Origin of the sequence: Chitinophaga sp. CF418 (genome assembly GCF_900142925.1) — a bacterium.
Classification (GTDB): Bacteria; Bacteroidota; Bacteroidia; order Chitinophagales; family Chitinophagaceae; genus Chitinophaga.
This window is the reverse complement of the sequence record NZ_FRCN01000005.1, coordinates 267,799-383,141: the sequence shown is the minus strand read 5'-3', so window position 1 is coordinate 383,141 and position 115,343 is coordinate 267,799. Positions and strand designations below refer to the sequence as shown.

Annotated in this window: 95 protein-coding genes and 4 tRNA genes (1 of these 99 running past the window's edge); 52 read left to right on the top strand and 47 right to left on the bottom strand. The window is 44.9% G+C overall.

Going from position 1 to position 115,343, the window contains the following annotated elements; genetic code table 11:
* Positions 1-627 precede the first annotated feature (627 nt).
* Genes F3I09_RS13955 through F3I09_RS13940 form a run of 4 tightly spaced genes read left to right on the top strand, consistent with a single transcriptional unit; the run spans position 628 to position 7,075 of the window.
* Positions 628-3,885, top strand: a complete 3,258-nt coding sequence (locus F3I09_RS13955; protein ID WP_149695638.1) for a SusC/RagA family TonB-linked outer membrane protein — start codon at positions 628-630, stop codon at positions 3,883-3,885.
* Positions 3,886-3,903: 18 nt separating this feature from the next.
* Positions 3,904-5,376 carry a RagB/SusD family nutrient uptake outer membrane protein gene (locus tag F3I09_RS13950; protein ID WP_149695637.1) on the top strand — a complete coding sequence of 491 codons (1,473 nt, stop codon included), beginning with the start codon at positions 3,904-3,906 and terminating at the stop codon, positions 5,374-5,376.
* Positions 5,377-5,395: 19 nt separating this feature from the next.
* The gene (locus tag F3I09_RS13945) at positions 5,396-6,085 is read left to right on the top strand and encodes a hypothetical protein (RefSeq protein WP_149695636.1); all 690 of its coding nucleotides are present in this window, start codon (positions 5,396-5,398) and stop codon (positions 6,083-6,085) included.
* Positions 6,086-6,106: 21 nt separating this feature from the next.
* Positions 6,107-7,075: a DUF5007 domain-containing protein gene (locus F3I09_RS13940; RefSeq protein ID WP_149695635.1), complete on the top strand. Its 969-nt coding sequence runs from the start codon at positions 6,107-6,109 to the stop codon at positions 7,073-7,075.
* A 130-nt stretch (positions 7,076-7,205) separates the two neighbouring features.
* On the opposite strand, the gene F3I09_RS13935 is transcribed toward F3I09_RS13940, so the two are convergent.
* Positions 7,206-8,189, bottom strand: coding sequence for a quinone oxidoreductase (locus F3I09_RS13935; protein ID WP_149695634.1), 984 nt, complete (start codon positions 8,187-8,189; stop codon positions 7,206-7,208).
* 131 nt (positions 8,190-8,320) lie between these two features.
* On the opposite strand from F3I09_RS13935, the gene F3I09_RS13930 reads away from it, so the two are divergent.
* On the top strand, positions 8,321-8,695 hold the full coding sequence (locus F3I09_RS13930; protein ID WP_149695633.1) for a helix-turn-helix domain-containing protein: 375 nt from the start codon (positions 8,321-8,323) through the stop codon (positions 8,693-8,695).
* A gap of 153 nt (positions 8,696-8,848) precedes the next feature.
* Positions 8,849-8,936, top strand: a tRNA-Ser gene (locus tag F3I09_RS13925).
* 677 nt (positions 8,937-9,613) lie between these two features.
* On the opposite strand, the gene F3I09_RS13920 is transcribed toward F3I09_RS13925, so the two are convergent.
* The gene (locus F3I09_RS13920; protein WP_149695632.1) at positions 9,614-9,922 is read right to left on the bottom strand and encodes an RNA-binding protein; all 309 of its coding nucleotides are present in this window, start codon (positions 9,920-9,922) and stop codon (positions 9,614-9,616) included.
* Between the two features lie 654 nt (positions 9,923-10,576).
* On the opposite strand from F3I09_RS13920, the gene F3I09_RS13915 reads away from it, so the two are divergent.
* The 3 genes from F3I09_RS13915 to F3I09_RS13905 all read left to right on the top strand — a co-directional run bounded on the left by F3I09_RS13915 (position 10,577) and on the right by F3I09_RS13905 (position 13,132).
* On the top strand, positions 10,577-11,485 hold the full coding sequence (locus F3I09_RS13915) for a LytTR family DNA-binding domain-containing protein (RefSeq protein ID WP_149695631.1): 909 nt from the start codon (positions 10,577-10,579) through the stop codon (positions 11,483-11,485).
* Between the two features lie 124 nt (positions 11,486-11,609).
* Positions 11,610-12,764 (top strand): acyltransferase family protein, encoded by a 1,155-nt coding sequence (locus F3I09_RS13910; RefSeq protein WP_149695630.1) that lies wholly within the window; start codon positions 11,610-11,612, stop codon positions 12,762-12,764.
* Between the two features lie 296 nt (positions 12,765-13,060).
* Positions 13,061-13,132, top strand: a tRNA-Met gene (locus F3I09_RS13905).
* Between the two features lie 122 nt (positions 13,133-13,254).
* On the opposite strand, the gene F3I09_RS13900 is transcribed toward F3I09_RS13905, so the two are convergent.
* From F3I09_RS13900 to F3I09_RS13885, 4 genes are all read right to left on the bottom strand, one after another.
* Positions 13,255-14,373 (bottom strand): FAD-dependent monooxygenase, encoded by a 1,119-nt coding sequence (locus F3I09_RS13900; RefSeq protein ID WP_149695629.1) that lies wholly within the window; start codon positions 14,371-14,373, stop codon positions 13,255-13,257.
* Positions 14,374-14,450: 77 nt separating this feature from the next.
* On the bottom strand, positions 14,451-15,314 hold the full coding sequence (locus F3I09_RS13895; protein WP_149695628.1) for a helix-turn-helix transcriptional regulator: 864 nt from the start codon (positions 15,312-15,314) through the stop codon (positions 14,451-14,453).
* A 338-nt stretch (positions 15,315-15,652) separates the two neighbouring features.
* A complete protein-coding gene (locus F3I09_RS13890) occupies positions 15,653-16,807 on the bottom strand; it encodes a YhcG family protein (RefSeq protein WP_149695627.1) in 1,155 nt (384 codons plus the stop codon).
* Between the two features lie 212 nt (positions 16,808-17,019).
* Positions 17,020-17,577 carry a pectate lyase gene (locus F3I09_RS13885; RefSeq protein WP_223233243.1) on the bottom strand — a complete coding sequence of 186 codons (558 nt, stop codon included), beginning with the start codon at positions 17,575-17,577 and terminating at the stop codon, positions 17,020-17,022.
* A 207-nt stretch (positions 17,578-17,784) separates the two neighbouring features.
* Between F3I09_RS13885 and F3I09_RS13880 the strand changes: the two genes are divergently transcribed.
* The 6 genes from F3I09_RS13880 to F3I09_RS13855 all read left to right on the top strand — a co-directional run bounded on the left by F3I09_RS13880 (position 17,785) and on the right by F3I09_RS13855 (position 25,561).
* Positions 17,785-19,344, top strand: coding sequence for a serine hydrolase (locus F3I09_RS13880; RefSeq protein WP_149695625.1), 1,560 nt, complete (start codon positions 17,785-17,787; stop codon positions 19,342-19,344).
* A gap of 131 nt (positions 19,345-19,475) precedes the next feature.
* Positions 19,476-19,967 carry a lysozyme gene (locus F3I09_RS13875; protein ID WP_149695624.1) on the top strand — a complete coding sequence of 164 codons (492 nt, stop codon included), beginning with the start codon at positions 19,476-19,478 and terminating at the stop codon, positions 19,965-19,967.
* Positions 19,968-20,140: 173 nt separating this feature from the next.
* On the top strand, positions 20,141-22,522 hold the full coding sequence (locus F3I09_RS13870; protein ID WP_223233237.1) for an ABC transporter permease: 2,382 nt from the start codon (positions 20,141-20,143) through the stop codon (positions 22,520-22,522).
* 403 nt (positions 22,523-22,925) lie between these two features.
* Positions 22,926-23,801, top strand: coding sequence for an AraC family transcriptional regulator (locus F3I09_RS13865; protein ID WP_149695623.1), 876 nt, complete (start codon positions 22,926-22,928; stop codon positions 23,799-23,801).
* A 277-nt stretch (positions 23,802-24,078) separates the two neighbouring features.
* Positions 24,079-24,558, top strand: coding sequence for a hypothetical protein (locus F3I09_RS13860; protein ID WP_149695622.1), 480 nt, complete (start codon positions 24,079-24,081; stop codon positions 24,556-24,558).
* 61 nt (positions 24,559-24,619) lie between these two features.
* Entirely contained in the window at positions 24,620-25,561 is a 942-nt protein-coding gene (locus F3I09_RS13855; RefSeq protein WP_149695621.1) for a hypothetical protein, read from the top strand.
* On the opposite strand, the gene F3I09_RS13850 is transcribed toward F3I09_RS13855, so the two are convergent.
* The 3 genes from F3I09_RS13850 to F3I09_RS13840 are packed head-to-tail and all read right to left on the bottom strand — an operon-like array spanning position 25,482 to position 27,715.
* Positions 25,482-26,069 carry an adenylyl-sulfate kinase gene (locus F3I09_RS13850; RefSeq protein ID WP_149695620.1) on the bottom strand — a complete coding sequence of 196 codons (588 nt, stop codon included), beginning with the start codon at positions 26,067-26,069 and terminating at the stop codon, positions 25,482-25,484. The two genes, F3I09_RS13855 and F3I09_RS13850, sit on opposite strands and share 80 nt — an antisense overlap.
* A 9-nt stretch (positions 26,070-26,078) precedes the next feature.
* The gene (locus F3I09_RS13845) at positions 26,079-27,041 is read right to left on the bottom strand and encodes a hypothetical protein (RefSeq protein WP_149695619.1); all 963 of its coding nucleotides are present in this window, start codon (positions 27,039-27,041) and stop codon (positions 26,079-26,081) included.
* Complete coding sequence (locus tag F3I09_RS13840; protein ID WP_149695618.1) at positions 27,041-27,715, bottom strand: aspartyl/asparaginyl beta-hydroxylase domain-containing protein; 675 nt, start codon at positions 27,713-27,715, stop codon at positions 27,041-27,043. The genes F3I09_RS13845 and F3I09_RS13840 overlap by 1 nt, the downstream gene beginning before the upstream one ends.
* Before the next feature lie 291 nt (positions 27,716-28,006).
* On the opposite strand from F3I09_RS13840, the gene F3I09_RS13835 reads away from it, so the two are divergent.
* Entirely contained in the window at positions 28,007-28,933 is a 927-nt protein-coding gene (locus F3I09_RS13835) for an AraC family transcriptional regulator (RefSeq protein ID WP_149695617.1), read from the top strand.
* 90 nt (positions 28,934-29,023) lie between these two features.
* A complete protein-coding gene (locus F3I09_RS13830; protein ID WP_149695616.1) occupies positions 29,024-30,235 on the top strand; it encodes an MFS transporter in 1,212 nt (403 codons plus the stop codon).
* Positions 30,236-30,274: 39 nt separating this feature from the next.
* Here F3I09_RS13830 and F3I09_RS13825 read toward each other — a convergent pair whose 3' ends face one another.
* Positions 30,275-31,840, bottom strand: a complete 1,566-nt coding sequence (locus F3I09_RS13825; protein ID WP_149695615.1) for a glycoside hydrolase family 28 protein — start codon at positions 31,838-31,840, stop codon at positions 30,275-30,277.
* Between the two features lie 917 nt (positions 31,841-32,757).
* A complete protein-coding gene (locus tag F3I09_RS13820) occupies positions 32,758-33,492 on the bottom strand; it encodes a hypothetical protein (RefSeq protein WP_149695614.1) in 735 nt (244 codons plus the stop codon).
* Positions 33,493-34,125: 633 nt separating this feature from the next.
* Here F3I09_RS13820 and F3I09_RS13815 point away from each other — a divergent pair.
* From F3I09_RS13815 to F3I09_RS13790, 6 genes are all read left to right on the top strand, one after another.
* Positions 34,126-34,542, top strand: a complete 417-nt coding sequence (locus F3I09_RS13815) for an OsmC family peroxiredoxin (RefSeq protein WP_149695613.1) — start codon at positions 34,126-34,128, stop codon at positions 34,540-34,542.
* Positions 34,543-34,723: 181 nt separating this feature from the next.
* Entirely contained in the window at positions 34,724-35,584 is an 861-nt protein-coding gene (locus F3I09_RS13810) for an AraC family transcriptional regulator (RefSeq protein WP_149695612.1), read from the top strand.
* 370 nt (positions 35,585-35,954) lie between these two features.
* Positions 35,955-36,782 (top strand): alpha/beta fold hydrolase, encoded by an 828-nt coding sequence (locus F3I09_RS13805; RefSeq protein ID WP_149695611.1) that lies wholly within the window; start codon positions 35,955-35,957, stop codon positions 36,780-36,782.
* A 166-nt stretch (positions 36,783-36,948) separates the two neighbouring features.
* A complete protein-coding gene (gene msrB, locus F3I09_RS13800) occupies positions 36,949-37,473 on the top strand; it encodes a peptide-methionine (R)-S-oxide reductase MsrB (protein ID WP_149695610.1) in 525 nt (174 codons plus the stop codon).
* A gap of 33 nt (positions 37,474-37,506) precedes the next feature.
* Positions 37,507-38,508: a hypothetical protein gene (locus F3I09_RS13795; protein ID WP_149695609.1), complete on the top strand. Its 1,002-nt coding sequence runs from the start codon at positions 37,507-37,509 to the stop codon at positions 38,506-38,508.
* Between the two features lie 166 nt (positions 38,509-38,674).
* The gene (locus tag F3I09_RS13790) at positions 38,675-39,163 is read left to right on the top strand and encodes a hypothetical protein (protein WP_149695608.1); all 489 of its coding nucleotides are present in this window, start codon (positions 38,675-38,677) and stop codon (positions 39,161-39,163) included.
* 519 nt (positions 39,164-39,682) lie between these two features.
* Here F3I09_RS13790 and F3I09_RS13785 read toward each other — a convergent pair.
* From F3I09_RS13785 to F3I09_RS34755, 4 genes are all read right to left on the bottom strand, one after another.
* Positions 39,683-39,755, bottom strand: a tRNA-Gly gene (locus F3I09_RS13785).
* Between the two features lie 18 nt (positions 39,756-39,773).
* Complete coding sequence (locus F3I09_RS34050; RefSeq protein ID WP_188133803.1) at positions 39,774-39,941, bottom strand: hypothetical protein; 168 nt, start codon at positions 39,939-39,941, stop codon at positions 39,774-39,776.
* 9 nt (positions 39,942-39,950) lie between these two features.
* Positions 39,951-40,394, bottom strand: a complete 444-nt coding sequence (locus tag F3I09_RS13780) for a hypothetical protein (RefSeq protein ID WP_149695607.1) — start codon at positions 40,392-40,394, stop codon at positions 39,951-39,953.
* Between the two features lie 136 nt (positions 40,395-40,530).
* Complete coding sequence (locus F3I09_RS34755; RefSeq protein WP_223233242.1) at positions 40,531-40,689, bottom strand: DUF3871 family protein; 159 nt, start codon at positions 40,687-40,689, stop codon at positions 40,531-40,533.
* A gap of 176 nt (positions 40,690-40,865) precedes the next feature.
* Here F3I09_RS34755 and F3I09_RS13770 point away from each other — a divergent pair, with 176 nt between their 5' ends.
* Both F3I09_RS13770 and F3I09_RS13765 read left to right on the top strand, forming a co-directional pair.
* Positions 40,866-41,069, top strand: coding sequence for a hypothetical protein (locus F3I09_RS13770; protein WP_149695606.1), 204 nt, complete (start codon positions 40,866-40,868; stop codon positions 41,067-41,069).
* Entirely contained in the window at positions 41,066-41,518 is a 453-nt protein-coding gene (locus tag F3I09_RS13765) for a hypothetical protein (protein WP_149695605.1), read from the top strand. The genes F3I09_RS13770 and F3I09_RS13765 overlap by 4 nt, the downstream gene beginning before the upstream one ends.
* A gap of 110 nt (positions 41,519-41,628) precedes the next feature.
* Here the strand turns inward: F3I09_RS13765 and F3I09_RS13760 are convergent, their stop codons facing one another.
* From F3I09_RS13760 to F3I09_RS13745, 4 genes are all read right to left on the bottom strand, one after another.
* Positions 41,629-42,135: a hypothetical protein gene (locus F3I09_RS13760; RefSeq protein ID WP_149695604.1), complete on the bottom strand. Its 507-nt coding sequence runs from the start codon at positions 42,133-42,135 to the stop codon at positions 41,629-41,631.
* 89 nt (positions 42,136-42,224) lie between these two features.
* Positions 42,225-42,647, bottom strand: a complete 423-nt coding sequence (locus tag F3I09_RS13755) for a 4-fold beta flower protein (protein ID WP_149695603.1) — start codon at positions 42,645-42,647, stop codon at positions 42,225-42,227.
* Complete coding sequence (locus F3I09_RS13750; RefSeq protein WP_149695602.1) at positions 42,644-43,423, bottom strand: (Fe-S)-binding protein; 780 nt, start codon at positions 43,421-43,423, stop codon at positions 42,644-42,646. The genes F3I09_RS13755 and F3I09_RS13750 overlap by 4 nt, the downstream gene beginning before the upstream one ends.
* A gap of 26 nt (positions 43,424-43,449) precedes the next feature.
* Positions 43,450-44,772 carry a (Fe-S)-binding protein gene (locus tag F3I09_RS13745; protein ID WP_149695601.1) on the bottom strand — a complete coding sequence of 441 codons (1,323 nt, stop codon included), beginning with the start codon at positions 44,770-44,772 and terminating at the stop codon, positions 43,450-43,452.
* A 118-nt stretch (positions 44,773-44,890) separates the two neighbouring features.
* On the opposite strand from F3I09_RS13745, the gene F3I09_RS13740 reads away from it, so the two are divergent.
* Positions 44,891-45,388, top strand: a complete 498-nt coding sequence (locus F3I09_RS13740) for a phosphoribosyltransferase family protein (RefSeq protein WP_149695600.1) — start codon at positions 44,891-44,893, stop codon at positions 45,386-45,388.
* Between the two features lie 3 nt (positions 45,389-45,391).
* Here F3I09_RS13740 and F3I09_RS13735 read toward each other — a convergent pair whose 3' ends face one another.
* Positions 45,392-46,378: a DUF2279 domain-containing protein gene (locus F3I09_RS13735; protein WP_149695599.1), complete on the bottom strand. Its 987-nt coding sequence runs from the start codon at positions 46,376-46,378 to the stop codon at positions 45,392-45,394.
* A 71-nt stretch (positions 46,379-46,449) separates the two neighbouring features.
* Positions 46,450-48,174 carry a phospho-sugar mutase gene (locus F3I09_RS13730; protein WP_149695598.1) on the bottom strand — a complete coding sequence of 575 codons (1,725 nt, stop codon included), beginning with the start codon at positions 48,172-48,174 and terminating at the stop codon, positions 46,450-46,452.
* Between the two features lie 199 nt (positions 48,175-48,373).
* On the opposite strand from F3I09_RS13730, the gene F3I09_RS13725 reads away from it, so the two are divergent.
* Positions 48,374-49,030, top strand: a complete 657-nt coding sequence (locus F3I09_RS13725; RefSeq protein ID WP_149695597.1) for a protein-L-isoaspartate(D-aspartate) O-methyltransferase — start codon at positions 48,374-48,376, stop codon at positions 49,028-49,030.
* Here the strand turns inward: F3I09_RS13725 and F3I09_RS13720 are convergent.
* Positions 49,025-51,505, bottom strand: a complete 2,481-nt coding sequence (locus F3I09_RS13720; RefSeq protein WP_149695596.1) for an outer membrane beta-barrel protein — start codon at positions 51,503-51,505, stop codon at positions 49,025-49,027. The genes F3I09_RS13725 and F3I09_RS13720 overlap by 6 nt on opposite strands.
* A gap of 89 nt (positions 51,506-51,594) precedes the next feature.
* Positions 51,595-52,155, bottom strand: a complete 561-nt coding sequence (locus F3I09_RS13715; protein WP_149695595.1) for a DUF445 domain-containing protein — start codon at positions 52,153-52,155, stop codon at positions 51,595-51,597.
* A 95-nt stretch (positions 52,156-52,250) separates the two neighbouring features.
* On the opposite strand from F3I09_RS13715, the gene F3I09_RS13710 reads away from it, so the two are divergent.
* The 3 genes from F3I09_RS13710 to F3I09_RS13700 all read left to right on the top strand — a co-directional run bounded on the left by F3I09_RS13710 (position 52,251) and on the right by F3I09_RS13700 (position 53,803).
* Positions 52,251-52,324 (top strand) — tRNA-His (locus F3I09_RS13710).
* 62 nt (positions 52,325-52,386) lie between these two features.
* On the top strand, positions 52,387-53,001 hold the full coding sequence (locus F3I09_RS13705) for a hypothetical protein (RefSeq protein WP_149695594.1): 615 nt from the start codon (positions 52,387-52,389) through the stop codon (positions 52,999-53,001).
* Between the two features lie 241 nt (positions 53,002-53,242).
* Positions 53,243-53,803: a nuclear transport factor 2 family protein gene (locus F3I09_RS13700; RefSeq protein ID WP_149695593.1), complete on the top strand. Its 561-nt coding sequence runs from the start codon at positions 53,243-53,245 to the stop codon at positions 53,801-53,803.
* A 43-nt stretch (positions 53,804-53,846) separates the two neighbouring features.
* On the opposite strand, the gene F3I09_RS13695 is transcribed toward F3I09_RS13700, so the two are convergent.
* Entirely contained in the window at positions 53,847-54,701 is an 855-nt protein-coding gene (locus F3I09_RS13695; RefSeq protein WP_149695592.1) for an NAD(P)-dependent oxidoreductase, read from the bottom strand.
* A 92-nt stretch (positions 54,702-54,793) separates the two neighbouring features.
* Between F3I09_RS13695 and F3I09_RS13690 the strand changes: the two genes are divergently transcribed.
* The gene (locus F3I09_RS13690) at positions 54,794-55,096 is read left to right on the top strand and encodes a DUF1330 domain-containing protein (RefSeq protein WP_149695591.1); all 303 of its coding nucleotides are present in this window, start codon (positions 54,794-54,796) and stop codon (positions 55,094-55,096) included.
* Positions 55,097-55,144: 48 nt separating this feature from the next.
* On the opposite strand, the gene F3I09_RS13685 is transcribed toward F3I09_RS13690, so the two are convergent.
* The gene (locus tag F3I09_RS13685; protein WP_149695590.1) at positions 55,145-57,562 is read right to left on the bottom strand and encodes an ABC transporter permease; all 2,418 of its coding nucleotides are present in this window, start codon (positions 57,560-57,562) and stop codon (positions 55,145-55,147) included.
* A gap of 191 nt (positions 57,563-57,753) precedes the next feature.
* Here F3I09_RS13685 and F3I09_RS13680 point away from each other — a divergent pair, with 191 nt between their 5' ends.
* Both F3I09_RS13680 and F3I09_RS13675 read left to right on the top strand, forming a co-directional pair.
* Positions 57,754-58,281, top strand: a complete 528-nt coding sequence (locus tag F3I09_RS13680; protein ID WP_149695589.1) for a class I SAM-dependent methyltransferase — start codon at positions 57,754-57,756, stop codon at positions 58,279-58,281.
* Between the two features lie 352 nt (positions 58,282-58,633).
* Positions 58,634-59,764: a glycosyltransferase gene (locus F3I09_RS13675; RefSeq protein ID WP_149695588.1), complete on the top strand. Its 1,131-nt coding sequence runs from the start codon at positions 58,634-58,636 to the stop codon at positions 59,762-59,764.
* Between the two features lie 42 nt (positions 59,765-59,806).
* Here the strand turns inward: F3I09_RS13675 and F3I09_RS13670 are convergent, their stop codons facing one another.
* Positions 59,807-60,343: a hypothetical protein gene (locus tag F3I09_RS13670; protein WP_149695587.1), complete on the bottom strand. Its 537-nt coding sequence runs from the start codon at positions 60,341-60,343 to the stop codon at positions 59,807-59,809.
* A gap of 50 nt (positions 60,344-60,393) precedes the next feature.
* On the opposite strand from F3I09_RS13670, the gene F3I09_RS13665 reads away from it, so the two are divergent.
* A complete protein-coding gene (locus F3I09_RS13665; RefSeq protein WP_188133802.1) occupies positions 60,394-62,433 on the top strand; it encodes a heparinase II/III family protein in 2,040 nt (679 codons plus the stop codon).
* Positions 62,434-63,040: 607 nt separating this feature from the next.
* Here F3I09_RS13665 and F3I09_RS13660 read toward each other — a convergent pair.
* From F3I09_RS13660 to F3I09_RS13630, 7 genes are all read right to left on the bottom strand, one after another.
* The gene (locus F3I09_RS13660; protein WP_149695585.1) at positions 63,041-64,024 is read right to left on the bottom strand and encodes a fatty acid desaturase; all 984 of its coding nucleotides are present in this window, start codon (positions 64,022-64,024) and stop codon (positions 63,041-63,043) included.
* A gap of 252 nt (positions 64,025-64,276) precedes the next feature.
* The gene (locus F3I09_RS13655) at positions 64,277-65,200 is read right to left on the bottom strand and encodes a PorP/SprF family type IX secretion system membrane protein (protein WP_149695584.1); all 924 of its coding nucleotides are present in this window, start codon (positions 65,198-65,200) and stop codon (positions 64,277-64,279) included.
* A gap of 20 nt (positions 65,201-65,220) precedes the next feature.
* Entirely contained in the window at positions 65,221-73,866 is an 8,646-nt protein-coding gene (locus F3I09_RS13650; protein WP_149695583.1) for an Ig-like domain-containing protein, read from the bottom strand.
* A gap of 9 nt (positions 73,867-73,875) precedes the next feature.
* Positions 73,876-75,039 (bottom strand): ABC transporter substrate-binding protein, encoded by a 1,164-nt coding sequence (locus F3I09_RS13645; protein ID WP_149695582.1) that lies wholly within the window; start codon positions 75,037-75,039, stop codon positions 73,876-73,878.
* 9 nt (positions 75,040-75,048) lie between these two features.
* The gene (locus F3I09_RS13640; protein WP_149695581.1) at positions 75,049-75,642 is read right to left on the bottom strand and encodes a phage tail protein; all 594 of its coding nucleotides are present in this window, start codon (positions 75,640-75,642) and stop codon (positions 75,049-75,051) included.
* 27 nt (positions 75,643-75,669) lie between these two features.
* Entirely contained in the window at positions 75,670-76,860 is a 1,191-nt protein-coding gene (locus F3I09_RS13635; RefSeq protein WP_149695580.1) for a Gfo/Idh/MocA family protein, read from the bottom strand.
* 235 nt (positions 76,861-77,095) lie between these two features.
* Positions 77,096-78,388, bottom strand: coding sequence for a right-handed parallel beta-helix repeat-containing protein (locus F3I09_RS13630; protein WP_223233236.1), 1,293 nt, complete (start codon positions 78,386-78,388; stop codon positions 77,096-77,098).
* Positions 78,389-78,694: 306 nt separating this feature from the next.
* On the opposite strand from F3I09_RS13630, the gene F3I09_RS13625 reads away from it, so the two are divergent.
* Positions 78,695-79,156 carry an NUDIX domain-containing protein gene (locus tag F3I09_RS13625; protein WP_149695578.1) on the top strand — a complete coding sequence of 154 codons (462 nt, stop codon included), beginning with the start codon at positions 78,695-78,697 and terminating at the stop codon, positions 79,154-79,156.
* A 118-nt stretch (positions 79,157-79,274) separates the two neighbouring features.
* On the top strand, positions 79,275-79,736 hold the full coding sequence (locus F3I09_RS13620; RefSeq protein ID WP_149695577.1) for a YbhB/YbcL family Raf kinase inhibitor-like protein: 462 nt from the start codon (positions 79,275-79,277) through the stop codon (positions 79,734-79,736).
* Positions 79,737-79,857: 121 nt separating this feature from the next.
* On the opposite strand, the gene F3I09_RS13615 is transcribed toward F3I09_RS13620, so the two are convergent.
* The gene (locus F3I09_RS13615; RefSeq protein WP_149695576.1) at positions 79,858-80,343 is read right to left on the bottom strand and encodes a GNAT family N-acetyltransferase; all 486 of its coding nucleotides are present in this window, start codon (positions 80,341-80,343) and stop codon (positions 79,858-79,860) included.
* Between the two features lie 140 nt (positions 80,344-80,483).
* Here F3I09_RS13615 and F3I09_RS13610 point away from each other — a divergent pair, with 140 nt between their 5' ends.
* Positions 80,484-81,152 (top strand): glycoside hydrolase family 19 protein, encoded by a 669-nt coding sequence (locus F3I09_RS13610; RefSeq protein ID WP_149695575.1) that lies wholly within the window; start codon positions 80,484-80,486, stop codon positions 81,150-81,152.
* Positions 81,153-81,438: 286 nt separating this feature from the next.
* A complete protein-coding gene (locus tag F3I09_RS13605; protein ID WP_149695574.1) occupies positions 81,439-82,644 on the top strand; it encodes a hypothetical protein in 1,206 nt (401 codons plus the stop codon).
* Between the two features lie 888 nt (positions 82,645-83,532).
* On the opposite strand, the gene F3I09_RS13600 is transcribed toward F3I09_RS13605, so the two are convergent.
* Complete coding sequence (locus F3I09_RS13600; protein WP_223233235.1) at positions 83,533-85,857, bottom strand: MG2 domain-containing protein; 2,325 nt, start codon at positions 85,855-85,857, stop codon at positions 83,533-83,535.
* A 297-nt stretch (positions 85,858-86,154) separates the two neighbouring features.
* Between F3I09_RS13600 and F3I09_RS13595 the strand changes: the two genes are divergently transcribed.
* Positions 86,155-87,381: an NAD(P)/FAD-dependent oxidoreductase gene (locus F3I09_RS13595; protein WP_149695572.1), complete on the top strand. Its 1,227-nt coding sequence runs from the start codon at positions 86,155-86,157 to the stop codon at positions 87,379-87,381.
* Positions 87,382-87,652: 271 nt separating this feature from the next.
* Here the strand turns inward: F3I09_RS13595 and F3I09_RS13590 are convergent, their stop codons facing one another.
* Both F3I09_RS13590 and folK read right to left on the bottom strand, forming a co-directional pair.
* Positions 87,653-88,276, bottom strand: coding sequence for a deoxynucleoside kinase (locus tag F3I09_RS13590; protein ID WP_149695571.1), 624 nt, complete (start codon positions 88,274-88,276; stop codon positions 87,653-87,655).
* A 15-nt stretch (positions 88,277-88,291) separates the two neighbouring features.
* Complete coding sequence (gene folK, locus F3I09_RS13585; protein ID WP_149695570.1) at positions 88,292-88,783, bottom strand: 2-amino-4-hydroxy-6-hydroxymethyldihydropteridine diphosphokinase; 492 nt, start codon at positions 88,781-88,783, stop codon at positions 88,292-88,294.
* An 88-nt stretch (positions 88,784-88,871) separates the two neighbouring features.
* On the opposite strand from folK, the gene sppA reads away from it, so the two are divergent.
* From sppA to F3I09_RS13560, 5 genes are all read left to right on the top strand, one after another.
* The gene (gene sppA, locus F3I09_RS13580; protein ID WP_149695569.1) at positions 88,872-90,635 is read left to right on the top strand and encodes a signal peptide peptidase SppA; all 1,764 of its coding nucleotides are present in this window, start codon (positions 88,872-88,874) and stop codon (positions 90,633-90,635) included.
* A gap of 124 nt (positions 90,636-90,759) precedes the next feature.
* Positions 90,760-91,863 carry an ABC transporter permease gene (locus tag F3I09_RS13575; RefSeq protein WP_149695568.1) on the top strand — a complete coding sequence of 368 codons (1,104 nt, stop codon included), beginning with the start codon at positions 90,760-90,762 and terminating at the stop codon, positions 91,861-91,863.
* 33 nt (positions 91,864-91,896) lie between these two features.
* Complete coding sequence (locus F3I09_RS13570; RefSeq protein WP_149695567.1) at positions 91,897-92,424, top strand: SRPBCC family protein; 528 nt, start codon at positions 91,897-91,899, stop codon at positions 92,422-92,424.
* A 50-nt stretch (positions 92,425-92,474) separates the two neighbouring features.
* A complete protein-coding gene (locus tag F3I09_RS13565; RefSeq protein ID WP_188133801.1) occupies positions 92,475-92,972 on the top strand; it encodes an SRPBCC family protein in 498 nt (165 codons plus the stop codon).
* Positions 92,973-93,089: 117 nt separating this feature from the next.
* Positions 93,090-93,587, top strand: a complete 498-nt coding sequence (locus F3I09_RS13560) for a DUF2911 domain-containing protein (RefSeq protein ID WP_149695565.1) — start codon at positions 93,090-93,092, stop codon at positions 93,585-93,587.
* Between the two features lie 65 nt (positions 93,588-93,652).
* On the opposite strand, the gene F3I09_RS13555 is transcribed toward F3I09_RS13560, so the two are convergent.
* The 7 genes from F3I09_RS13555 to F3I09_RS13525 form a co-directional block, all read right to left on the bottom strand.
* Complete coding sequence (locus tag F3I09_RS13555; protein ID WP_149695564.1) at positions 93,653-94,975, bottom strand: AarF/ABC1/UbiB kinase family protein; 1,323 nt, start codon at positions 94,973-94,975, stop codon at positions 93,653-93,655.
* 6 nt (positions 94,976-94,981) lie between these two features.
* Positions 94,982-95,608 carry a TetR family transcriptional regulator C-terminal domain-containing protein gene (locus tag F3I09_RS13550; RefSeq protein ID WP_149695563.1) on the bottom strand — a complete coding sequence of 209 codons (627 nt, stop codon included), beginning with the start codon at positions 95,606-95,608 and terminating at the stop codon, positions 94,982-94,984.
* A gap of 153 nt (positions 95,609-95,761) precedes the next feature.
* Positions 95,762-98,599, bottom strand: a complete 2,838-nt coding sequence (locus F3I09_RS13545; protein WP_149695562.1) for a hypothetical protein — start codon at positions 98,597-98,599, stop codon at positions 95,762-95,764.
* A complete protein-coding gene (locus F3I09_RS13540) occupies positions 98,577-101,054 on the bottom strand; it encodes a hypothetical protein (RefSeq protein WP_149695561.1) in 2,478 nt (825 codons plus the stop codon). The genes F3I09_RS13545 and F3I09_RS13540 overlap by 23 nt, the downstream gene beginning before the upstream one ends.
* A 1-nt stretch (position 101,055) precedes the next feature.
* Entirely contained in the window at positions 101,056-101,760 is a 705-nt protein-coding gene (locus F3I09_RS13535; protein WP_149695560.1) for a hypothetical protein, read from the bottom strand.
* Positions 101,757-102,908, bottom strand: a complete 1,152-nt coding sequence (locus F3I09_RS13530; protein WP_149695559.1) for an AAA family ATPase — start codon at positions 102,906-102,908, stop codon at positions 101,757-101,759. Before F3I09_RS13530 ends, F3I09_RS13535 begins: the two co-directional genes overlap by 4 nt.
* Positions 102,909-102,911: 3 nt before the next feature.
* Complete coding sequence (locus F3I09_RS13525; RefSeq protein WP_149695558.1) at positions 102,912-103,544, bottom strand: hypothetical protein; 633 nt, start codon at positions 103,542-103,544, stop codon at positions 102,912-102,914.
* A 270-nt stretch (positions 103,545-103,814) separates the two neighbouring features.
* Here F3I09_RS13525 and F3I09_RS13520 point away from each other — a divergent pair, with 270 nt between their 5' ends.
* From F3I09_RS13520 to F3I09_RS13500, 5 genes are all read left to right on the top strand, one after another.
* Positions 103,815-104,582, top strand: a complete 768-nt coding sequence (locus F3I09_RS13520) for a DUF1080 domain-containing protein (RefSeq protein ID WP_149695557.1) — start codon at positions 103,815-103,817, stop codon at positions 104,580-104,582.
* Positions 104,583-104,723: 141 nt separating this feature from the next.
* A complete protein-coding gene (locus F3I09_RS13515; RefSeq protein WP_188133800.1) occupies positions 104,724-105,740 on the top strand; it encodes a sensor histidine kinase in 1,017 nt (338 codons plus the stop codon).
* Between the two features lies 1 nt (position 105,741).
* Positions 105,742-106,518 (top strand): LytTR family DNA-binding domain-containing protein, encoded by a 777-nt coding sequence (locus tag F3I09_RS13510; protein WP_149695555.1) that lies wholly within the window; start codon positions 105,742-105,744, stop codon positions 106,516-106,518.
* A 131-nt stretch (positions 106,519-106,649) separates the two neighbouring features.
* Positions 106,650-107,402: a hypothetical protein gene (locus tag F3I09_RS13505; RefSeq protein ID WP_149695554.1), complete on the top strand. Its 753-nt coding sequence runs from the start codon at positions 106,650-106,652 to the stop codon at positions 107,400-107,402.
* Positions 107,403-107,673: 271 nt separating this feature from the next.
* A complete protein-coding gene (locus tag F3I09_RS13500; RefSeq protein WP_149695553.1) occupies positions 107,674-108,432 on the top strand; it encodes a hypothetical protein in 759 nt (252 codons plus the stop codon).
* 70 nt (positions 108,433-108,502) lie between these two features.
* Here F3I09_RS13500 and F3I09_RS13495 read toward each other — a convergent pair whose 3' ends face one another.
* Both F3I09_RS13495 and F3I09_RS13490 read right to left on the bottom strand, forming a co-directional pair.
* Entirely contained in the window at positions 108,503-110,953 is a 2,451-nt protein-coding gene (locus F3I09_RS13495) for an alpha/beta hydrolase-fold protein (protein WP_149695552.1), read from the bottom strand.
* Positions 110,954-111,108: 155 nt separating this feature from the next.
* Positions 111,109-112,020 carry a diacylglycerol kinase family protein gene (locus F3I09_RS13490; protein ID WP_149695551.1) on the bottom strand — a complete coding sequence of 304 codons (912 nt, stop codon included), beginning with the start codon at positions 112,018-112,020 and terminating at the stop codon, positions 111,109-111,111.
* 50 nt (positions 112,021-112,070) lie between these two features.
* Here F3I09_RS13490 and F3I09_RS13485 point away from each other — a divergent pair, with 50 nt between their 5' ends.
* Both F3I09_RS13485 and F3I09_RS13480 read left to right on the top strand, forming a co-directional pair.
* On the top strand, positions 112,071-113,081 hold the full coding sequence (locus tag F3I09_RS13485; protein WP_149695550.1) for an App1 family protein: 1,011 nt from the start codon (positions 112,071-112,073) through the stop codon (positions 113,079-113,081).
* A 3-nt stretch (positions 113,082-113,084) separates the two neighbouring features.
* Entirely contained in the window at positions 113,085-113,306 is a 222-nt protein-coding gene (locus tag F3I09_RS13480; RefSeq protein WP_188133799.1) for a hypothetical protein, read from the top strand.
* Positions 113,307-113,376: 70 nt separating this feature from the next.
* On the opposite strand, the gene F3I09_RS13475 is transcribed toward F3I09_RS13480, so the two are convergent.
* The gene (locus F3I09_RS13475) at positions 113,377-114,714 is read right to left on the bottom strand and encodes a DEAD/DEAH box helicase (protein WP_149695549.1); all 1,338 of its coding nucleotides are present in this window, start codon (positions 114,712-114,714) and stop codon (positions 113,377-113,379) included.
* Between the two features lie 220 nt (positions 114,715-114,934).
* Between F3I09_RS13475 and F3I09_RS13470 the strand changes: the two genes are divergently transcribed.
* On the top strand, positions 114,935-115,343 hold the 5' portion of the coding sequence (locus F3I09_RS13470; RefSeq protein ID WP_149695548.1) for a suppressor of fused domain protein. It continues 701 nt past the right edge of the window; the window shows 409 of its 1,110 coding nt (coding positions 1-409); its start codon is at positions 114,935-114,937; its stop codon lies off the right edge, out of view.

Genomic DNA, 115,343 nt, shown 5'->3' with positions numbered 1-115,343 from the left:
AAGCCTCTTTTTTACTTCCACTTACGCAGTCTAATAACTTGCAGGAATCGGGGCAGCAGATTTGCCCGCCACCCCAATGTTTATTAGAATCCGATGCTGGTAGCGGGAACAATAAGCGGATATCGGTATCTACCTGTACTGATACATCAGATTTAATACTTATAAATGCACTATTCCGGATACTCTTTGAACCCTCTTTCCCGGCGTGCATTCTGTAAAGGAATCAACAATTCTATCAACTATCCTTTGCACTGGAGTCTCAGGAGCAGTTTAAATTTCATTTAAGATTGTTTACATTCTGTTTAGTATTTATTGACAATTTATTTACTTATTACATATTATCTTGTCATCAGTTTACTAGTTCGTATCAACCAAAAGGAAGTCTGCTAAAAACAGATAGTCGCGCAACATAAAGATGGGGATTAATTTGCACTGTAGAGCAACATACAGTTATGTGGTTCTATGTACTTTTTTTAACAATCGTTCATGCCAATTATTATTATCAATCAAAAATATCTGACATCACAATACCGGGGAAAGTATTAATCAAGCCCGTATTAAATCTGTTTGCCTGTAGGGCATAATCAACCAATTTCGTAATAATCCGCAAGCATTAAAATTTACTTCATGACTGTTAATTTGACAAAATACAGCTATGCCTGTAGTGTTATGTTATTAACGCTCGTCTTCACCCTTATGTCTATATTTGCCAGCGCACAAGGCACAACGGACGCGCGTGTAAATATTTCCGGTACTATTAAGGATGGAGGAGATGGAGCTTTCGTTCCCGGCGTATCCATTAGTATCTCCGAATCTAAAGCAGGTACGGTTTCAAATGTAGATGGAGGTTTTACTATTAAAGCCAACGTAGGTAGTACTTTAACGTTTTCAATTGTAGGTTATCTGCCATTTACTTATAAAGTAAAAGGCCCGGAAGCCAACGTGGCTATTGTACTGAGGCGCGATAAGACAGACCTTAAGGATGTAGTGGTCATTGGTTACCAGGAGGCGTCCCGTAAAAGTGTAACGGCTTCTGTTACCTCTGTAAATCCAAAAAACTTATTGGATGTTCCCACACCCTCACTGGACGCGCTTTTACAAGGTCGCGCTCCTGGTCTGGATGTTCAGAATTTCTCCGGTGAACCCGGTGTCAGAAGTAACGTGGTGATGCGTGGTAACACAGCGGTGAGCAGAAATATCAACAGTGACTTCACCACTGCCCAGGGTAAAGCAAGTCTTGCCCGTGCATTGAGTGGCCCCTTATATGTGATTGATGGAGTGCCACAGAGCACGGAAGATATCGCTGCTATCAATTATGGTAGCGGTACCAATACGGACGCATTGGCAGGTATTGCGGTAAATGATATCCAGAGTATTGACATCTTAAAAGATGCCTCTGCCGCTGCCATTTACGGTTCAAGAGGTGCTGGTGGTGTGATCATCATCACTACCAAGCGTGGTATTACCGGTAAACCCAGAATTGATTTCTCCGCCTATCATGGTATCACGGATATGCCTAGTCTCGATAAAGTAGTGATTGGAGCTGAAGAACGCAGAGGAAAGATGGCGTTGATCCAGCATTATGGGCAATATTTGAACCTGCAGAACATTCCACAGATCCTGACTGATAGTCTGAACCCTGCATTCAACAACGCAAATGATTATCAGGGTCAGCTCTATCAAACGGGTCAGGTTGGTAACTATGATCTCTCTGTAAGCGGAGGTAGTAACCTTATCAACTACAGGTACTCCCTTAATTATTATGATGAAGAGGGTATTATCAAGAAATCCGGTTTTCAGAGATATAGTTTCAGCAGCAGTACAGGTCTGAATTTATCTCCCAAATTGAATATCAACACCATTATCCGTTATGCCAGGTCGGACAGACCAAGATCGATCAATGATCTGTCGGGTGGTTATGGTCCTTTTAATGGCGGTTATTATGCTTCCAGTCCATTACCATCATCAACATTATATTTATCTCCTGCAAATGCGGCTTTCATTTTTGGTAATACCACCAATCAGACAGACCGTAACTCAGATGATAATATGTCTATCAGTCCTGTAATTGACTGGAAGATCTCCAAGAAGTTCAGCTTTAACACGGTAATATCTTACTCGGCACATACGGCACGTTCGGATTCGTACACCCCGGGCGCGGTGAGAAGAGATGGAACGGGTGCAGCATCCAGCTTCGTTGAAAACAGGAACAACTACCTGATGAGTAATGCCCTGCAATACACGACCGGATTTGGTAAGAGCCATACCCTGAACCTGTTGCTGGGTCAGAATACTGAATACATGGAGTACAGGGCTACGATATCAAGGGCGGTAGGTATTCCAAATGACCAGATCCGGACTGTTACGGTACTGGATAAGAATCTGGCTGAAACCAGTACTGACCTTTTACAGAGTGGTATTCAGACGGGTTTCCTGCGTGTGAACTATAGCTTTAATGGACGTTATTTATTATCTGCCGTAATGAACGCGGATGCCTCTTCCCGTTTTGGTAAAAACAACCGTTGGGGTTACTTCCCATCGGTGTCTGCAGGCTGGGTAGTCAGTGATGAGCCATGGTTGAAAAGCAAGAGCAACTGGCTTACTTTATTGAAACTGCGTGCAAGTTATGGTGAAACCGGCCGTCAGCCGGATGGTGGCGATAACTACCTGTCTTATAACACCTACAACATTGGTGCGGGTGCTTTTCCAGGTAGTACCAACCCTTCTACGGGAGCCAACCAGTCATTAACTTATAATGGTGTTCCTGCTATCTCCCTCAACTTTGATAAAGGTCTTTCCAACCCAAATCTTAGCTGGGAAAAAACAAGCCAGTCTAACCTGGGTCTGGATATCACTTTATTGAACGGGCGCTTTAGCGTAGTAACGGATGCTTATGTGAAAACCACCCATGGAGGGATCTTTACACTCGCGGTTCCCATTACCACTGGTTATTCTACTAACACAGCCAATGCTATTGGTGTCAGGAATACAGGGGTGGAAATGCAGTTCATTGCCAACATCTTTGCACCTGCCAAACCATTCCAGTGGCAGTTCCTGTTAAACATCGCACATAACGATAACATCATCACCTCATTACCAAATGGTGGTCGTGATATCTATCTCGATAAATACTTATTGAGACAAGGTCAGCCTATTAACACTTACAATACTTTCAAAGCAACCGGCATTTACAAAACCGATGCTGATGTACCTGTGAATCCTGTAACGGGGGCGGTACTTAACTTCTATGGTTATCCTTTCAGAGGTGGTGACCCGATCTGGCAGGATTCTAACGGGGATGGTGTACTGGATGCAACGGACTATGTACCTACCGGTAATCCAAATCCTAAATTGACAGGCGGTTTCAGTAACACATTCAATTATAAAAGATTTACGCTGGACATCTTCTGTACGTTCACTGCCGGCCGTCGGATCTACAATGATTACTTAGCGGGAAGATTGTCCCAGCTGGTGCCTACAGATGACGGCGATTCAAATCCCCTGCACTCTATCAGTACACACTCTCTACCTGACCTGAGTGGTATCAATTACTGGTATAATCCAGGTGATAATGCACAGTATCCTTCTTTGAGTTCTGTAACGGGCACCCGTTATAAATATGCACTGGTGAGTTCACAGTGGGTAGAAAGCGGCGCTTACCTGCGTATTAAGAAAGTATCGCTGGGTTATAGTTTAAATCCTGCATTACTGGAAAGAGTTCATCTGAAGCGTGTACGCATCTATGGTCTGGTAGATAACCTGAAGATTTTCCAGAAATCAAAGAACGTACCTGATGCAGAACAAGTGGATGTTTTTGGTGTATATAGTGGCAGTGGTTATCCGCTTCCTAAGAAATTCACGTTTGGATTGGATGTCAGCCTATAACTTTTTAAAAACAGGATCATGAACAAACGACTCTTACATACAATTTATACCGTCTTACTACTGGCTCCCATCATGATAGTATCATCATGCAGCAAAATACTGGACCTGGAGCCTCATAATTCTACATTCACAGAAGCATATTTCACCAATGAATCAGATGCGAATACCGCCATCGCCGGTGCCTATGCGCTATTGAGGAATATTCTTATCACAGATAATACATGGCATGTGTATGGCGACGTTCCTGCCAGCGAATTTCTGATCAATGGTAACTACGACTCAGGCAACAGCAACGTGGCATTAGGTCTCTTTACTGGTTTGAACGTAAATGGCGGCAGCTACTGGAACTGGCAGAAATATTATAAACTGCTTCAGCAGGTAAACCTGGTCATTGCTAAAGTACCGGGGATCGACTCCACAAAATTTGTTGATCCGGCCACTAAGTCTCATATCATCGGCGAAGCATACTTCCTGCGTGCTTTCACTTATTTCTTTATGAGCAGGGTATGGGGTGGTGTGCCTCTGAAACTTACACCCGACTATGATGCCAATGCTGCTTTAAACATTCCAAGAAGTACCGCTGATGCAGTACTTGCTCAGTGCCTGGCTGATGTGAGCATTGCTGAAAAAGATATGGCCTTTGGTTACAGTGATGAAGGACAGCGTGCAGTAAGAGCGAACAAAGGAAGTGCCTATGCGCTGGAAGCACATATCAGGGCATGGAAAGGCGATTATGCTGGTTGTGAAGCAGCCGCCAATACCGTGATCACCCAGGGTGGCTACCAATTGGTAGACTCTGCAAATTACGAATCCGTATTCATCGGTAAATCAGCGGAAGGCATCTTCGAGATCAATATCAATGGTGGACAGAACGAAGGTATCGCTATCAATGGTGGTGGTGACGGTTCTGCTTTTACCCTGATGCAACCTTTTATTTATGGTAAAAGTAAGCTGGAGTGGCCGGTAAGCACTATCTATGTAAACAATCTTTATAAAACAGATAGTGCTACAGATATCCGTTACAGAAGATTTTTCTATCAGCCACAGTCGTCCACCGGACAGGTTATTAAGTATGCTAATATCACCTATGCAGATGGTTCTACAAAAGGAGATCCGAGATTAAATAATAACCTCAATATATTCAGACTCGCTGACATCATTCTTTTAAGAGCAGAAGCACTGAATAAGTTAGGCCGTGACAACGACGCAGTCATATTATTAAATCAGGTACGTGGAAGAGCGGGTGTTCCGGATTACAATGGCGCTGGTGAAGCGCTGGCTACCGAAATACTGGAAGAACGCCTGAGAGAATTATTCTTTGAAGGACACTCTTATTTCGATCTTGTAAGAAATAATAAACTGACGCTGTATAATGAGTCTTTCAACCAGGATCAGTATAATAAAGGGGGATGGTTATGGCCAATCGACCCTGCCATGTTCAAAGACGACTACACACTTGCTCAGACACCTTACTGGCAGGGTAAACTCTAATCAAACTTAAACCAGCTGTATGAAAAAGATATTTTCCGGAACGCTCATATTAATGACGATAGTTTTCTTCTCCTGTAAGAAAGAGTATACGATCGGCGGTAGTATTACAGATCCACATGTGAACATGACGACTTACGATTATTTAAAAACAAATCCCTTATTTGATACACTGTTATTGTTAATTGACAGAACAGGGCTGAAAGAGGAAGTGAATGCATCAGGAACTTTTTTTGCTGTCCCTGATTATTCTATCAATAATTATGTAACAAAAAAGCGGGAAGATCTGAGGGTTAAAATGAACGATGAAAACCTCGTGTATACCTTCGATTCCATTGATTATGCGGTGATGAAAGATTCCCTGAGAGCTTATCTCTTTAAAGATCAGATCACAAGAGATAACACTACGGAAATTGGCCGTTTCTTTAAAGCAAATGATGGGGAACTGCGTCTGGTGCAACTGATCCCTACCACTGATTATACAGATGGTACGGTTTTCTCCACCAAACCAAAATATATTTACCTGACCAAATTAATCCCTACTGAGAATGGTTATCCTGTACCAACTGATTCTACCGGTCTGGCCGGACTGAAGGACGGACAGAAATTGCAAACACTTTGTCAGACAACTGGTATTCTTACCACAACGGGTGTATTGCATGTGTTGAATAATAATCACACATTCACTTATTTCCAGGATTTAAACAATTAATCATTACTTTATTTTATTATCATGAATAACAATTTCAAAGCTACTGCCTATGCATTGCTTGCAGCCGTTGCGCTTTCACCTGCCTGTAAAAAGGTAGAAAATGGTTACCTGAGTAACCAGATACGGTATGTTGATAATCCAATGGAAGTAAAGCGGGGACAGATCGAGCAAACCGTTGCGGTTAGTAATGATGGTTCGAGTGCGCCGGTTGTATACAAATTGCTCGATATCAGGGACAGTACAGGACATCATGCAGATTCACTCTATGCTTCTTACAACCGCTACGAATGGATCGGTGAGTTTAATCCGGATACTGACACCACAGTAGAACTGCTGAATAAGAAAAGACAGCTGGTGAATAGACCTCCTTTCGATTTCAATATTCATACAGGTGCATTTACTTTTTATAATACTACTACCAAGGTGCCGCTGGGTAAGTACGATTTTGATATCCAGGCCAGCAACGAAAATGGTACCAAGACCTTTAAGAACATTGCTTCTTTTACATTGGTGGATGATGCTCCTTATGTGATCGGTGCCGGCGGAGCAGCCTTGTTCCTGGATGGTACTACTACCAGTTATGACATCGGAGCGCCTGAAGTGAAAATCGTAAAAACTTCTGATGAGGGAACTAATATTATCCTGAAGATCACTGACCAATATGGTAATCCATTTAACCCTTCAGCAGGAGAGATCATCAGAAGGGGCGACCGCAGTGATTTTGGAACCTATGCGCAGTTTCACCCACTCGTGTATACAGATTCTACAATGACCTGTAATTTCGAGACAACTCCGTTTCCTTTAAAGCAAAGCAGTTTCGGTTACCTGATCTATTACCGTATTCCAAGTCAGTATGTGATGGCTGATCCTGGTTACGCACCGGATAATAGGCAGGTTTATAGTGCGAATCCAAGGTTCCAGTTTAATATCTACCAGGAAGGTACTTATGAAGTAACTGTGAAAGTGAGGCACGTAACAAGAGATAAATAAAAATTATAACAGTTCAGGGAGGCTGTATCATAAGTACGATACAGCCTCTTTTTTATTCAAGTACCTGATGGAGGTCTTACTTAATCAACTACCATCATTGCTTGGAAATAAAGATGCCTCAAAACGCTTATTAAGGTTTAAGAATAATGCTGCCAGTAGTCTTGCGTGACTCCATGTCAGCATGCGCAAGAGATGCATCGGATAAGGAATAGACCGAAGGTTGTTGTACATCAAATATGCCTTTTTCAACCTGTTCGAATACCTCTTTTATTGCATCGCCTTTCTTATTCTGATATCCGGGATAGTTATTGAGCTGAGCTTGTACAAAATGGATATTTTTTTGATCAAGCTGCAGTGCATCTACCTCGGGCCAACCCGATGCGCCACCATAAGAAACAAAGGTGCCACCTGCTTTTATCAGATCCATGGATTTATCAAAGATGTCTTTGCCGACACTGTCATATACTACGTCCACACCAGAACCGCTTGTGATAGCATTCACGCGGGCAGTAAGATTCTCATTTTGTAAATCAATTACATGCTCAAAACCTCGCCGTTCTGCCAGCTGTTTCTTAGCCGGGCTTCCCACCGTGCCTATAACAATAGCGTCCAGCGATTTAACCCACGCACTTAACAGCGTGCCTACACCTCCCGTCATTGCAGGAATAAGTACGTACTGTCCAGCTTTAACCGCATAACTATCCCTGATCAACATTTTGGCCGTAAGCCCTTTTACCATAACTGCGGCTGCTACGTCAAAAGTGATGGTATCAGGCAATTTAAAGATATCATCGACGCTGATTACTCTTTTTTGCGCATACGCCCCCGTGGTGGCATAATAGGCAACCCGGTCACCCACAGCGAATTCTGTTACGTCCTCACCGACGGCTGTTACTATGCCGGAGGCTTCCAGGCCGATCGGTGCAGGATATTTCGGTAGTGGGAATCTCCCACTTCTGAAAAAAACATCCAGGAAGTTTACAGCAATGGCCTTTTGCTCTATTAAAACTTCATTGGTACCTGGGGCTGATAGATCAATCGTTTCATATTTAAGAACTTCGGGGCTACCAGGTTGTTCAATAAGAACAACGCCACTTCTTGTTAAGATGCTCATTTTAATTTTTTTTAAGTTATTCCCTGCAAATTTATTTGCACTTCTCCTAATGATAGGTACCAGGTTCCTTTAAGGAAGTGCTTCCCTGTAGGGAAGTGCTTTCCCCCAAAGGAAGTAGTTACATTTGTGTAATGGGGACATCAAGACTTACTGAAAAAACGTTATCGAAGGCATGCATACAACATTTTAAGGCCATTGAAGATACACAGTACATCCTGACTGGAAAATGGCGGATATCCATAATTGCGATGCTGGTATTTAGGAAGATGCGCTACCTGGAACTACAGCGCTTACTGAATGGTATTGGTTCTAAAATGTTATCCAAGGAATTGCAACATCTGGAGATTAATGGATTGATCAATCGTACTGTCCTGAATACAAAGCCTATTACGGTAGAATATGAGCTTACAGAATATGGGAAATCGCTGAAGCCATTATTGGACGAGATGGCACGTTGGGGCAAAGAACATAAAAAACGCATTGTAAAGGAAGTTAGCAGAAAATAGGTTCTGGCCCCAAGTTATTTCTTTATGATTACACGCCAGCTGTAATGATGGAAAAATACTACATCCGGTCCTTATAATGGCGGGAACTTAGCATTCCCTCACATTTTTGAAAAAAATTTGGCAATTCTAATCTACTACTATTATTTTGCGCCCGGAGAAATGGCAGAGCGGTCGATTGCGGCAGTCTTGAAAACTGTTGACTGTAACAGGTCCGGGGGTTCGAATCCCTCTTTCTCCGCCAAGAAAATCTAAGCGACAGCGAAAAGTTTTTGAGTCTTCAGATGATGTCTGAAGGCTTTTTTGTTTGTGGCAGTCTCTGATCAAATGATTTTGACTGTAACAGGTCCGGGGGTTCGAATCCCTCACAGCCCGCTAAATCCCGAAGGAACCCGCGCTAGTCGCGGGTTTTCTATTTAGGTCGATTAGTTAGTCGATTTCACCCCATTGCGATTGACAATATTACTTTCTTCACACACCTTATGCTTGATTTGACAATGCAAAAGTCTATAGAAGTATAGTGACTACACGGGAACTAAATAGTAAGTTCAGTGTGTGGTAAATCATATTATTTCGAAATCAGGCTTAGGGTTTCTTTTTAAACAATGCACTATTCATACAGACCGGGGAACTCGTAAAGGCTAAAGTTTCCGAACTCACACCACCAACATGATGATACAAATCTTCATCATCACCTCATAGGCCGAACGCAGTTGCTGACAGTTTTTGTTACTATATCCCATCCTGGAGGTTTATTGAGGGTATAATTAAAAAATTAAGTGGGAAGTTCAGCTTGGGTTGCTACTATTTGGTACATAGAAAAGTAAAAGCAAAGCCACAAACTACTTAACGTATTCTGCTGCTTTGCTCTTCTGCTCTCTTAACAGATAAAGGTAATTGACGTTTTAAAACATCCAACTATTAGTATCTGGGTCTAAATCCAGGTCTTGGGCCGGATCTGGAGAAACGATTATTTTCTGGTCTTTCAGGTTTTGGACGAGCCTCATACACTACTATTGTCTGGCCAGCAACTACTGAATTATTCAATTCCTTAATTGCCTGTACTGCATTGGAATCGTCTGGCATTTCAACGAATGCAAAGCCTTTAGAACGGCCACTGTACTTATCATAAGCCACATTAATACTATATACAACTCCAAATGGGTCAAATAAAGACCATATTTCATCTTCAGTTGTTCTGTCACTTATATTACCTACAAAAATATTCACAATTATAATTTTAATTAAATACAGATACTGCTAAAAAACAGCAACTTAGGAAGAAAAAGGAACCCAAAATAAATCAGAAGGGGCCAAATGCAACCTTGCTAAAGTTAGAGCAATAAATTGGGTAATACAGGATTAATTTATAGGGATATTACATTAGTATTAAATTCTCTAATAAGGATTGCTGTATTAGTACTAACAGATCAGATCTACTGAATGCACTGTGACATAGATAGATTAGATAATATCCAGCTTTCAATATATTTTCATATTTAATCCACCAATGAAACATTGGATGGCAGACAAATCTTCTACAAACTGGTTCGAAATTTGTCCCCGGCAGCCCGCCAAGAAAATCTAAGCGACAGCGAAAAGTTTTTGAGTCTTCAGATGATGTCTGAAGGCTTTTTTGTTTGTGGCAGTCTCTGATCAAATGATTTTGACTGTAACAGGTCCGGGGGTTCGAATCCCTCTTTCTCCGCGCCAAAATTGTCTTTATGACTACAAAAAATTGAAGCCTTCAGATTGAATCTGGAGGCTGTTTTGTTTTTGGGATGCTTGATTGTCTTGAACGATCTGAGCAGGTAAATGTTATGAATGTATTGAAAAATCCGTGAATGTAGTAGATTTAACAGGGCATAAAGTCCCGTTTAATCTATGGAATTTTACATCAACCGGGAACATTTGCTTAAAGAGATTGACTATCCGGCCCGATATCGGTCCGAAAACCTTATCAGAACTGCAGCCATAATCTTTGGCGTCATCCTGCTTTTTCTATTATCGTTCAAGCCCTTTGGCGTGAATGCGCCGGAACAAAAAATGAATTATTTGTTCATTTGTTGTCTCCATGCATTATCGCCTGCTACTATCATTTATGTTTATTTCCAGACATTTAACCACCTCAGGACAAAGCACCTGCCATCGAAAAGCTGGACATTGCTCAGGGAATACAGACAGATCGCCGTTGTACTGCTTTTAACAGGCATAGCCAGTTTTTTAATGCGAGACCTTATCTACCGCAATACAAATAACTGGTCACTGTATTACTTGTGGGAGGAAATCAGGAACTGTTACGTTGGGGGTATTTTCTTTTATTTCTTTCTGAGGTTGGCGGGTTTCTATTTTCAATCCAAAAAAGGAGACCCTTTCGTTCTTCAGTTTATTCCACTAAAGTGTGAACCGAAAGAAACGGCTCCGGATTCTGTGATCTTTATCCATACACAGGTCAAACAGGATGATTTTAGATTGGATATCAGCGATTTACTATTTGCGAGAGCAGAAGGAAATTATGTCGAGCTGACAACCATCAGCAACAACCAGGTCAATACTGAACTTAAAAGAATTTCCCTTTCCCAGTTTGAAGCACAACTTTCAGCATATCCTCAGTTCTTCCGGAGCCATCGAACCTGTTTAGTAAACATGCTGCATATAGAAAAGGTCTCCGGCAACTCCCAGGGATACCTGCTTTCTTTTAGTACAACTGAATCTAAAGTACCTGTTTCAAGGGCACAGCTGAATAATTTTAACAGCCGGTATGAGCAGCTCCGGAACACATTTACGACCTAACCTTGTTGCTCATCACAAAGCCTAGTTATTGGTAACATCCGCCATGGGCGGCATTTTAATTGTCGTAGGTTTGTGATCTATTGCGGATGTCCGGCAATAGGCAAACAACACTAACCGATCAATTATGCCTTCCAGTACAATCTCTTTACCAACGGATGCCCGCCAGTCCAACAAGCTATTTTACATCGATAACATCAAAATATTGCTAACAATACTGGTTATACTTCATCATACTGTCATTGCGTATGGAGCTGCCGGCGGTTGGTATTATACGCAGAAAACGTCTCTTACCGGTGCCCTTGTTCCTATGACGATGTTCGTGAGTATCAACCAATCGTTCTTTATGGGATTCTTTTTCCTACTGGCAGCTTACTTTTCCGGCCCCTCCTATGACAGAAAGGGGGCAGGCCAATTTATTGCAGACCGGCTGCTCCGGCTGGGCATTCCCTTACTGTTTTATTCTTTTGTCCTTTCTCCTCTGTTTAGCTACCTGGTTTATTATTTTGCTAAAGGACATCATATTACTCTCCTTGAATACCTGACTGGTTACGATAGCTGGATAGATCCTGGCGTAATGTGGTTTGTAGCGGCCTTATTGGTGTTCACCTTTCTCTATGTAGCTGTACGAAGCCTGTTTACCTTCACATTCAGGAAACCTTTGCCAGCACCGGAAGCAGACACCATCCTGTTATTTGCGGTTGCAATCGGTGTGCTCAGTTTCTTTACCAGGATTATATTCCCTGTTGGATGGGTGCTCAAACCATTAGGGTTCCAGTTAGGGCATTTCCCGCAATACATAGCGCTATTTATTGTGGGTTTACTGGCCTTCCGTAACAAATGGTTTGAACAATTATCCGATCGTACCGGGAAACAGCTGACTTTATCTGCGTGGTTGTGTCTGTTATGCCTTCCATTATTTTTTCTGATCCGGGTTAAACTCAATATGCCTATTGCCTGGTATTCAGGAGGATTTCACTGGCAGTCGCTCATGTATGCTGTATGGGAACAATGGATAGGGCTTTCCATCCTGACGGCATTGCTCGTTCGGGGGAAAAGGTCATGGAATATATCATCCGGCCTGCTCCGTAAATTATCCCGATCTGCTTTTGCTGTTTATATTATCCATCCGTTGGCGATCATTTCTCTGTCGCTCGCTGTCAGGAATTTACCCATTGATCCTGCGTTTAAATTTTTGCTGATAGCTCCATTGGCCGTTTTAGGCAGCTTTTTACTAGGATCCCTGATTGTATTAGTCCCTATTGTCAGAAGAATTGTTTAAGAGCCAGAAGATAATTGTCTACTTTGAAGTGGCAGTTGATTGCTGGTTAACTTCTTTTATCTGTAGCTAAAGACCATCAGTCTCCTTTCCATTTGATTCGAAACTTGTCTCCGGTGGCCGCTAAGAAAATCTGTGCGATAGCGAAAAATTTTCTTAGCGGCCAGATGATGGCTGAAAGTTTTTCTTTGAGTGATTGAGGATGGGCAACCTTGTCCTGGAATGATTTTGATTGTCAAATGTCCGGGTAAAAAAAAATTTGGTTAAGTATAATCGTTTATGCATCTTTGCACCCTCATTGTGAGGTAGAGCAGTGGTAGCTCGTCGGGCTCATAACCCGAAGGTCAGAGGTTCGAATCCTCTCCTCGCTACAATAAAAAGTCCCGGTATAGCCGGGACTTTTTTTATGGTATTCAAAGAGCTGTAATTCTGTTGCATTTATAGACTTGCATTAATGGTCAAAGGTCCGGGGCAAATCCTTCTTTCTCGAATGCTAAAACCCTTCTTCGTTTCTTTTGCGAATAGCTTCTTCCGTTCTTGGAATAAATTTTTCTCTTACATTAAGTTCGGCTTCGGCTTGAACTTCTTCAATAAACGGACGTAAATTTTTATTGTAATCCTGAAACGCTAATTCAAAATTTCCATTATGTTTCTGTAGCGCATCAGCCAGTACTGCAGCTCCTTCCATCGCTAACGCGCCCCCCATTCCTGCTGCAGGCGAAGCGCAATAGGCTGCATCTCCAACCAACGCCACTCTGCCTTTTGTCCACGACGGCATTTTAATCTGGCAAAATTTATCGAAGTAAAAATTTGTTGAATGATTTACTTCTTCCAATAATTCTGCGGTTCTCCATCCCTGTCCAACAAACTGTTCCAGAATGATTTTCTTTTGTTGTTCAACATCACGATAGTTGTACGGAATTTCTTTTTCTGAAAGGAAACAAAAGACGATATCGGTTTTATTCTTGTATGCATTAAGCATATAAGCTTTGCCCGGCACATTATAAAACTGCATTGTATCCTTCTTTACCAATGATTTGTTCACAATTGAGATGGAAAAATATGCTTCGAGAAAATGTGTATATTTAGTTTCGTCACCAAACCAGATTTTTCTTACTCCCGAATGTGTACCATCGCATCCAATTACAAGGTCAAATACATGTTGCGAACCATTTTTGAAAGTAACGTGTATATCGTCTTTCCTTTCGTTTAAGGCTGTAATGCTGTCGTTGAAGATAAATTCAACATCGTTTTTTAAGTCATCCAATAAAATACTCACTAATTTAGTTCGTTCAATTTCGATTTCATCATTGGGAACTTCCACTTCTTTCGTCTTTATTATAATTGATTTTTCCGTTTCATCGTCCGCATTTTTAAATTCTATCATTTCTAAATTCAAGGCGTTTGATTTTAATCGCTCAAAAATTCCCATACGCTTAACAACATCAATCGTTTTTCCACGAATATCAACAGCAGTACCACCCATTCTAGGTTCATTTGCAATTTCAACAATAGTTACTTTGTAACCTAATCTGTTCATCCAATAGGCTGTTGAAAGTCCAGCTATACTTGCGCCCGAAATGAGTACTTTTTTTTCTTTTAATGATTCCACTTTTATACCTTTTTTGTTGGTACAAAGTAACTGCACATAAATACGGGAAATAATGACAATACGAAGTAAGTATTGGACTAATCGAGGTTTTTGTTTCGGAAAGCTATTGGTGTTTTTCCTACAGCTTTGGTAAATAATCGTGAAAAATATTGATAATCATCATAACCTAGTTCCGTAGCAATTTCTTTTACCGCTTTATCAGAATGAGAAAGAAAACGTTTCGCTTCTAGGATCAATCGTTGCTGTATATGATGGGAAACAGAATGCCCCGTTGTGTTTTTGACGCATTCGTTCAGGTAAGGTGTAGATATGTTTAGTTTTTGGGCATACTCTGCCGGTCGCTTGGCAATTGTATAATTACGTTCTAATAGTTCTTTGAAGGCTTTTGAAACAGTTTCAAGTCGTGAAAGCTTGTCAGTTGGTTTAGATTGTTCCAGATATTGTGAAACAACTAATGCGACCAATGCGTTGCAACTATCTTTTAGTAACGAATGATATAGTCGGTCGTTTTTCCGGTCAAAAAATTTTATGCAAAGCGATACTGCTTCAGAAAGAATGGAAAACGTTTCTTCTTTTAAAACCAGCGGTTTTGCTGGTGTGATATCCTCCAGTAATTTCAGATATTCAGGATTCAGTTGTTCATTATTGATTGACCAACAGCTGACGACCACATTTTCAAAGGTTATTATGCGATGTACCTGATTAGGGTGAATATAGATAATAGAGAAAGGCTTGATTGTATGCTTTTGAAAATCAATTTCAATGGAAACGCTTCCTTTTTCAAGCAGGAAGAATGAATGCCCATCCTCCCGATGTGATTTCTTTGCGTCTTCCATGTCTCCAGCGTGTAAATCTTTAACAGATATTTTTTCAATAGCGATACCTGAGCCAAACTGGTTCGCCATAGGATTTACTGGAATGGATTTTCGCTTTTTAGACATGTTTTCCCGATTCACTTCATAAAGATAGCTGCGAATTTGTCATATGACGCAATAAAATTTGCGACACTATATCTTCCTGCTTTTAAAATCGGCTTAACGCGCGTGGCGATGGGCGACAGGTCAAAGTAAATCACTAATGGAGCGATATAGGTGCAGTGGACTTATCTGATAAAAAAAAGTGACTGGGTTTGAATTATATATTTTGGAATCAATTTCTTATAGAGGGATTTATGCAAAAAAATCCAATATATAGCGGAAAAATTTAAGCCTTCAGACATCATCTGAAGGCTCTTTTTGTTTTACCAGCACTCCCCAACAGCTGGGTAATTAAGCAATATTTATTGCTTATCTTCTACTAGTTCCTGTTCTAAGTCTGCAATATCCGGTAGCTGGGATTTCAGTTCTTCAGGAATTGCTTTCGCCAATTGATATTCCGCTACACCAATTGGATGTTGCATTCCTTTCAGTGCATATTCAGCTAATACCTCATTCTTTCCTTTGCATAATAAAATACCGATGGTGTCGTTGTCTCCCGGACCTTTCAGCTGGTCATTTATGACATTGATGTAGAAATTAAGCTGACCGGTATCACCTGCTTCAAAATCACGTGCCTTCAACTCAACTACTACGTAGGCATGCAGACGGGTATGGTAAAGGAGGAGATCTATATAAAAATCCTGACCACCTATTTCTACGCGTACTTGTTTACCTATAAAGGCAAACCCCTTACCGAGTTCCAGCAGGAATTTAGTAATGTGGTCGGTGAGTTGTTGTTCAATATTTCTTTCGTCAGCTTTTCCTTTCGCCTGGACAAAATCAAATATATATGGGTCCTTCAGAATATAGTTGGCAAAATCAGTTTGAGGTTCCGGCATAGTTTTCGAAAAGTTGGTTACTTTTTTTGCTACTACCTGTCTCTCATATAGGCCACTTTCTATCTGCATGGCAAGGACATTACGACTATTTCCATGTTCTATTGTATTTAACATATACCAGAATCGTTTGCCTGGATCTGCTATCTTGTCCATTAAAATTACATGGTGAGACCATGTAAGTTTTGAAACTATAGATTGTAGAAAAATTGTTTCTTCTAATTGCGCAACAGGTTGTTGCGTAATTTCAACTAATTGATTATCAGCTAAATTTAGTTTTTCAAGGATATGCTGGGTCAATGCATCGGATGTACCTAATTCAGCTTCCAATTGTACAAATTTTTGTAAAAGTTGTATAGGATAGGTTTCCGAGAATTGTTTCATATACAACAAATTTCTGGCTGAAAACCCTTTGATTGAAGGGAACTCTTTTTTTAAATCGGCTGCTAACAATGATATGATTTTTGCACCCCATCCTTGTTCTTCCTGATGCTTAATAATAAAATTGCCGGTTTCCCAATATAAAAACAGCATATGGGCATTTGCAGCAATGACAGTTTTCAACTGTGCTTGTTGTACTTTCTTTTTAAGCTCAACGAATAATAATTTGTAATCGTTCATAAGACAATCAACATTTGAATTTATGGTTACCTAATAATGAATTATGAACAAACAATCAATCTCAATATGTGGTTAACTAATTTAAAATCAGATGGAATTAACACATTTCAAATAGCCGGTGAAGTTACATGTTTTAACTGAAAACCCATTTGAAAACGTGTACATATTATCCGGATATTTCTCTGGAGAATATGTACCCGGTCTTTACCTCATTAATATGTACTTACCTGCGAGGAATTAGGTACTTCCCACAGTTTGGTTACACTGGAAGTCGTAATATTCCTGTATCGAACTCTCAGGTTTACGCTTTCTGTACACACGATGTTTGTACCTCCTGAAAAAGTACCGCCATTGATAGTAACGGTCACGGCATACTGACCACTACCATTGGTACGTAGTACCTTTCCAAAAGTGGTTGCCTTGAAGTTGTTCAATATGATAGTCCCATCTGCGTTTATTTGCAGTATCTTATCATATGCTTTTTGTGCAACGCAGTTGGTCAACGTTACGGTGCCCTTTGATTTAAGCGTCATAGCATCTTCTCCAACGTCCGGCCATTGTACATTTTCCAGAGTGGCATTTCCATATACGTGCACACCGTCGCAACCCGGGGCACCAATCTTTACATTTTTGAGTACTGCGCCATTTTCCAGTCGGAATATAGGTTTCTGATCCTCAGCCTGGCTGCCGTCACCCATGCCGGAGGCAATAATGGTATTTCCGCCACCATCATAGGTTTGTCCTGCTTTTACGAGAATAGTTTGAGTGATAGGTACATTGGCCTTAATGGTGACATCTGTCCCTGCGATAGCGTCATCGTTGCTGGGGATTCATCGCTTTGGATCAGTTTACAATTCCCGGCATAAAATGACTAACTTCATTGCTGATATGTATTCCTTTTAGAAGGTGGTTTCCGATTGTCAGTGAAGTGGGTACATCATGACAAGTAGATCAATTGTTTTCCCAATATTAAGTCGATGAAATACTGCTTAATGCTCATCCTGAGCGCCTGTACGAACCTGGCAGCGGCCCAGCAGGACATACGCGTTGTGCGGTTTGCCGCAGGATTAGATTCCATCCGGATGCAACTGAAGATACCAGGTATGGCAGTAGCCGTGAAACAGGATAAGAATATCCTGTTAAAGCAGGGATTCGGACTTGCCAACCTGAAAGACCGGGTACCGGCAACAGCGCAGACATCTTTCCGCGTCGCTTCAGTCACAAAGACCTTTACATCCACGCTGATCATGCAACTGGTAGCACAGGGGAAACTGAACCTGGATGATCCCATCAGCAAATATGACCTGGACCTGGGCAATCCCAATATTACTCTCAGGCAGTTGCTGACCCATACTTCCGAGGGAACGCCGGGGATGGCTTTCCAGTATAACGGTTACCGGTTTGGATTGCTTGGGTCTGTAATGGAGAAGGCATCTGGTATGCCGTTTTATCGCCTGCTGATGGAGAATATCCTTATTCCACTAAAAATGACTTCCTCAGCACCGTTCCTATCGCTGCATCAGTTTTATGAATACAAGAAGATCAATCCTGGAGTAATACCATATTTCGATACAGCCATCTCCCGTTTGGCTGTGCCTTATAATATGACCGCTAAAGGTGAGATCGCCCGTATGGAATATTCGGGTGAGTTCGGTGCTTTCGGAGGGCTGGTAACAACTGCAGGAGACCTGTTAAAATACTCAGAAGCCATTGACGGTAATCTGTTTATTTCCGCAGCATTGCAAAAGCAGGTGTTTACGCCCAACCGCACACGGAACGGCACTATTACTCCCTACGGTCTTGGTTGGTTTGTGCAGCAGTATCAGGGAATGGACTTTTATTGGCATTACGGACAGACGCCGGGAGAATCGGCCCTTTTTGTTAAAGTGCCTGCACTGAGATTGACGCTGGCTGTTACCTGCAATACTGATAAACTCAGTCAACCCTTTCAACTAGGAGATGGAGACCTGTTTATGTCGCCGGTCGCACAGCTTTTTTATCATTGTTTTATACTGAAAAGTGAACAACCGCCACATGACCTGTACAATAAAGAACTGATCGATGGTGCGACCATGGCCCTCCTCAACGGCGATAGTCTGAAAGCACGCAATTTATATGCCCTATATAAAAAGAATAACCCGGTGAGTGGCCCGGCAGTACCTACAGGCAAGCTGGTTGCCGGAATAGGGGAAGTAGGGATCAACCGGGAACTTTCCAGGCCATTCACTTTATCTCGGCCAGTCAAGCTGAGGATCTATGGTGTGGGAGAAAACTGTTCAGGAGATGGCAGCTCCTGGTGCGATTACGGATGGATCACTGACCATAACGGCAAGATTGTGTGGCAGATGCAGGGACAACCTGCTAGTCCTGCCGGAGGAGCGCTCAAAAATCAAAAGGTTGACCAGGTTATCACGTTGCCGGCAGGGAGTTATATCCTTCATTACAAGTCTGATGCCGGGCATGCTTACAACAACTGGGATTCGCTTCCGCCGGATCTCTTTTTCTGGGGTATCCTGATCCTGGATGCAACAAAATAAGCATTCTGCATTCTTCCTTATACACGCAACAGTCAAGAAGCTCTTCCAGGTTTTCCATGGGCGGACTTGAGATATAATATATTTATTATATCTTTAATGCTTAAGAATCTAAACATTTCAATCTATACACTATGGAATTAGGCGCCCAAGGGGAGAAGCTCATTAAGCATTTCGAGAAATGCCGTCTCACAGCATACCAGGACAGTAAAGGCGTTTGGACAATTGGTTGGGGTAACACCGTTTACGAAGACGAGAAGCCGGTTAAAAAAGGTGATGTAATCACTCAGCAGCGTGCAGATGCCCTGTTTGCCAGTATCAAGAAAGGATTTGTGGCGAAAGTAACTAAGCTGACAACTGGTATAGCGCTGAAACAACAGCAGTTTGACGCCCTCGTATCTTTTGCGTACAACGTTGGCGCTGATATGAATAACAATGGCATTGCTGAAGGCCTGGGAGACAGCACCCTGCTGAAGGTGGTAAAAGCAAACCCTAAAGACCCTTCTGTTGTTATGGAATTCCTGAAATGGAATGTATCCGGAGGAAAAGTACTGGATGGACTGACCCGCCGCCGTAAGGCCGAGGCTTACCTGTATATGTCAGGCGAGCTGGAATTTTTTGAATAGCAGGTGCCTGTTCCCGCCATTGCGTTAATGTAGTGCCCCCTGTTCGGATATGAACAATACTTATGCTGAAAGCGAACAAAATAGGTTACCCCTGACTGTATAAGTTGTTGTAAATAAGTATGTTTATATTGTGGTATAGTATTCACTGATACTAATCAGGATCAAGACCTTTTATGATGCTGAGAAACTATATTAAAATCGCCTGGCGGAACCTGCTCCGCAATAAGATATTTTCCGCTATCAATATGTCGGGCCTTGCCCTGGGGATGGCCTGTAGTCTGCTGATCATTCTCTGGTTGCAGGATGAGCGTGGCGTGGACGGCTTTCATACAAATGGTGACTATCTGTACCAGGTGTATGAAAGCCAGTTCTATGATGGCAAAGTCGGTTCAGGTTATACAACCCAGGCCTTGCTGGCAGAAGAGCTGAAAAGGGTAATGCCGGAAGTGCAATATGCCAGCGGACTGGAATACACAGCTCCCCCCGGTACCCTTAATACTTTTAAGGCAGGCGAACAGACTGGTAAAATGGAAGGCTATTATGCCGGCGCCGATTTCCTCCGCATGTTTAGTTACCCATTGTTACATGGTAATCCTGTCACCGCATTAAACAGCCTCACTGATATTGCCATTTCCCATAAGATGGCAGCCTTCTTTTTCGGCAGCCCCGAAAAGGCAATAGGCAAAACCATACGTTTCGAAAATAAAGAAGATCTGCAGGTGACAGCCATCTTTGAAGATGTACCTGAAAATTCTTCCCGGCATTTTGATTTTCTGCGGAGCTGGAAAGCTTTTGCAGCGACAAATGACTGGGTGAATAACTGGAGCAATACGAGTCCGGCTACGTTTGTCCAGTTACGTAAGGATGCTGATCGCGATAAAGTGGCTGCCAAGATGAAGGACTTTATCTACAGATATAAATCAAAAGTAGAAGGGGAGCGTATTGAACTGGGGATACAGCCTTATCCTGAAACCTATCTGCATTCGGTATTTAAAAACGGAGTGCCGGATGGAGGACGCATAGAATATGTAAAACTGTTCACACTTGTATCCATTTTTATTCTGCTGATAGCCTGTATCAATTTCATGAACCTGACCACCGCTCAATCTGCCAAACGCGCAAAAGAGGTAGGACTGAGAAAGGTCATAGGCGCAGATCGTTTTTCATTGGTCAGCCAGTTCATGGGAGAAGCAATGCTGCTAACAGCATGCGCCTTTGTTGTCGCCGTTCTGCTGGCCATACTGTTGTTACCTGCATTTAACACACTAACAGGAAAACACTTATTCTTACCGCTTACCCAGCCGCTGTTCTGGTTGTCATTGATAGGATTACTGATTGTGACTGGTGTTGTTGCTGGCAGTTACCCGGCCTTATTTCTTTCTTCGCTGAATCCGGTGCGTGTATTGAAAGGAGGATTGAAGGTCGGCGGAGGGACTGCCTGGCTGAGAAAAGGATTGGTAGTATTCCAGTTTGCACTTTCCATTATACTCATGGTCAGCATGATCGTGATATACCGTCAGATGAATTATATACAGACGAAGAACTTAGGATATGACAGGGAGGACCTGATATACATTCCCATTGAAGGAGATTTGATCGGTCACTATGCTCATTTCAAGGAAGAAGCATCCCGGCTGCCGGGTATCCTCAGTGTGTCAAAAATGAGGAATTCACCGACTATTATTGAGCATCATACAGGAGATGTTGCCTGGACAGGTAAGGATCCCAATGATATAATATCATTTGCAGATGGTGTGGTAGGATATGATTTCGTAAAGACAATGAAGCTGCAACTAATGGCAGGACGTGACTTTTCCAGGGAGTTTGGTACTGACTCGGTAGCTTATCTGCTCAATGAAACAGCGGTGAAAAAGATCGGGTATAAAGATCCTATTGGTCAGATAGTGACCTGGCGCGGTAACCAGGGGCCAGTTATTGGTGTGCTCAAAGATTTTCATTTTAACTCTATACATCAGTCGATAGACCCGCTCATCATCCGGTTGGATGAAAACTGGTCATGGGGCACCATCCTGATCAGGACGAAGGCAGGTAAAACAAAAGAAGCTATTGCCGGTCTGGAAAAGCTGTGCGGGACATTGAATCCGGGATTCCCTTTTACATACCAGTTCTCTGACCAGGAATATACGAAGCTGTATAAAAGCGAACAGGTTGTAAGTTCGCTCTCCAACTACTTTGCCCTGCTTGCTATTTTTATTTCCTGCCTGGGATTGTTTGGACTGGCCACTTTTACTGCTGCCCAACGCACCAAAGAGATTGGTGTACGCAAGGTGTTGGGTGCTTCTGTATCGAACATCACCGCGATGCTGTCAGGCGATTTCCTGAAACTGATCCTGGCGGCTATGGTACTCGGATTCCCCGCCGCCTGGTTATTCATGAACCACTGGCTGCAGGGATTTGCTTATAAGATTGACATAGAGTGGTGGATGTTTGTGTTGACGGGTTTTGTGATAGGATGCATAGCCTTGCTGACGGTGAGTTACCAGAGTGTAAGGGCTGCATTAATGAACCCTGTGAAGAGCCTGAAAATAGAATAGGACGTATGCTCAACAAAACGTCAATGGATTCCATTAGTACCTTTTGTTTATAGCCCGGGGTGCAACCCCGGGATGGCAACAAACCGGGGAACACAACGAATGGTAACAAACCGGGGAACACAACGAATGGTAATAAACCGGGAAACACAACGAATGGCAACAAACCGGGGAACACAACGAATGGCAATAAACCGGGAAACAAAACGCCAATGGACTCCTTTAGGAGTCCTGGTGTTTATAGCCCGGGGTGCAACCCCGGGGACAAATGGTATGCCCCCCGGAATTGTTGGGTTCCGCCCCGCGTAATCCCCAACCCCGATAACATTGGCCCGCATGAATCCCCTAATCCCCCAAACATTTTGAACGGACGAAAATTCGTTAATTTAGCCCCAACATTACGAGGATGGCTAAAATTCCGGTTTATGATGTAGGTGCAATATCAGGCGTGAAGGATGATGATATTCAGATCAGCAGATTTGCACCATACCTGCTTGTTCATGAGAACCTGCGCAATGCGCATAAACACACCTTTTTCCATGTCATGCTTTTCACTGAAGGAGCAGGTACACACACCATTGATTTCAAAACCTTTCCTGTTAAGCCTTACCAGATCTATTTCATGATACCGGGACAGGTACACGGATGGCAGTTTGAAGGCCATGTAGATGGTTATATCCTCAATTTCTCCCATACATTTTTACACGCTCTGCTGCTGAAACCCGATTACCTGGAACAGTTCCCGTTTTTCAGCGGTGACGTTGACGAGGCAGTGATAAATTTGCCGGAAGAGCTGCATAAGCCCATAACATTAATCTTTGAAGGATTGATCAGGGAGAGTGAACAGCGGGAGCGTTTATCTGTAGATATGATACAGGTATTGATGTTGCAACTGTTCATCCTGGTGGGCCGCCTGAGTTTTGATAAAGACTCATCCCATGCAAATGCCTACAACTATGCGTTGGTAAAGAATTTTCAGAAGTTGATCGAAAGGAATTACCGTACTTTAAAGCTGCCTAAAGATTATGCGGAGCGGTTATTTGTTACGCCCAATCATTTAAATGCTCTCTGCAACAGTGTGCTTGGCATGTCGGCGGGAGAGGTGATCCGCAACCGTATCCTCCTGGAAGCAAAGAGACTGCTCACCAGTCAGGACTCTACTATTTCCGAGATCGCTTACGAACTGAATTTTGCAGATAATTCTTACTTCACGAAGTTTTATAAGAAGTATACAGGGCAAACGCCTGAAGAGTTCAGAAAGAGTCTGCGGCAATTATCTTAAATAGTCAGCAAAAAGGCAGCAGCTACGAGAATAACAGTCAGGATTACTTCTGCCCATATTTTGCGGCTCATCCGCTTTTGTTGCGTAGTGGTAGATAACGTCGTAGAATTCATAATGATGGAATTGTAATAGAAACAACTTACGATATAAGTTTATGAATATAGGGAAAAAAAGCATTAATGAGTAGAAAATGAGCGTTTTTTAGAGTAAAAGACCGGCTTTTTGGTCGGAAAAGGGCCTTTTCCCTTATTTTTAAGAAGGACAATACTATACCCAAATGAAAAGAATCCTTCTTTCCTGCATCGGTCTTTGTAGCCTCCTTTTTTTCGCATCCTGCGCCTGCGTGCCGCTTAGAAAGTACAACGATAAGCGTCTTACCAGGTATATTAACAGGAATCTTCCTTCTATACATACGCTGAGCGACAGTCTGCTGGTACTAGCCAATAACAATAATTACGACTACCCGCATTATACTTTAAAGAGCCAGCAGCTGAGGAATGCGATGTCAGCGCTTGGGTTAGAGACTTCGGTATATTATAAACAGCAATATCCATACGACCCCTGTAATGAAGTGCCTTGTGACAGTGTGATCATCTTTAAGCAGATGTCTATCCTGTTGGGGGTAAGGGAAGTTATCTATGATTTCTCCATGAATCCAAAGTCGTACCCGGAATACCTGCAGTACGGGAATTTTTATAGCTTCAAAAAGGCTGCACCAAATGTCTACATAAGAAGAAGGCCGGTCCCGATGATGTAGTTGAGTTACAGAGGAAATTATCCGGCAAATCGGCGTAACTTCACAGCCATTTGCTATAACTATGAAAGAAGTTTTTTTGTGCCTGCTTTGGAGCCTGGGAATTGTTGCCCACTGCGCTGCACAGGAAGGAGACCTCCAAAAGAAGAACCTCAGTGATACTATTTTACTGCCTACCCGTACACTTAATGTAACAGGGGCCTTCGATGACCTCAAGGTATTAAAGCAGTTATTCCCCGGTAAATACTATGATCTGTCGTCTGGTAAATATAAAAACCAGCTGATCAACTGGGAATGTAAGACCTGTAAACCGAAGTCTTATATAGACGAGAATGAGGGCAGCAGCTATGATTTCCCTTATGCAGAAGGAACAGCGACCCGCTTACTCAAAGTATACAACTATAAAGACTCTTCCGGGACGCAATACAAAATGCTCACTTTCAATCATTCAGAATTTGACCCGGATGGCATGCAAATATCCCGTTTTACGGGGGGAACCATTGGATTTGCCAAATTTACCAAGGTAGACAGCGTCTGGTCATTGAAATACTTCCAGCCGGCTGCTGGTGCGTATGGTGCGTTTTCCCAATGTCCGTCCCCTGAATTGCTGCTGATCGGACATGATCAGTACGCATTTATGATCAAGAGTTCGAATGGTGGCGCCGGGGGACCGTTTTATGGTAACCTGTACCTGATAGCAGGAGCAGATGGAAGCTATAAAGAGGTTTTGTCTGCTAATTGGGTGGAACGGACCAACGTTGACGAAAATATGTCTGGCTGGACCTGTACGTACAATGCACCTGTTAGTAACAAAAGGTTTTTCCGGGATATCATCGTAACGATCAAAGGCAACTATAATGCGGATGATTTCGAGGATTTACCAGAGGAGGTAAAGCCCTATGCGAAAAGCAATAAAAAAGGCAAGTTCACTCTGGCGAAGCGTTACGTGTATAAATGGGGGAAAGGGTACCAGTTCCAGGGGCCGGCAGGAGTGACAGTTGATTAAGGAAACTGACTGTCTGGCTAAGCACTTCTTCCACACTTAGGCTGCCTGTGTCCAACGTTAGATCGGCTTGCAGTGGCTCTTCAAAGGTATCATTCAGGCCGGTCAGGTTATGGATCTTTTCAGGGTGTGAGTCGGGCAGCAGGGCTTTCCGGTACAATCCCTTCGGGTCTCTTGCTATCAGCGCCTGCAGGCTGCATTTCAGCCAGATGAGGGTAGCGCCGTATCTCGCTTTAAGGCTATTCCTGCCTTCTTCATAGGGATTAATGGCTGCGATGAAGATATAGTCATAGTCCGCCGATATTGAGGCGGCATAAGCACCCAGCCGGGAAACATTTTCCAATCTGTCTGCTTTGCTGAAGCCTAAATCTTTACACAGCGTTTGCCGGTAAACGTCTCCGTCTATCAGTTTAATTTTTACATGATGTTGATTGCCCCACTCCAGCAAGGCATTGGACAGCGTTGTTTTGCCTGCTCCTGATAAACCTGTGAATTGAATGATATGTCCCATTGAAACCTGTCAGATAGATAGTGTATGCGATGATCTTAACTGCTCGTATGCGTTGTGCGCATCCTGAAAGAAGAAGCGCTCCCTGTTGTCGAATGATTCCGGTTTAAATACCTCTTGTGAGGCTTTACTGTGATATTTCAGGCGATCGTGTACCTGTTCCTCATCTTTTATGGCCACTCCTGAGAAATGGCTGAAAGCTGCCATCATTTCCTGTACACCATCCGCATAATCAAAAAAGCAATTCTGGGCATAATTAAGCTCCAGGATGCTTTGGAGTTTAAGATAGAACTGCTGTAACACCTGGGCGGTATAGCGGTTAAAATCGCCTCCAAATTGTCCTGGATCATCCGTTTTGAGGAGGGCAGGAGAGACCATGCCGGGAACCGAATGAATGCCCCTGCGTTTATCATGCGACGCGATCACCTCATCCGGTTTACGATAAAGGAAGAAAAAGGGTGTATGCGGATACCATTGCCTCAGCAGTTCATAAAAGTGAATATGCCAGCTGTCGAGTTTTATGATATAGTGTTGCTCTTTAAAATTGCGTTGTTGTCCCATTAGCCTGACTGCAGCCCTGAACCAGTCCTCAAGTATAGATAAGGGCAGATCCGGCTGATGTTCGCGGGCTCTTAAAATTTCATCCAGCAGCGGCGCTTCTGCTATGACGATGTTTTCCTCCGGCGCTGAAAATGCCTGTGATAGCAGGGTAGAGCCACAGCGGGATACATGGAAGACGAAAGCTGAAGGCTCTAGTGCAGACAGGTCATTGCTGACGTCCGCAGCGAAATCCATTGTGGACAGGCTTTCCAGGGAAGAGCGCTGCCGTTGACTGATCCGGCATACCTGGATAGTCTCATCAAAAAAGGGAAGGATCATTCGCTTGTCGACCAGGTCGAGCCATTTCACGATCCATCCCTGTGGCGTATAATTGAGTTTGTAAGGTATCCAGTTTGTAATGGAGGATGTCTGCATTAATTTTCTGCTTTTAGGCTGGCAATAAGGTTCCTTGCTATGTCCGTATCAATTTTTTCCAGCTCTTCGATCATTCTGGCTTTCGTTGCTGCATCATATGACGGTTTTTCTTCTGAAAGATCAAAGCCATGTGCTGCGAATAGCCGGTCGGTCCACTCGTTGCGTATACAGTCCATGATCAGGTGAATTCTGTTAGTATTGCCGTTGTTGACAATACTGTGTGTCTGGCTGAAGTCCATGTACCAGCATTCGCCTGCCTGTAAATGCAGTGTTTCATCCTCGACGGTAAAGTATACGTCAGGATTGGTAACGATGGGAATATGAATTCTGAAATTACCGTCACGGTAGCCACAGCCCATATCCTTATGAGGTTTGATCTCGCTGCCGGGCGCGAGTGATAACAGGCGTACGGCCTCCTTTTCACAGTGCCAGGTATCCAGTATTTTTTGCACATAAGGCATCATTTCCAGTGCGGGCGTGTTTTTATATGCGACGTCTGCCTGGGCATATATATCATCGTTCCTGCCTGTGGCTGAACGTAGGGAAATACTCCGCCAGTCGCCGTTGAAATCTTTGGTATTAAAATGTAGGGACCAATCCTGTTGCAGCACCTGTTGTAGCTCCGCAATAAGTAGCGCTTCGTTGTAGGTATCGGAGAATCTGATGTAATTCATTGAAAATGCGTAAGGTAAGGCTAAGATAGGGTATTAATTGATTTTGAAAAGATGTTTTTATTAATAAATTTCAGAATGTGTTAAATTGGATATCCAAGATGAATAAGCAGATGAAATTTCAGATTGAAAACGGGTTAGGCATAATTTCGATTCGTGCAAGCGAGGTATTGATCAATTTTCAGGAATTTGATCCGGAAACCAACAAGTACGTCACCAGGATATAGTGCCTGCGCTGGTGGCTGCTGAGGGGGGATTTCATTCCATTTCCATATTTTCTATACCTTTGCCTCCATGAGCCAGCAATTGGAGACATTGACCGACTTTTACCGGGAAAGATCACATATCAACTTTCCATTAAGTAATAATGATCTGCAAAGTGGTAAGTCTCATTTTAATGTAAATACCCGGAAATACTGCAATTTCAAATCGCCTTACAACAGGCGGGATTTTTATAAGATAACACTGATACTGGGAACGGGAGAGCTGTTTTATGGCGGCAACTCCATTATTATAGACAGGCCTGCTTTATTGTTACCCTGTCCGTCTGTTCCATATGCCTGGACCAGTTTGTCTGACGACCAGGATGGTTATTACTGCCTGTTTAACCAGGAGTTCTTCAACGAGCATTACCAGTTTGATATTTTTAAGCGTTCATCACTGTTCAAAGCATGGAGTGAGCCAGTTATATTCCTTGATGATAAGCAACTGGGACTTTTAACGCTTTATTTTGAGCAGATGATGGAGATGGCGCATAGCGACTATCCATTTAAGTACGAAGCAATACGAAACCTGTTGTGCCTGCTGATGCATTCCCTGCTGGTAGACCAGCCTGATGGTAACTATACCAGCGAATTACCCGCATCTTCCCGTTTGCTCAGGATGTTTGATGAACTGTTGCATCAGCAATTCCCGCTGGATTCTCCGGCTCATCCGCTGACAATGAAGACACCGGCCGATTTTGCCCGGGCGCTGAACGTGCATGTCAATCATTTGAATTCTGTAATCAAGAGTACTACCGGGAGTACGACTACCGCCATTATCAAAAGCCGTGTCCTGGAAGAAGCGAAGACCTTACTGCAGAACACGCAATGGGATATCTCACAGGTGGGCTATTGTCTGGGCTTTGAGGAACCTGCTCATTTTAATCATTTTTTCAAGAAAGCGATGGGAATCACCCCTTTACAGTTCAGGCAATCAAAGGTTAAAGCGATTCTTTGATTTAGACAATTATTCCTTTGAATTACATTACTAAGTATCTGCATGCCTGATATACCTTTGTTGCGTCATTCATAAAAAGGTTTTTAGGTTATGTTAAGAAGCGCATCAGACAGAAGAAAGAAGATAGCGACAATATTAGCTTTCATTTCAATTCCCTTGTCGGGATTTGTCACAGATATTTATTTACCATCGTTCCCCACAATGGCCAACAGTCTTGGCGTGCCGGAACATGATATACAGCTCACGCTTACATGTTTTTTCCTGAGTTATGGTGTTTCCCAATTGTTTGTAGGGAGCCTGTTGGACAGCATTGGCAGATTCAAACCTGCCATGTACGGTCTGGGCGTGCTGATAGTATCCTCTTTACTGATTGGTATTACAAAGAATGTTGAGCTGATTTGTTTTCTAAGAATTATACAAGGAGTTGCCGTGTCATTTGTGGTGGTTTCTAAACGAGCTTTCTTTGTAGATATGTACTCCGGTGATAAGCTGAAACATTTTCTAAGTTTCTTTACTATTATCTGGTCACTGGGGCCTATTGTGGCTCCTTTTCTGGGAGGGTATCTGCAGAAATTTTTCAACTGGCAGTCAAACTTTTACTTCCTGGCGATATATGCATTTTTAATGCTGGTATTTGAGTTGATCTTTAGCGGAGAAACAATCGCAGAACGCAAACGGGTGGATCTGGTCAGGATAAAAGAAAATTATGTTATGATGCTGGGGAATACGAAGTTCCTGCTGGGTATCATTACATTGGGCATGGCATATTCTGTGGTGATGGTGTTTAACATTGCCGGGCCGTTTGTGATCGAGAACAGTCTGCATTTCAATGCGGTTGTAATCGGATATTGTACGCTGATACTGGGTTTTTCCTGGATGATAGGAGGGATCATCGGCAAACGTCTCATTGCACTTGATTTTAACAAGAAAGCGTCTGCTGCTGCTGTCGTTCAACTGACATTGATCACAGTGCTGTTCCTGATAGGTTACGGTTATCAGCAGTTATGGTGCCTGATGTTATTTGCTTTCTTTATTCATATTTGTTCCGGGTTCCTGTATAATCTGTTCTTCACCCAGGGGATGTTGTATTTTCCGCAAAATGCCGGAATGGCAAGCGGCTTGCTGGGAGGACTGGTGTATGTAATGACATCCATCTCCAGCTTTACACTTTCCCGGACGGGCAAGATAGTCACACAGCAGGATATGGTGCTCCGTTACCTGGTGATGTCTGCGATATTGGCCGTTGTGATCTGGTGTACTGTTCGCGTGAGAAGGGCTGCTGCTAAACTGGTCGTAGCGTAAAAGGAACAGCCGGGTAATCTAACTACCCGGCTGTTCCTTTTATTTCCTTTTCCAGCTATTGGTTTCCCAGCCTTCCGGCTTTTGCGGGGTGGCATTCTCAAACCGGATGTTATCCGTAAGATCGCCGGAAAGATTAGTGACGATCTTATTCGCCGGATTGATGAAATGTACCTGCTGAAAGATGATATTCCTGCTATCTGTAAATGTTAACAGTGAATCAGGGCTGTAAATGGTAGCATTGGAGATCTTCAGATCTGTCGCATCTATACTCTGGATCAATTTGCTACAATGGGCCTCCACATTCTCAAGGTCGAAGCCCGTCATAGGAGATTCCGGGATACCATCCACTCTTACCAGCGCCCTGGCGCTATCTACAACAATATCTTTCGCGTGTATATTCCTGTAAACCGGTGTTAATTTGTTGACAGGCAAAGCCGGCAGGCGATCCGCCAGTGCGCCTACATACATCCTGGCGCCCAGCATGTCCCAGCGGAAGGCGTCCAGCCGCAGGCGCATCCGGATGCGCTCATAGTACAGGTTTTCGCCACCTCCACCACGGGGACGCCTGGTCTTAAAGCGCAGGCCTACTTCTGTATCGTCAAATACTACATCATGCACATATAGGTTCCGGATCATGGCTGCGGTTTCACTGCCTACTGTAATACCGCCATGCCCCTGCCGTGCCAGGCAAAAGCGGATGACTACATTCTCTGTAGGCTTGCCGATTCTTAATCCGTCTTCTCCGCGTCCGGCTTTCAACGTAAAGCAGTCATCTCCGCAGTTGAGCGTGCAGTATTCTATCAGTACATTCCTGCTGGATTCTATATCGATACCATCCCCGCTCGGAATACCCACAGAATTGACCGTAATACCCCTTATAATGACGTTATCGCAATAAATGGGTACAATGTTCCAGAAAGGGGTGTTTTCGAGCTGTATGCCCTCTAAAAACACATTTTTACAATTGACCGCAGAAACGAACATCGGGAGATAGACCGGACCTCCGTTATGGCCGTCATATATCCTTTCCGCGACTGGTTTATTGGCGGCTACCACATTCTCTATTACATCCTGGCGCATGACCTGTTTCCTGACAGAACAATTGGCAGGTGGGCCTACCAGTTTCCCTTTTCCGGTAACAGCGATATTGTGTTGTCCGTTGGCATAGATACAGGCTCCCAGGGACATGACTTCCACGCCTTCAGTACGGGTGAATACAACCGGGAGGTAGTCTGCTACTTCTCCGCTGAAGTTCAGGATGGCATTTTCTTCGAGGTGGAGATTGACGTTTGATTTTAATATGATGCGGCCAGTATGCCAATTGCCGGTAGGGATGTTAACTGTTCCTCCGCCATGTTTGCTTACAGCGTCTATGGCTGTTTGGATTTCTTGTGTCTGGGTATTTGCTTTCCCTTTGATGGTAATGGTGTATGAAGGGAATGCTGGCTTTTTGAAGGCTGGCATGGGAAAAGGTGCTTTTACAGGAGCAATGTTTTCCGTGAGCCTGGCAGGGCCAACTTCGTCGATCGTTGGGACATGTGTGTTGACCTGTGCGGTGGTTGTCAGACCGATACAGGACAGGCTGAGTATCAGTAGTTTTTTCATCAACGGGAATTTGAGGGGAAGATAGGAATTATTATTGTTTGTTTGACACTTTAATGAGGAGTGGTGGAGAGGTAAATGTAAGGGAGGATTAAGCCATCTCTATCGAATTTCCACCCTTTCAGTATAGTATCAATCCGATACGACTATAGTACCAATGGCTTTAACTTACGTTCAACTTACGTTCTGAACGTAAGTTGAACGTAAGTTAATACTAGTCGCATACTAGTGGTGACCTGTTGATACCATAGAAGGTCCAGGTCAAAGGCATGGTTAAGCATGGTATCGTGGGCCATTTTTGCCCCACATAACGGGAGGGCATCCGGATCATATTTCCTGCATATGACCAGGATCAAAGTTGCATATGACCAGGATATTCCTCCGTTCTTCCTCCGTTCTTCCTCCGTTTTAAACGGAAGAAGGACGGAGGAATATCCTGGTCATATACAACTTGTATGATCCTATCATGGGAAGAACTGCTCGAATATCTGTATAGGGTGTTTAGTTGTTTATTTGTTTTAAGTTTATGTAAATCAGTATATTATAAAGTGTTTTGTAGGGTGGAAATGCGTATTTCCCGCATGTGTTTTCTTCCTAGTTTTGTAATGTAATCAGAAAGGTAAGTAGAAAGTATTCTCACTGCTTTCGTTTGTGATTGCCCTGTTATCGTTTAGAAAATCCGTGTCATTGGCGCGTCTGAATAAATGAGTATTTCGTTACTGAGGCGGGAGTGTAGCGGCTCCTGTGCTACTAAACGGAATTACTAAAGCAGATTTGTTGAGGTATACTATGTGTTTATTTGCTACGTATAGTGAAAGTGAATTTAATACAGAGACGGTTATATGTGTGTGGAAGAAGTAGTAGTAGTAGATACTAGAAGTCTGAATTGTGCTGTAGATAAAGGTTCTCAAAGCCACTCGTTACCAGTATTTCACGAAGTAGTGATCATCATCTGGGAGCCATTCTCCATCTTTCAGTGTATAATTAACTTCAAAGTGATCTATCTGCTTTGCGTTTTTTTTTGAGTTTTCGTTACCATCCTCTACGAGATAAGTGGTATGGAGCTTTTGACCATCGATATTCAAAGAAGAGATGTGCATTAGTCTGTAACTGTCCGGTGTAGTGATTGATCCCTTCCATACAAATTCAATAATCGGTGTTTGCCGCAGTTGTGAAGGAAGTTTTTTGAAAATAGAAAGTTCACTGGAGGTAAAAGCTGTACCAGTACCACAGATCCTGACATAAAAGTAGTCCTGGATTTTTCCGAAGCCAAATGAATCATCCCAGCAATTACAATAATTGTGGTGTAAATATGGCTGGATGTTTTCTATATGCCCATCGGCTGTTGTTTCAAATAGCACCAGTGATTCAAAGGGAGCGTTGACATTGACAATGCAGGCAATGTAACCGTCCTTCTGTCTGTAGAATTTACCCATTGTATGCTGATCAGGAATAGAGGTCCAGTTATCATTGCTTCCTATGGTATCCAGTATATTATTTCTAAGAACAAAGGGGAATAGCTGTTTTTTCGTAATGTAACCGGAGTCACCGTGGAAAATGCTGTCGTATGCCGGGTCGCAGTGAAAGGAAACATGTTGAGTGCTATCAGGAAGATTGGAAGAAGCTGACTGTTTGATGCTGCAAACAAATGCCATGATAACTAATAGAGCTAGGGATAATCGATACATAAATCCTTAAATTGAGCGGGAAACGGGACTCGGACCCGCGACCTTTAGTTTGGGAAACTAATGCTCTACCAACTGAGCTATTCCATAAGGTGTTAAATTTGAATGGAAATTTCTTTGGTGAGTGTGGATAGTTTCCTTTTACCAATAATATGATACCCAAAATGTAACCCAAAATATTGTTTACTGATGGTAAAGTAGGTTATAAGCTACTTTCTTCGAGGATAAAGATACTACTGAAACACTGAAAACTCTATATAAGAGGGATAAATTTTCTCATTAAAAACGCCAAGGAGTGGCGGGCGACATAAAGATCTCTATTCTCAATGCTTAAAGCCACCAGGACGGGCTTTAAAACGCGTTTTCCTAGCATTCTGTCATCAATGGATAACCCTTTCGGAGAAAGGAAAATGAGGGAGTCGGTTTTTTGCCAATAATGCCTGGTTCCAGGATGAATTTGTTGTTGTGAGGGAGGTTGGTTTTCTTTTAAACTGCTGGTTGGACCAAACTGCCAAATAATTGACCTGATTCGCAAAGTATCTAAATTCTTGAGATCACAATTTTGTATTGTCAATATCGGTAATCAAATTTAAAAATATAAGAATGAAACGTACAGCAAAAGCACATTGGACAGGAAGTATAAAAGAGGGAAAGGGAGAGTTAAGCACACAAAGCGAAATTCTAAGCAGAACCGTTTACAGTTTTAGGACCCGTTTCGTAGGAGATGAAAAAGGTACCAATCCTGAAGAATTGTTAGCGGCGGCGCATGCCGGATGTTTTACTATGGCGGTCAGCTATGCTTTGACGGAAAAAGGATTGATCCCAACTTCGTTGGATACTGAAGCAACTTTGTCAATGGATGGCGCAGGAATTATTGGAATACATCTTTCAATAACCGGAAATGTGCCAGGTATTAGTGTAGAAGAATTTGAAACTATTACAAAAGGAGCAGAACAGAACTGTTTTATATCTAAAGTATTGAATTTGCCCATCAGCTCTGAAGCTAGTCTTGCTTCATAACAATCAGGTTTAAGAGATAAGCTGACTGTGATAACAATGTCTTGTTCAACGTTTTTGCTTATATTTGGCTTTAGCGTTGGATGAGCATTGTGTATTCAGTTTTATCTCATGACAGGTGTCAGTAAATAGCTGGGACAACAGAAAGAACACCATGAGGTAACTACACAATAAAATATCTTAAATGGTTACAGCCTATAAAAAAATTGATTTGTTCGGGAAAACACTCATTCAAAAAGTGGATTTAAAGCCGCCTTTTGAATTTGCTTTCCCTGTGGCAGAACAAGCTTGCTTATTATATATGTTGAAAGGTGAGACACGATTTCAATTTGATGATGAGCATACCAATATTCCTACCAATCGCGCATTATTGCTAAACTGCCTGAACTCGGGGAAACAGATAGCCGATTCAAATAACAGCGATGGCGAGATTATAATCGTCACTTTCCATCCGGACATACTAAAGAAAATATACGATAGAGAGCTTCCGCTGATATTTCAGAAAAGCGACAAAATCACCAACCAGTCAAGCAGAAAAATCAACAACGACTTTTTGATTCAAAAATATATAGAAGGCCTGCTATTTTATTTTGAAAACCCATCTTTGGTAAATGATGAAATTTTAGTTTTAAAACTGAAGGAGATCATTCTTTTGTTATCACAGACACAAGATGCCGAAATCATACAGGTCATACTGTCCCAGCTTTTTTCGCCAGCAACCTATACGTTCAAGCAAGTTATAGAAGCTAACCTATTTTCCCAGGCCAGTATCGATGAATTGGCGCAAAAAACTAATTTAAGCGTTTCTTCATTTAAAAGGGAATTTAAAAAAATATATGATGATTCTCCTGCCAATTATATTAAAAACAAAAGATTGGAAAGAGCTGCAGAGCTGCTTTTAGTTTCCGATACACGTATCACAGACGTAGCTTTTGATTGTGGATTTAATGACCTGGCCAATTTTACGAAAAGTTTTCATGATAAATACAGCACATCACCTTCAAATTTCCGTTTAAAGCAAAATAAGATGGATAAGAAAAGATAGAAGGCATTGTGGCAATTGATTATTACGTTTTTATTTCCCCTAATCATATTCCCATGTTTTAACCCAAATGCTACAAGGGCACATCGAAAAAGGACGCTTTATATCCATTGTTTGAACCAGATTTCCTAAAAATTGAACTTATTCACAAAACGAATCTCTTCTTTGTACTGCAACTTTGCCTTGTCAAAGGTGGCATAACAAAAGCCATTCATAAGCTGAGCTGCCTTGTTATGCAACAGTAGTTGTGTTGCACAACAAGGTGAACATATTGGGAACTGCGCAATTCCTGATCTTACAAAAATAGAAACAGATCAATTCCTTCTTGGTTCCTCTTCCGCGGAAGATAAATTAAACAAATATTGATATAAATATGAAATGTGTAAAGAACATAGGGCTTTTATTACTATTGATACTATCCTTAAATTCCTGTTCAAAGGATAATGATGATTCAACAAAAGGCGAAAATCATTCAACTTTTGTTTTGGTGCATGGTGCCTGGCAGGCATCTTTTGTATGGGATAAGGTAAAAGCATTTTTAGAAGCAGAAGGAAATAAAGTCGTTTTAGTGGAATTAGCTGGTCATGGGAATGATCGGACGTCTGTTTCTGAAATAACCTTTGATGGGTATGTTAAACAGGTAACCGATGTTATCAATAGTTTGAATGTTCCTGTTGTCCTGGTAGGACATAGCCTGGGTGGTGCAATAGTTACACAGGCGGCCTGTAAGGTTCCTCAAAAAATAGACAAATTAATATATGTTGCCGGATTTATTCCTAAAAGCGGCAGCAGTGTATTCGATTATTCAGCAATGGACCAGGGAACATCTATTCCTTCTGCATTAGAATTTTCTGCTGATGGAAGTACGGTAACCATTACCAATCCTGAGGTAAATATGCGTGAGATATTCTGTAAAGACGGATCGGATGAAGATATTTATTTATTGGTAGAAAAGCTTCGTCCTGAACCTGTAGAAGCTGCCGGAACCCCGCTGAATTATAGTAGTGAAATTTACGGTACCATAGCTAATAAATACTATGTCTATACAACTGAAGATAAAGCGATCAGCTTTCCGTTTCAACAACAGATGGTCTCTGAAGCGCATATTTCAAACACCTATGAGATTAAGGCCGGACATAGTCCCTTTTTATCCAAACCTAATGAATTAGTTCAGATCCTTAATACCATTATAAAAAAATAATAATTCTTTTTTTATAAAGAGGAAAGCTGCTTCTGGTGCATAGAGACTAAGTTTTTACGACTAAATGGCGTTTAAAGTTATTGCTTGTGATGACTGTCGTATCCAGCTGCAGTTGGAAAAATTGGAAGAATGTCTAAAGATAAACAGGAAGAATAATTCAATCACGATGAAGAAAATCATTTTTATTTATTTACTGGCAATAATATCTGTTGGTGCTTATGCCCAGAACCAGAGATCTGCTAAAGGGCACGAAAACAATCCTTACTATTCAACTACAGACACTACAAAACTAAAGGTGTCTAATGCCGAATGGAAGAAAGTGTTGTCAGCAGACCTTTACGCGGTAGCCAGGGAGAAGGATACTGAGCGTCCATTTACCGGAGTATACTGGAAAAGCGAAACAAAAGGCACTTATTACTGCGCGGCTTGCGGAAACCTACTTTTCAGGTCGGATGCCAAGTTCGCCAGCAGTTGTGGTTGGCCAAGCTTCTATGAGCCGTTAGGAAAGAATAGTGTAAGTTATTTAGAAGATCATTCTCATAAGATGGATCGTACAGAGGTGCTTTGTGGACGCTGCGATGCTCATCTGGGGCATATTTTTGATGATGGTCCGCCTCCAACTTACAAAAGATACTGCATGAACTCCATTAGTCTTGATTTTGAACCAGACAAGACATTTTCTAACAAATAACACTTTAACCAATTACATATGATTATAAATAGCATGAAAAAACAAGTTCTCCTACTATGTTTTCTGTTATTGTCTTGTAGCATTCAGGCGCAGAACATGATTAGTATGTCTTCTTTGCATCCCGGAGCCGATACGATCAGTGCAGGTATGAAAGAACTTACCATTCGTTATCCTGGTTTAAGGAAATTCACTATATCGTTAAGTAGTTTTGGTTATAGTGATTTTGATGTGAAATTAGATGATCGTGATTTTGCCAGCGGGAAAATAAAAACGGAGCGCATAAGTACTTTTTTCAACTCACCTGCTATTAAATGGAAAGGTAATTCCTTATCGGCCAGTATCTACTATACCTATACATCCACAATGCTAAAAAACATTAGCAATAAGTTGCCAGAAGTACAATTAACTCCTCTTACCTCAGATAAAAGCACATTCGATCTGGCCTTAAATTATTCCCGGTCAGACAAGATATTTGATCACCCGATTGTTTATTCATTAGTTGCCAGGGGAATTACAGACGGGGTAAATAGTTTTCGACGTTTAAATTTGAATGGTAGTATCAATTTGCCCTTGAAAAAGACCGAAAACACGACATTCTCCGTTGGGTTATTAGTCTTGATAGATCAATCTTCACCGATACCTGTGGAGCCCATTGTTAACTATTATCATAAATTTGTTTCATCCGGACTTGAATTGATCGTAGATCTTCCTACGGGTGTCAACTTGAAAAAACAGGTAGCTAAGAACGCCTGGGTGTCAGCCGGTTCCAATCAGCATTCATATACTATTTTCTATGATCGGCACAATGCTTTCTTAGATGGCAAGGTAAGCTACAACACGATCGAGCTAAAAAATGGTGCAGCGTTTGAATATCTGTTCGCGAAGAATATTATGCTGACTTTAGATGGCGGATTAAATAGCTTCCTATCTGCCAGGCTATTTAAAGATGGAGAGAACTATAATAACGCATCCATAGCTAGTGGTAATAAAAGTGTCCCTTACGTGAATGTTGGCTTATCACTATTATCTTTCTAAGAAAAATAAAGACTTATTATCGTTTTTCTTACTCCCTATTACACCAGATGTCTCGGAGCCTTGTTGCTGAGCCATATTGCCAAATAATTGACCCGGTTCACAAAATCCATCTCTTCTTTTGTTACAATATTTGCAATATTAATTTAAACATTCAAAAGTCAAAATCATGGGATTATCAATCTTGGGGATTTTTCATACCGTTATAGGTGTTGTAGCGATTGTTGCTGCAGTTATAGCTTTTATCAAAGACGGTAAAATAGATCTGGGCAAGCTTCCGGGCAAAGTCTATTTTTATTTTACATTAGTCACTTCATTGACTGCATTGGGATTATCGAGCGTTAAGGGAGTCAATCCGGGACATATTCTTGCATTGTTGGTTGTGGTATTGGTATCTGTGGCATATCTCCTCTATGCTAAGAAGCCAGGGAATAACCGTGCTCGTTATATAGAGACTTTCTTCCTTTCTTTCAGCTTTTTCTTATCGATGATTCCAACAGTAAATGAAACTTTTAACCGTATTCCTGTAGGTCATCCTCTGGCTCATGGACCTCAGGATCCTTTGATTGCAAAAACACTTCTTTTACTTTTGATAACGCTTATAGTTGGTTCTGTTTTGCAATTCAGGAGAATATATAAAATCAATAAGGCGGTATAGATCCGTATTCTCAAGGTGAACAGTGAACAATTACATTGAATTAGTCCATTCAAGACAAGCAAAGTAATCTATGATTGATTCAATTAGGTTCAGGTGAATCTGAGTTCTTCTATTGAAAAACTAATTAGTTACTTTAGAGTGAAAAGGGCTTGTATTTGCATACTTGCAATTTTGTAAGTATGCAAATACAAAGTATATGTGGGAAGTCAAATTTACATTCGCTCAACTAATGGAGCTACGGAAAAGTACGGATTGACAAGAGTCCCGTTTGCATTCGCTTGTCTTCTAAGGCTGGTCGCTATACAAGCGAAAAGCTGGCATCAGACGGCACAAACTAAGTTTATCGCAGTAAACTGAAGTAAGGAATTTGCTGGCAATCTTAATGCTACAGCTTTGATACCCCATTCTGATACCCAAATTGAAGGTAGGAGGGCCGATTGGGTTATTAATTGGTGCTGGCTCGAAAATTAAAAATCCCCCTGGAGGTCTATATTCAACCATTTCGGAGGATTTCATCTGAGCGGGAAACGGGACTCGGACCCGCGACCTTTAGTTTGGGAAACTAATGCTCTACCAACTGAGCTATTCCCGCTTACTTTAAAATCAATTCCTATCTTCTAGGAAGAGAATCTTTAACTTTTTCCAGTAGCCTATTGGCAAGTTCTTGTTTTTTGGGTGCTAATTTCGTTAAATCAAGCGCATTAAGCCTCTCACTAACAGTCATTGTAACTTTCTGCTCAAAGAACTTGTTATCAAATTTTAAACCTTTTGTTTTCATGCTTTAAATTTAAACTTTTTTGCAAATTAAAAAACCTTTCGCTTCAATATTTCTTTTAAATGGGACAATGCCTGTTTCAGTTTGGCAATAAATATCGAATTTCTTTGAAAAATCAGTGTAATGTACACTTATAACTATTCTGTAAAGTCTGATTCTCCCCTCTGTACTACCAGTAAAAAATACAATTCTTTCAGGATAAGCTTCTAAGTAAGTGTTAACAACATAAATTACTGTTGCAAGAATTTTATTTCTATCACCATTATCACTAATTACTTCATCGTCTATCTCTCCCTCCGCATTGATATCACCAAATACAAGGTTATAAACTGCTTCTTGATCTGTTGGGATGAAGGCTATTCTTTTAGGCGCTATTCCTCTTTTTCCAATACTGAAAAAATCAAATGCCTCATATCCATCTTCGATATAAAGGTCCCTATAAAAATTATGTTGCATATAATCGATTAAATGGTTAACAAATAAATGGCGGCAATGAATAGAAATTCTGCCCCAGGTTATACCTATGCCCACTTTAAAGTCTTACTGTAAAAAACAGTTTGATTGCTGGGTTAACATTGCATTTTTAATACCCTCAATAAAATGTATTCACTGATCTATCCAGGAATGTGTCCATGTAAGAGTTTTTATCATCTCCTGTGAATAGATCGTATAGCTTCCACAGATTGATACTGCCATCATCATTCCTACCAAAACTTTCATCCTGGTAGTAATCTCTGCATACAGTACTGATCTGTGTACACCAAATGAAAGCAATGGTATACTTGTTTTCAAATTTAATGGCAGTTACTGATATAATTTACATCTGCCTACAAAATGAACAAACTGAACATCTGAAAGATTGCATGCCTGATGGATTGAGTTGATCGTACCGTAAACAAATTTATATTTGGGGATTGAATCAGTTACATGAACCTTCCCGAACAAACAAATTTCTATTCTGTCTCACATGATCTATCTGTGACGAAATGCGACAGTTTTGAAGATTGTATCACCTATGAGGACTTCTTTTATGCTATCAAAGAAGTGGCAAATGATATTGAAACATTTAATGTCGAATTGCTGAATGCATCCGGAGATAAATTCATATTAGAAGAAATGGGTGGAAAGTGACAGCAATAAAAACAGAATCATTGCAGAAGGGAAGCGAAACCGCAGAGATATACGTCAGCATGATAGTTGCAGATTCCCGGGGAAATGTTGATGTTATATCTGCCAATAGAGAATATTATAAAGGCATTATCCAGATTCATCAACGTCTCAGATATTTATCACTTTCTGCGGATTGGAATACAGCGAATAAACGGCAATACCATATCCGCCTGAAAAAAATATTCACCAGGCTAAAGAATGGTGGCACTGCACATTATTCTATTAGCATTAACCCGGACGAGGATTATTACATAGACTTAGCCTTTAAGAATGGGGTATTTGTTATGAATAGCTATATATGGGAGGGTGATTATTCTGTAGTATATAAGAATGAAGAGGAATACACGAACGCCGACTTCTACCAGTTTATAAAGTTTGTATTGAAGAAATTTCCCAAGATCAATCTCTGATATCGTTAACTGGTCGCGCTTGATTTTTGGCTGACAGGCTTCCGGTAGCCCAATAAAAAATCCTGCACCACCAATCCGGTAATGCAGGATTTATATATTATCATCGACGCTTATGCTATCGAAAACTTCTTCGCCAACCAGCTTTCCTTCAGTGGCAACAACCAGTTCTTTTCCATTTCTCCTTTAGTCAGCACTGTATTATTCAGATAAAGCGTATTCTCATCAATAAACCCTTTCTCCAGCGCATAAGGCACCTGCAGCATAGGCAATGGCTGTACCTTATCCTTCACCAGAAAACCCAGTAAAAGCCTGTCAAAAAGGTTCACGCTATACTGCCGCTCGATGCTTTTAATAATACGCACAGAACTGTCGGTACTGCAACCGCTCACCGCAACATCAGATTCATCTGCTATCAGCACGATCACCTGGTCAAAGAGCAGCTGGCCCCATCCCTTCACAGGAGCACCATGGGCCTGCCATTGAGATGTAAATTGATGTAATTGCTCGTTTATTTCCAGTTTTTCTTTTTCACTGAAAGGACGGTTGCTCTGATATATCCATACGCGGGAAGACGGGTGAAAGTCTGCCGGTAGTAAATGTTGAATTTCCTGTTTCATGATGCAAAATTACCGAAAAATTGAGTACGGACTACTGACGACAGTCATTTTGGTGTCAGGATCGCAATAGCAGGGCCTGACGGCGGACATTACTTTTCAGTTCCCTGTAATAAAAATGCCTCGAAAGACTCGTCCGACCAGTTGTTGGAAAAGTAAGGTTTATATGGAGGATAACTCTTATATCCCATATATGGCTTCTGCCGCTTATAGCTTTTATAAGGCTCATACTGGGTGTACCCGGTAGCCGCCTTTTTTGTATTACCTATTCTCTTGCCATCATGATCCCTTACAATGCCCTTTTCATACCAGCCCAGGTGTTTTCCGTTAAAGCCATACACATCGGCTTCAAAGATGACAGCGACCGGTTCTCCGCTGTAAAGGTAGATGGTCCGGTCTTTATCTTTGGTGTCAATGTAAGCGATGGCCTTCCCGTCCTTGTTGAATAAAGCAACATCCTGGGCTGCCGCTCTGCAGCAAAAGAGAAGTAGCAGGAAGGTCAGGAGACGTTTCACGCTATCTGCTGTGCTATCAGTTCTGCAATATCCAGTACCTGTACACTGTCTTCCTTCCCTTGTTCCTTCACTCCATCTGTCAGCATGGTCATACAGAAAGGGCAGTTGGATGCAATAACAGCAGCACCGGTTGCCACAGCTTCTCTTCCACGTTCAAAATTGATGCGGGTAGCACCTTTTTCCTCTTCCTTGAACATCTGAGCACCACCTGCTCCACAACAGAGGCCATTACTACGGCAGCGCTTCATTTCTACTAATTCCGCATCCAGGGCTTCCAGCACTTTGCGGGGCGCTTCATAGATGTTGTTAGCGCGGCCCAGATAGCAGGAGTCATGGTAAGTGATCTTGCGACCTTTGAAGCTGCCGCCTTCTTTCATCCTGATCTTGCCTTCGTCGATCAGCTGTTGCAGGAATGTAGTGTGGTGGATCACTTCATAGTGTCCGCCCAGTTCCGGATATTCGTTACGGAGTGTATTGAAGCAGTGAGGGCAGGCGGTAACGATCTTTTTTACCTCATAACCATTCAGAACGGCTATATTGTTCTGCGCCATCATCTGGAAGATGAATTCATTGCCGGCCCTGCGGGCAGGATCGCCGGTACAGCTTTCTTCTTTACCGAGTATTGCGAAGCGAACGCCTACTTTATCGAGGATAGTGGCAAAGGCTTTGGTGATTTTCTGCGCACGTTGATCAAAACTGCCGGCACATCCCACCCAAAAGAGGATTTCAGGTGTTTCGCCGCTGGCGGCGTATTCGGCCATCGTTTTTATTTGCATGTGTATATCAGTTTAACTTAACGCTATTATCCATTCATTTCTACAGCCCATTTGTCCCTGTCGTCCGGACTCATTTTCCAGGGGGCCATGTTGTTTTCTATGTTGCTGAACATCATGTTCCATTCCTGCGGAGCGCTGGATTCTTCCATCACCAGGTGACGGCGCAGTTGCAGGATGATGTGCAGCGGATTGATGCTCACAGGGCACTCCTGTACACAGGCGTTGCAGGAAGTGCAGGCGCGGAGCTCTTCTTCAGTAATATAATCGCGAAGCAGGGTTTTACCATCTTCTGGTAAAGAACCTGTTTTGGCTATCTGTGCGCCAATGGCTTCCGCACGGTCGCGGGTATCCATCATGATCTTACGGGGAGATAGCTTTTTGCCGGTGATATTGGCCGGACAGGCAGCAGTACAGCGGCCACACTCCGTACAACTATAGGCATCCAGTAAATTTTTCCAGGTAAGGTCAGGTACATCTTTGGCGCCAAATTTAGGAATATCCCCATTGGTAGGCTCTGTGGATGCCAGTTCAGGCTGAAGCATCAGCTGTACTTCCTTCTGTACGGCAGGCATATTCTCCATTTTACCTTTAGGCCGCAGATCGGCGTAATAGGCATTCGGGAAAGCCAGTATGATGTGCAGGTGCTTGGAGTAGGGGAGGTAGTTCAGGAATGCCAGAATACCTAATATATGCAGCCACCAGCAGGTGCGTTCTATAGCAACGAGCGTACCATCTGATAATCCGGTGAACAGAGATACAAAAGGACCTGTCACCCAGAAGGCGCCGGTATTGAGATAATGTTCATGCCCATGTAGTTGCAGGGCCTGATCTGTTGTGTTCATCGTCAGGAACAGGAGCATCAGCATTATCTCCGTGATCAGGATGTAGTTGGCGTCAGAACGGGGCCAGCCATCCAGTTCATGCTGATTGAGACGTTTTACCTTCACAATGTTCCTGCGCACCAGGAAGATGGCGCAGCCTATCAGTACCAGCGCAGCCAGTACCTCAAAACAGCCGATCAGCACAGCATAAAGACCTCCCAGGAAAGGAGAGAACAGTCGGTGTGTGCCCAGTATGCCATCCAGGATTATTTCCAGGATCTCAATATTGATAATGACAAAACCCGCATATACGAAGAAGTGCAGGACAGCAACGAGGGGATTGCGGAACATTTTCTTCTGTCCGAATGCAAGCAGCAATACATTCTGCCAGCGCTGGCCAGGTTCGTCATTCAATTGTACATCCCTGCCAAGCAGAATATTCTGCCTGATCTGCCTGGCCTTCCTGGAAAACAGATATACAGCAATGCCGAAGGCAATTACAAATAATAGCTCCTGAATTATATGCATACGTCAGATTTGACTTCCTAATTTATAGCAATGTAAGGAAAAATAGATCATCCGCCATCGACTATGGCCTGCCGACTATGGACTCTTTTTCCTAATTTTACCCCGCTAAACAACCAACATGGAAACTAAGAACGTGATCCTGACCCAGGATGTGATAGAGAAGAAGATCAAACGTATTGCTTACGAGATCTATGAACATAATAGTGATGAACAGGAAATTATCCTGGCAGGTATCTGGGACAGGGGAATGATACTGGCAGAGAAGATCGCTGCGATACTGCAGGATATCTCTCCGCTGCGTATCAGGCTCTTACGACTGGACCTGGACAAACAACGTCCGGAAGCGGTGAAGCTCTCTGAAGAGATGGATTTCAACGGAAGAACGATCGTGCTGGTAGATGATGTAGCCAATTCAGGCCGGACCATGTTGTATGCCCTGAAACCTTTCCTGCAGTTCCTGCCTAAGAAAATACAGACTGCCGTACTGGTAGACCGTAAACATAAATCTTTCCCATTGTCGGTCGATTTCGTAGGATATTCCCTGGCTACCACCATGCAGGATATGGTGATGGTGGATATGGAGGAGAATGAGATCCGCTCAGCATACCTCGTATAAAACTCAGAAATGCAATAAATGTCCCCGGAATACTCCCCTGGAGGTCAGTTCCAGTGCGGGGGCGGGGAACTTGAACATATTCAGCACCTGGAATAATACTTTAACCCCTTTTCTACGTGTAGGTATCCGGGTGAAATCTATATCCGGCGAGAGGTAGAACTGCCGGTAACGGGGAATAGCCGAATAATCGTGCTCAATACCGTTGCCGTCCGTCCATATATTATTATCCCCTTTGAGCATACCGTTAGCGCCATATCCAGCGGCTACATTGAGCCAGGAAGGCAGGCGGCTATGGGGCATGAAAGCATGCAGATTGACTGATACCCAATAAGTTTGCGCATTATAGTCTTTCAGGGTCCTCTCCGCCAGATTATCTCCAAACAACTGATCTGTACGTGTTTTTAAGTAAGGGTCCTGATATCTTTTGGGATAGGCTGAGAACTTGAGCTGTATCCTTTGCTCATGCCATACCAGTTCCTGGCCGATCATCAGTGCTGATCCCCCGGCATTGGCCGCCATATCTGTCCAGGAGAAGCCCCATTCGGTGGAATAGGCATCCAGTATCTCTATAACAGACTGATAAACAAATCCGCTAAGCCCGCCGATCCAGATCTGCTGCTTTTCCGGCAGCCCGGTACAGCGCCACATTTCCCTGCTGATCTTTCCTTCCATATAGGCACTGTAAAAGTGTCCCGCTTTGTCCATCTGCAGCCATTCCGGAGTATCATCGAAAGTATGGAAACGTGATCGCGGGTACTGGTTGTACCAGGTATTATTGAGAATAGCCAGTGCACCTCCGTACAGGCTGGTAGTAACGCCTGCCATCAGCCAGATATTTGGACGATTGATGTGCATGGATTCCTGAACATCAATGACGGTATCTCTTTCTGAAACGGGATTTTGCTGCCTTGCCAGAACTGGGTAGTACAATAGTACTACCAGGATAAATAGAAGTATTCCTCTTAAATGTGGCACAGCTGCGGTTTTCATACGGTATAAAAAAATCCCGGCACTATACGGGTGTATTAGTGCCGGGACAAAGGTAAGAGAATAATGAAGGATTATTTCAGCTTCATATCCTTAATAATATGCTGTACACGTTGATCGAGCGCCTGAGTGGCTGCATCAAAGCCGGCTGCATTCTCAAGTTTCTGATTTACGCTGAAGTAGAATTTGATCTTCGGCTCGGTACCTGATGGGCGGGCGGAGATCTTGCTACCATCTTCCAGTACAAATTGCAGTACATTGGATCTCGGCAGATCGATCGGTTTTACTTCACCTGTTTTCAGATTTTTCACCTGCTGCAGTTCATAGTCGTACAGTGTTACTACCTGAGAACCATCAATAGTGGTCGGAGGGTTCTCACGATAACCACGCATCATATCGGCAATTTCCTCTGCACCCTTCATTCCTTTTTTGGTGATGGAGATCAGGTTTTCTTTATAATAACCGTATTTTACGTAGATATCAATCAGTTGTTCATACAGTGATCTGCCCTGGCTACTTGCATAAGCTGCCATTTCACAGATCAGCGCAACAGAAGCGATAGCGTCCTTGTCACGTACATTATCCCCGATCATGTAACCGTAAGATTCCTCACCACCGCAGATAAATTTCTCCTGACCTTCCTTACGTCTGATCAGGTCAGCGATCCATTTGAAGCCGGTCAGTACATTGTAGCATTTTACATTATTACTTGCGGCAAATACATCAATGAGGTCGGAGGTAACGACTGTTTTACATACATAGTCAGTATTTCCGGCCAGACCTTTACGCCTGCGGCCTTCTATGATATAGTTAAAGAGCAGTACAGCGGTCTGGTTACCATTCAGCAGTGTCCATTCACCTTTGATGTCTTTAACAGCAATACCTACACGGTCAGAGTCAGGGTCTGTACCCAGCAGGATGGCAGCATCCAGTTCTTTGGCTTTCTTCAGACCAATGCTCATCGCTTCAGCTTCCTCCGGGTTAGGATATACTACGGTCGGGAAATTACCGTCCGGAGTAGCCTGTTCTTCCACCACATGTACATTGGTAAAGCCATAACGCTTCAGGATCTCTGGCACCAGTGTAATACCTGTACCGTGGATGGGGGTATAAACTATTTTAAGATCGTGTTGTTCTTTGATCACTTCCGGCTGGATACTGAGGTTTTTCAGTTCCTGCAGATAGGCTTCGTCCACTTCCTTACCAATACTAGTAATATTGGCTTCTCCGCCGGACCATTTTACTTCGTCAATGGAAGCGATCTTCTCTACTTCACGGATGACGTTTTTATCGTGAGGAGGCACCAGCTGGGCTCCATCGTTCCAATAGGCCTTATAACCGTTATATTCTTTAGGGTTGTGCGAGGCTGTCAGCACGATACCACCCTGGCAACCCAGGTGACGGATAGTGAATGACAGTTCCGGGGTTGGGCGGAGGCTTTCGAACAGATATACCTTAATACCATTGGCAGCCAGTACATTAGCAGCAACTTCTGCAAAATAGCGGCTGTTATTACGGCTGTCATGTGCTATAGCCAGCTTTATTTCACCGGTGAAGGCCTGTTTCAGGTAGTTGGCAAACCCCTGGGTAGCCATTCCAACAGTATATTTATTCATACGGTTGGTACCTACACCCATAATCCCGCGCAGACCGCCTGTTCCAAATTCCAGGCTGCGATAAAAAGCATCAGCCAGTTCGTCGGGGTTATCCTGTTGCAATTTCTTGATCGTGGCAACGGTATCTGTGTCGAATTGGCCGCTAAGCCACTGTGATACCTTACTTTCAATGATATTATCCATAGAACGATTTCGATTTGTTTTCTTATTGAGAAAAAACAAGTGTGTAAATTAAAGCTAAAATCCGGAGAAAATGAATAGCCGGGAAAGAACTCAGCAATTATTAAACCAAGTTATTTTAAGCAGACAAATCAGTAATGTTGATAAATAGAAGTATTCCACACCCAATTGAAAATTGGGGGTATTGGTTAATTTTGCGTGTATGAGGCGGTACGAAGATTCTTACAAACAAAAAGGATTACGCAGGCAACTGGTCGATAGTATCCGGCAGAAAGGCATTACTGATGAAAATGTATTAACGGCTATCAACAACATCCCACGGCATTATTTCCTGGATACAGCTTTTGAAGGCATTGCCTACGAGGACAGGGCGTTCCCTATAGGGGAAGGTCAGACCATTTCACAGCCCTATACTGTGGCTTATCAGTCACAGCTGCTGGAGGTCAAGCCTTTTGAAAAAGTACTGGAAATCGGTACCGGCAGCTGCTACCAGGCTTGTGTGCTGGCAGAGTTGAAAGCCAATGTGTTTACGATAGAACGTCAGAAAAGACTGTTTGACCTGGTAAAGCAGTTCCCTTTTAAATCAAGGTACCCTACCATCCGCTTCTTCTATGGCGATGGTTATGAAGGACTTCCCACTTATGCGCCTTTTGATAAGATCCTGGTGACTGCGGCAGCCCCTCAGATCCCGGAAAAACTGTTGCAGCAACTAAAGGTGGGTGGAAAAATGGTCATCCCGGTTGGCGGTCAGGAAGTACAGCGGATGCTGCGCATTACCAAGATCAGCGATACTGAGTTTGACCAGGAAATGTTTGATAACTTTTCTTTCGTGCCTATGCTGGCCGGCAAGAAATCATAAAGTGCTGTCCACGGGCTTTTTATCTTTATCTTTTTCCTTATCATCAACTTCTTCTTCAGGTACCTCCTGTTTTTTCTTTTTCTTGAACATATCCGGATCCATTTTCCCGAAACGGTAACGTATGTTCAGACGGATGAAACGGGTGGTCCTTTTACGGGTATAATCCTGGATAAAGGCGTCTGTTGCGTAATGCGAGCTGTAATCCTGCGTATTCAGCACATCTGAAATATTCAGGGCGATGGCCAGGGCATTGTTTTTAAGCATTTCCTTACGGATACCCAGGTCTATGCCATTCATGGCCTTAAAAGTACCCTGCGGCGCCACTCTTGGTGAGCGGTAATGTCCATTCACCTGTAGATTGATCTTTGCCGGCAGGCGTACATTGGAATTGACGGTCACCCCGTAGGTAACATACTCATTACTAACATTTAGCCCAGTCAGTTTACTGTACTCCATATTCAGGTTGGTGGTTACATTCCATCCACGGATAATATGCAGGTTATAGGTGAAATTGGCGCCCCAGTCCTTATCTGTAGCCAGGTTCATGGGCCTGGTAGTGGTCACGCCCGTAGCCGTATCCAGGATGCTGATACGGTCAATATCGTCATTCGCCTGGGAATAATATACACCGGTATTCAGGTAGTCTTTGGAATTGGGAAAATACCTGGAATAATTCGTTTCAAACTTGTGGGTCAGAGAGGGCTTCAGGTCCGGGTTCCCTGCGCGGATATTCTGTGGATCTGAGTTGTTGATATACGGCAGCAGCTGGTCAAATCCCGGTCTGTCTATTCTTGTGGAATAGTTGAAGATCAGGCTCTGGTTCTCGTTGTGCGGCAGATTGTATTTCAGGAAGACGCTCGGGAATACGTTCAGGAAACGGTTATTTACCGAAGTATCCTTGGTATAGGAGAAGCCCCGCAGGTCTGCCTGCTCTATCCTGGCGCCCACCTGGTACCCGAGATTACCAATGGCATTCGAGAAGTTCACATATCCCCCATAAACATCCTGTTTGTAATAGTAGGTGTTGGAGAGGTCCAGGCTTTTCTCATATTGCTGGGTGGTAAAGTTGAACAGCCGGGCATCATAATCGTTATTGTTATTCTGAAGGGTCACCTTGGCGCCCGTTTCGAACTTTCCCTTCTTGCCCACCGGAGTGGTATAGTCTGTCTGGATATTCCAGAACTGGTTCTGGGAGATCCCTGAATTCCGTTGTAATTGGGCATTACCAGGCGTACTATCCGCATTTTGATACTGAGTGCTATAGTTACTATTATTCCGGCCTTTATTGTTGCTATAGCTGATATAAGCCGTCCATTCTTCGTTCTGTTTATTGGTGGTATGGCGGAAATTCAGGCTGGTATTATTATTCGGATTGCGGTAATCGCTGGTATTATGACGCTCGCCGGTCTGGAGCGTTTTTCTGTGGACATCCAGGTAGTTCAGCATAATATCGTCTGCACTATTGCCGGTGTTAAGGTTTAAGCCTTCGGAAATTGTGATGGTATTGAAGTCATTCAGGTAGTAGTCGAGTCCGATGCGGCCGCCATTACCGGAGTTGCTGTTCTTATTCCGGCTGTCCTGCGTAAAGAATGCTGTACCGGCGGTATCGACTATCAGGTTCTGACGGTTACTGTAACCGTAGCCGGTCTGGCTGCCGTACCAACCGTTGTAATTGGCGAAGAAGTTAAATTTCCGGATGCGGAGGCTGGCATTGGCATTCCCGTTGAGTTGTCCGCGGGTGGCTATGCCAGCATTGAACATCACGTTATACCCGATGGCCTTATCCTTTTTCAGTACGATGTTGATAATACCACCGCCGCCCTGGGCCTCAAATTTGGCGGAAGGATTGTTGATTACCTCTACGCGATCTATCGTAGACGCCGGGATCATCTGGAGAGCGGTTTTAGCGTCTCCGAAAGGGGAGGGCTTACCGTCTACATAGATGGTCACGCTTTTACCACGGAGAGTAATATTATCGTCAATATCAACGTCTACGCTGGGGATGTTTTTAAGCACGTCTGTACCCGAACCGCCTTCCGCAGTAATCATACTGCCTGCATCAAACACCTGACGGTCTATCTGCATGGAAAAAGCAGGTTTTTCTGATTTGATCTCCACAGTCGCAAGTACCTTACCTGCTGGCTGCAACCTAAGCGTGCCCGCAAACTGTACCGGCTTGCCGGGAATGATCTTTACAGCTTTTACAAGCTTATCATATCCCATGAAGGTGATGCGGAGTACGTAAGTACCTGCAGCTACGGTATTGAAGGTGAAATCGCCATCCGGCTGAGTGTACATGCCTGTTACTACGGAAGAATCCTGCGGGTTGAGTAATACGACGGAGGCATACTCCACCGGTTTGCCGGTAACGGCGTCCAGTGCTTTACCAACGAATTTAGCGGAATTATTACCGGTTTGAGCCATAGCAATACTGCCACAGCACATAAACGCTGCCAGAAGTAGACGTTTAAGCATGCATGATGGATGTTAATGAGACCTAATTGTTGAGACCAGGACAAAAATATCTATCTCATATGCAAAGTATTGCTATTTGTGATGAATGGTCAGTTATTGTGGTGTAGGGCAATCCACAGCTGCACCAGTCCTATGAGAAAACCGATAGCGGCCCCTCCCAATTCAGCCAGGCGTAGTTCCCGACCCAGTGAAACAGTGATCAGCTTTTTTAACTGGTCAGCAGAAAGGGTGCTTATTTTCCGGCTGACAATAGCCCGGACATCCAGTTCGTTTTGTGCACGCTGAAGGTATTGATCGATAATTTCCGGGAACATATTATCCAGTTCTGTGACCAGTACTTTCTTTACCTGCTGAATGGTGCTGTCGCCGATAAACATTTTGAAAACGGGCATGGCTTCTGGTAGTTTTTCCCGTAGGAAAGTATCCATATGCGCTTCTACCACGGGGATCATACTTTTAATTTTTTCCGGGTCCGCGAGTTGCTGACGGACGTCGTCAAAAGAAAATAGCTGTGTAGCGACAAATTCTCCGGTTTGATCTGCCAGTTGCTGCTGACGTCCCGAAAAGGAGCGGAGCAGGAAAAAGATGGTTATTTTGTTTGTCAGCCAGCCTATAAGCGCTGCTAGAAAAGGAATGATATATAATGACATAAAGCGATGATTAAAAAAAGTAAGCAAAGAAATGAGAAAAAATTTGGAAATTAAAAACGCATTTTGTTATCTTTGCATCCCAATCAAAACAAACGGTGGTTGTAGCTCAGTTGGTTAGAGCATCAGATTGTGGTTCTGAGGGTCGAGGGTTCGAAACCCTTCAATCACCCAAAATACAAAAGGCGACTCGAAAGTGTCGCCTTTTTTTGTGTCCCTATGCTGCTATTGCCTATGCTGACCAGAGAAGAAATCAAAGCCCATTATTATAAGATATTCCTGGACGAAGAACTATCCCGTCTAGGTTTTATGAATAGCCTTGTCGGTATCAAACCCAGGATTGAAAATACCGCCAGTTATTTAAACCCTGCCATCGCTGGTTTTCCTAGCAATACGACAAGCCGTGTGTTCCATGAAAGTTTTCTTTACAGAGTACAGCTCTTCTTAGTTGTAGGAGTGCCAGTCATTGCCATAATTGGTTTTATTTTTCAGGTAGGCGAGGAGCGCCCCTTATGGTTAAATATATTTGCCGGATTGCTGATGCTGCCGGCCCTTGTTATATCCTGGCGGAAAACAATGGAAAGGAAGGAACACAGACGGCTGGAAATTTCTGCAGTTGGTATATCAATAGGACGCAGGCATTTCCCCTGGATGAACATCGTGGGTACGATGATGTTACGCAGGATAGGTAAGCATGGTAAGCCTGAGAAATACAAACTTGTGTTGTTACTGGATAGTGGGGAAATTATTCGGCATGATCTTGAATATTACGAGTCATTCTTGTCTCATTCCCGGAAAGATATCAGTGTGGCGATAGAACATTTCAAAAGCAAAGTACCTGGCTGGTAGGTATAATATTTTTTCCATTTCTCAACTAATTTCAGTAGATTCACTTTGTCTAACATGCTACTATACATGTGATTGTGAACGGGAATTCTTCAAGTTACTCCAAAAAAATAATCTGTCGGGAACAGTGATCTGACGCACAGGAAACGCTCACTTATCTGGCTGTAAGCATTTGCGCACCATTTACATCAACAAGCAAATAAACCAAAACAATCGTTTCAGTTATCTTTAAACTCCATCACAAATGAAAACGTTCGTTTCTATTACATTTCTCATTTTGCTCGTTACTGCCTGTAACAACCCTGGAAAAAAAGCTGAAAGTATGTCCGGCGATAGTTCAAAAGCAACGATGGAATCATCATCAGACGAAGCGAATTATCCGTATACGCTGGACAAGCCTTATAAAAATTGGAAGCCGGGGGATAAGAAACATACCCAGACTGTGTTAAAGATGCTGAAAGCATGGGAAACAAAAAATGCAGCGGAATGTGCTTCCTACTTTGGAGACAGCCTGGAATTGGCCCTGGATTATTATCATAAAGTAGTACCGCATGACAGCCTGATAACGATGCTGGAACATTCATGGGCAGATTTCGCCAGTGTAAACATAAAGATGGATGACTGGGAATCTGTTATATCCGATGATAAGAAAGATGAATGGGTAACAGTGTGGTATAAGCAAACCTGGACTGATAAAAAAGGTAAAATGGATTCCATGGCTGTTGTTGACGACGCTAAGATCAAGGATGGAAAGATCGTGATATTTGATGAAAAGATCCGACACTATCCAACCCCTAAAAAATAACACATAGTAAACCGGGATTGCATGCAATCCCGGTTTGTTTATATTACTTCGTGGCAGCATCTTTCCCTATCACCGTCCAGTCATCACCGCCATGCCCCTTTGCTATCCATTTATCCATTTCTGCCGCTATAGCAGGAATTACGGCCAATGTGGTTCCTCCCTGTGCCGCCGCCTCTATGAACAGCTGTGTATCTTTTCTGGCCATATTTAACTCCCATGAAGGCTGATCATATTTTCCTCCGGCTACTCTTTGTAATCTGGCTGCTAAAAATGCACCGGGATTCCAGGAATCAAACAGGGTATTCAGATCTTCCAAAGGTATATGCAATGCTTTCGCCAGCGAGAGCGTATCTGCAATGCCTGCTGTGAAAGTTACCAGGAAGAGATTACCTATGAGCTTCATACCAGCAGCTTTACCTTCTTCCGCGCCGAAATTAAGCACCTTGCCTGTCATTTGTGAAAGCACGGGCTCCAGTTGACTGATGACGGTCTGGTCGCCGGATACCAGCATATAACCCGTACTTTCGAGTGCATTCTGAGGACCCATAAAAACGGGGGCATGCAAATATGTAAAACCTTGTTCCTTCCACTCACGGGTCCGTTGGATCGCTCCCGCGGCAGAGGTTGTGGTATGATCGATAATGATGGCACCCGGCTTCAATCCTTTGCGGGCTGATGCCAATACTTCGTTTACTGCAGCATCATCTTTTAAGGTAAGATGAATGATATCTGCTCCCTTTACAGCATCTGCAACATCCGCAAATGCTTTGGCACCCTCAGCTTCCAATGCGGAGGCCTTTGCCGCGGTACGGTTCCATACCTGCACCTGTGTTCCTTTTTTGAGGAGTGCTTTTGCAAAGTTGGCTCCTAATAGTCCGATACCTAAAAATGCTACCATGGGTTTACGTTATTTGTATAAAAATACTACTAGTCCCTTATTTCGAAAAGTGTAAATTAAGGAGGAAATGTTGTCGTATTAAAGCTATTCTTATGATATATATTACCCAGTTGATCTACATCCATGAAGGACAGGAGCATACCTTCCACCAATTTGAGGACGTTGCCATACCACTTATAGCGAAGTATAACGGGAAATTATTACTACGTCTCCGGCCGTCTGCCGGCCAGTACATTGCAGGGGAGCTGGAAATACCCTATGAAGTACACCTGGTTAGTTTTCCCGGTGAGGAAGAGTTTAATGCATTCAAGCTTGATAAGGAGAGAGAGAAATTCTTACATCTTAAAGATGCAGCAGTAAAGAAGATGTTGTTAGTGCAGGGGAGTGCTTTATGATGTTTTAATAATTTGCAGGCGGTCCATACAGGCCGCCTGCAAATCTTATTATTCCGTTCTTAGTGCTTTCACAGGATTCATCATCGCTGCTTTCATTGCCAGCAGGCTCACCGTAAGGAAAGCAGTTACTACAGCTAGTATTCCTGCCATCGCTATCATCCACCACTGAATGGTAATCCTGTACGCATATCCCTGCAGCCATTCCTGCATCGCCCACCATATTACAGGTGTAGCAATCAGTATTGCTACCAGTACAAGTTTGATGAAATCCGAAGAAAGTAACTGTACAATGTTGGTCACCGATGCGCCCAGTACTTTTCGCACCCCGATCTCCTTTACACGTTGTTCAGTAGCATAGGTAGCCAGTCCGAAGAGGCCAAGACAGGCAATGAAGATCGTCAGTCCTGCAAAGGCTGCGAATAATTCTCCAAAGCGGGCATCCTGTTTATATTGCCGGTTAAAAGACTCATCCAGGAAGCTATACAGGAATGGACGGTGTGGCGCAACTGTGCTCCATGTTTGTTCCAGCTCCTTTATCGTCTTTTGCAAATGATCTGTTTTTATGCGGAGGGATAACTTGTTCTGTGCCTGCGGAGGAGCCATCCTCATGGCCAGTGGTTCCACCTTTTTATGCAATGACTGATAGTTGAAATTCTTGGTCACGCCAATCACAATACCTTTACGTCCCCACTGCTCAAAGCGTTTACCCACGATCTCTTCAGTGTTCGAATAACCATACTGTTTAGCGGCCGCTTCATTGATGATGAGGGCTTCTTTAGCGTCTGTAGGAAAATCGCGGGAATAAGCTCTGCCTGCAGCCATTTTTATTTCGTAGGCGGGTATGAAATCATAGTCGATCTCATACATGCCAGGCACTTCTGCTTTCATGTCCCCGTTACGCGATTCTATAAAAGTGGTACCATTAGGGTAGAAGTCGCCAGGTACAGCCCTGGATGCAGTAATAGACTGCACCGCCGGGTTTTTTGCCAGTATCGCTTTAATAGTTTCAAAGGACTCGTTCACTTTTTGATCGCCGCCATAATCGATCACCAGCATCTGGTCCTGGCGGAAGCCAAGAGAATGTGACCGCAGGTGCCTGAGCTGTGAATGGACTATCATGGTGCCGGCAATAAGCGCTATGGATAAACTGAATTGTACTATTACCAGCGCCTTCCTTAGTGCGATGCCCTTGTTTGAAGAGCGGAATTGCCCTTTCAGCACCTCTACAGGCCTGAATCGCGCCAGCACCCAGGCTGGGTAACCGCCTGCAAGCAGGCCCAGTATAAAAGGCATCAGTAGAAGCGCAGGAGTGATCTTCCAGGAGAGCAGCAGCGAATGGGTGAGGGGCTTACCGGATATTTCCCGGATAGCTGGTAATGCTAATATGGTGAATACAATAGCCAGCAATACGGCTGAAAATGAGATAAGGATAGACTCAGTCAGGAACTGGTATATCAGCCCTTGCTGATACGCGCCTACCGCTTTTCTTACGCCTACTTCCCTGGCTCTTTCCATAGAACGTGCTGTAGAGAGGTTCACGAAATTGATACAGGCGATAAGTAGTACAAAAATGGCGATGATCGAAAAGATATATACATTCGACAGGCTCCCGGTAGGCCCCGGCTGCCGCTGGGCCTTAGAGTGCAGATATGCTGCTGATAATGGTTCAAATGCTATGGTATAAATACTGCGATCACTTTGGGGATAATGACGTGATGTAAATTCCGGAATCTTTGCCTCCAGCGTTTTAATATCTGTATGTTCCGGTATGAGAAAGTAAGTATAGAAATCAATATACCCCCATTCATCGAAGATCTCTGCTCTCCAATTCCTGAAGGTACTCATGGAAACCAGGCCATTGAAACTCAGATGTGAATTAGCTGGAACATCCTCTATCACACCTGTTACTGTGAATGTCTCCTGATTATCCACGCGCAGTGTCTGTCCCAGAGGGTTCTGATTGCCGAAATATTTCTGTGCAACACTCTTCGTCAACACAACGCTGTTAGGCGCCACGAGCGCGACTTTAGGATTGCCGGCCAGCATCTTCCAGCTAAAGACATCAAACACTGTTGAATCGGTGAATACGAACCCCTCTTCCTGGAAACGCCGTTCACCATGTTCCAGCAGGAAGGTATTCGGACTTGTGAACCGTACTATTTTCTTTATCTCCGGAAAATCTGCAGCCAGTGTGGGCGCTACAGGTGCATTGCCCCATACCTGGTAATCTTCCGGGGCAGGAGATGAGTTCCTGTCAACATCCTTTGGATTGCGGTATGCGTGCAGTACCCGGTATATTTTATCGAAATTGGTATTATATCGGTCATATGATAACTCATCTTGTACATATAACGTGATCAGTATGCAGCAGGTAATGCCTATTGCGAGACCAGTGATATTGATCGCAGAATAGGCCTTTTTCCTTAACATGTTGCGCCAGGCAATTTTGAGATAATTTTTCAGCATAAAGAGAGCATTATAGCGGTAAGCTTAGTGGTCGGAGGATAAGGTACAAAAAGATTGCCATTCACGGGTATCCGCTACAGTGGCTGATTTTTAATTGTCTGGCCGGCTCAGGTTGTCCACATGCGCACGTTATACTGGCCGGAAACGGACAGGTGAAGCAGGAGGGGAAAATTTACCTACCTTGCACCGCTATGAGAACGGAGGATGCTATTCAGTTTATCAGACATAAGGAACTGTCAATTTCTGGCCCTTCTAACTGGGCAGACCTGGGATGTGGTGCAGGAACCTTTACTACTGCACTTGCACATTATTTGGAACCGGGTAGTGTGATACATGCGGTGGATCAAAAATTAGCTGCCGGTCTGCATATACCCGTACCGGCTGGAATACAGGTAAAGACACTGGAGCTGGATTTTGTGAAAGATGAATGGCCCTTTGCACAATTGGACGGTATTGTATTGGGAAATGCACTGCATTATGTCAGAGACCAATCTGCCTTCATAGAGAAACTGAAAAGATATCTGAAACCGGAAGGAAAACTGCTGATTGTCGAATACAATACAGACCGGCCTGTGCCTACCTGGGTACCTTATCCACTGAGCTATCATTCCCTGGAAAAACTCTTTAAAACACATGGTTACAACCATATTGAGATGATAGGAGAAAGACCTTCCGTATATGGTAATGCAAACCTGTATACGGCGATTATCAGAAAATGACTCCTGTTTCAATAGCTGTGATAACTTACTGGTTTCAGTAAATAGTGATATACATATCCGGATTAATATGTTGCCCTGCAGACATCTGTGGAAAAAAAAGAAACATATTTTTTTAAATAAATAATAATTCCTTCCCATCCGTAAAAGGGTACTTCTCTTTTCGTTGCCGCTTCATTTTTCATGACCTTACTTATTTAAGGCCCCTGAACGGACGTTCGTACGTCCGCCAACTTTCTATTATTCAGTATGTTACATTAACTTATACCCAATATATTCTTAAAGCAGGATGAGCATTACTCGAAATAACGTTAGGATGATTTCCCATTTTATTAACCAGTAAGAACATTATACCTTGAAACTAATTTTTCTCTGTGGTTCACTGGAGCCTGGTCTGGATGGTGTGGGCGATTATTCAAGACGGCTGGCATGTGAGTTGATCCGGAAATCGCACGAGGTAGCAATCATAGCCCTTAAAGACAGGGTAAGCGCTTCCCTGTATAATGGTCTTCAAAGTAGCAATGGTATTGAAGTACCTGTTCTTCGTATACCCGCATCAATGGATGAAAAGGAACGCTTTTCCCATGCTGGCAACTATATCAGGAAATTTGGCCCTGAATGGGTTAGCCTGCAATATGTACCCTTCTCTTTTGAGAAAAGAGGACTCCCTTTTTCATTCGGCAAACATCTGAAAAGTTTAGGCAGCAATATCAAATGGCATTTCATGTTCCATGAGCTCTGGGTGGGGCTTCACGGATATAGCAGTTTTAAACTGAAGATGCTGGGCCTGATGCAAAAGGTGATCATCAAACAAATGCTGGCAGCTATCAATCCTGAATCTGTTACAACTTCCATTGGTATTTATAAAAAGAACCTGGGGTGGAAAGAGGTGAACCTTATTCCCCTGTTCAGTAACATTTCGGTGGCAGGTATGCCGCAGGAAGATACACGGAATCCGGACAACCTGACAGCCATTCATTTTGGCTGTTTTACAGGAGCGTTGGACGATTATAAACGGCAGGTCGATTTTCTGACAGCTATAGGAGAGAAGACAGGTAAAACCGTATGCCTGGAGATCATCGGCAATGGCGGACATTATAAAGAAAAGGCCCTTGATATTTCCCGGCATGCTTTCGGTGAAGAGAATGTAATAGATCGTGGTTTCCTGCCGGAAGAATCCATTTCCAATCATTTACTCAGAGCCGATATCGGCATTTCACGGGCAGACTATACGCTGTTCGGGAAGAGCGGTTCTGCAATGGCAATGCTGGAACACGGGCTCCCTTTGTTGCTGAGAGGACCGCGGCCAAAGGAAGACATTATGGGTAATAACTTTCCATTTAAGGAACAACTGGTATACCCTGATGACCCTTCGAAGGAATTTGCAAAGAAAGACCCGGTCTATTTTATCGGTGAGGTTTCCGATATTTTTATGGAAAGCCTTTCTGAGAAAGAACATGGTCAACTTGTACTAATAACCAGATAGATAAAAAAGGCGTTCGCGAAAGCGGAACGCCTTTTTCATTCATCACTTAATGGCCTTGAAAAATGAAACATTCCCTGCCATGTCAACCTTAACAATCATTAGTTCACTGTTCTTTCTTAGTTCTACGAAATAGTTATCGGCGTCATCAAATGCCATGTCAAACAATGTCATATCCGTTTCATTGGCTTCGTTGTCATCGTACAGGAATACTCTTTCTGCATTGTAGTCGCCGTATTTTTTCTGAATGGTGTGCTGTGCATTTTCAGGCAAATCAGCAAATGTCTTTGTTTCCGTTGTGCCGACGAGGTTACTATGAATATCATAGTAAGCCCTCATGTCTTTTTGACCCATTGTAAAAGCTACTTCCTCGAAATAGTTTGTTTTCTCGAAGCGTATATTGGTTGCTCCGGGGAAATCTTCATAGAACTGGTTCTTTGTAAAAATGCTCACCTCTGCGTTGTTTTCCCTACGTATTTCCTTTCTCTCCGCTTTTGTTTTTTTACCTTCGTCCTGAGTATGTGCAAATGTTATGTTAACTGACATAAGCAATACGCCTGCTGCAAAAAAAATCTTTTTCATGACTCATTTGTTTAGTGTTTTTTTGAGAATGTGATACAAAGGTATCAGCATTGAAGACACTACTTTTTTTGGAATCGGTCAACAGGCGTTTCCTGTCGGTAAGGAAGGATGACCTGTTGATAAGTGAATCATCAGTAATGACAAATATTATTTCATCCCTGTTACTGCTGATATCATTGAGTATGATATCTGTTCAGACAACAGCACAGACGCCCCGTAACCTGTTAAGCAGATTTTCCCGGCAGGAGATTGCCGGCGCCCTACAACCTCCTGGTCAATGGCATCCTTTCCCGGTAAGCACCGCAGAATGGCAGAAGGTATTGCCTGACTCCGTTCGTCAGAGTATCATCAGGCAGGCGGAAGTATACCAGAAGATCCCCTTTGTGGCTATTCCAGCCACCATGATGATGGAATACCAGCAAAACGGCGATCGCTCACACTATGAAGAAGTCTCTTTCAGGAAAAGGGACCAGTTGTTTACAATGGCGGTAGCTGAGTCTATAGAACAGAAAGGCCGTTTCCTGAACGCTGTCATAAATGGTATCTGGTCTTTATGTGAAGAAAGTTACTGGGGTACACCGGGACACCTATACCTGCAGAAAGCAGGTATAGATCTGGCTGATGTGGAAGATCCTGCTGTAGATCTGTTTGTAAGTGAAACCGCCGCTGTGCTTGCCCTTACTGATTATCTGCTGGGTAAGCAACTGGACGCGTATTCTATACTGTTACGTAAGCGTATTTACTATGAGGTGAACAGAAGAATGCTTGTGCCGCTGGAGAAAGACAGCGACAGATATTTCTATCTGAAGAAGGGCACCAAGGAGTATCCTATCAACAACTGGAATCCCTGGGTGATCAGTAACTGGATGACCAGCCTGCTTCTATTGGAAAAGACCCCTGAACGCCGGATCAATGAGCTGGAGCATGCGTTACACCTGCTCGATCATTACATCAATTTTATCGGAGATGATGGCGCTATAGATGAGGGACCTGTTTACTGGTCAGGCGCTACTGGTAGACTGTTCGATGCTCTCACCATCCTGGAAAGCGCTACCGGTGGTAAACTGACGATCTACGATGCACCCATTATAACGAACATGGCGGCTTATATCTATAAAATGCATATTGCCGGCAGTTACTATATCAACGTTGCAGATGCTTCGCCGGTGATCAGTACCGATGGTTTGCTGCTGTACCGCATGGGACGGGCCCTGCGGGATACCACGCTAACGAGTTTTGGCGCCTGGGCTTTTCACCGGTATCCTGTAAGAACACCCATCTCCGGAGATTTCGCCAAACCCAGGATGCTTTTCAATATGCAGGCCTGGACGGACTGCAGCAACAGCAAGGGACTAGCACCCGCAATCCCGGACGTATGGCTGGAAAGTATCCAGTTAATGGCGGCCAGGACAGATAGGGGATTATTTGTAGCCTCTCACGGCGGACATAATGGTGAAAGCCATAACCATAATGATGTGGGGGATTTCATCGTATATGCCTCCGGGCAGCCTGTTATCATAGATGTAGGGCTGGGCACGTATACAGCAAAAACCTTCTCAAAGGAGCGATACCAGCTCTGGTATAACAGCTCAGCTTATCATAATCTACCAACCATAAACGGAGTACAGCAGAACGCAGGCAGGAAATTCAGCGCCAGGGAGGTACAATACCTGAAAGACGGTAATAATGTTACCCTGCACATGGATATTGCGGGTGCATATGCACCGGAGGCCGGGGTAAGCCAATGGAAGCGGGACGTAAAAATGGACCGGCAACAGAACAGGGTAACCATTACAGATGATTTTGTCCTGAATGCTCCTGCCACAACGCTGACACAGACCTTTATGACTGTCTGCCCGGTAGATTTACAACAAGGGGCGATCCGCTTCAATATACCTGGGGAACGACCGGTGCTGTTGGAATATGATGCGGATATCTGGAATGTTAAAAAGGAGCAAATAGATTGTAATGCTCCGGACGAAAAGCGGCTGGCGGATAATTGGCCCCACAAGCAGATCACGCGGCTGCTATTGCAACGTAAAGAGAGTGTAAGCAGCGGACGCCATGAGTTTATAATACGGCAGTTATAGGGTGTAAACGGGGCTACAAACATGCAACCCCTAACGGGGTTGATTGGTGTTTTGTTGTGATTACCGGAATCCCCAGGGTTGCCACCCTGGGCTACAAACACGGCAACCCCTAACGGGGTTGATTGGTGTTTTGTTGTGATTATCGGAATCCCCAGGGGTGATAACCCTGGGCTACAAACACGGCAACCCCTAACGGGGTTGATTGGTGTTTTGTTGTGGTTACCGGAATCCCCGGGGTTGTCACCCTGGGCTACAAACACGGCAGCCCCTAACGGGGTTGATTGGCGTTTTGTTGTGGTTACCGGAATCCCCAGGGTTGTCACCCTGGGCTACAAACACGGCAACCCCTAACGGGGTTGATTGGTGTTTTGTTGTGGTTACCGGAATCCCCGGGGTGATAACCCTGGGCGTCATGAATTTATCCCCCAGATCCGAATGTTTATAGCCCTGGGGGAAATCCCGGGAACCGGATGTTTATAACCTCATGGGGGAATCCCGGGACCGGGATATTTGTAGCCGGCGTATGGATAAAATCCCCAGATGATATTCCCATAAAAGAAGGACGGCCTGTTAAAGACCGTCCTTCTTTTATGACGAAAAATCATTTTTAAGCTGCTGCTGTCTCTGTTTCCTTGGCAATTTTCACTTTTTCCTTTCTTAGTACGCGGGAATAAAGTGACAATTTCGGGTCGAAAATGAAGGTGAAGAACAGCTTGGTCCACGATGCGTGCGACAGTAATGTATCATAGAAAGCAGGTGCTTTACTTTTGATCTGTGGCAATTTATTCCATGGAATGGATGGAAAATCGTGGTGTTCGTTGTGATAACCTACGTTAAAGGCTACTGTGTTCAGCGGGCCATAGTAACTGTAAGTTTCCTGGATTGGATCCAGGGTCAGATAGTGTTCCTGTATCCAGCGGGCGCCCAATGGGTGAAGGCCTACTGAGAAGAAGAAACTGATCAACATATAGAGCAGGGCTTTAGGGCCGATGAAGGCTACGATGGCCACGTCGAAAGCAATCTGTACGATCCAGTTCACCACGATCCAGCGGTCCAGCAGGGAAATATTCAACCTGGCGGTGCGGCAGATCTGGAAAACAGGGAAGAAAAGGAACCACAGCATCTTTTTTATCGGATTGTTGCTTACCAGTGCAGCCTCCCAGAAATCCGGCAGGTCAGCATCCAGTTCATGTTCTCCCTGGTGGGCATGGTGCTTCAGGTGATAGCGCTGGAAAGAAACTGAGCTGGGAAATATATGCGGCCAGTTTGCGATCATGCCTGCAAATAGGTTCGGTGTTTTGCCTTTAAATATGAGTCCATGGGCAGTCTCGTGGATCATTACCCACAAAGCATGGCTGATAAAGGCGCCTACGGCGTAGGCTACCAGGAAGATCAACCACCAGGAGGCATCACGTAACCAGAAAGAAAGACCAACCTGCGCTGCTACCAGGCCGATGATCATATAAATCGTATAGGGGTTTTTCCCTATAAGTTCCTTTACCTCAGGATGTTGTTTCAGGATCTGCCTTACTCTAACATGATGTGGGTTCGGCTCATTACTCCACGTGAAGTCAGTCGGTTTGTTACTCATATTTTACGGTGTAAATCTTAGTTTGAAAAGGCTTCATAGCATATCCCCGGGGAATTCCCCTTGCTGTGTTCGCATACTAATTACCTGATAATCTGTACAAATTGGTGAAAATATTTCAGAATAGGTATAGATTTTCAAATTCACCGGCTAAAATTAAGATTTTTTTATAAATCTGACTGGATGATAATGATCATAAAAAAAGAGCCTGCCCAGGAATGACCCGGACAGGCTCTCACTTTTTATTCAATCTTACTATCTGAACAGGTGGACGGTAGCGCCTATTTCGTAGGTGCCGTCAACATAGGTCTTGATGCCTCCCGTCTGGGTGGTATACATTGCCTGTATGCCTACCGTTTTCAGGATATTCACGCCAATACCAGCCGTTACGCTTTTTGTGGTATGGTACATCGCCATTACGTTGGCAACATCATTCAGGATAGAGACGTTAACGCCTGCATCGAGAATATTGTCAAAACCACGTACACCACGGTAACAGATCTTAGGCTCTATGGAAGTGATCGCTTCATTCACGGCAAATCTGTAGGAAGCTGCCGTAAAGAAGATGCCACCGCCGTCTGCTTCCTTGTCATCTCCGGTAAAGAGACTTCTTACGTTGGGCAGGGATGCCTGTATGGTCAGTTTTGTATCTGTGTATGCCATGCCGTACTCTGCTTCGAAGTAATTATCCCGGCGGTTGAATGCACTTACGGAAGGGTCATTCGGATCGCCATTCAGGTTCTTATAATCGATGCGTTGTACGTTCCATGCCAGCGACAGACCGAAGTGCAGCTGCTGGTCAGGATTGGTCAGCGGCAGGTGATAGGCATAGGTGAGGGCAACACGTGTCCTGTTGATCAGACCCGCTACATCATTGAAGATGTGTAAGCCTGTGCCCACCCTGTTACCTACGGCATAGTCGGCAGAGAAGAACTTTGTGATCGGAGCACCTTCGATGCCATTCCACTGATTGCGGTAAGCGGCATTCAGGTGCAGCCCTTTTTCGAGCCCGGCCATAGCAGGGTTTGCCAGGTACTGGTTCTGGAAGTACTGGGTGCCGGATGGCTCCAGTAAGGCCTTTGCATTACTGAGCGATTGGGCACTGACCTGGTTGTTAATGCCAGCAGCCAATAAAAGGCTGCTGACAATGAACGAACGTATATTTAGTTTTTTGCTCATAATAAATAGTTGTTACCGGATTAATTTCTGTCCCTGATGATCGTGATATAACCTTTCGCTGTTTTCGCACCACCTTCGATCGTTAAGATGTAGTAGTAAGTGCCTTCAGCCAGCGGGCTGCCATTCATAGTACCATCCCAGTCATTGCTGTAATTCCTGCGGGTATATACAAGACGGCCTGCGCGGTCGAAGATCTTCACTTCATTATTAGGATAGCTATCCAGGTTACGGATCACCCATTTATCATTCTTACCATCACCGTTTGGTGTCAGGAGATTCACCGCATCTACTTTGAAGTCTGCCACTACTGAGACTGTGAAGTCGGCAGTATTGGTACAGCCAGCGTCGTTGCTTGCGGTAACATGATAAGTAGTGTTCTGCATTGGCCTTACTTCCAGTACGGCGCTCTGCTGACCACTGATGATGCCATCGGCATTATCCCACTGGTAGTGAGTTCCACCTGTTGCGGAGAGGTGTACAATATCTCCTTTGGAGACGCTGTTGCCTTTATCGCTGGTGATAGTGATGGCACCCAGGGTAGCCACTTCAATATTGAAGGAGCGGCGTAATGTATCGATACCACCGTTTGCAGTACCACCATTATCCTTGATGGTAACAGTTACTGCGGATGTACCGGTTGCGCTGGTCTTCAGCTGGTAGGTGATGAGACCTGCCGCGCTTACGCTCAGCTTATCGAAGCTGGCTGCTTTGTCAGTGATGATGGTAAAGCCATAAGTCTGACCTGGTTCTACCGCAGAGGCACCTGACAGCTGGATGGTGTGTTCCTGACCGTCCGGACAGATCGTTACGTTGTTGATCGCGTCGAGGGTTGGCGCCTGGTTCACTAATATCACCTTCACTGTTACCGGTACGGCAGTGCTGGTGTTCAATCCGTCGCTGACAGTGATAGTCAGGGTAACGGTGGTGCTCACCTTGGCGTTCAGCTTAGCCTGATCTGCCACCAGGATGTTACCATTGGCATCTATTGAGAAGGCGCCGTTGGAATCATCGGATGTGATGGCCCAGTTCTGGAAGATGCCTGATGCATCAGTAGCGGTTACCTTACCCACCTGTGTACCTACTGCGCTTCTTTCCAGGATATCGAATGACAGACCGCCATCGATAACTGGTGCAGTTGCGTCGTAAGTAACTGTCAGTATGTTGGATGCTGTGTTGCCGTTAGACACTATGTTCTGTGCCTGAGCGGCTGGCAGCTGGATAGTAACAGCACCGTCTGCAGCTGGTGTTACCGTTAATGTGTAAGTGATGTTGTCTGTTGTCTGCAGGTTGCTGGCGGTACCGTTGGTTACGGTGAAGTCGCCTGCTGCCAGACCGGTTACTGCTTCGTTGAAGACAGTGGTTACTGTAAACGGAGCGTTCACACGGGTAGCAGCGGTAGTAGACAATTGTACGGATGGAGAACCTGTATGAACAAATACGCCGGAAGTATTGGCAACATTGTTCAGTGTGAGGTTCGCATCGTTCGTAGCGTCATCTTTAATGGTGCTGCCATTTAAGTTGAGCGTTGCACCCAATGCGATGCCATCCAGATCCATATCCCCTGGTTGTACTGTGTAGCTGAATGACAGGCTGTTCGCAGTAGCGACAGTGTAAGCAGCTCTCACAGTACCTGAGCCAAGGACAACATTAAGATAAGGAGCACCGCCTGCGGTGTTGAGGTTGATGTTTTCATTGAAGAATACAATGAAGTTCATTACATCACCTGCTTTATAGTAACCATTGAGAGGCACAGCTACACCATTTACTACAGGCGCGGTAGCGTCATAAGTAAAGTTGAGTGTGTTGGAAGGCGTGTTAGAATTGCCTCCAATATTTACAACGGCATTAGCTGGCACCTGTATGCTTACAGCGCCATCGGCAGTTGGTGTTACGGTAAGGGTGAAAGTGATGTTGTCTGGAGATGACAGACCGGAAACTGTACCGTTGGTGACAGAGAAATCACTTGCGGTCAGTATTGTCACTGCTTCACTGAAGGTCGCTGTTACGGTGAACGGCGCGTTGATCAGTGCGTTGGCAGTAGAGGACAGTATTACGCTTGGATTGGTAGTGTTTACCCTTACACCGGTAGTATTAGGGATATTATTCAGTGTCAGTACCGCGTCGTTGGTAGCAGCATCTTTTATTGTAGCGCCATTCAGCACCAGTGTACCTACTGTGATACCATCCATATCCAGGTCGCCGTTTACCACGGTATAGCTGAACTGAAGGGTTGTAGTGTTACCGGCATTGTAGCTCGCATTGACCGTGGTTGTACCAATAGTGAGTGTAATGTAAGGTGTACCGCCTGTTGTATTCAGGATGATATCCTCATTGAAATGAACATTAAACTTCAGAACCTCTCCGACTGTGTAATATTTGTCATTTGGTACCCCTACGGTTATAACAGTTGGTCCGGTGATATCATAAGTGATGCTTACAGTATTGGAGGCAGTATTGCCATTGTCGCCAATATTTACTGCAGCATCTGCCGGTACATTTACGCTCACTGCACCTTCCGTGGTTGGTATAACCTGTAAGGTGTAAGTGATATTGTCTGATGTACTCAGGGTGCCAGCTGTACCATTTGTAATCGCTATGTCACCGGAAGTAAGGCCGGTTACCGCTTCACTGAAAGTGATGGTAGTAGTGAACGGAATGTTTACCCTGGCAGGTGCCGTAGTGCTTACAGTTACTGTCGGGTGAGCGGTGTTCACAAATACGTTGGATGTATTGCCAACATTATTCAGTGTTAACACTACATTGTTGGTAGCAACATCTTTTATTGTCGCGCCATTCAGTGCCAGTGTACCCACTGTGATACCATCCATATCCATATCGCCATCCTGTACGGTGTAACTGAAGTTTAATGCATTTGTACCGTTAGTACCGGTATAAGCTGCATCGACAGTTTCAGTACCGATGGTGATACCCAGTTTTGGTGTACCGCCGGTGGTATTGACGATGATGTTCTCGTCGAAAGTAACTGTGAAGTTCAGCGTTGTGCCTGCTTTGTAGTATCCGTTTGCAGGAACTGCTACAGATGTAACCACCGGAGCGGTACCATCATATGTATTAATTACGGTGTTGGAAGCAGTATTGCCATTGGCGCCAATATTTACTGCTGCATCTGCTGGTACGCTGATGCTTACAACGCCGTCGGCGGCAGGAGTAACCAATACGGTATAAGTGATATTGTCGGTGGTTTGCAGGTTGCTGACTGTTGCATTAACAGCTGTAACATCGCCGGTAGTGAAGCCTGTTACTGCTTCGCTGAAGGTGACAGTTACAGTGTATGGAACATTCACTATCGCAGGTGCTACCATAGACAGTGTTACTATCGGATGTTGTGTATTGACAAATACGTTTGCGGTATTACCCACATTGTTTAATGTCAACACTGCATTGTTATTGGCAGCATCTTTAATGGTACTACCGTTTAACAGGAGGTTACCTACCTGGATGCCGTCCATATCCATATCACCGTTCACCACAGTATAGCTGAAGTTCAGCGCATCTGTGCCGGAAGTGCCGGTATAGGCAGCATTTACAGTTGACGTACCAATGATAAGGCTCAGCTGAGGATTACCACCTGTAGTGTTCAACGTGATATTCTCACTGAAATGAACAGTGAAGTTCAGTGTGGTACCCGCATTGTAATAACCGTTAACCGGTACATCTACTGCTGTTACTGCAGGAGGAGCAGCATCATAGAGGCGGGATAAGGTATTGGAAGCTGTGTTGCCATTAGCACCAATGTTCTCAGCCACATCTGCCGCTATGTTCAGTGTCACTGTACCGTCGGCAGGTGGTGTAACCAGTACGGTGTAAGTGATGTTATCTGAAGTAGACAGGTTGCTGAGGCTTGCGTTGGTCGCTGTGATGTCGCCGATCACAAAGTTGGATACTGCCTCACTGAAAGTGATCGTAGCCGTATATGGCGTATTCACAATGGCTGGCGCAGCAGAAGTGATGGCTACGGAAGGATGTGCGGTATTTACGAACACCCCTGTAGTTGGCGCTATGTTATTCAGCGTCAGGTTGGCATTGTTGGTAGCAGCATCCCTGATAGTTGCCCCATTTAAATTCAGGGCATTTACGGTGATACCGTCCATGTCCATATCGCCGTTCACGACGGTATAGCTGAATGTCGCGTTAGTACCTGAGGTGCCTGTGTAAGCGGCCTGCACCGGAATAGTACCAATAGTAACACGCAGGGAAGGTGTACCACCTGTAGTATTCAGGATGATGTTCTCACTGAAATTAACAGTGAAGTTGAGGGTTTCACCCGCTCTGTAGTACTTATTGGCAGGTACTGCTACGGATGTAACCGTTGGAGCGGTAGCATCATATACGAGGCTCAGTGTATTGGAAGCCGTGTTGCCATTGTCGCCGATATTCACTGCTGCATCTGCTGGTAAGCTGATGCTTACAGGTCCGTCTGCGGTAGGCGTAACCAGTATGTCGTAAGTGATATTATCTGCCGTGATCGGAGCGCCGATTGTTGCATTCACCACGTTATAATCACCTCCAGTCAGGCCAGTCACTGCTTCGCTGAAGGTAGCTGTCACCATAAATGGCGCATTAGTTGGCGTGGCCGCAGCGGTAGACAATACTACTGTCGGGATGGATGTATTAACCCGTACGCCTGTGGTGTTGCCGACATTATTCAGTGTCAGGTCTGCGTTGTTGGTAGCATCATCTTTAAGCGTAGCACCGTTTAAGGCCAGGCTGGTTATTACGATACCGTCCATATCCATATCGCCGCTCTGTACAGTGTAACTGAAGTTCAGTCCGTTTGTACCGTTAGTACCGGTATAGGTTGCGTTGACAGTTGCTGCACCGATGGTGAGACCCAGTGTAGGATTACCTCCTGTAGTATTCAGCGTGATGTTCTCGCTGAAACGAACGATAAAGTCGAGCGTGGTACCTGCTTTGTAGTACCCGTTTGCAGGAACTGCTACAGCTGTAACCGTTGGAACGGTACCATCATAAGTATTGTTCAGCGTGTTGGAAACAGTATTGTCATTGTCGCCGATATTTACTGCAGCACCTGCTGGTAAGCTGATGCTTACAGGACCGTCGGCGGTAGGAGTAACCAGTACAGTATAAGTGATATTATTTGTAGTAGCCGGGGTACCTACTGTTGCATTCGTTACATTGAAGTCAGCCGCAGCCAGGCCAGTTACAGCTTCGCTGAAGGTGACGGTCACTGTATATGGAACATTTACTATCGCAGGTGCTGCGGTAGACAGTGTTACTGACGGATGCTGTGTATTGACAAATACACCTGTGGTATTACCCACGTTATTCAATGTCAGCACTGCATTGTTATTGGCAACGTCTTTAATGGTGCTGCCGTTTAACAGGAGGGCGCTTACCTGAATACCATTCATATCCATATCGCCATTCTGCACTGTGTAGCTGAAGTTCAGCGCATCTGTGCCGGAAGTACCATTATAGGTAGCATTTACAGTTGATGAACCAATGGTCAGACTCAGCGTGGGACTGCCACCACTTGTATTCAGCGTAATGTTCTCACTGAAATGAACAGTGAAGTCCATTATAGTAGCTGCTTTATAGTAACCGTTGGCCGGCACATCTACTGCTGTTACTGAAGGTGGAGCAATATCATAGATGCGGGACAGTGTATTGGAAGCACTGTTGCCATTCGCCGCAATATTCTCAGCTACATCTGCCGCTATATTCAGTGTCACTATACCGTCGGTAGTCGGTGTAACCAGTACGGTATAAGTGATATTGTCTGAAGTATTCAGGCTGCTGAGGCTTGCGTTGCTTGTTGTGATGTCGCCGATCACGAAGTTGGATACTGCCTCACTGAAAGTGATAGTAGCCGTATACGGCGCATTCACAATAGCTGGTGCAGCAGTAGCTATTACTACGGAAGGATGTGCTGTATTTACAAACACCCCTGTAGTTGGCGCTACGTTGTTCAGCGTCAGGTCGGCATTGTTGGTAGCCGCATCTTTCAGCGTTGCACCGTTTAATGTCAGGGTATTTACGGTGATACCATCCATGTCCATATCTCCGTTCACCACTGTATAGCTGAATGTCAGCGCGTTAGTACCTGAGGTGCCGGTGTAGGTGGCTTGTACCGGGATAGCACCAATGGTAAGGCGCAGGGAAGGTGTACCGCTTGCTGTATTCAGTATAATATTCTCACTGAAATTAACAGTAAAGTCGAGCGTTTCACCTGCTCTGTAATACTTATTAGCAGGTACTGCTACAGACGTAACCGTTGGAGCGGTAGCATCATAAGTATAAGAGATGGTGTTGGAAGGAGTGTTAGGGTTTCCACCAATATTAACAACAGCATTCCCTGGCAGGCTGATATTCCTGGTGCCATCAGAAGAAGGTGTCATTAATACGGTGTAAGTGATGTTATCAGTAGTGCTCAGTGAGCTTACTGTTGTATTCAATACGTTGAAATCACTTACACTAAGGCCGGTCACCGCTTCGCTGAAGGTAGCTGTAACGGTAAATGGCGCATTGGTTGGCATAGCCGTAGCAGTAGATAATGTTACTGACGGTATGGATGTATTTACCCGTACATTGGTGGTAGAAGCAACGTTCTGCAATGTGGTAGATGCATCGTTACCCAGTGCATCTTTAATAAAGCCGCTGTTGTTCTGTACCAGTGGTTGTACGGTGATACCGTCCATGTCCATTTCACCCGGCTGTACGGTATAACTGAATACCAGGTCAGTTGTGCCACTGCCGCTGATATAAGGTACCTGTACTGCATTAAGACCAATGATAAGATTGATATAAGGGGTACCTGCAGCGGTGGTTACAAATGCAGGTTCATTGTATTTTACTGTGAACTGCAGTGTCTGACCTGCCCTGTAGTATCCATTTGCGGGAACACTTACGCTGGTTATAACCGGTCCATTAGTATCAACCAGCCATGTGAAACTGGCCGGGCTGCCGTCAATATTGCCGGCAGGATCGATGGCTCTTACTGAGAAAGTATGAGAGCCGTCTGCCAGGCCGGTGAATGTAACCGGTGAAGTGACAGGCGTATATGCGGCACCATCCAGGCTACCCTCGAAGGTAGATCCCGCCTCATTGGAGGTGAAAGTGAAAGTAGCGCTTGATGAGGTGCTAGGATTCGTAGGATTGCCTGTTATTGTCGTGTTAGGAGCCGTCAGGTCTAACGTGATGTTATCACTGTACACTGAGATGTTACCCGCCGCATCTTTCAGTCGCATGTCTACCGTTCTCGTACCTTCAGTTGAAGGTAGTACCAGTGCTTTGGTCGTTGCAAATGCTTCATAGGCTGTGTAAGCACCGCCGTCGATAGAGAAAGCCATTTGCAATGGAGTGCTTGCATCACTACCTGTAAGGGTCAATGTTACATTCGGATTGTTGGTCACAGTTGCACCACCATTGATGACTATTGAACCGGTAGGTGCAGTTTTGTCGATAGTATATACTGCGCCGGTATAAGGAGCATTGGCAACCGGAGGGGTGATGCCTGTTCCGTTAACGTTCAGCCCGATGGTACCGGAACCTGTGCCGGTGTTGACAGTCACGGTATAGGTAGTACCGCTGCCTGTTACACTCGCGATAGATGCGCTGGAGACACCGGAGGGAACGAGGGTGAATGCACTCGTAGTTACACCAGCGGCAGAGCCACTGAAGGTAACAGTGTAAGTAACAGATGTTGCATTCGTAGGATTGGCTGCAGCACGTACAACGCTTAAAACGTTGATGTTGGGAGGGGCTAATTTAACAACCTCCGGTGCTGAACCGTTACTGTTTGCAAAGATATTTCCATTAGGCATGACAACCAATCCATATGGATGGGCATTGACGTCATAGCTAAGTTGATTATAGATTACCTGTCCTGTCTGGGTAGGATCAGTGTATTTTACGATCTGTGCAACATTGGCAGTTGCTGTAGCTTCATTTATATACAGATTATCTGAGGCATCTACTGCCAGCGCTGTAAATCCTCTACCGGTGGCTATCTGAGTGGCCACAAATCCAGGAGCGGTCAGCTTAATGAGGCGGCCTCCGGAATTTTCAAGAAAGTCTGTCAGGAAAATATTCCCATGGGAATCGGTCACGAGACCAGCGGGATAGGTACTTGACAATCCCGAAGGTAAAGTGAGCCCGTTCCAAACAACTGTACCTGCGAGCTGTTCCGCACCGAAGGGGTATCTAACCACCTGGTAACTACTACCACCATCCCATTCTACTGAGAGCAGGTTGTTGGATTGGTCTGTTGCCAAAGCGGAATAGTAGCTGCCGGAATGGATAACAGTGGGACTGTTGTTGTTCGGAGCCGGCAGTTTAATAATCTCCCATCCATCAGCACTATTCAGGCTGGTCACAAAGACATCACCTAAAGAGTTGACAGCAAGTCCGATGGGAGGAACCCCATTGTCTTGTTGCAAATTGCTGTAAAGGATTTGGGGAGTACCTGTACCGTTCGTGTATTTCACCAATTCATAGGCGGTGCCGGCCGCATTGGCGCGCACGACGAACAGGTTGCCACTCTGGTCTTTGGCCATGGCAGAATACAAACTACGCCCCGTTTCCAGAGACGTCTTCGTATACTGCGCAAAGCCTTTGAAGCCAGCTAGCATGAAGAAAAGTATCAGCAGGATCCTGCTGATACCTCGGGTAAATGTGTCATTCATATAAAACTGTTAAATGCAGAGAAAAGGGTTTTGCCAACCGGATACAGATTCGTTATGAATCATCTCAAATTCCTTCACATCATAGCGCATGCCTGCTCCCTGATCAAGAATTAATTTGTTTATTTTATTACCAGTTGTGCTGATCTTTAGAATATTCGCTGAAGGCAGGGCAAATCCTGAAGCGGGGTAAAAATTCTTTTGTCCTCTGGGGCCATCTATCACGCCAGTACGGAGTTGCTGTTTAACTGTATCCCAGTCTTTTTTTCTGGCATGCGGTAACAATTCCCTCCACATCAGGCCGGCTTCATATCCCATCAAAGCAAAGATATTGGCCGGCTGTTTAGCCATGCTTTCGAACTTTTTTACAAATTGTTGATTCACCTTATTCTGGTCTTCGCGCATCCACATCATGGATGTATAGATTTCCAGGTCTACATGTTTAATATCTTCCAGTATATCATCATATGCCATCGTTTCGTTGATCAGCAGCGGGATTTTTTTATGAAAGCCGCTTTGTATCCATTTTTCAAGGAAACGTGTACCCATGCTACCAGCGAAGATGGCATGGACATATGGTGGGGCATCTTTGGCGATCTTTGTAAACAGTTCGTCCAGCTCCATTTTCTTTGGATCTTTCTCATCAAATGGCAATACCGTCATACTTACCTGCCTGCTGCCTGCCGCTGTAATGCCTTCTCTGAATGCACTATGCAGGTGGTAACCTGCTTCATAGGCCGGCATGATCATATGACCTCCATCCCCGAAATGGCTGTGGGCCCACTTTCCCAATGCATACTGCGACTGCCATAATTGGTTCGACGCATAGAATACATCAGGACTGAGGTAGGGGAAGTGAGGAATATACTCGCCCATATCAAAGAAGAAAGCCGGTCTTTTCGTATTCTCCACCAGGGGGATAATATCGGGTGCTACTTTATAGCTGATCAGACCAGACAGTATATCGACATTATTAAAGAAAAGCAGTTTACGGGCAGCTTCGACAGAAGCACCAGCGCCTCCCATATGGGTATACTCTGATGAAAATTGCACTGTTCTTTGCCGCACGGGATCTAATCCCATACCCAGCAGCCAACCTGTAACCAGGTGGGCAGAATAGGCAGGATATACACCGGAATAGGGAGTAAGGAACCCAATAGAAAGCGCTGATTGCATATAAGTTCGTTAGTTACGGCTAGGGAATACACCCTCGGTGGCGATGATATAGTTCATACCAAGGTAAGGGTTCATGATGCTGAATGGCTGACTGCCACCTGCAATACCTACATTCACGGTACCAGTCACATTAGTGGTAGGCGCCAGGAAAGTAGTGCTGTCAGGAACCGCATAACCTTTAACCTGCTGTGCGGTCGGACCAGCACCGAAAGTAGGCAGTACAGCCGGTACTACGGTAGAGCTGGGAGTGTTAGTAGTAGCGGCAGCTGCACTGGCAGCCTGTGATACTGACGCTGATGCAATAGTACCAGTGTGATTGTGCGCTGGCATATTGGTGATCAGCAGGGTAGTGGTAGGTGTACCAGATATTTCACCCAGGTTAATGTTAGGTAGTCCGGGGCCTTGTCCGGTACCCAGTGGGAAACGGCCTCTGAGGTCAGGCAGCGCGAAAGTGGTCTGTCCGTTACCACCGTATGTAGTACCTAACAGAGAGAACAGGGCGGTATTCTGAGCAATGCTAAGAATCTGACCCCAGCAAAGTGCCCAACCCCTGGGCGCGAAGTTTCCGGCAAATAGAATGATCGATGCAAGAAGTGGATCCATAGTTCCAGTTTTAATGTAGTGTTTAATTTATATAATCGGGTTTCTAAACTTTGGGAATTGCACAGTTGCTCCGTTCCGTTGTGCAGAAAGTGCGGCCATTGGCGTTATAATGCTGTTGGTAGCAGCCGCATATACAGACAGCTCATCGCGCTGTTGCATGACACCTACAAATTCCTGCAGGGCCATTGCATAGCTATTACCTTCTTCTACCTGTTTGTAACGTGGCAGGTCAGTCTGCTGTGCATATTGATTGATGTAAGGTTTACCTGGTTCCCAGACCTGGTTAACAGGGTTATTTTCTTCAATGTAAATGCAGTTGAAGAGGTCTACCCACGAGCCATTACTACCGTTCACGTGGAAGCCAGTGGAAACAGGTTGCGTTTTTCCGGCATCCATTTGCAGCCATACCTTTTGTCCCTGTTGGGTGGTGAGGCAAATGGAATTTACATCTCCGGAAGTAAAGAACAAACGTGTATGTTCCTTCCCTGGAAGAGGTTTGTTGATCACGTATTGCTGCTTTTGCTGTACTACCTGCAGGGATACATATGTATTCTCTTTCAGGTCAAGCATCCTGGCAACTGCTGCTGCAGGATAAACAGGGTAGGACTGGGCCTCCTTGTCTTGTTCTGCCGGCAATACATGAGGACTGGCTCCAGCGTGTATGGATTGCAGTTTTCCGAAAATGCCCTCCTGTGCCATATTGTTAATAGCCAGCAGGTCGGGGCGGTAACTGTGTTCGTCCAACGTAAAGTACTGGCAACGCGTTTGCTCACTGATACGAACAATGTCCTGGTGCTCTTCAAGTGTAGTCCCCATTACTGAGCCACAGGCTACATGTTTACCGGCGAGCATCGCTGCTTTCGCAATACTGTAGTGCTGGTGCCAGGGAGCCGCAATAATAACGGCGTCAATGTCCTGGCGGGCGAGTAAAGTCTGGTAATTGTCCTGATAAATGTCCGGATGTTGGCGACCCGCCTGACTGAATAAGTCAAGGCTTTGGCTAATTGCTGCCGAATTGGTCTCAGAAATTGCTCTTACATCCAGATCTTTGTGTTGGAGTGCTTGCTTCAGGTACTGCTGTCCCCACATGCCAGTACCAATGAAGGCGATACGAAACTTCGACCCTTTCCCAGCCGTCAGATAGGACGGGAAAAAGGTAAGTACAGGGGATAAAATAGCGGCATTCTTTAAGAAATGCCTTCTGCTCTGTATATGCATAAGGAAAGATTCCTAAGTTTGGTATCTTATGACACGATAAAGTAGGCTCCAAAAAACAGATGTAAAGTCGTCCCCTCTAAAAGACAGAAATATTACGTTATGGTCGTGTGGTTTTCAAAAGATCAGGGTTAAAACTCGAATACAAAAAATGCTGAACAAAGATATATCTCTTTTTTTTTAGTAAGCAAATATTTTTTTAATGGATATTTAACATTATATGAAGTGGGTTCGCAGTCTATTTTCTTCTATAACCGGCATTTCCTATGGATGAGCCTTGTTGGGGACGATAGTATTCTGCCGTATTCACGCGGGCTTCCAGCGGGGTCTGAAACTTCTTGTTCTCTTCGTTTCCTGTACCCTCTATGGCGTCTCCGCCTTCTTCCACATAGATATAGTTCCTGATGTTGACACCATGGCCGCCATTGGGTGCTATTAAGGCATTGGCATTAACAATCTGTTTGCCTTTCATACCCGTATAACCGTTAATACGCAGGCTGTTACCTTTGGTACAGGCTACGGTATTGTTAGTAATGCGCACGATGGCATTGTCGGTGCCTCTCATACTGATACCATCACCCTGGTTATCTGCAAATAGATTATTACTAATGGTGTGGCCTGACCTGTTTTCTCCCGAACCATAGAACTGACAGAATTCTCCCCAGCCATCATGTACATAGTTATCATGTGTGTTGGTATTGGTGGTGCGGCCACCAATAAGAATGCCACCGTTGTGTGCAGCGTTGCGCTGTGTACCCCATTGGGTGACTTCATTGTTGAAGATCTCCAGTCCGTCAATAGCAGCTGTTTGTATGCCATCCAGACCAATATTGCTGATGAGATTATTGTAGATCTTCACGTTCTGCCATTTGGCAGGTTGTATATAATCGTGACCGGGAGTGAATTTTGAAGGAGAACCATAATAAGGCTGATTAAGCGTATGGTCCCAGTAGGTAGCTGTATGGCCAATATACATGGCTTCATTCTTTGTACCGGTAATGGTCAGGTCATGTATCTGCAGGTTACGGATCACGAGGTTGGGATAAACGGTGTTGGGATCTCCCTTTACAGGTTCGGTCTTCGCTACGATACCATTTCCGCCGTTCATGATGGTTAGAAAACAGATCTCCATGTTATCCGTCCTATTGCCTATATGCAGATCCTGATACGCCTCCCTGGCTGCCTGCGTAGAGCCGTTGATCACGATCATATTCCTGTCTGACTGACTGCCAAAACGGATATAATGGCAATTGGAGAACTCACAGGCTGAGGAATTACCGCCTCCGTTCCAGTCAGGCTCGCCGATCTTCACAACAGTATTGCGGTAGTTACGGATGATAATAGGTTTGGCAGCAGTGCCGCTCATATTGAAGATGAAGATTGACTTAAAGTTACCTTTGAGGTTCAGTATATCTCCGGGACGGTAGGTGTTCCTTGAATTGTCAATATTGAGCCTGCCCCGGGGATCGGCCACCAGGGTATATTCTCTTGCAGACGCCTCAACGGTATCTGTCAGGCCGGAAAAATGCATATCACTACCTGGGGTTAGTCTGATTTCTGAGGAGTAACTAACAACCAAATATAAAAGGGCTGCTACTATCATGCTACAATCGTGAGATGTCCAAGATAGCTTAATTTTTAATCCTGCAAAGCTGCTGCTATTGAAAAAAAAGTATTTTCTCTGTACCATTTTGAGTATTTGCTTCACTATGAATAACATAGGTAAAACAGGCGCCTGATATTATTTGTTCCATCAGAAAAGCTTTATCCAGAGAATGTGTTGGTATATGCTGAAAGGCACTGACCGGAACCAGCATTGCAATGCGTAACTTTAAGTATGGCAAAACAAAGTGCAGGCATATTACTCTACCGGAAAATGGGTAAACAGCTGGAAGTCTTCCTGGCGCATCCCGGTGGGCCTTTCTGGGCAAAAAAAGACCTGGGCAGCTGGTCGGTGCCCAAAGGAGAATACCAGGAGGGAGAGGAGCCCTTGCAAGCCGCCATCCGGGAATTTGAAGAGGAAACAGGATACCAGCCCTCGGGTGATTTCATTCAACTATCCACTATCCGGCAAAAAGGACACAAAACCGTACATTGCTGGGCGGTAGCCGGTGATCTGGATGCAGCGCGTATTGTAAGTAACCTGTTTGAAATAGAATGGCCCCCACGTTCAGGTAAGATGAAGACTTTCCCGGAAATAGACCGGGCCGCCTGGTTTACCATTGATATTGCCCTTGAAAAGATCAACGAAAGGCAGGCAGGTTTCATTGATGAACTGGTAAAGCGCATTGATGAATAGTTTCTACAACATCCCCGGTTTCATTTTATTTATGTAGCGCGTTTACCCACGTTGAAAGGTATTCTTTACATTTTTTTGTGCTGCCAGGTTCTGGCTTGATTTTTCGGTCGTTTCCGGTATGGAAAAAAATGCAACAGGTAGTCTTAAGATATCAAGCACTGCATTTGATCATGAAGGCGTTATTCCTTCGAAATATACCTGCGAAGGAGAAGATGTGAATCCGCCTCTGCAGATAGATCAGATACCTGTAGGTGCAAAGACGCTGGCTATTATAGCGGAAGACCCGGATGCGCCCAAAGGTACTTTTGATCATTGGGTGGTATGGAATATTCAGCCTACCAATCTGATTGGAGGAGACACCGTACCCGGCATCTGTGGTAAGAACGGAAGTGGTAAAACAGGGTATTACGGACCTTGTCCGCCTTCAGGATTTCACCGTTATTATTTTCACATTTTTGCGCTCGATACGGAACTTGACCTGGAAGGTGAAGCTGATAAAGCTGCCCTGCAACAGGCCATGCAGGGACATATTCTGGCAGAAGGAGTACTGATGGGCCGTTATCAGAAGCACGGATTATAAACTGTTATGCATGCTTTAGTAATAAAGGGCTGACAGGATTGGGAAACCGTCCTGTACAGCCCATTTTCGTTATTGCACCAGGAAAGATGTATATATACAGGCCATGCATTCTATACAACGGTCATAATTCCTTTGACATCCAGACGCTGCATCCGAAATGCCCTGAAGCGCCCAGCGCCTGCTGCAGGTAGGTGAATCCCATTTTTTCGTATAGGGGAATAGCAGAAGTGAGTTCCGGCATTGTTTCCAGGTACATATGTGTGAATCCGTTCTGTCTGGCAGCATCAAAACATTGCTGTATCAGTTGTTTACCCAGTCCTTTACCCCTTGCTGTGGGCAACAGGTAGAGCTTCACGAGCTCGCAGTAATGCGGGGGCAGGCCATTGGTAGGATAGATGCCGGCTCCGCCGATAATATTACCATCCTGTTCAATCACCCAATAAGCGGCATCCGGAAAAATGAATACAGTGTGGAGTTCATCCAGGCTGGTATCAAAATACGCTGTACCGGGTTTATTAGCCTTAAATTCGGTTAAAACCTCCCTGATAATCCGGGCGATATGTTTGTTGTCTGATGGCTGTATAGGCCTTATAGTTACTTTTTCCACGTGAGCAAAACTACGGCTCCTGCCTGTAGGAAATTTGTATAAAATTAACCTTCCAAAAAAAATAGTGAGCGCAACAGAATTGCTGCCGGAAGAGCATGTTTAGTGTTACATTTGTGTTGTTAATCTCAATATCAAGCCCTATGACAGTCACCAGTGAACAGCTGCAGGCTATTATGCCGCAAGCCGATGCTCAGAATATCCAGACCTATCTGCCCTACCTGAATCAGGCAATGCCTGTTTACCATATTGATACACCTGCAAGAGCCGCCGCTTTTCTGGCGCAGCTGGGCCATGAGTGTGGGCAGTTCAGTGTGGTAACAGAGAACCTGAATTACCGCGCGGACCGTTTGGTAGCCGTATTCCCGAAGTATTTTCCTACCTTGACCGTTGCACAACGGTATGCCGGTAAGCCGGACATGATCGCTAATAAAGTGTATGCCAACCGCCTGGGTAATGGCCCGGAGTCCAGCGGGGATGGCTGGCGCTTCAGGGGACGCGGACTTATCCAGCTGACAGGCAGGGCCAGTTATGACGATTGCAGTAAAGGCCTGACCGGTAATACAGCGACCTTCCAGGATGCTCCTGACCTGCTTGCCACCCCTCAATATGCCGTGGCCTCGGCGTGTTGGTTCTGGACGGTGTATAAGACGCTGAACGACGTAGCTGACCAGCCCGATAACTGGACCACCATGTATAAAAACAAGCTTTACAGTAAATTCCAGTGGCTGACCATACGTATTAATGGCGGGCTGAACGGATATGACGACCGCCTTAATCTCTGGGAAAAGGCCAAAACGGTGCTAAAGTAAGCAGCGCTTTACAATTAGATTACAGAGCAGGTTGGGATGAAACTTTCAAAAACTGTATATTTGCATTCTTCCCATTAGATCGCTATACTACTCCCATTGAATAACTTATTGTAAAACAAGCAATTGTGCCCGCTATTGATGGCGTCGGTAATTGTCTTTCAGGCATTTTACGGCGTAATCCGGAAGCGGAACAGGAACTTTTATACCCGAAGAGGCCATTTTGACGACCATGAATTGGTATGAGAAGGCTGTTTTAAAGGAATGAACTGTTTAATAAGATAAATATATGGATAAGCTTAAACTGAAATTACAGGAATATTATCAGCGCTGTCAGCAGCAGGAGACGCGGACTAAAACCAGCAAGGAACACGCGGGTGGTGCAAGTGTGCTGGACATGGAGAATGATATTCTGCTGCAATTCGGCTTGCCTGCGTCCAAGCGTTTTGTGCAGATTCTGCACGATTTTGTCAGCCAGCGTGAAGTGAATGATCATCTGATTGATCATGTGAGTAAGAAGTTACGCACTGCAGCCCGCAAATATCTGCTGGCTCCGGTGGTTTCTGATATGGAGCAGCTGGACCAGGCGAAAGAACAGAAGAGGAGTCCCTATGATCTGTTACCGGAACTGGGTTACCCTGTGAACGACTATTCAGTCTTCCTGATAGGGGAGCTGCTGTACCGCCGGAATCTGGTGGCTACGGATGTGCTGGATGAGATCAAAAAGGTGCAATATGCTGATGTATGGGACGATGTGCTGTTGCTCAGCAGGATCGTCAATTATAATACACATGAACTGTATCACCGCCTGAAAGAAAACGATCTGCGGTTCATTGATGATTTTGTGCAGCATGCTGCTAAACAGCACGTTTCCAGAACGGCTAATAAAAAGGCAACACCCGCATCAGAAGGGTATACTCCCAACTACCGTACAGTAAGTAAAGTACAGGTGGAAGACATTCTGTTTGACGAGCATCAGATGCCAAGCATCATTGGTAAACTGAAATCAGGCAGCCGTTATCTTCGTGTTACTATGGTAATGGAATTCTCCCAGCTGAACCAGATTCTCACGAGCAGTGGTGAACTGGGTCTGGAGATCAGCCATTTCATCAAGAAACTGATGGCAAGTCCACAAAAAGGAAGACCAGCATCCATCGATGTAAGGTCTGAATTTGGTGAAGTATTACACCTGGATAGCTGCTACCTGGAAGTATATAAACCGCAGCACCAGTCTAGAGGAAAATGGGTAGAAACGAAGGATAATTTTTACTTCGTTGAGAAAATCCTTTCCAAGAAAGAATATGATAAGAAGAGCAAGGAAGCGGAGATCAGGGAGAAGATTGAAGAATGCCTGGAATTGATAGGTGGGTCATACGATTATTATCAGCGTATGCGCCGTCTGGGCATTACAGATGACGAAGCGAAACTGAGAGCCGGTTTACAGGATGAGTTGTTGTTTAAATTGTCTACATTCCTGCATAAGTTGAAAGACTAGCCGAATTGACGGAACCATCATATCATTTAGAAAAGAAAAAGGTCTCGTGAAAACGAGACCTTTTTTTATTAGTTGGTTTTTGATTTGTTTGACCACAGTATTTACTGATAGCCATATTATGTGTAGTAATCTACATTATTCCCCCTCTAGTATTTTGGCTATGTTCCCAGGGTAGCATAATGAGCTTTAATATAAAATAAATGCGGTGTTTGTTATTTATCGTCTGGAGTTAGAGTTTGTCCTGAAGTGAACCCTTAACCCCCAAGCCCTCACACCTTTTTGTATGAGAGGCCTGGAAGTAAAGGACAACGTGCTTTTGCTTTTATCAATACAAACATACCGCGAAAAAATAAGGGAACTGTTAATGCACTGTTAATCTGTTAGTTAATCGCTTGTTAACAGAGGGATGGAGCTATTTAATTGTTATCACAACGTATAAGGCCAATCGTTATATCTACTCGAAAGCCTTTGTAGCGGCTTGCTTAGAAGATGGGTAATGTGGTAAAACAATTTACCTGAGTTATGTAATTATTGCGGAAAGACCAGTAATTAATATACACCTGGGAATAGGGGATATTGCATTATTAAAATGGGATATTGTACTATTTTAACAGTACTAAAACAGGTGGGCCGTTTTTTAGGGAGGAAATATGGGTGTCTACCCGCATAAGCGCCACAGATAGGTTGTTTGCCTGTGTTATGCACGACGTAAGGGTGGCTTTCAGCTGGATTTGAGGTGGACTTGAGGTGGACTTGATCAGCAGCCGGAAGGGGTAAAATAATATAATTATTTGTAGATTGTACTGAGAAGATCCCTGTAGGGAACAAATAAAAATAGTCCATAGTTGTTGAACTATGGACTATTTTTTTGTCAGCCAGGGACTATGACTATTGTAACAATTGTTCTGTGTGTCCTACGGAACCGTCTTCACCCATACCTTCTACTACTATACGGAAACGTCTTGTGAAGTCGTTGTTGTAGAAGGAGATCTTTGCAGTATGTGTCAGGGAGTCTGCTATCAGGTTTGGATTCCAGTAGAGGGTCAGCCTTTTATCCTGCAGGATGTGAATTTCCTTACGAACGGTATAATCCGGTGCGTAGAATTCTTTCACGATGTTATAACCACCTTTCCTGTACTTCTCGAAGCCGCGTGTATCCACATCATTTTTGCTATCGCCGCCTTTCCTGGTGTATACTGCGATGGCGCCGGAGCTACCACCGAACCCACCTACGAAGGTTGGACGTAAAACCTTGATGAAGGCTACATCACCGATGTTGATATTGGTCAGCATGCTGATGTTGGTTGGCATTTCATTCAGGAACAGTACAGGAGGACCACCACGCCAGTTCAGGGCTGGTCCGGAAGGATCGGTTAGATTAATGCTCAGACCTGGTACTTTGGACTGGAGGTACTGGAAGATGCTCAGGCTACCTGGTTCATCCCTGGTAAGGTCAAATCCATAACCGTCGCCCGCATTGAACATACCTGTGGTATAACGCTGCTCTACTGATTCTGTTTTGTTCAGACGTTTTTCACGCACGTTCACCTCTTTCAGGAAGATCGGTTTGTTAGCGATGGATTTGGTTACTGCAGTATTTTCAGCTACGGTGGAGAGGTAAGTGGTTAATACTCTGTTCTCGATTTCCAGTGTAGTTCTGAACGGATAAGGCAGTGTTACCGCTTCTTTTTTCTCGAAGAAGTGTGGTTCGAATTTCACGCTCACATCCTTCCATGCTTTGTTAGGATCGTTAGCGCGGTAGAATACGTTGATGGTATCTACAAACTGCAGACGGTCGATGGCAAATTCACCTTTATCGTTTGTAGTAACAGAAGAGAATGCGGTAGATGTATCGATCGGCTGCTTCAGGATGAAGTCCACTTTACCATTTGCCAGGGCAGCAGCACCTTTATTGGTGGTAGCCACACCCCTCAGCAGTAAGCCCTGTTCGTAAGGATACTTAACGTCAGGCATGAAGTTGTGGAGGATCTTTTCCCAGCTGAACCTTCTCCAGCCGTTGGTCATCATGATCAGGTCCAGGCCCTGAAGGGTAGTTGGTTCTGTATCTTTGAAGTACTGAGCCGGATTAGCGATGTAACCTTTCAGATCGGAAGTAAGGAGCAGGTTGGAGACGATGTTGTTCTCATCCTGGTCTTTCACGATATTGTCAGCATCGGTAATGGAAACGGACAAGCTGGTAAGCATGGTGTCCGGGATTTTTATTTCCAGTGTGTTTTTCTGTCTTGGCTGTGTGTTAACTGCAACATTCTGCAGGCTCAGTGCCAGGAAGTCGTTCTTTCTTACGAAAGCAAGCCTTTCTGCCAGTGGTAAACCTTCAGCGTTGAAGATGGTCAGCTGAACAATACCGGAAGGAAGTTCTTTGGTAGGTATAAAGCCGCTCATCTGGCCTTCCGCTGCATTCAGTTTCGCTTTGTACACGATGTGCTGCTGCATCTGCGCAACGATCATCATGTTGTTGTACATCGGATTATCTTTCGTCGCAGGTAAGGTCTGATAGAAAATACGGGTGCCCTTGTTGAAGACTTTAAGACCTACGCCTGTTGTTTTAACAACCGGCAGCAGTACAGTTTTCTGCTGGCCTTTGCTTGTCTGGATCAGCGCTTTGTAAGTTTCTCCTGCCGCAGGGGTGAGATCGAACATACCCATACCATCGCGGGTAGTTTTCACCAAAGCCACCGTTTCTCCCTTCAGATTCTGGATGATACCATTTACTTCCTGAGGATAGCCTTGCTGATCGATTGCTTTGAAAGCAACACGGCCGGCAACACCAGCAATCAGGTTACCACCTTCCGGGAAGAAGTTTACGGCGAAATCAGTAGCCTGTGCTTTAGGCGTAGGACCTATTGGTTTTGCCGGGTCGAATATTTCAATGTTTTTGTAGAAGAGGTATTCCGCGTCAAAGTTCAGCATCCACGCGGTATAGGCACGTACCTGGTATTGACCCGCTTTTGAATTTTCCGGCAGTTCGAATGCACCGGAGCCGGTAGCACCACCGATAGAAATCAATTTTTTATTTACCACAGTTCCGGATTTATCCACCAACTCTACATACAGGTTGGTTGCCGAAAGAGATGGCTGGCCTTGTAGCAAAACATACGCTTTGAACCACATGGTTTCCCCGGCGGCGTAGTAATCCTTATCCAGGTGCAGGTAAACCTTTTCCTGGGGGAAGCGTTTGCTGTACTGTTCCAAGGCTTGAGTGATTTTATCCTGCCATTCATCGGCCGGGTAAAACGCAAGGGCGCCCGTGATTCCCAGCAGACAGACCGGGAGGAGCCACTTTAAGCTATTTCGTTTTTTAGAGAACACAGATTGCATGTGGAACAACATTTTGCAACAATATAGTATCAAAAATTATAATATGCAAAATAGCTCTAAAAATTAATATATACAAATAATGTTATTGGTATTTAATAAATTACAATCTCCCGGCTTTGATTTATTATTGCCGCTGAATTGTGATTTTGGAAAAATCAGTGACATAAAAAGATGGTAAACAAGAGATTAGTAGTTATAGGAGGTGGAGCTGCCGGTTTTTTCTGTGCTGTGAATGCTGCACGCCTTCATACTCAATTGGAAGTCATATTAATAGAAAAAAGCAGTAAACTTTTATCTAAAGTGAAGGTTTCGGGGGGAGGAAGGTGTAATGTAACGCATAATGCCCCTGACATACCATATATGTCAAAACGCTATCCGAGGGGGCAGCACTTTGTAAAGAAGGCTTTCAGCCGCTTTTTTGTACAGGATACCATTGCCTGGTTTAAGGAAAGGGGAGTGGCATTGAAAGCAGAAGCCGACGGTAGGATGTTTCCGGTGACGGACAATTCCCAGACGATCATTGACTGCCTGTTAAGGGAGGCGGACAAGTACGGTGTGAAAATCCGGATGAATGCTGCTGTCAGTGAGCTGGTGTCTGGAAGCAAGGGATGGGAAATACGGTTACAGGACGGTGACACACTGAAAGCCGACCTTGTATGTGTGGCGGCAGGTGGATATGCCCAGCTGGAGAAGTTTGCCTGGTTACAGGCCATAGGTCACCAGATAGAGGCGCCCATGCCATCGCTCTTTACCTTCAATATGCCGGACAATCCCATTACCACCCTGATGGGGGTAAGCGTGGAAGAAGCGCATGTAAAAATAGCAGGTACCAAATTGCAGGAAAAGGGGCCATTGCTCATCACCCACTGGGGCATGAGCGGTCCTTGCATATTGCGGCTTTCCGCCTGGGGGGCGCGTGAACTGGGGGCATTGCAATACCAGTTCACGGCATTGATCAACTGGCTGCCTGCCTTCAATGAAAACAGTCTAAGGGATGAGATACAGGGACTGCGCTTCTCTCTGGGAGGGCAGAAAATGCATCATAAGAACCCATTCGGACTGCCCCAGCGTTTATGGCAGTTCTTCCTGCAGCAATCGGGGATAGGAGAAGACATACGCTGGGCCGATATGCCGGCAAAGGAGCAGCATAAGCTGATCAAATACCTGACCGCAATGCTCTGCCCCGTGAAGGGAAAAACGACCTTTAAAGAAGAGTTTGTGACCTGTGGGGGCATCCGGTTATCTGAAATTGATCCTGCTACGATGGAAAGCAAACTGGCGCCGGGATTATTCTTTGCCGGGGAAGTGATGGATGTGGATGGGATCACCGGTGGATTTAATTTTCAGCATGCCTGGACGAGCGGCTGGATAGCGGCGAGCACTATCGCAGAAAGATAAAAAAAAACTCCGGCAGGCGTATGTCTACCGGAGTCCTTGTTTTCCATTGCTACTGTAACCTTCTGTATTATATCACTCCTTATCTATCTATTTATCCTATCTATCTATTTACCCTATCTATTTTTCTTTCTTTATCTATCTATGCTATCCTTTTGTCCTTCAACGCCGTTCGTTATATCTACGATATTGCTGTTTCCTTTTGACATAGCAAATGTAGCTCACCCTGTTCTATAGAGCAAAGCAATATTATTTATTTTCGAATAGATAATCTTTATAAGTAGTGGATGCCTGGTTCGTATTCCTTATCCAGGGCCTTCAGCAGATTATCAAAATCTGCCGGGTTCTTTATAAAGTCCACTTTAGTCATATCCAGCATCAGTGTGCGAACGGGATGCTGGCGGATGTACTGCATATACATATCATGCACGCTAACGAGGTATTCATCAGCTATCTGCTGTTCATATGAGCGGTTCCGGTGCCTGATGTTCTGTTGTAACTTAGGTACAGGCGCATTGAGAAAAATGAGCAGGTCAGGCTGTACCAGCTGCGGGTTGATAATATCAAACAGTTTCTGATAAAGGCTATATTCTTCTTCTTTCAGATTGATCTTCGCAAACAGGAGACTTTTGATAAAAAGATAGTCAGACACGACAAGATTGCTGAACATGTCCTGCATTTGCAGCATGTCCTTTAATTGTTTGTAACGTTCCGCCATGAAGAATAGCTCCAGGGGAAAGGCATATTGCTGGGGCTTTTCGTAAAACTTTGGCAGGAAGGGGTTATCGGCAAACTCCTCCAGGATAAGTTTGGCATTGAAATGTGCTGCAAGTTTGGAAGCCAGGGTGGTTTTCCCTGCTCCGATATTCCCTTCTATAGTGATGTATTTATAATTCATGGACCGGTGGATGGTTTAACTTACGCCGTTGTATTTTAGGGCGGGTAATTTGTCTGTGGTGTTTTCAAGCAATGTGCTGACAGACTGGTGTAATACAGGATGCTGCCAGTCTGGAATGATCTCCCGGAGGGGAACCAGTACAAACTGTCTGAACTGCATCTGTGGGTGAGGGATTTTCAGATCCGGCTCATTGATGATGGCATCGTTGTAGAAGATGATATCTATGTCGATAACCCGGGCGCCCCATTTCTGCCGGCGGATGCGGCCGATATTATGCTCTATGGCCAATACGGTTTGCAGCAGTGTTCGTGCATCCATTGCGGTTGACACCAGGAGGGCCTGGTTGAGGTAGTCCGGCTGTTCCACATGGCCCCAGGCAGCTGTTTCGTATAGGGCGGAAATTTTTTCCACCTTGCCCACCTGCTTATCTATCTGCTCTACAGCCTGTTGGAGATGACCGGTGCGGTCTCCCAGATTGCCACCTATAAGTAATATTGCTTTATTCATGTATCTTCAACGGCCCAAAAGTATACATATTCTTTATTTTTGGAAAAAGAAGACGACCGGTAGGTCTTTTTACACTAAATCTTCCATAATGCGTAGTTTCTTTAAAATTTTCTTTGCCACCCTGCTGGCCTTCATTGTGATCATCTTCTTTGGGATGTTCATACTGATGGGGATTATAAAATCGGCAGTCAGCCCTGAAGTTGTTACCTTATCGCCAAACGGAGTGCTGGTACTGGAAACCAGTCAGCCTTATGCCGAACAAAAGATTGTAGACCCGCTAAATGCCGTACTGCGCCAGGGGCCAAAAGAAACCCCGGGGCTCTATGATGTGGTACGCCTGATCAGACATGCAGAAACTGACGATGATATAAAAGGGATCTATCTGAAGGCTGACAACAACGCCAACGGGTTTGCCACCAATGAAGAGTTGCGTAACGCACTGCTGAGGTTTAAGCAGTCCGGTAAGTTCATTTATGCCTATGGAGAGGTGATGGACCAGAAGAGCTACTATGTAGCCTCCCTGGCAGACAGGGTGTATGTGCATCCGAAAGGTGGACTGGAATTCAGCGGTTTCTTTACGCAGCTGACCTTCCTGAAAGGAACACTGGAAAAGCTGGAGATCCAGCCTCAGATCTTTTATGATGGCCGCTTCAAGAGTGCTACCGAGCCTTTGCGTGAAACGCAGATGACAGTGGCTAACCGTATCCAGACAAACGCTTACCTGGGCGACCTGTATGCCAATTTCCTGAAGAACATAGGGGCTTCCAGGAAAATAGACACCGTTGCACTGCACCGGTATGCTAACGAAGGCCTGATCCAGGAAGCAGCCGATGCACTGAAATATAAGCTGGTAGATGGGCTGAAATATAACGACCAGGTGATGGATGAGATCAAATCGAGACTGGGACTGAGCGGGGATGAGAAGGTGAACTTTATTTCCCTCTCCAAATATGAAAGCGCAACGGATGTAACCACCGGCAAAGGTGAGGACAACAGGATTGCCATCATCTATGCCCAGGGGAGTATTGTAGGCGGCGACAGTGAAAAGGACGAGACTATCAGCAGCGGACACTTTGTAAAGCTTATCCGCGAGGCAAGACAGGATAAGGATGTAAAAGCGATTGTATTCCGTGTGAACTCTCCCGGCGGTAGTGCACTGGCCTCAGAATCCATCTGGAGAGAGCTGACACTGGCTAAAAAGAGCAAGCCGGTAGTAGTGTCCATGGGAGACTATGCAGCTTCCGGCGGTTACTATATTTCCTGTATGGCCGACTCTATTTTTGCACAGCCGAACACGCTGACAGGTTCTATCGGTGTTTTTGCCGTATTACCAAACCTCCAGGGATTCTTCAAGAATAAACTGGGAGTGACCTTCGATGGCGTCAAGACAGCGCAGTATGCTGATCTGGGGAATACTTCCCGTCCATTGACAGAAATTGAAAAGAAATTCATACAGAACTCAGTTGACAGCATCTACAGCACTTTTAAAGGCCGCGTAGTGGAAGGCCGTAAACTGAATGGCCCCGTAGTGGACAGCATTGCCCAGGGCCGCGTATGGAGTGGCGTACAGGCAAAAGAACTGGGACTGGTAGATCGCATCGGTGGTATTGACGATGCGATTAAATGCGCCGCGAAACTGGCGAAGATCAGTGGTTTCCGGTTGAGGGAATATCCTGAAGCAGAGAAACCATTTGAAAAATTCGTGAAATCCTTTGCCGGAGAGGCCCGTATGGAGACTGCCATTAAGAATGAACTGGGAGATCAGTATGCTGTTTACCAGCAGATCAAACATCTGAAGGAAATGAGTGGAGAGATCCAGGCAAAGCTGCCTTATGTGATGGAAATCAGGTAATAAGAGACTAACAGACTTAAAATAGCATTAAACCTGCCCCTAAGGGCAGGTTTTTTTATGGAAATGGGTAAAACAATAGTAGTTTTATGCGATTTTTTAAGAATAGACCAGTGTTAAAGTAAGTATGGCGGTTAAATATAATCAATGGAAGGCGCTGTTAGCCATGTCCAAAGCAAGCCTGATAGGAATAGTAAGAAGCCCTTCAGCAGTAATCTTCAGCCTGGGGTTCCCGCTGGTTTTCATCCTGGTATTTGGTTTTATCGGCGATAACGGCATCTCGGTAAAGGTAGGGGTTGATGCAGCTACAGATACCAGCAGTTACCTGTACAGGCAGCTGGCCAGTGAGAAAAGCCTCAAACTGCTAACCGGTAAGCCGGCTGCAGAAATGGAAGATGAGCTGAAAAAAGGGCATATTACCGCCATAATCCGTATTACTTCCCGGCCGGCCCAGGGAAATGCTCCCGCCTGTGACGTGAAGGTGCAAACTTCCACCGCTGCGGCCGACAAAATCTCGTTATTCAAGACTATACTGACAGGAATCATTTATAAGGCAGATGACGTTTATTATCCGAGGGGTTCGGTTGCCAAACTGGAACCGGTAGAGGTGTTGCCCGGACGTCGTTACAAGACCATCGACTTCATCCTGCCCGGCTTGCTCAGCTTTTCCCTGTTGAGCGCCGCCGTATTCAGTACTGCATTCCTCTTCTTCAGCCTGCGCCAGACGCTGGTATTAAAACGTTTCTTCGCCACACCGATCCGCAGGCTCCATATTGTATTGGGAGAAGCCCTGGCCCGCCTGATATTCCAGGTAGCCGGAGCAGTGCTGATCATTGCGATCGGTTATTTTGCCTTTGGATTTACACTGGTACATGGATGGAGCACCTTTTTTGAGATGCTGGTGCTAACAGCTTTCGGGGTGATCGTATTCATGGGCTTTGGATTTGTGGTAAGCGGCATTGCCAACAGTGAAAGCGCCATACCTCCCATTGCCAACGTGATTACCTTACCGCAGTTCCTGCTGGCTGGCACCTTTGTGGCAGTGGATGCTTTCCCGTCCTGGTTGCAGCCGGTATGCCGCATTATGCCGCTGACCTACCTGAATGATGCCTTCCGCAAGATCGCTTTCGAAGGACAACATCTATGGAATGTAGGGCTCGAACTGGGTGTAATTGCCCTCTGGGGAGTGGTTGTTTACATCGTAGCAGTAAGGACATTCCGGTGGGAATAGGGAATAGTCTGGATTTTTTCCTACCTTTTGTATATGCAAGCCTTATTTATCATACTTGGAGCACTCGGAGTGCTGGTACCAGGTTTGTTCATTGTGAGCATGTTCCTGCCTGCTACAGTGAAGGTAGTACGTGTCAGGGCCATCCCTGCGTCTCTTTCTGTCGTTTTTGATCAGGTGAATATATTACGTAACTGGGAAAAATGGTCTCCCTGGCATCAGGTAGATCCCAAGATGAAGCTGTCGTACAATGACAAGAAGAGCGGGACGGGCGCCGGTTATCAATGGATAAGCAGGAACCGCAAGGTAGGCAAAGGTTCAGTTACTATTACGGCTTCCCGGCCATATGAACACATTACAATCGAAATGCAGTTCATGGAAAGTAAGGCCACAAAAGGTTATTTCCGTTTCGAACCCTCGGGTAGAGGTACTCATGTAACATGGGGCATCGTGATGGAAGTAGGCAGATATCCCGCTGCTAAGATCAGGGGATTGATGCTTGATAAATTGCTAAGAAAGGATTTTGAAAAAGGGTTGGAGAACCTGGAGAAATTAGTAAAATAGATATGCGTCTCGTCAAATTATTATTGTTAAGTGTTCTTTGTTTTGGGATTTTGATATTTCTCATTTCCCTGTTACTGCCCTCAAAGGCGATCGTTGAACGTTCCGGAGTAATAGATGCTCCCCTGTCTACTGTTTATGCTGAGATCAATAACCTGAATACCTGGCCTGAGTGGAATCCATGGGCTGCTCCCGGTGTAGCTCAGAAGATTGAATTTTCAAACCCGCCTGCGGGTCAGGGGGCTTTTTATACCTGGTCAGGTATGCAGCAGGACAGGCCGGTATCGGGCAAAGTGCTTATCAGGGAAAGTTCACCGGAGAAAGGAGTTTATTATAACATGGAGTTCAATGCCATGAAGCCTGTAGCTGCAGCGTTTGATCTGAAACCTTCTGTTGATGGAAAGGGAACTGCTATACAGTGGCGCCTGGAAACGCATCTGGGAATGCTGCCCTGGTGGAAGCTGAGAGGTTTCCTGGCAGACAGACTGACTGGCCCGCAACTGGAGGATGGATTGACGAAACTGAGAAATATCTGCGAGAAAAAGAAGTAGGAATGAATGCGGGAATCGCTACCGTATTTTAACGCCGAATTGTTATGAATGGTAAGTCTGTTATGAATGAAAAAGTATATTTTTCGTAAAATTCAGAACAGTAAAACAAATTACACCATGAAACACGTTCTATTATTTTTCGCATTACTGGCGGGAACCTGTAGTTTTGTATCTGCACAGGATAAAGCACCTAAAAGCCCACGTGTAACTGCCGAAGGAAAAAATGTTAAGATAGCCTACGGACAACCATCCAAAAGAAACCGTGTTATTTTCGGTGAGTTGGTACCTTATGGTAAAGTATGGCGTTTAGGCGCTAACGAGGCTACTGAGATCACCTTTGCTAAAGATGGCAGCTTCGGCGGTAAACCTGTAAAAGCGGGTACTTATACTTTATTCACTATTCCTGAAGCTAATGAATGGACATTCATTCTGAATAGTGAGCTGAAGCAATGGGGCGCTTACGAGTATGACAAAATCAAAGACAAGAACGTACTGGAAGTAAAAGCGAAAGCTACTAAAACCAGCGCACCTGTTGAGAAACTGACCATCACCGTACCTGCAAACAAAGTGGTAGTAGAATGGGATGAGACTCACGTAGAAGTGCCGGTAAAATAAGTGTTGAAAGTATTCAATAAAAAAGCCCCCGTTTATCAGCGGGGGCTTTTTTATTGAATACTCTTTTATGCTGAATGCATCATTGTCTGTATACGTGCATCGCCTGTAATTATTTTAGCCTTCAGATCACTGAGGATGGAATATAAACCGAAATAAGTACGGTTGATATACAGTGAGTGCCTGGATCCTCTTGCTACTTTAGAATCTCTTACTTCTTTCAGATTGTAGAGGTAATCCATATAGGCGTAGATCTCCGCGAAATAGTCTTCATTACCGAAGTCAAACTCTTCCTGCGTAAAGGGAAGGGTCAGCATATCAATCATTCTCTGGAATAAACCGGAGAAGAAAACCACTTCTTTTTCTGTATCGCTGGGATGGATCATTTCCAGGTTGGTATAGATCTCCCTGCGCCTCTTTTCGTCTTTCAATACTTCCTTATTCACCAGCAGGAAGTAATTGGTGTAGAAGTCTTCCGGTATTTCCTTGATACAGCCAAAATCGAATACCCCAACAGTTCCATCATCGCGCATCAGGAAGTTGCCGGGATGCGGGTCTGCATGTACCTTTTTCAGCTTGTGTACCTGGAACTGGTAAAAGTCCCACAGCGCCTGCCCGATCTTGTTACGGACTTCCTGTGAGGGATTACGTTCCAGGAATTCTTTCAGATGGAATCCTTTCAGCCAGTCCATGGTAATGATCCTGTCGCTGGACAGTTCCGGGTAGTAACCCGGGAAGATCAGGTTGGGAATATGGGCGCATTGGGCCGATACTTCCATGGAGCGTTGCAATTCCAGTTTATAGTCTGTTTCTTCCAGCAGTTTGCCTTCTATCTCATCGAAGTATTTATCCATATCCACTTCATTCATACCCACGATGCGGATAGCAAAAGGTTTGACGATGCGGAGATCTGATTTTACGCTATTGGCCACGCCGGGATACTGGATCTTTATGGCCAGTTCCTTGCTCCATTTGGAGGCTTTATGTACCTGCCCGATGGAGGCGGCATTGGATGCCTGCATATCGAAATGGTCATAGAGCTGGGAGGGCGATTTACCCAGTGTTTTGACAAAGGTATTAATGACCAGCGGGCCGGAAAGGGGAGGAGCGCTGTACTGCGACATGGCAAAGCGTTCAGTATAGGCTTTAGGCAGCATACCTTTATCCATACTGAGCATCTGTGCTACTTTAAGTGCGCTTCCTTTCAGGTTGCTAAGGGTATCATAAATGTCTTCGGCATTGTCGGCATGGAGTTCTTCCCTGCTGATAGAAGGATCTATGAGTTTTTTTGTATAATGTTTGAGGTAGTTGGTACCTACTTTCAATCCTGTTGTTACAAATTTGCTGGCACGTTCAACTTTACCGGTAGGGATGTTCGTCTGTTCTTTCATACTGTCTTATTTCCTTGCAAACATGAATTTTCCGAAATCCAGAATACTGTCAAGCGTATTGGAACTGATCAGCTGGAAGCTGAGGTTTACTGCTTTTTCTATGGCAGCATCTGTCATTTCGAAGCGTTCACTGTCATCTTTTGTCCAGTAGCGCAATACGAACAGCGCCTGCAGCCAGAAGCCGTGTACGTACTGGTCAGAGATGTATTTACGTTCCTTCACCTCGCCCGTCTGGTAACCTTCTTTGATCAGCTCGCGGACATAATCGTAAAAAGCGATGCGGAAAGCTTCCAGCTTGTCCAGGTGCAGGCCTGGCACCAGGTATTTGTCTTTCTGCTGCAGGATATAACTTCTGTTCTCTTTCAGCTGTTGTACCCAGAGAAAGTAGAAGGTGAGGAGTTTTTCGCGGGCGGAATAATTCCGGTATATTTCATCTTCCTTCAGCTTTTCCAGGGTGTCCTGGAAGAAGGAAAGCCAGATGTCTTTTTCCAGCGTATCAAAAGAGGAATAGCTGTCGTAAAAGGTTGTTTCAGGTACATCCAGCTGCTGACAGAAGGTGTACACGGAAACGGGTCTTTTACCATTTTCCAGCCAGTAAGTTTTATAAGCGTTGCGTATGAGTTTTTTGTCCATGATCTCTGGGTTTAGAGCATAAGTAAATACATGACAGCACCCTATGTGGGTCGGACATAGTTGCTATCACAAATTTACGCTACAAACGCCGGATAATGATCATTTCCACGGTCCTGACTGTTAAGAAAAGCCTAAATTGACAAATGGTCTTTTTTATCGTTTATAAACGACGGTAATTCTGTCGTCGATTTTGTGGACAGTGATCCTGCCTTTTTCATCTACCAGTGCTACTTCATTCTGTTCTCCGGTTGGAAGTATAAACTTTACAGGTGCGGCTGTATCGATATGTGTTTTTATCGTGGGGAGACCTGTCGTTATATTGTAAACGATTGTCCCCTTATTTGTAGCCAGCACCAGGAATGTTTTGGAAACGAACTGACTTACCCGTACAACAACATCATCGGCGAAATATTGGGAATAAGGCTGCAATCCGTTCTGTTTATCCATAACATATACACAACCATGGGTGGTATATGCCATCAGTAACATGCCATTGGTTATATCAGTAGCCGTGATATGGTTGATCTCATAAGGAAGCTCCAGGTGTTGCGTCTGCCCTTCCCGGTCTACCCGGTAAATTTTGTTGCCATGACCAAAGTAAAAAGGGCCTTCACCCCAGAGGGCGGAGGGATGATCCGGTCTGGGAATATCAAAACGTGCGGAGTCCGGATAGGTGCAATAATAGCTGGCGGAAGACGCTTCTTTTATTAATACGGTGGCCCACTCCCAGTCAGAGTACACTGTGAGCGGATCTCCTCCTGAGTTAATAGTCATACCGATTGTCCCACCCATGTGATTGGCCGGGTAATCAGTGGTATCTAAGATCACTTTGTCGCCGAATGGTTTCTCTGACGGAAGTATGAGTTTACCCAGAGTAATCCGTCTATTATGGGAAGTTGGCAGGTGCAGAAGCTTACAGCCATACTTTGAGGCGTTGTTTTCCGAGATATAAGGATAGAATTGCTCTTCCTGGCCATTTTTATCCGGAAGGGACTGGTATTGCCAGGAATAGTATTTACGGGAGCCCTGGGGCGTCATTCGAAGCAGAAACAGCACATTGGCTGATGTTCCTACAAATATGAGCTGCTTTTTAATAACAGTCGCTGCCAGCCAATTGATATGTTGCTCTAACTGGAAGCTCTGATCAGTACGGGCAACTGTTGGTTTTACCTCTCTTTTCCGGGCACTGTACCGGTAAATGTCGGCAGGCAGTTCCTTATCAGCGGGTAGCATCTTTTTCAATACAGCCAATCTGTCTTCTCTACCGGCGGCTATCTGCGGGCTAATCACCTCATATGCTATTTCCACAGCAGTATCCTGTGCCGCTTCGTTCATATTCTTTTTGAATGCAAGGAAGATCTCCACCAGATTATCTATTTTATGTTCCGGCGTCTTCTGTTCATAGATCATTCGCATTTTACCGGCTAAGCTGTTTTCATCCAGTTCTTCAGCAAGATGAAGGTATTGCGACAAGCAGTCCTTGTCCTGGTTACCGTTCTGCCAGCCTTCCAGTAACACCTCACAGGCCTCTTCCGGTTTTCCGGACTTATGTTGCAGGATGCGGGCAGCTTCCAGGTGATTCTTTTGCTGCATGGCGGCGTCGACAGCCAGCTGAAAGTATTGTTGTGCCGGTTTTTCCTGTGACAGTTGCCGGTACAGGTCGCCGGTTTTCTCGTACTTTTCCAGTTTTTTATAGATGTTGATGGCATCGAGCAGCAAACCTCCCTTTTCAAAGCATTCAGCTGCCTTTACAGGCTGTCCAAGACGGTCCATGTATAAAGCCGCAGCTTCATGGTAAAACCGCCCTTCTTCCAGCACGATAGCTGCCCGGTGCAGATTGCGTAGCAGATGGGCGTAAATATAAGCAGCCTTTCTGTGGTCGCCTTCTTCCAGCGCTTTTGCTGCCAGCTGTTCATATTTCCTTGACAATAATGTAGTATAACTTTCTGCAGAGGTCCAGGTATCCACGGGCCTGCTGCCCAATAGCGTTCCCAGGTTAAAATTGGTTTCCTGTCTTGAAAGCCTGGAAGACTGCGGTGCGGTACCTCTGCCAGCTGCTGGATCTTCACCAAGTGGTATGGCATATTTGAGGGCCTCATCCCCATCTTTGTCAAACATTTTAAGCAGGCGGTCCAGCTCACTATCTCTTCTTTCCTCAATATCGCCCAGCGTTTTTTCTATCCATTTCCGGAGCTTTTCCCTGACCCCACTGGTCCTTACACCTTTGGGGTTTTCCGTTTGACCGGAGCGGGAGGCCCCTGCACCCCCTCTGCCTGCACGGCCAGATCCTGTGTAAGAGGCCTGACCCGGTGTTGCAGGAATACGCCGCAGGAAGACAGAAACGATATTGAACATTGTCAGCAGGAACCGGAGAAACCATCTGACCATCCAGTCAATGAAACGCAGGAACAGGCTATTGCGGCGCCTTTTACCTGGTAATTCAGATAATGGCTGAGGAACCTGACCGTGGTTTAACAGGTCAGTCAGTTCCTGTCCATCAGGTATGGCAACACTGATAGTATGCAGATAAGCCAGTGGAGGCATACCCGGATGTGCGTGATCCCAGCTCCGCTCCCGGGCCTGCCCCGGCGACAGGAAGCTGCTTATTGGACGTTGATCTTCTTTATCAAAGCCTACAAAACCTATTGCCGGATGGAAAACCTGCACATGCCATATCAGTAATTCCCGCATTTCAACAGGAGATAGCGCAGGCGCCAGGGTCGCATCAACCGGAATGAAAAGATTCCCGTTGATGCCCCCGTAAGGATGGCTTATTTTTCCCGTGGCAGGTACCTGATCATTGAAGATCACCAGTAGTCCGCCGGGTGTCACAGCGTTTTTATGTTCAGGCAACAGGAAACAGGTAAGTCCTTTCAGCGGGATCTGCCAATCGTTCATTTCACGGAACCATTGCTCCGGGGAATTACCACGGAGGAAGGCAGCGCTTGTTTTGTGCCTGGTTTGCGGATTATACGACAGCTGGAGTTCCATATTGTTGAATTACCTGAATGAATGGTTTGATATATTTTTCGTGAAAAACATCCGGTCCTATGTGTTTACTGTCATCCGGAACGAAATAAGATGAATAGCCACAGGTGGCACCATCTGAAGCCCGGCAAACAGTAGCCTGATTGACAACGAGCACAATAGTGATCTCTGCCAGATGTTTGTCTGAACTACGCAGATGCAACATGTGTCTGTAAGGGTCAAACCAGGCTTCACTACCGTCCGGCCATTTGTATTTGGATAGTGATTGCCTGGTATCAGGAAGTTTGACCGGCAGTTCCGTATTATGCACACTATGATGCGGGTTTATATTGACAGCTTTGATCAGTTGCGTAATGTATGTGGTGAAGACAAGCTCGTGTTTGTTGACTACAATATTGCCTTTATGGTTTATCTCCAGGTGCTTAAGGCTGTTGATCGTATTAAACGATTGCCAGTGCCGTTGTTCATGTCCTTCGTATCGATCCTTCATGGCCTTTAGCATTTCTTTTGTGACATCAGGCTCCAGGGTCATTTCGCCGGAATCTAAATCCACTACTACTATATGAGGTGCTCCTGCGATATCGATATAAAGAGATCCACTGAAAATAGTGTCAGGCTTCAAAGCCACGTCCCTGATACCGTTGCGTCTTATGGAACTAACAGATTCATGATGTTTTATATCTATGGGGATCAGCTCTTGTGTGTATTTTTTAAACAGATATAGAGAAAGATGTTGAGCTCCTTTTGCCTGAAAGAGGATGTAGCAAAGCGCATCGTCATGTGCAAAGAAATAGTTATGGGCGTCAGGAAAATTGGGAGTGATCTCTCTGGCGCCCTGTCTTGTTTGTAGCCAGAATAATAGCTGTCTGTGTTTTGTGATAGCTAAGCCGCCTGTATGTTTTGAGAAATAACTGTCATTTTTATTCAGACTTGTCAATTGGTAAGGAATTAAAAGCGGGAAGGGGCGGTTCTTCAGGAACTCCGGCAGGTCAACCTCCTTACTATGTATACGTTGAACAGCAACACGTTCTCTTCTTACTGCCGGCATTTCCACGCTGATCTTTGCTGTACTCAATAACTTCCGGTGACCGGCGGTATACCTGTACAACTGTATCCGGCATTCCCTGTCCACAGTGATCACAAAACCATCTGTGCGTCGCAATACTGCGAATGATTGCTGAAACGCGGCTGTATGAAAAAGTTCCTCGCCGGTGATGAGAAAATATTCCTGCTGTCCTTTTAGTATATAGGCATCCGTAAATGAAGACAATGCCTTTGCACTGTTCAGGGCTGGCGACAGCAACTGCATGCCGGCAATGATTTCCGCTTTAGAAGAGAGGTCCATCGGCTCATAGCGATCTCCCACCAGTGCAAAGGGTAATATTTCTGCATGCTGCTTGTTGTCAATGGTGCATGCCAATGCAGCAGCCATCTCCAGCAGGTGAGGTGTTCCCCACAGTTTAATGCTTTTATCTACGAGTATAAAACGTTGTCCGGGTTCATTCTCAGGCAGTTCCTCCCGCCTCAGGTAAAGGGCTTCGTTATTGGCCAGCCTTACCATCAGGGTTTCATTGTCGTGCGCCAGTTCACTTAGCAACAGCCTGTCGAAATTGCCTTTGTTGGTAATGTCGGATACGCCTCCAAAGGAAGTCTCGCTATATCCTCTTGTATGCATCGGCAGATGCAATGCAGCAATGAGGCGTTGTGTCAATAATGCCAGCAATGCTGTCTGAGCATCTTCCGCTAATAGCTGTAACAGATCTTCTGCCTGTGCCGGTTTGGGGAGATCGGAAGGGATCTCTATAAACACCGGTACAGGAGGTGATGGGTTGACTACCGCATTCAGTTTTTCCTCCAGTGTGGCAGTGTCGGGATAACGCTGTAATATTTGTCGCAGGATGTTTATATCAGCTTTCAGCGTAGATATAGGATCTTTGGAGGCGCTGTGAGCAATCACATAATCGTAAGCGCCCCGCCGGAATATAGACAGCATTTCTTTTGCTGTTTCCCCCGTCAGAAATGTTTCAACATGTTCAAAAAGGGTATTCAGCAGCAATTCCCTGTCAAGGCCTTTCCAGTATCTGCCGGGAAGAGGGCGAAGCAGCGCCAGAAAGTTAGTGACGACCTCTTCAAGCTCATCTGCTACCCTTTCATAGGTCATGTCGGCAAAAGGCATATCTATTTCATCACCAACCAGGTCTTTCACATATTGGTGCAGTGTAGACTGTATCGCCTGTGGCCCGGGAGCGGGTTTGCCAAGTGCAATAACCAGCAGCAACGGGCCCAGGGGCGGTAGCTGATTTTTTATCTGTGAGAGGTCGTTCAGCAATTCTGTTTTGTAACAGATAGTGCCTCCTCCTTTCGTCCATTCAATGACTTCCCCTTCTTCCGCCCATTGCCAGAAGTAATCTTTTGTAGCCTGAAAATATGCTACGGTCATGTCATGCAACTGCGCCATTTCAGAAAGTATTGGTGAGACGGATAGCGCTTCTGGAAGCGCGTACAAAAACGTGTCCGGGGATCTTTTCCCACAGACCATCCACATGAAACAGGAGCAACGTATCACTCTCCGTTGCGGACCAGTTGGCAATGAGCTGACCAACAACCGGGGGATCAAAATCATAACCGGCCGGCAACAGGATATTGTCCCGTAACGTAAATACTTTGCCCGGCATAGAAGGTACCGGCGTACCTATGATCAGTACTTCGCCGGTTTCGCATACTGCGAAGCTTAATCTTTGCAACCTGATAAGCGGCGCTGTGTCAGCATAGGCCTTCCAGTACTCCAGGGTTGTCAGTACGGCGAAAGGCTCCGCCGTCTGTATAGTGGGGGACAGCCGCACAGCATACCCCTCACCGTGACGGGCGGGCATGGCAGATACGGGGAGTTCCACGGTGATGAAAGAGGCAATAGCTTCCCAGGACATCTTCTTAAGCATGTCGTGAGGCGTTTGTTTTCCGGGCAGGAATAAACGTTCCTGCGCATCTGCCAGGAAGGTGTGTTTTGCCGGTAGTTTACGGAGCTGTATATCTGTTGCGTCAGGCGGAATGCCTCTTACCCAGATCTCATCTCCGGTAGCTGCTACCAACAGTCCCGGCCATGTGCGTATACTGCCAAGTGCTGTTATATCAGCCATGGCAAGCACGATGATCATCTCTTTCATGCAGATTGCATTATTTTCTTCCAGAGGGCGTCTATGGGTTGTAATACATAGTTGCGCTGGGTGGTATTGCTGATCCATTCACAGCGGCTGTTCAGGCTGCGCAGACGGTCTTTGATCAGTGCGCGGGCAGCAACCGGGGTGTCGGGATCGTCCCATTGCACATGCAGTTGCTGTACATCGCGGAAAATGGCTTCCGGATCAGGAGTACCACTGTTGTGCGCGCGGGGATGTTCCTGTGGATGTGTGTCGCCTTTCTGTACGGATGTATTCACAATACCGGCAATGATCTCGATCTGTTCCTCTGTATCCCAGATGTAGCGTAATACCCAGAGATCGGAGAGGATCGCGGTTTTACGTTTGCAGAGCAAAGCGCTTGCCGCGATGAGGCGTTGCAGCTTTACGGCGCGCCTGTCAGATATCTGAACGCCTGCATTGCGCAGTTGTTCTATCAGCATGATATATTCAGGCCTGATACCGCTCAGGTCTATGGTTGTATTCAGTTGCTGCAAGGCACGCAGATCTTCTGCGGGAATGCCGTTATACCCGGTAGCCTGCTTTTGTTCCAGTCCCCAGCCGGCCTGCAATACACTATCCAACAAGGCAGGATCTACGTTTTCGCAACGTACCCTGATCAGGAACCTGTCAAACAGCGCCTGTAGGGCTTCGTCTTCCGGAAGGTGGTTACTGGCGCCGATGAAGATCAGTGCAGGCAGGTGTTTGGTTTCCTTACCTCTTCGGAAGATCTTTTCATTGAGCGCCATGAGCAGGCTGTTGAGGATAGCGCTGTTGGCATTCAACAACTCGTCCAGGAATATGAGCGAGGCTTCGGGCAGCATACCATCGGTATTGGTCACCAGGTCACCGTCACGCAGTTTGCGGATATCGAAAGGTCCGAAAAGTTCATTAGGTTCTGTAAAGCGGGTCAGCAGGTACTCGAATGTCTTCACATCCAGCTGGCGGGCCAGTTCACGTACCATCGCGCTTTTAGCTGTACCCGGAGGGCCGAACAGGAAGAGGTTTTCCCGGCCTGCCAGGCAGATGCCCATGAGATCAATGATGTCATCTTTGCCGACAAAAGTCTGTTTCAATTGCTGTAGTACATCATTCAGGTTGTCTACCAGCGGGGATTCAAAGGTAATAGGTTCCATTGTTTATATATGAACAGTAAGGTCAATTTCAAATTCAGGCCAGAGTATAGCGGCATACGAGCCAAGGGCTTCCTGCACCAGGGGAAGGCATTCCGGATGACGGCATTTGCGGAGGTCCCTTGCCTGGATGATCCTGTCGATATACGCTATTTTCAGTGACGGATGCTGCAGGATCGGGGAGAGGTCTTCCGGTACAATAGCCGGGATGGCAGCCATGGAAAACGGCCACTGTGCAGCCATGATCTCCAGCTCTTTTACCAGCGGATCTCCGGGCGCCAGTCCTTTAGCCAGATCAAAAAGACCAGGCATATAGCGAAGGGTAAGATCAGCGGCATACATGGCCGAAGGTGAACGGACACCGGTAAAAGGCAGCAAATGCGCCTTTATGTCCTCTTCTCCCAGGCGCCGGATCTGTATGAACTGGACGGCCCTGTAAAGGTAACAGGCGGCCCAATGGGCTGCTTCCGGGTCGTAGGATGGTACCTGCCCCGGCATATCCGTACTATCGTCATCGTAATGTTGTTTCAGATGCACCCCGGCTAAACGGATGTCACCCGGATCAAACGGTTCAATAGCGGGTGCGACCGTTACTGTTCCCTCATTGATCAGTGATGATATAAATGCTGTCAGTGTCATTCTCTAATGCGTTGGTATGTATACGCGCCGGCGTAGGCTTTCTTGTTTTGTCAAAGGATTATTTGTGTGCGGTAATGGCAATTCACATGTTGCAGATTTGTCCCGTAGAGGTCAACATGAACAATAATACCCTAACATACTTTGAATTCTATATCTAAGATACTGACAGGGATGGATATATACAAATCTATTGTTATGTAATTAAAAATGATGACCGGATTGCTATTTGTGGGATCTATTTTTAACTTAGGGAATTAAATTATTGTGATCATGTACAAGAAAACGTTTACAACGGCTGCTGCTGTTGTGCTCTCAGCCACGTTATTTGCGCAGTCGAAGCCTGAAGACACGGAAGTATGGGAACCGGTACCGACAGTTGTTACACCCGGAAAGGTGACTACAGAAGCGCCTTCCGACGCTATCGTCCTGTTTGACGGAAAAAGCCTGGACCAATGGGTATCTGTCGACAATCCTGAGCAACCTGCAAAATGGAAAGTAGCAGGAGGGAACTTTACGGTAGATAAAACCACTGGTAACATCCAGACGAAGAGATCGTTCACCAACTATCAGTTACATATCGAATGGCGTGTGCCGAAAGATATCACCGGTACAGGACAGGGAAGAGGTAACAGTGGTTTGTTCCTTGCTTCTACCGGAAAAGGTGATGATGGTTATGAACTGCAGATCCTGGACAACTACAATAACAAGACATATGTGAATGGCCAGGCAGGGAGTATTTACAAACAGTCTGCTCCGCTGGCGAATGCAAATCGCAAGCCAGGAGAATGGCAGACATATGATATTGTATGGACAGCTCCCCGTTTTAACAGCGATGGTTCCCTGCAGTCTCCGGCCAGGGTGACCGTTTTCTTCAATGGTGTGCTGGTACAGAACAATACCGAATTGCAGGGCCCTACCAAATATATCGGAAAGGCATCTTATACAAAAGCACATGGCGCATGCCCTATCAAGCTGCAGGCACATGGCGATAAGAGTGAACCGCTGAGTTTCAGGAATATCTGGATCAGAGAGTTATAAGCATGTCCGTTCTTATTGAGAATATTTTCAGGATGCCTGCGGGCATCCTTTTTTATTTCACCACCATATTTTACAGCTTCACCTGTATTTTTTTTACATTTAGTTCATAAGTGGCTTTCATTTGCACTTATGAATGACCTGATGGGAAGAATGTTTTACATATATAGCTCGCTTTTTATTTCCCTGGCGCTGAATATTCCCAAATTGCTCGCATTAAAGGAAGACAGCGTACTTGCCCGGTACATGCATTTTAATATCTACGAATGGCTGTTCCAGACGGGAATTAATTTCCTTTTCAGCTTACTGGTGTTCCTGATTGCCCATGATCGCTTCAGCGGGAGCCTCAGGCACTGGAAATGGTGGAGGGAAGGGAAGGCCGGCTTACTGCTTTTCCTGTTGCTGTTCTTTTTCGCAGTATTTTCAGTAGGCATACAAAAGAGGGTGTTTGGAGCGGGAATATTGCCCGGCAGGGGGATCGGCCTGAAATTCCTGCTTACCATCATACTGGCGGGTATTGAGCTGAAGATAGTCAATATATTGCGAATGGCAAGAGTTAAGGAATTGGAGAACATACGGTTGCGCAACGCACATTTGAAAACGGAGCTGGAATTACTGAAAGGGCAGTTGCAACCGCATTTCTTTTTTAATGCATTGAGCAGTTTGTCGGGTGTAGTAAGGGAAGATCCGGCGAAGGCACAATATTACATCAGCCAGTTGTCAAAAGTGTTCCGCCATTCGCTGCAGAAGGAAGAAGATAACCTGGTTCCCCTGAAAGAGGAACTGGAGGCTGCAGGCTCTTATGCCGCTTTGCTGAAAATGCGCCATGAAGAAGGTTTTGGGGTACAGATAGATATCCCGTCAGCAATATTTACCGCAAGATTGCCCCATATGTCTTTACAACCGCTGATGGAAAACGCGGTGAAGCATAATGTGGTTACGGCCGCAAGACCTTTGCTGATGACGATCACCGCAGAGAAAGATATCCATGGCGCTTATTGTATCGTTGTCAGGAATAACCTGCAGCGGCTGCCTTTTCACCCGCAGGGAACAGGCATAGGTCTTTCCAATCTGAATGAGCGATATAAGATCCTGTTACAGCGGGAAATTGAGATCAGCAGAACAGCTGATGCATTCACCGTAAAACTACCACTAAAATAATATGTCATTACGTGTTGCTATTATTGAAGACGAACCGGTTACTGCGCGAAGCCTGCGTACGATGCTGCAGGATATTGCGCCGGAAAGTGAAGTACTGGCCATCCTGGATGGCGTAACAGAAGCAGTGGAATGGTTGCGGGTTCATATGCATACCTGTGATCTGTTATTCATGGACATCCGCCTGAGCGATGGGCTGTCCTTTGATATCTTCACAAAGATAGACATTACCCTGCCGGTGATCTTTATAACAGCTTATGATGACTATGCCCTGCAGGCATTTAAAGCGAATGGTATAGGCTATATCCTGAAGCCTGTGGATGAAGATGATCTGAGGACTGCTATTGCAAAATTCAGGCGGTTACGACAGCCCCTGACAGACAACGGCGGGTATGAAGTACTACTGAAGATGGCCGCAGGAATGAAAGAGCGTCCGCTTCCCTATAAACAGTCTTTCCTGGCGCATTCGCGCGATAAACTGGTGCCGCTTTCTGCCGCACAGATCTCCTGGTTCTATACTTCAAATGAACTGGTACATGCAGGTACAGCAGATAACAGGCAATTCGTCATAGATTTCACACTTGAGCAATTACAGCAACAATTAGACCCTTCATCCTTCTTTCGTGCAAACCGCCAGTTTATTGTACAAAGGGCCGCCATAGAAGAAGTGGACTTCTATTTTAACGGCCGTTTATTACTGAAAATGAATCCGCCTGCAAAAGAGCCTATACTTATCAGTAAAGCCAGGGTGCCGGAATTTAAACAGTGGATGAATATGTGAACCGCTCGGGGAATGAAATAGGTTTATTCGCCCCCAAAATTTGCAGCTTCACCGGAAAACAGCAAACATCTGCCAAAAGGATAGTCTAACTAGCGTTCATATTATTTATCACCGACAAAAAATGTCATTCTATGAAAAGAGAACGCAACCCCTTTATCCGGTTTACATCTACCGTTTTTTTATTGACCGCCACCGGCATCATGCTGGGAATGTCTTCCTGCAAAAAAGATAATGATACCAGCGCCAGTGTTTCCGAAGAGGAAATAGCAGAGTCGATCAGTCAGTCTGTTGCTACTGACGGTGGTGGCCTGGTAGTACAGGCAACAGCAACGGCGACAGCTGTGAATAATGCTGCAGCGAGAATAGGAGGAAAGTTAAGTGATCAATGCGGTGTGCCACACACGGATGTATTCAGCGGCAGCAGCGCCGCCGGCGCTCTTGTAACTTTCAGTTATTCTTTCAGCAGGAACTGGTTGCTGACCTGTAATGGAACTACCCCACAACAGTTTGAGTTTAATTACAAAGGAAAAGCTACTTACGATGCACCAAGAATGTCATCCGACGATAGTGCTACAGCAAAAATAGTAGTGACAAACCTGGACAGCAGTTATTATCTGTATAATCATCAGTATACGCGTGAAGGTAGCCAGGTATCAAAGATCCGTAACAAGCGTTCTTTCAAAAGCCTGATCTTTATTTCAGCTACTGATATAAAGATAGACAAGAGTACGTTGAAGATAGTATCCGGCACCGCCACAGCAACAGTAAGCGGAGAAGGTGCTGATGGCCATTCATTTAATTATACAGGTACCGTTACCTTCCTGGGAAACCAGACAGCAACCCTCGTATTAGGTAATGGCGGAACATATACTATAACGTGGTAAAATCCGTTTTATAAGTCATGAAAATGACAGCACCCGGTATGGGCAGGTCATGCTTTTACCGGGTGTTCTGATTTTTATGCCTGTAAAGCAACGAGTTGTGAAATGAGTAAAAGAGTGAGTACAATACAATCGTTAATTCCTTCGTTTATATTATGAATTGTGATTATATTAATATAGATTTACGGGGGTATAGGGGAGTAAATAAGTCATGTAAGTTCGTTCGTAAGCATTAATTCAATTATATCACTAATCAATTTAAAATCTCTATTCTATGAGAAGACCACGTCTCTCCTTTGCTGGTAGCAAAGCTACACTGTTATTGCTTGTTGTAGCGGCGGGCATTTCTTTCACTTCCTGTTCGAAAGATGATAACACTAAAGAAACTCCTGGTGTAACACAGAACCAGGCAGCTACTGTAGTATCTCAGACTTTCGTTAATCAGGGGGGTATCACTGAACAGTTAAGCACAGCCACACTTGCCGTATCTGCAATGGAAGCAAGACAGGCAGGCGGTAAGCTGAGCGATTTCTGTGGTAAATCGACTGACGGAAGCGTTAGTCATGCAGGAACTGCTGAAGGCATTACCTTTGACTACAAACTGAGCTGGTTATATTCACTGGCTTGTAATGGTGATGTGCCTTATCAGTTTACATTCAAGTTCAACGGTAAGACCAGCATTGAAACTGAGAAATTTAAAACTGCTGACAGCTGCACTGCAAATTACACACTGAGAGGTTTAGGTACAACCAGCACTGCCTGGGAATTGAGCCAGACCTTTGATCGTGCGGGTAGTTTTGTATCCAAAACAGCGGATCTGCCTTCTTTTACCAGCGCTGTTCACTACGAGTCTGTTAATATCAAGATCAGCAAAGAAACTAAAGAAATCGTTTCTGGTACTGCTACTGTGAAGATCACAGGTGCAGATTCAAAAGGTAATGCTTTCAAATACGAGGGTACCATTACCTTCCAGGGTAGCAGGAAAGCTGTATTCGCCGTTACTGGTGGCAGCAACTTCCAGCTGAACTGGTAAGCGAACTATTTCTATAAAAAAATGCCGCGGAGAAAGAACTCCGCGGCATTTTTTTATTACTGATCTGATCTTAGTTTCTGATCATTTCTTTTTCATCCAGCTTCCATTCGTTATTGTAAAAGCCAGCTGTTTTCACTGCTGCAGTATTCCCTTTCAGCAGGTCAACATTGAAGATCATATAATCGGGAAAACCGCTGCCACCGGCAAAGTACTGGTTAGCATCGGCAGCACGCATACCTGCTAATCCTGTACCCGCAATTACTGCAACAGAAGCAGTTTTACTATCAGCCCTCGGCCACATGAAATAAGCAGCCAGTCCTTCTCCGGCATATTCCTGTTTGCCTACTGTTACCTTACCACGTGTTACCTGTACAGGAGCGCTTTGCAGTAATTGTTTCCATGCCTTGTTCGTGGTAGCGTTGCCGTAAATGATAATACCGCGGTCAGGGTATCTGGCAGCATCAAAGTCTTTATCCGCAACAATATCTACAGCGCCATTGCCTCTGTAATACCAGGTTTCTGCATCGTAACGGGCTTTGTTTAAAGACCATTCATTCTCCGCTGGTTGTCCGGCAGTACTGTAAACAAACACCATGCGATGATTGAATGCTTCTTTGAAGGTACCGTTCCGCTCAGGGCCTTTATCTGTAGCCGTTGGTGCCGCACCGGCAGTCCATTGGCCGCCGTTATGCAGGTACAGGAGGCTGTCTCCGTTTTTACGTGTATAGGTTACTGTGGGTTTGTTATCCAGCGTAATGCTGAGTGTATTACCTACGGGAACATCTTTCAGGTCAATAGCCAGTGTATGGATATTGGAAGTAGTACCGGTAATAGCATTGCGGGAGTTATTCCTGCTCAACTGTATACGGCTGTATTCAAGTGCGTGTTCCTGTTGTAAGATGCGTACCCAGTGATGTACCGCAGAGATGGCAGGATTGGCAGTGGTGAAGTCAATTTCATTCACGCTGGTATCTGCAGGAATAGTGTGCCATTTGAAGTACTGGAATAAAGGACCCCAGTCTACGCAGGTATCACCATACCAGTGCTCTCCTCCGGGATATTCATAATAGCTGTAATCTTTCTGGAAATCAGCCAGTATCTTTTTCATTTGTCTTGCATAGTCAACAGAAACAACTTTATCGCTGTCGCCATGAAGGATGTAGACACCACCCGCTTTATAGTTGGTAGCGAGTTTAAAGGTGTTGCTCGGATTACTTGCCCTCAGTAATACCTGTTCAGTGCTGTTGCGGGGAGAATCAGGGATCAGACCGTCTGCTGAGCCATACCCCATCAGGGTAGGATAACCGGAGCAGGGAGCAATAGCGGCCCATTTACCAGCGTAGGTAGCGCCCAGGTACCAGGTACCGTGTCCGCCCATAGAGTGACCTGTCAGGTAGATCCTTTCAGGGTCAGGATGGAAGCTGTTGATACCGATGTTCAATACTTCCAGTGCATCGAGGCGGCCCCAGTCTTCCCAGTTGAAGCCACGGGGACGGCGATTGGTAGGCGCTACCAGTACACCCCAGTCTTTGTATTTGTAGGCGCTTGCCTGGTTGATAGCCTGTACTTCTGCACCATGTACAGAAAGGAAGAAAGCAGGCGCTTTACCGTTAGGATTTGCCTGTGGCGATACTGCGTAGTATTGTACGCTGCCATCTATATCACTTACGAAAGTATTGCTGTAGTGATCTTTGTTGGTGACTGCTTTCAATGCGAAAGTCTTACTATCTACAGTGGCCTTCTGGTTGTTTAACACCAGGGTACAGTTATAGCCCTCGTTTGCAGTACCGGAAGCATCGAGTTTAAAACCTACTTTACGGGTGCTCAGGGCCGCTACTTCCGGAATAGTGGTGGTGACTGTTTTACCGTTCACAGTGGTCTGTATCTGCATGTTTTTGAGTGATTGTGCAGAAGTGTTCACTACCACAACCGCACCCCACAGGTCACTATTGTTATTGCCTGCTACAACAAAAGGCATAGTAGAATCGGCAATGCTGATATAAACTGGTTTTTCGGGAAACAACAGTCTGGCTTTGATGCCTTGTCTGCCGAAGCTGCGGCCCGTACGGATATAGAATTCATTATTCCCCTGGTGTAATTGTACCGGGATGTACATCCAGCCATAGCGGTACATGTCGCCCGCATGAGGCGTACCATTTACATACACCATCTGGTGGCCGGTAATATTCAGAATAGCCGTCTGTGCCTTAGGCGCATTATAGGAAACATACAGGTAGCCATTGTTGATCACACGACCTGCAAAAGAACCTTCTGCGTTGGCTGTAATATCCTGCCATTGCTGTTGCGCACCCTTTTCATCGGGGAAAGAGTTTGTACCCTTTACAGGCGTTTTCAGCTCGCCGTTGCAGAGCGCCCAGGCCAGCTGGTCTGTAAACAGGGCAGTCCGGCCATATTGATGGCAGGGGCCGCTGATCAATCCTTCCTTAAATACATAGGTTTGTTGGGCAAATAGGCCATATCCTGGCAACAGGAGGGCCAGGAGGAATAGAATCTTCCGCATAAAAATCATTTGTGTACAAAATAGAAAGCAGGGGGTACAAATACACGCAATATGATGACCGGTGGACAGGTGTTGGGAAGAACGGTAGGCTTTTCGGAGAGCTGTGTCCATGCGGGATTACAGCTGATAGTTTTCACTTAATGGCTGATATGATTTTAACGCGCTGCTTCCGGTGTTACGGGTACGATCACTTTCAGCGCCCGGGGCAGTATACGGGCCTGTATCTGCCTGGTTTTGCCCATATATTCCCCATCTATCTGGAAGTGTGCCCATCTCCGGGTACTGATGGTCACCTGGCTGGCCTGGAGTATCTCTGTTTTGGAAGGGTCAAAGGGACGATGCCTGAATAACATCTTCAACAGTTCAGGAATAGACAGCTTTCGTAATATCACCACTTCGAACTGGCCATCTGTAAGATCGCCATCAGGATTAATACTGGCGCCTGTACCATACATTCGCGCATTGGCCAGCACGATCATATGGGCATGGCGGACGAGGTGCATGTTTTTGTTCTCTATTTTTACTTCCATCCGCCTGTTCTGCCACAATGTTTTAAAAGCGGAGAGGGCATAACCCAGTTTACCACGGATGCCCCTTTGCTCGAAATTCTTTACCAGTAGCGCATTCAGGCCTACGTCACTCAGATGGATACAGGTTTCTTTACCGTTTATTTGTATAAGATCGATATCCATTATAGTGGATGGATGATCTCTGGTGATGAGGGTCAGCACCTGTTCCCAGTCTGCCGGAATATATAATTCTGTTGCCATACCATTGGCAGAACCGGCGGGAAGGATGCCCATGGGAATGTCTTTATTCACTAACTGTTCCGCCACCATCTTCACGGTTCCATCACCGCCAACAGCAATTACACAGCTGGGCTTTATTTTTTTAATAACATCTGTAAGCGCTTGTTGTGGCTTATCCAACAGGAAGAAATGGATCTCTTCCTGTCGCTCACGGAAATAATTTTTGATGAATGCTTCAGGATCGGCCTTCTTTTTGCCGCCTGAAACAGGATTGATCACAAAAAGGAGCCGGAGTGGCATAGATGATTGCTGCGCCATGTGCTTTATATCTAATTATACTTTCTGTTCATTACAAAATAAGCGCCTGAATGTCTGTATGGAACAAAATTCTACACTGGCTGGGTTTGGAGGGAAGAACTCATATCAGGGTTTACCATGGTATAGGAGGTGTGGAACAGCTGGAAATATTCGGTCATGTGCTGGACCGCGGACCCTTGCCAATCATGCGGTATAGCCGCTTCCCATTGTTCAATATGATGGCCCTGTTACGTTTATTCATGGTAAAACCAAGGGAAGGGGCACAGGTGCAGCTGGTATGGGAGGGGCAGACCTTTACTGCAGTGACGGAAACGGATGGCTTTTTTCATCTGCAGTGGACACCGGAAACTATGCCGGACCCCGGAGATCATGTGGTGGAGATTGTGATCACGAATGTGGAAGAAAGCCCGGTAACACATGCTTTGGGTGTAGTGATAATTCCACATCGTAGTCAGTTTGGATGTATTTCAGATATCGATGATACCTTCCTGGTATCGCATTCTGCTTCTTTTCTGAAAAGACTGCATGTATTGTTCACCCGCAATGCGCGTACACGCAAGCCTTTTGAAGGTGTTGTGCACCATTATCAGTTGCTGAGTGATGCGGTGAATAAAACGCGCCTTCCCCGTCCCTTCTTTTATGTATCCAGCAGTGAATGGAACCTGTATGCATATATCCGTGAGTTCTGCCACATGCATAGGCTGCCGGAAGGCGTGTTCCTTTTAAATCAGCTGAAGCCTTTGCATATGCTGCTGAAAAGCGGACAGCAGAAACATGCTACCAAGTTTACAAGGATCAGCCGTATACTGAAGCATTATCCGCATATGCGGTTTATTTTGCTGGGAGATGATACGCAGGAAGACCCGCATATCTACGAGGCTATCACCAAACATTTTACTTCTCAGATCGTGGCAGTTTACCTGCGGCATGTCAGGAAAAGCCGCTATGCCGCTACACAGGAAATTGTTGATGTGATCAGTGGGAGAGGTATTCCCTGTTGTTATTTTAAACATAGCAGGGAAGCCATCGCTCATTCAAAAAAGCTGGGACTGATCGTGTGATAAATGAATGTCATACATGATTTCATTATTGCTGATGGGACCCATTTCCTGCAGAATTCTTTATCGCATGGCAGTGATTACAATATCCGTTCTACGTCGGATCTTTCTATTCTATTGCGGAAATGGCTAAGCATTACGGCAACAATGACATACAATAAGCTGAACCGCACAGCAAGGGAAAACCTGTTGTTTAATTATGGGCGCACGGTGGAGAAATATTTCTAAGCAGGAGATGATATAAAGAATAAAGCCCGGTCTGGATATACAGGCCGGGCTTTTATTTTAAAATATACGCTTATTTCGATGCGGATCTTTCACGTTGCTGACTGTTACGTTGTTGTTGTCCATGTCTCGGCTGACTGCTACCATTGCCTTTATTCTGGCGTGGTGCTACATGTCCCTGCCGGTTGCGGGAGAAACCTCCTTTTTTATCGCGGGGATGTTGCTGAGGCTTCGGTGCAGCAGGGCGCTGTGCCGGAGCAGACATGTTATCGCCGTTATGGAAAGGATGTTCTGTCACCACTGGAATATCGCGGGCAATGAGCTTCAGGATATCTTTCAGGAATGCTTTTTCTTCTCCTTCACAGAAAGAGATCGCCATTCCTTTTGCGCCGGCGCGGCCTGTACGGCCAATACGGTGTACGTATGTTTCAGGTACGTTTGGAAGCTCGTAATTGATCACGTGTGTCAGTTCATCGATATCGATACCTCTGGCGGCGATATCGGTGGCTACGAGTACTCTCGTTTGCTGTGATTTGAAGTTGGTCAAAGCACGCTGACGGGCGTTCTGTGATTTATTACCATGAATAGCTTCAGCGGTAATCTCTGCTCTGTTGAGGTCTTTCACGACCTTATCTGCACCATGTTTGGTACGGGTGAATACCAGTACTGTCCGGATAGATTTATCTTTCAGGATGTGCAGCAGCAGATTCCGTTTGTCGCTTTTATTCACGAAGTACATGGACTGTGTGATGGTCTCTGCGGTAGAAGATACCGGTGTTACTTCCACTTTGGCAGGATTACGCAGTATAGCGTTTGCCAGTGTCTGTATTTCCGGAGGCATGGTAGCAGAGAAGAACAGCGTTTGCCGTTGTTCCGGCAGCTTGATGATAACGCGTCTTACATCATGTACAAATCCCATATCCAGCATTCTGTCAGCTTCATCCAGGATGAAGTATTTGATATCTCTCAGCGTGATATAATTCTGACTGATGAGATCCAGCAGACGGCCTGGTGTGGCGATGAGAATATCTACGCCTTTTTTCAGGGCTTCCGTTTGCGGATGCTGGGATACGCCACCAAAGATAACAAGGCTTCTCAGGTCGAGGAACCTGCCATAGGCACTGAAACTTTCCTGTATCTGTATGGCCAGTTCGCGGGTGGGCGTTAATATGAGCGCTTTAATATTGCGGGGTCCTTTGCGTGAAGCTTGCTGGTCTTCATGCATTAACTGTAAGAGGGGTATCGCAAAAGCGGCTGTTTTACCGGTGCCGGTCTGGGCGCAACCCAGGAGGTCCTTCTTATCAAGTACAAAGGGTATGGCTTGTTGCTGAATGGGCGTTGGAGTGGTATAACCTTCGTGCTCTAAGGCCTTCAGCAAGGGCTCAACGAGCCTTAACTGTTCAAATGACAAAATCTTTAATTTTTGATGATAAATATTTGGTAAGGCTATCAACAGTGGCGCTTGTCCGGTGATGTTGCTGATACTTTACCCGCCTTACTCGCAAACCAACACAATGTTTTGAAGGGTAACAGCAAAAGCAGGTGAGGAAGAGAATAAAAGTGACGCAAAGGTATACTAAATAAATGATATTAGGGGATTTGTTTAATGATAAGTAATTATCTTGCATATTATGAGCAACGGACCAACAGTATTAATAGAACAAGCTAACAGCCGCCACACGATGATTGCGGTGGTGGAGCAGGACGAACGGACAGCTTATTTTTACCTGTATCCTGCTGAATTGCAGAGCAAGAAATATCGTATGCGTGCCTGCTGGTTGCGCAATTTACAGCCAGGCCCTTCGCAAAGGGATAGTGCAGCTATGGAAAATGGCGATGCGCCTATGCTGGAGGCACGTTTTACTAATCATCCCGAAGGGAAAGCCCCTTTGCAGGCAGAATTATTATCTATCGTGTGGATGCCGGAAGAAGACGGCGCTGCAGTACTATATGAAGGAAAACCATTGGGTGTGATACCCGGTTGGAGCCTGTATACGGAAGAACCTGTATCCTATGCAGCAGATTGTATTGATGGAGATG

What these genes read in the sequence shown, in the direction of transcription:
- F3I09_RS13955 (WP_149695638.1), top strand. Translation starts at nt 628, where the DNA reads ATGACTGTTAATTTGACAAAATACAGCTATGCCTGTAGTGTTATGTTA.
- F3I09_RS13950 (WP_149695637.1), top strand. Translation starts at nt 3,904, where the DNA reads ATGAACAAACGACTCTTACATACAATTTATACCGTCTTACTACTGGCT.
- F3I09_RS13945 (WP_149695636.1), top strand. Translation starts at nt 5,396, where the DNA reads ATGAAAAAGATATTTTCCGGAACGCTCATATTAATGACGATAGTTTTC.
- F3I09_RS13940 (WP_149695635.1), top strand. Translation starts at nt 6,107, where the DNA reads ATGAATAACAATTTCAAAGCTACTGCCTATGCATTGCTTGCAGCCGTT.
- F3I09_RS13935 (WP_149695634.1), bottom strand. Translation starts at nt 8,189, where the DNA reads ATGAGCATCTTAACAAGAAGTGGCGTTGTTCTTATTGAACAACCTGGT.
- F3I09_RS13930 (WP_149695633.1), top strand. Translation starts at nt 8,321, where the DNA reads ATGGGGACATCAAGACTTACTGAAAAAACGTTATCGAAGGCATGCATA.
- F3I09_RS13915 (WP_149695631.1), top strand. Translation starts at nt 10,577, where the DNA reads ATGGAATTTTACATCAACCGGGAACATTTGCTTAAAGAGATTGACTAT.
- F3I09_RS13910 (WP_149695630.1), top strand. Translation starts at nt 11,610, where the DNA reads ATGCCTTCCAGTACAATCTCTTTACCAACGGATGCCCGCCAGTCCAAC.
- F3I09_RS13895 (WP_149695628.1), bottom strand. Translation starts at nt 15,314, where the DNA reads ATGTCTAAAAAGCGAAAATCCATTCCAGTAAATCCTATGGCGAACCAG.
- F3I09_RS13890 (WP_149695627.1), bottom strand. Translation starts at nt 16,807, where the DNA reads ATGAACGATTACAAATTATTATTCGTTGAGCTTAAAAAGAAAGTACAA.
- F3I09_RS13880 (WP_149695625.1), top strand. Translation starts at nt 17,785, where the DNA reads ATGAAATACTGCTTAATGCTCATCCTGAGCGCCTGTACGAACCTGGCA.
- F3I09_RS13875 (WP_149695624.1), top strand. Translation starts at nt 19,476, where the DNA reads ATGGAATTAGGCGCCCAAGGGGAGAAGCTCATTAAGCATTTCGAGAAA.
- F3I09_RS13870 (WP_223233237.1), top strand. Translation starts at nt 20,141, where the DNA reads ATGATGCTGAGAAACTATATTAAAATCGCCTGGCGGAACCTGCTCCGC.
- F3I09_RS13865 (WP_149695623.1), top strand. Translation starts at nt 22,926, where the DNA reads ATGGCTAAAATTCCGGTTTATGATGTAGGTGCAATATCAGGCGTGAAG.
- F3I09_RS13860 (WP_149695622.1), top strand. Translation starts at nt 24,079, where the DNA reads ATGAAAAGAATCCTTCTTTCCTGCATCGGTCTTTGTAGCCTCCTTTTT.
- F3I09_RS13855 (WP_149695621.1), top strand. Translation starts at nt 24,620, where the DNA reads ATGAAAGAAGTTTTTTTGTGCCTGCTTTGGAGCCTGGGAATTGTTGCC.
- F3I09_RS13850 (WP_149695620.1), bottom strand. Translation starts at nt 26,069, where the DNA reads ATGGGACATATCATTCAATTCACAGGTTTATCAGGAGCAGGCAAAACA.
- F3I09_RS13845 (WP_149695619.1), bottom strand. Translation starts at nt 27,041, where the DNA reads ATGCAGACATCCTCCATTACAAACTGGATACCTTACAAACTCAATTAT.
- F3I09_RS13840 (WP_149695618.1), bottom strand. Translation starts at nt 27,715, where the DNA reads ATGAATTACATCAGATTCTCCGATACCTACAACGAAGCGCTACTTATT.
- F3I09_RS13835 (WP_149695617.1), top strand. Translation starts at nt 28,007, where the DNA reads ATGAGCCAGCAATTGGAGACATTGACCGACTTTTACCGGGAAAGATCA.
- F3I09_RS13830 (WP_149695616.1), top strand. Translation starts at nt 29,024, where the DNA reads ATGTTAAGAAGCGCATCAGACAGAAGAAAGAAGATAGCGACAATATTA.
- F3I09_RS13825 (WP_149695615.1), bottom strand. Translation starts at nt 31,840, where the DNA reads ATGAAAAAACTACTGATACTCAGCCTGTCCTGTATCGGTCTGACAACC.
- F3I09_RS13820 (WP_149695614.1), bottom strand. Translation starts at nt 33,492, where the DNA reads ATGGCATTTGTTTGCAGCATCAAACAGTCAGCTTCTTCCAATCTTCCT.
- F3I09_RS13815 (WP_149695613.1), top strand. Translation starts at nt 34,126, where the DNA reads ATGAAACGTACAGCAAAAGCACATTGGACAGGAAGTATAAAAGAGGGA.
- F3I09_RS13810 (WP_149695612.1), top strand. Translation starts at nt 34,724, where the DNA reads ATGGTTACAGCCTATAAAAAAATTGATTTGTTCGGGAAAACACTCATT.
- F3I09_RS13805 (WP_149695611.1), top strand. Translation starts at nt 35,955, where the DNA reads ATGAAATGTGTAAAGAACATAGGGCTTTTATTACTATTGATACTATCC.
- msrB (WP_149695610.1), top strand. Translation starts at nt 36,949, where the DNA reads ATGAAGAAAATCATTTTTATTTATTTACTGGCAATAATATCTGTTGGT.
- F3I09_RS13795 (WP_149695609.1), top strand. Translation starts at nt 37,507, where the DNA reads ATGAAAAAACAAGTTCTCCTACTATGTTTTCTGTTATTGTCTTGTAGC.
- F3I09_RS13790 (WP_149695608.1), top strand. Translation starts at nt 38,675, where the DNA reads ATGGGATTATCAATCTTGGGGATTTTTCATACCGTTATAGGTGTTGTA.
- F3I09_RS34050 (WP_188133803.1), bottom strand. Translation starts at nt 39,941, where the DNA reads ATGAAAACAAAAGGTTTAAAATTTGATAACAAGTTCTTTGAGCAGAAA.
- F3I09_RS13780 (WP_149695607.1), bottom strand. Translation starts at nt 40,394, where the DNA reads ATGCAACATAATTTTTATAGGGACCTTTATATCGAAGATGGATATGAG.
- F3I09_RS13770 (WP_149695606.1), top strand. Translation starts at nt 40,866, where the DNA reads ATGAACCTTCCCGAACAAACAAATTTCTATTCTGTCTCACATGATCTA.
- F3I09_RS13760 (WP_149695604.1), bottom strand. Translation starts at nt 42,135, where the DNA reads ATGAAACAGGAAATTCAACATTTACTACCGGCAGACTTTCACCCGTCT.
- F3I09_RS13750 (WP_149695602.1), bottom strand. Translation starts at nt 43,423, where the DNA reads ATGCAAATAAAAACGATGGCCGAATACGCCGCCAGCGGCGAAACACCT.
- F3I09_RS13745 (WP_149695601.1), bottom strand. Translation starts at nt 44,772, where the DNA reads ATGCATATAATTCAGGAGCTATTATTTGTAATTGCCTTCGGCATTGCT.
- F3I09_RS13740 (WP_149695600.1), top strand. Translation starts at nt 44,891, where the DNA reads ATGGAAACTAAGAACGTGATCCTGACCCAGGATGTGATAGAGAAGAAG.
- F3I09_RS13735 (WP_149695599.1), bottom strand. Translation starts at nt 46,378, where the DNA reads ATGAAAACCGCAGCTGTGCCACATTTAAGAGGAATACTTCTATTTATC.
- F3I09_RS13730 (WP_149695598.1), bottom strand. Translation starts at nt 48,174, where the DNA reads ATGGATAATATCATTGAAAGTAAGGTATCACAGTGGCTTAGCGGCCAA.
- F3I09_RS13725 (WP_149695597.1), top strand. Translation starts at nt 48,374, where the DNA reads ATGAGGCGGTACGAAGATTCTTACAAACAAAAAGGATTACGCAGGCAA.
- F3I09_RS13720 (WP_149695596.1), bottom strand. Translation starts at nt 51,505, where the DNA reads ATGCTTAAACGTCTACTTCTGGCAGCGTTTATGTGCTGTGGCAGTATT.
- F3I09_RS13715 (WP_149695595.1), bottom strand. Translation starts at nt 52,155, where the DNA reads ATGTCATTATATATCATTCCTTTTCTAGCAGCGCTTATAGGCTGGCTG.
- F3I09_RS13705 (WP_149695594.1), top strand. Translation starts at nt 52,387, where the DNA reads ATGCTGACCAGAGAAGAAATCAAAGCCCATTATTATAAGATATTCCTG.
- F3I09_RS13700 (WP_149695593.1), top strand. Translation starts at nt 53,243, where the DNA reads ATGAAAACGTTCGTTTCTATTACATTTCTCATTTTGCTCGTTACTGCC.
- F3I09_RS13695 (WP_149695592.1), bottom strand. Translation starts at nt 54,701, where the DNA reads ATGGTAGCATTTTTAGGTATCGGACTATTAGGAGCCAACTTTGCAAAA.
- F3I09_RS13690 (WP_149695591.1), top strand. Translation starts at nt 54,794, where the DNA reads ATGATATATATTACCCAGTTGATCTACATCCATGAAGGACAGGAGCAT.
- F3I09_RS13685 (WP_149695590.1), bottom strand. Translation starts at nt 57,562, where the DNA reads ATGCTGAAAAATTATCTCAAAATTGCCTGGCGCAACATGTTAAGGAAA.
- F3I09_RS13680 (WP_149695589.1), top strand. Translation starts at nt 57,754, where the DNA reads ATGAGAACGGAGGATGCTATTCAGTTTATCAGACATAAGGAACTGTCA.
- F3I09_RS13670 (WP_149695587.1), bottom strand. Translation starts at nt 60,343, where the DNA reads ATGAAAAAGATTTTTTTTGCAGCAGGCGTATTGCTTATGTCAGTTAAC.
- F3I09_RS13660 (WP_149695585.1), bottom strand. Translation starts at nt 64,024, where the DNA reads ATGAGTAACAAACCGACTGACTTCACGTGGAGTAATGAGCCGAACCCA.
- F3I09_RS13655 (WP_149695584.1), bottom strand. Translation starts at nt 65,200, where the DNA reads ATGAGCAAAAAACTAAATATACGTTCGTTCATTGTCAGCAGCCTTTTA.
- F3I09_RS13650 (WP_149695583.1), bottom strand. Translation starts at nt 73,866, where the DNA reads ATGAATGACACATTTACCCGAGGTATCAGCAGGATCCTGCTGATACTT.
- F3I09_RS13645 (WP_149695582.1), bottom strand. Translation starts at nt 75,039, where the DNA reads ATGCAATCAGCGCTTTCTATTGGGTTCCTTACTCCCTATTCCGGTGTA.
- F3I09_RS13640 (WP_149695581.1), bottom strand. Translation starts at nt 75,642, where the DNA reads ATGGATCCACTTCTTGCATCGATCATTCTATTTGCCGGAAACTTCGCG.
- F3I09_RS13635 (WP_149695580.1), bottom strand. Translation starts at nt 76,860, where the DNA reads ATGCATATACAGAGCAGAAGGCATTTCTTAAAGAATGCCGCTATTTTA.
- F3I09_RS13630 (WP_223233236.1), bottom strand. Translation starts at nt 78,388, where the DNA reads ATGCATTTTTCCGGCCTGACAGATACCGTTGAGGCGTCTGCAAGAGAA.
- F3I09_RS13625 (WP_149695578.1), top strand. Translation starts at nt 78,695, where the DNA reads ATGGCAAAACAAAGTGCAGGCATATTACTCTACCGGAAAATGGGTAAA.
- F3I09_RS13620 (WP_149695577.1), top strand. Translation starts at nt 79,275, where the DNA reads ATGGAAAAAAATGCAACAGGTAGTCTTAAGATATCAAGCACTGCATTT.
- F3I09_RS13610 (WP_149695575.1), top strand. Translation starts at nt 80,484, where the DNA reads ATGACAGTCACCAGTGAACAGCTGCAGGCTATTATGCCGCAAGCCGAT.
- F3I09_RS13605 (WP_149695574.1), top strand. Translation starts at nt 81,439, where the DNA reads ATGGATAAGCTTAAACTGAAATTACAGGAATATTATCAGCGCTGTCAG.
- F3I09_RS13595 (WP_149695572.1), top strand. Translation starts at nt 86,155, where the DNA reads ATGGTAAACAAGAGATTAGTAGTTATAGGAGGTGGAGCTGCCGGTTTT.
- F3I09_RS13590 (WP_149695571.1), bottom strand. Translation starts at nt 88,276, where the DNA reads ATGAATTATAAATACATCACTATAGAAGGGAATATCGGAGCAGGGAAA.
- folK (WP_149695570.1), bottom strand. Translation starts at nt 88,783, where the DNA reads ATGAATAAAGCAATATTACTTATAGGTGGCAATCTGGGAGACCGCACC.
- sppA (WP_149695569.1), top strand. Translation starts at nt 88,872, where the DNA reads ATGCGTAGTTTCTTTAAAATTTTCTTTGCCACCCTGCTGGCCTTCATT.
- F3I09_RS13575 (WP_149695568.1), top strand. Translation starts at nt 90,760, where the DNA reads ATGGCGGTTAAATATAATCAATGGAAGGCGCTGTTAGCCATGTCCAAA.
- F3I09_RS13570 (WP_149695567.1), top strand. Translation starts at nt 91,897, where the DNA reads ATGCAAGCCTTATTTATCATACTTGGAGCACTCGGAGTGCTGGTACCA.
- F3I09_RS13560 (WP_149695565.1), top strand. Translation starts at nt 93,090, where the DNA reads ATGAAACACGTTCTATTATTTTTCGCATTACTGGCGGGAACCTGTAGT.
- F3I09_RS13555 (WP_149695564.1), bottom strand. Translation starts at nt 94,975, where the DNA reads ATGAAAGAACAGACGAACATCCCTACCGGTAAAGTTGAACGTGCCAGC.
- F3I09_RS13550 (WP_149695563.1), bottom strand. Translation starts at nt 95,608, where the DNA reads ATGGACAAAAAACTCATACGCAACGCTTATAAAACTTACTGGCTGGAA.
- F3I09_RS13545 (WP_149695562.1), bottom strand. Translation starts at nt 98,599, where the DNA reads ATGGAACTCCAGCTGTCGTATAATCCGCAAACCAGGCACAAAACAAGC.
- F3I09_RS13540 (WP_149695561.1), bottom strand. Translation starts at nt 101,054, where the DNA reads ATGGCGCAGTTGCATGACATGACCGTAGCATATTTTCAGGCTACAAAA.
- F3I09_RS13535 (WP_149695560.1), bottom strand. Translation starts at nt 101,760, where the DNA reads ATGAAAGAGATGATCATCGTGCTTGCCATGGCTGATATAACAGCACTT.
- F3I09_RS13530 (WP_149695559.1), bottom strand. Translation starts at nt 102,908, where the DNA reads ATGGAACCTATTACCTTTGAATCCCCGCTGGTAGACAACCTGAATGAT.
- F3I09_RS13525 (WP_149695558.1), bottom strand. Translation starts at nt 103,544, where the DNA reads ATGACACTGACAGCATTTATATCATCACTGATCAATGAGGGAACAGTA.
- F3I09_RS13520 (WP_149695557.1), top strand. Translation starts at nt 103,815, where the DNA reads ATGTACAAGAAAACGTTTACAACGGCTGCTGCTGTTGTGCTCTCAGCC.
- F3I09_RS13515 (WP_188133800.1), top strand. Translation starts at nt 104,724, where the DNA reads ATGGGAAGAATGTTTTACATATATAGCTCGCTTTTTATTTCCCTGGCG.
- F3I09_RS13510 (WP_149695555.1), top strand. Translation starts at nt 105,742, where the DNA reads ATGTCATTACGTGTTGCTATTATTGAAGACGAACCGGTTACTGCGCGA.
- F3I09_RS13505 (WP_149695554.1), top strand. Translation starts at nt 106,650, where the DNA reads ATGAAAAGAGAACGCAACCCCTTTATCCGGTTTACATCTACCGTTTTT.
- F3I09_RS13500 (WP_149695553.1), top strand. Translation starts at nt 107,674, where the DNA reads ATGAGAAGACCACGTCTCTCCTTTGCTGGTAGCAAAGCTACACTGTTA.
- F3I09_RS13495 (WP_149695552.1), bottom strand. Translation starts at nt 110,953, where the DNA reads ATGCGGAAGATTCTATTCCTCCTGGCCCTCCTGTTGCCAGGATATGGC.
- F3I09_RS13490 (WP_149695551.1), bottom strand. Translation starts at nt 112,020, where the DNA reads ATGGCGCAGCAATCATCTATGCCACTCCGGCTCCTTTTTGTGATCAAT.
- F3I09_RS13485 (WP_149695550.1), top strand. Translation starts at nt 112,071, where the DNA reads ATGTCTGTATGGAACAAAATTCTACACTGGCTGGGTTTGGAGGGAAGA.
- F3I09_RS13480 (WP_188133799.1), top strand. Translation starts at nt 113,085, where the DNA reads ATGAATGTCATACATGATTTCATTATTGCTGATGGGACCCATTTCCTG.